General features: G+C 42.7%; 67 protein-coding genes (2 of these 67 cut by a window edge). 23 read left to right on the top strand and 44 right to left on the bottom strand.

Annotated features, from left to right (window positions below):
• The 14 genes from RB604_RS08410 to RB604_RS08345 form a co-directional block, all read right to left on the bottom strand.
• On the bottom strand, positions 1-2,825 hold the 5' portion of the coding sequence (locus RB604_RS08410; protein WP_055293542.1) for a DUF6298 domain-containing protein. Its footprint begins 289 nt before the window's first position; the window shows 2,825 of its 3,114 coding nt (coding positions 1-2,825); its start codon is at positions 2,823-2,825; its stop codon lies beyond the left edge, outside the window.
• Positions 2,826-2,876: 51 nt separating this feature from the next.
• Entirely contained in the window at positions 2,877-7,283 is a 4,407-nt protein-coding gene (locus tag RB604_RS08405) for a hybrid sensor histidine kinase/response regulator transcription factor (RefSeq protein WP_021937194.1), read from the bottom strand.
• Positions 7,284-7,359: 76 nt separating this feature from the next.
• Positions 7,360-9,984 carry a glycoside hydrolase family 2 protein gene (locus tag RB604_RS08400; protein ID WP_055293540.1) on the bottom strand — a complete coding sequence of 875 codons (2,625 nt, stop codon included), beginning with the start codon at positions 9,982-9,984 and terminating at the stop codon, positions 7,360-7,362.
• A gap of 136 nt (positions 9,985-10,120) precedes the next feature.
• Entirely contained in the window at positions 10,121-12,373 is a 2,253-nt protein-coding gene (locus tag RB604_RS08395) for a DUF5703 domain-containing protein (RefSeq protein WP_055293538.1), read from the bottom strand.
• A 3-nt stretch (positions 12,374-12,376) separates the two neighbouring features.
• Positions 12,377-13,765, bottom strand: a complete 1,389-nt coding sequence (locus RB604_RS08390; RefSeq protein ID WP_055293536.1) for a sialate O-acetylesterase — start codon at positions 13,763-13,765, stop codon at positions 12,377-12,379.
• A 157-nt stretch (positions 13,766-13,922) separates the two neighbouring features.
• Positions 13,923-17,252, bottom strand: a complete 3,330-nt coding sequence (locus RB604_RS08385; protein ID WP_055293657.1) for a glycosyl hydrolase — start codon at positions 17,250-17,252, stop codon at positions 13,923-13,925.
• Positions 17,253-17,712: 460 nt separating this feature from the next.
• Entirely contained in the window at positions 17,713-20,649 is a 2,937-nt protein-coding gene (locus tag RB604_RS08380; RefSeq protein WP_055293655.1) for a glycoside hydrolase family 2 protein, read from the bottom strand.
• 203 nt (positions 20,650-20,852) lie between these two features.
• Positions 20,853-24,185: a glycoside hydrolase family 2 TIM barrel-domain containing protein gene (locus tag RB604_RS08375; RefSeq protein WP_007478697.1), complete on the bottom strand. Its 3,333-nt coding sequence runs from the start codon at positions 24,183-24,185 to the stop codon at positions 20,853-20,855.
• Positions 24,186-24,221: 36 nt separating this feature from the next.
• A complete protein-coding gene (locus tag RB604_RS08370; RefSeq protein WP_172680654.1) occupies positions 24,222-28,430 on the bottom strand; it encodes a beta-d-glucuronidase/beta-L-arabinofuranosidase in 4,209 nt (1,402 codons plus the stop codon).
• A gap of 29 nt (positions 28,431-28,459) precedes the next feature.
• Positions 28,460-31,156, bottom strand: coding sequence for an alpha-d-galacturonidase (locus RB604_RS08365; RefSeq protein ID WP_007478699.1), 2,697 nt, complete (start codon positions 31,154-31,156; stop codon positions 28,460-28,462).
• 452 nt (positions 31,157-31,608) lie between these two features.
• A complete protein-coding gene (locus RB604_RS08360; protein WP_007478700.1) occupies positions 31,609-33,336 on the bottom strand; it encodes an LA_2272 family surface repeat-containing protein in 1,728 nt (575 codons plus the stop codon).
• A gap of 14 nt (positions 33,337-33,350) precedes the next feature.
• A complete protein-coding gene (locus tag RB604_RS08355) occupies positions 33,351-37,826 on the bottom strand; it encodes a hybrid sensor histidine kinase/response regulator transcription factor (RefSeq protein WP_055293653.1) in 4,476 nt (1,491 codons plus the stop codon).
• A gap of 188 nt (positions 37,827-38,014) precedes the next feature.
• Positions 38,015-39,169, bottom strand: a complete 1,155-nt coding sequence (locus RB604_RS08350; RefSeq protein WP_005925633.1) for a dienelactone hydrolase family protein — start codon at positions 39,167-39,169, stop codon at positions 38,015-38,017.
• Positions 39,170-39,188: 19 nt separating this feature from the next.
• A complete protein-coding gene (locus tag RB604_RS08345; RefSeq protein WP_055293532.1) occupies positions 39,189-40,916 on the bottom strand; it encodes a pectinesterase family protein in 1,728 nt (575 codons plus the stop codon).
• 121 nt (positions 40,917-41,037) lie between these two features.
• Between RB604_RS08345 and RB604_RS08340 the strand changes: the two genes are divergently transcribed.
• On the top strand, positions 41,038-41,376 hold the full coding sequence (locus RB604_RS08340) for a cupin domain-containing protein (protein WP_055293530.1): 339 nt from the start codon (positions 41,038-41,040) through the stop codon (positions 41,374-41,376).
• Positions 41,377-41,467: 91 nt separating this feature from the next.
• Here RB604_RS08340 and RB604_RS08335 read toward each other — a convergent pair whose 3' ends face one another.
• Together RB604_RS08335 and RB604_RS08330 are read right to left on the bottom strand one after the other, a co-directional pair.
• Positions 41,468-42,427 (bottom strand): pectinesterase family protein, encoded by a 960-nt coding sequence (locus tag RB604_RS08335; protein WP_055293528.1) that lies wholly within the window; start codon positions 42,425-42,427, stop codon positions 41,468-41,470.
• 6 nt (positions 42,428-42,433) lie between these two features.
• Positions 42,434-43,633, bottom strand: coding sequence for a glycoside hydrolase family 88/105 protein (locus RB604_RS08330; protein WP_055293525.1), 1,200 nt, complete (start codon positions 43,631-43,633; stop codon positions 42,434-42,436).
• A 286-nt stretch (positions 43,634-43,919) separates the two neighbouring features.
• Between RB604_RS08330 and RB604_RS08325 the strand changes: the two genes are divergently transcribed.
• Both RB604_RS08325 and RB604_RS08320 read left to right on the top strand, forming a co-directional pair.
• The gene (locus tag RB604_RS08325; RefSeq protein ID WP_055293524.1) at positions 43,920-45,365 is read left to right on the top strand and encodes an MFS transporter; all 1,446 of its coding nucleotides are present in this window, start codon (positions 43,920-43,922) and stop codon (positions 45,363-45,365) included.
• Between the two features lie 200 nt (positions 45,366-45,565).
• Positions 45,566-48,967, top strand: coding sequence for a DEAD/DEAH box helicase (locus RB604_RS08320; protein ID WP_309009488.1), 3,402 nt, complete (start codon positions 45,566-45,568; stop codon positions 48,965-48,967).
• A gap of 275 nt (positions 48,968-49,242) precedes the next feature.
• Here RB604_RS08320 and RB604_RS08315 read toward each other — a convergent pair whose 3' ends face one another.
• The gene (locus RB604_RS08315; protein WP_005925650.1) at positions 49,243-50,100 is read right to left on the bottom strand and encodes an AraC family transcriptional regulator; all 858 of its coding nucleotides are present in this window, start codon (positions 50,098-50,100) and stop codon (positions 49,243-49,245) included.
• A 115-nt stretch (positions 50,101-50,215) separates the two neighbouring features.
• On the opposite strand from RB604_RS08315, the gene RB604_RS08310 reads away from it, so the two are divergent.
• Positions 50,216-50,917: an HAD family hydrolase gene (locus RB604_RS08310; protein ID WP_055293520.1), complete on the top strand. Its 702-nt coding sequence runs from the start codon at positions 50,216-50,218 to the stop codon at positions 50,915-50,917.
• Between the two features lie 372 nt (positions 50,918-51,289).
• On the opposite strand, the gene tatC is transcribed toward RB604_RS08310, so the two are convergent.
• The 4 genes from tatC to RB604_RS08290 form a co-directional block, all read right to left on the bottom strand.
• Complete coding sequence (gene tatC / locus RB604_RS08305) at positions 51,290-52,090, bottom strand: twin-arginine translocase subunit TatC (RefSeq protein WP_055293518.1); 801 nt, start codon at positions 52,088-52,090, stop codon at positions 51,290-51,292.
• Between the two features lie 2 nt (positions 52,091-52,092).
• A complete protein-coding gene (locus tag RB604_RS08300; RefSeq protein WP_005925659.1) occupies positions 52,093-52,323 on the bottom strand; it encodes a Sec-independent protein translocase subunit TatA/TatB in 231 nt (76 codons plus the stop codon).
• Positions 52,324-52,478: 155 nt separating this feature from the next.
• Positions 52,479-55,049 (bottom strand): bifunctional UDP-N-acetylmuramoyl-tripeptide:D-alanyl-D-alanine ligase/alanine racemase, encoded by a 2,571-nt coding sequence (locus RB604_RS08295; protein WP_005925662.1) that lies wholly within the window; start codon positions 55,047-55,049, stop codon positions 52,479-52,481.
• Positions 55,050-55,182: 133 nt separating this feature from the next.
• Positions 55,183-56,136, bottom strand: coding sequence for a GSCFA domain-containing protein (locus RB604_RS08290; protein ID WP_005925665.1), 954 nt, complete (start codon positions 56,134-56,136; stop codon positions 55,183-55,185).
• Between the two features lie 205 nt (positions 56,137-56,341).
• Between RB604_RS08290 and dxs the strand changes: the two genes are divergently transcribed.
• From dxs to RB604_RS08220, 14 genes are all read left to right on the top strand, one after another.
• Positions 56,342-58,321 carry a 1-deoxy-D-xylulose-5-phosphate synthase gene (gene dxs / locus RB604_RS08285; RefSeq protein WP_005925668.1) on the top strand — a complete coding sequence of 660 codons (1,980 nt, stop codon included), beginning with the start codon at positions 56,342-56,344 and terminating at the stop codon, positions 58,319-58,321.
• Between the two features lie 27 nt (positions 58,322-58,348).
• The gene (gene trkA, locus RB604_RS08280; RefSeq protein ID WP_005925671.1) at positions 58,349-59,689 is read left to right on the top strand and encodes a Trk system potassium transporter TrkA; all 1,341 of its coding nucleotides are present in this window, start codon (positions 58,349-58,351) and stop codon (positions 59,687-59,689) included.
• A gap of 20 nt (positions 59,690-59,709) precedes the next feature.
• Entirely contained in the window at positions 59,710-61,161 is a 1,452-nt protein-coding gene (locus RB604_RS08275) for a TrkH family potassium uptake protein (RefSeq protein WP_025818954.1), read from the top strand.
• A 100-nt stretch (positions 61,162-61,261) separates the two neighbouring features.
• Complete coding sequence (locus RB604_RS08270) at positions 61,262-61,636, top strand: hypothetical protein (RefSeq protein ID WP_007478707.1); 375 nt, start codon at positions 61,262-61,264, stop codon at positions 61,634-61,636.
• Positions 61,637-61,826: 190 nt separating this feature from the next.
• Positions 61,827-62,177 (top strand): NADH-quinone oxidoreductase subunit A, encoded by a 351-nt coding sequence (locus RB604_RS08265; RefSeq protein WP_005925679.1) that lies wholly within the window; start codon positions 61,827-61,829, stop codon positions 62,175-62,177.
• The gene (locus tag RB604_RS08260; protein WP_007478708.1) at positions 62,168-62,752 is read left to right on the top strand and encodes an NADH-quinone oxidoreductase subunit B; all 585 of its coding nucleotides are present in this window, start codon (positions 62,168-62,170) and stop codon (positions 62,750-62,752) included. The genes RB604_RS08265 and RB604_RS08260 overlap by 10 nt, the downstream gene beginning before the upstream one ends.
• A gap of 140 nt (positions 62,753-62,892) precedes the next feature.
• Positions 62,893-64,485: an NADH-quinone oxidoreductase subunit D gene (locus RB604_RS08255; protein ID WP_005925685.1), complete on the top strand. Its 1,593-nt coding sequence runs from the start codon at positions 62,893-62,895 to the stop codon at positions 64,483-64,485.
• Positions 64,486-64,606: 121 nt separating this feature from the next.
• Complete coding sequence (gene nuoH, locus RB604_RS08250) at positions 64,607-65,683, top strand: NADH-quinone oxidoreductase subunit NuoH (protein ID WP_005925687.1); 1,077 nt, start codon at positions 64,607-64,609, stop codon at positions 65,681-65,683.
• A gap of 34 nt (positions 65,684-65,717) precedes the next feature.
• A complete protein-coding gene (locus RB604_RS08245) occupies positions 65,718-66,191 on the top strand; it encodes a NuoI/complex I 23 kDa subunit family protein (RefSeq protein WP_005925690.1) in 474 nt (157 codons plus the stop codon).
• Between the two features lie 132 nt (positions 66,192-66,323).
• Positions 66,324-66,836 carry an NADH-quinone oxidoreductase subunit J family protein gene (locus RB604_RS08240; protein ID WP_005925692.1) on the top strand — a complete coding sequence of 171 codons (513 nt, stop codon included), beginning with the start codon at positions 66,324-66,326 and terminating at the stop codon, positions 66,834-66,836.
• Between the two features lie 137 nt (positions 66,837-66,973).
• Entirely contained in the window at positions 66,974-67,282 is a 309-nt protein-coding gene (nuoK, locus tag RB604_RS08235; RefSeq protein ID WP_025818955.1) for an NADH-quinone oxidoreductase subunit NuoK, read from the top strand.
• Between the two features lie 40 nt (positions 67,283-67,322).
• On the top strand, positions 67,323-69,209 hold the full coding sequence (nuoL, locus tag RB604_RS08230) for an NADH-quinone oxidoreductase subunit L (RefSeq protein WP_005925697.1): 1,887 nt from the start codon (positions 67,323-67,325) through the stop codon (positions 69,207-69,209).
• Between the two features lie 49 nt (positions 69,210-69,258).
• Positions 69,259-70,743, top strand: coding sequence for a complex I subunit 4 family protein (locus RB604_RS08225; protein WP_007478710.1), 1,485 nt, complete (start codon positions 69,259-69,261; stop codon positions 70,741-70,743).
• A gap of 36 nt (positions 70,744-70,779) precedes the next feature.
• On the top strand, positions 70,780-72,222 hold the full coding sequence (locus RB604_RS08220; RefSeq protein WP_055293516.1) for an NADH-quinone oxidoreductase subunit N: 1,443 nt from the start codon (positions 70,780-70,782) through the stop codon (positions 72,220-72,222).
• Between the two features lie 101 nt (positions 72,223-72,323).
• On the opposite strand, the gene RB604_RS08215 is transcribed toward RB604_RS08220, so the two are convergent.
• From RB604_RS08215 to RB604_RS08190, 6 genes are all read right to left on the bottom strand, one after another.
• Positions 72,324-75,146, bottom strand: a complete 2,823-nt coding sequence (locus RB604_RS08215; RefSeq protein WP_007478711.1) for a sensor histidine kinase — start codon at positions 75,144-75,146, stop codon at positions 72,324-72,326.
• Between the two features lie 165 nt (positions 75,147-75,311).
• Entirely contained in the window at positions 75,312-76,487 is a 1,176-nt protein-coding gene (locus RB604_RS08210; protein WP_005925709.1) for a beta-helix domain-containing protein, read from the bottom strand.
• Positions 76,488-76,536: 49 nt separating this feature from the next.
• Positions 76,537-79,251, bottom strand: coding sequence for a TonB-dependent receptor (locus RB604_RS08205; RefSeq protein ID WP_055293513.1), 2,715 nt, complete (start codon positions 79,249-79,251; stop codon positions 76,537-76,539).
• Between the two features lie 163 nt (positions 79,252-79,414).
• Positions 79,415-80,611: an AGE family epimerase/isomerase gene (locus tag RB604_RS08200; RefSeq protein WP_055293511.1), complete on the bottom strand. Its 1,197-nt coding sequence runs from the start codon at positions 80,609-80,611 to the stop codon at positions 79,415-79,417.
• A 2-nt stretch (positions 80,612-80,613) separates the two neighbouring features.
• On the bottom strand, positions 80,614-81,984 hold the full coding sequence (locus tag RB604_RS08195; protein ID WP_005925717.1) for an MFS transporter: 1,371 nt from the start codon (positions 81,982-81,984) through the stop codon (positions 80,614-80,616).
• A gap of 424 nt (positions 81,985-82,408) precedes the next feature.
• Positions 82,409-82,618, bottom strand: a complete 210-nt coding sequence (locus tag RB604_RS08190; protein WP_025818956.1) for a hypothetical protein — start codon at positions 82,616-82,618, stop codon at positions 82,409-82,411.
• Positions 82,619-82,883: 265 nt separating this feature from the next.
• Here RB604_RS08190 and RB604_RS08185 point away from each other — a divergent pair, with 265 nt between their 5' ends.
• Positions 82,884-83,876 carry an aldo/keto reductase gene (locus RB604_RS08185; protein WP_055293508.1) on the top strand — a complete coding sequence of 331 codons (993 nt, stop codon included), beginning with the start codon at positions 82,884-82,886 and terminating at the stop codon, positions 83,874-83,876.
• Positions 83,877-83,939: 63 nt separating this feature from the next.
• On the opposite strand, the gene RB604_RS08180 is transcribed toward RB604_RS08185, so the two are convergent.
• From RB604_RS08180 to RB604_RS08165, 4 genes are all read right to left on the bottom strand, one after another.
• On the bottom strand, positions 83,940-84,833 hold the full coding sequence (locus RB604_RS08180) for an AraC family transcriptional regulator (RefSeq protein WP_005925727.1): 894 nt from the start codon (positions 84,831-84,833) through the stop codon (positions 83,940-83,942).
• Positions 84,834-84,875: 42 nt separating this feature from the next.
• A complete protein-coding gene (locus tag RB604_RS08175; RefSeq protein ID WP_007478717.1) occupies positions 84,876-86,132 on the bottom strand; it encodes a mechanosensitive ion channel family protein in 1,257 nt (418 codons plus the stop codon).
• 58 nt (positions 86,133-86,190) lie between these two features.
• Positions 86,191-87,189, bottom strand: a complete 999-nt coding sequence (locus tag RB604_RS08170) for a DUF4435 domain-containing protein (RefSeq protein WP_007478718.1) — start codon at positions 87,187-87,189, stop codon at positions 86,191-86,193.
• 143 nt (positions 87,190-87,332) lie between these two features.
• Positions 87,333-88,172 carry an AAA family ATPase gene (locus RB604_RS08165; RefSeq protein WP_005925736.1) on the bottom strand — a complete coding sequence of 280 codons (840 nt, stop codon included), beginning with the start codon at positions 88,170-88,172 and terminating at the stop codon, positions 87,333-87,335.
• 92 nt (positions 88,173-88,264) lie between these two features.
• Between RB604_RS08165 and RB604_RS08160 the strand changes: the two genes are divergently transcribed.
• On the top strand, positions 88,265-89,182 hold the full coding sequence (locus RB604_RS08160; RefSeq protein WP_005925739.1) for a DMT family transporter: 918 nt from the start codon (positions 88,265-88,267) through the stop codon (positions 89,180-89,182).
• Positions 89,183-89,408: 226 nt separating this feature from the next.
• On the opposite strand, the gene RB604_RS08155 is transcribed toward RB604_RS08160, so the two are convergent.
• The 8 genes from RB604_RS08155 to RB604_RS08120 form a co-directional block, all read right to left on the bottom strand.
• Complete coding sequence (locus tag RB604_RS08155) at positions 89,409-90,761, bottom strand: threonine/serine exporter family protein (protein WP_007478719.1); 1,353 nt, start codon at positions 90,759-90,761, stop codon at positions 89,409-89,411.
• 191 nt (positions 90,762-90,952) lie between these two features.
• Positions 90,953-92,047, bottom strand: a complete 1,095-nt coding sequence (gene meaB, locus RB604_RS08150) for a methylmalonyl Co-A mutase-associated GTPase MeaB (RefSeq protein ID WP_005925745.1) — start codon at positions 92,045-92,047, stop codon at positions 90,953-90,955.
• A gap of 16 nt (positions 92,048-92,063) precedes the next feature.
• Complete coding sequence (locus RB604_RS08145) at positions 92,064-93,131, bottom strand: DUF1573 domain-containing protein (RefSeq protein WP_005925747.1); 1,068 nt, start codon at positions 93,129-93,131, stop codon at positions 92,064-92,066.
• A 193-nt stretch (positions 93,132-93,324) separates the two neighbouring features.
• Positions 93,325-99,015, bottom strand: coding sequence for an alpha-2-macroglobulin family protein (locus RB604_RS08140; RefSeq protein WP_007478721.1), 5,691 nt, complete (start codon positions 99,013-99,015; stop codon positions 93,325-93,327).
• 587 nt (positions 99,016-99,602) lie between these two features.
• The gene (locus tag RB604_RS08135) at positions 99,603-100,067 is read right to left on the bottom strand and encodes a hypothetical protein (RefSeq protein WP_007478723.1); all 465 of its coding nucleotides are present in this window, start codon (positions 100,065-100,067) and stop codon (positions 99,603-99,605) included.
• Between the two features lie 4 nt (positions 100,068-100,071).
• Positions 100,072-101,091 (bottom strand): hypothetical protein, encoded by a 1,020-nt coding sequence (locus RB604_RS08130; RefSeq protein ID WP_007478724.1) that lies wholly within the window; start codon positions 101,089-101,091, stop codon positions 100,072-100,074.
• Between the two features lie 15 nt (positions 101,092-101,106).
• Positions 101,107-101,781: a hypothetical protein gene (locus tag RB604_RS08125; protein WP_005925758.1), complete on the bottom strand. Its 675-nt coding sequence runs from the start codon at positions 101,779-101,781 to the stop codon at positions 101,107-101,109.
• Between the two features lie 38 nt (positions 101,782-101,819).
• Entirely contained in the window at positions 101,820-104,063 is a 2,244-nt protein-coding gene (locus RB604_RS08120) for a caspase family protein (RefSeq protein WP_005925761.1), read from the bottom strand.
• 971 nt (positions 104,064-105,034) lie between these two features.
• Here RB604_RS08120 and RB604_RS08115 point away from each other — a divergent pair.
• Together RB604_RS08115 and RB604_RS08110 are read left to right on the top strand one after the other, a co-directional pair.
• Positions 105,035-107,077 carry a histidine kinase gene (locus tag RB604_RS08115; RefSeq protein ID WP_007478726.1) on the top strand — a complete coding sequence of 681 codons (2,043 nt, stop codon included), beginning with the start codon at positions 105,035-105,037 and terminating at the stop codon, positions 107,075-107,077.
• Positions 107,078-107,085: 8 nt separating this feature from the next.
• On the top strand, positions 107,086-107,841 hold the full coding sequence (locus RB604_RS08110) for a LytR/AlgR family response regulator transcription factor (RefSeq protein WP_005925767.1): 756 nt from the start codon (positions 107,086-107,088) through the stop codon (positions 107,839-107,841).
• 199 nt (positions 107,842-108,040) lie between these two features.
• Here RB604_RS08110 and RB604_RS08105 read toward each other — a convergent pair whose 3' ends face one another.
• The 5 genes from RB604_RS08105 to RB604_RS08085 all read right to left on the bottom strand — a co-directional run bounded on the left by RB604_RS08105 (position 108,041) and on the right by RB604_RS08085 (position 114,543).
• The gene (locus RB604_RS08105; protein WP_007478727.1) at positions 108,041-108,448 is read right to left on the bottom strand and encodes a DUF2141 domain-containing protein; all 408 of its coding nucleotides are present in this window, start codon (positions 108,446-108,448) and stop codon (positions 108,041-108,043) included.
• Positions 108,449-108,461: 13 nt separating this feature from the next.
• A complete protein-coding gene (locus tag RB604_RS08100) occupies positions 108,462-110,369 on the bottom strand; it encodes a TonB-dependent receptor plug domain-containing protein (RefSeq protein ID WP_007478728.1) in 1,908 nt (635 codons plus the stop codon).
• 136 nt (positions 110,370-110,505) lie between these two features.
• Complete coding sequence (locus RB604_RS08095) at positions 110,506-111,390, bottom strand: LytR/AlgR family response regulator transcription factor (protein ID WP_005925772.1); 885 nt, start codon at positions 111,388-111,390, stop codon at positions 110,506-110,508.
• A gap of 686 nt (positions 111,391-112,076) precedes the next feature.
• Positions 112,077-113,534, bottom strand: coding sequence for an aminoacyl-histidine dipeptidase (locus RB604_RS08090; protein WP_007478729.1), 1,458 nt, complete (start codon positions 113,532-113,534; stop codon positions 112,077-112,079).
• Between the two features lie 22 nt (positions 113,535-113,556).
• A complete protein-coding gene (locus tag RB604_RS08085) occupies positions 113,557-114,543 on the bottom strand; it encodes a lysylphosphatidylglycerol synthase transmembrane domain-containing protein (protein WP_007478730.1) in 987 nt (328 codons plus the stop codon).
• Positions 114,544-114,613: 70 nt separating this feature from the next.
• Here RB604_RS08085 and rsmA point away from each other — a divergent pair, with 70 nt between their 5' ends.
• Positions 114,614-115,343 carry the 5' portion of a 16S rRNA (adenine(1518)-N(6)/adenine(1519)-N(6))-dimethyltransferase RsmA gene (gene rsmA / locus RB604_RS08080; RefSeq protein ID WP_005925778.1) on the top strand. Its footprint extends 65 nt past the window's final position, so 730 of the gene's 795 nt are visible here — the first part of the coding sequence; it begins with the start codon at positions 114,614-114,616; its stop codon lies beyond the right edge, outside the window.

The following is a 115,343-nucleotide window of genomic DNA, read 5'->3' as shown; positions in this document are numbered from 1 at the left end:
AAAATTGACGGACATGACCCTCCGGCCATCAACACAGCCCAAGCCATAGCCGGATAATTCTGAGCATAATAAGTAACAGCTTTATCAGGATATTTGGTACGGTATTCCTCTACTGCTTTATAAGCTTCGGAAAAAGTTATTTTTCCTGCTTTCATCTTACGCATATGCTGACGGGGAGCCATGTTTTTACCACCGCCCGGAGCATAAATACCATCAGTTTTATAATGCCAGTAACGTATATCGATAATATCGACTACAGAGGCTCGTTTCGCATCAGTTAATATAGCATCCTGCACGTCTTTAGTAGTACTTAATGCAACTAAGGCATGCTTTCCCGTTTCCTTTTCCCATGCTGCTATTTCATCCAACCAAAACTGAACAAAATGAAGAGGTCCGGTAAACTCCGCACTAATCAATTGTACCACATTGCTGCAATCTGCAAAATTATCCAAGCATTTACGTATATACTGCCGATGCAATTCCCTTCTCACCGGATGATTTATATCATAAAACATCTCTGCCATAAAAATACGTTTGTCACCGGCAAAAGGTACGGGTTCCGGAAAATCAGTACGGTTAATATTGTTCGCAGTGCGCCATGGACAATCCACCCAATGTGCACCTGCCTCTAAAATATTGTGTTGGAAATAGTTTTCATGAAACAACAGCAGGCCTTCTTGTTCCGCTTTACCTGCAAACTCTTTCAAGCGCGCCCAATACCAAGCATTAGGTTGAGTTAAATCGTACTTACTCAATCCTTCCCAAGCTGTTCCCTGTCCACTGCGTTTGAACGGTTGCTCATAAAAGGGTCCCCAAACATCGCCGTTCAAGCGTCGAACACGTTCATGGTCGTCCCGACGCCGGTCATACCACAAACCATAATTATGATCAATCACCAGATAATTATTCACTTTCATATAGTTGATGACCGAATCAATACGATCAGTCACCCCTAAACCTTCACGTCCGGGAACAAAGCGAGTTATGTGTGGAAGAGATTTTGCTAAATAGCTGGTTCTGAGTTTTCCACTCCACCAAGGAACATCCAGTTTTTTGCCCACAAGTAATTCCCCCCCCATAACTAAACGGCCGTCAATAATCGATACCCGCTTTAATTCACGATTCAAGATATTATTTTTCTCCTCCGGATCAGTTATTTTTAATCCATCTATATTTTTTACCTGTACCACAGATATTAACTGTTCATCTACAGAAGCTTGTTCGATCCAATGCCTTAATGTCAATTTAGGAATGAAAGCCTTTTGTGCCAACTCCATAGCCAATTCTACAGTCGGGCTACTGGTCGCCTCCAATTCTTTAGGAAGGATTCTGGCACGAAGGGAACAATCTTTATTTAAACGTTCGTTTAACTGTGCATAAAAAAGGCTTCGGGGTTCTATATGATTGTTTGATTCAGCCCATTCACCGTCACCGGAAAATTGTGCCCAGCACCCATATGCTCTGTTTTTTGCATCTTCAGCAGGAGAAAAACATTCTATCCCGGCAGCTGTACATTGCCAGAACGTACTATTGGCCGTATTCCAACCGGCACCATTTTTATCCTGTCCCAGATTTTTGTACGACAAGTTATGACCGTCAATATTCACTATATCGAATAACAGTCCACATGCCCACGAATCGATAGAACCGCTGAAACCGAAAGACTCATAAGACTCGCATTGCACAAAGGCATTAGGTCCGGCTGCACAATATCCTGCCGAGAAATCATGTATTCCATGCTCAGAATAGCAACGCTGAAATAAGTTCAACTGACCCATTGTTAAAAATGTACATCTACGCATACCTCCTATTTCCGATACAGGTTGAGTAGAAATACAATCTTCCACCGTTATTTTAGACGAAGTAGGTTGCAAGATAACTGCACTACCGGAAAAATGTCTGAAAAAGAGCTTTCTAATCCAACAGTTTTCTGCATTTTCTACAGAAATACCTGTCCAACAATGATCTTCATCCTTCGGATATCTTTTATCATAATCTGAAATTAAGGTCATATTCTCAACTCCAACGTTCTCTATACGGCCTTTCCAAGTATAAGAAACCAACTTTGAATGAGCATATCGACTATCTAATGCCATACTAAGTGGAGAATCTATTTCTATTTTTCCATCAATCACTCCAGTAACCGTTCTATCCCACCAGATGTCGATATCACCCGGTTTCCAACCGAGTGCACTGATCCCACCACCATACTCGGTACAAGCTACCGAAGCGATCCACTCTTTGGTAGAAGGGCGTACAATCAGTACTCTATCATCTTTTTTCAAAAGAGAACACCCGGAATTTACTTCCAACCATCGGTTATTCACTGGTACATAAGCGGACGAAATGTCAATTGTATCTACAAATGTCCGGTCATCGATCCCTTCTATATAAAGTAATGCTCCTCTATCTACCCCTTTTTTCAGTAAAACGGTTTCACGGGAATCCATTCCACGCAAAACGACTCCAGAAGTATGTAAATACAAATCATTCTCTAAAACAAACGTTCCCTTATCCAGTAATACAGCTCCTCTAAAACCTTCGACATCCGGCTTCAATGAAGATGCATAATCAATGGCCTTTTGGATTCGCAAAGAATTATCTCCCTCTTTCCAAGGAACAAAAACAACATTTTTCACTACAGGAATGTCTTGCCCGGAACTTTTATATCCGCAATAAGAGTAATCCAAAACTCTGTTCCCTCGCTCATCTATCAAATAATTAACTTTTCCATCTTTGATTTGCAAAGATGGATGTTGCGCAACTAACGATCCAAAGCAAATAAAGCCCAGCATCGTCAGGAATATTCTCTTGAAATTCTTCATTGGTTATAATTTGGTTTATACCCAAAAGACGATTAACAAAAGGGTTTGTACTTAACCGGTTGCACTTTTACGCACTTCATTTATATATTCACGAGGAGTCTGGTTGTATTTCTTACGGAAACATTTACTGTAATAACCCGAGTCCTTAAATCCTACCGCAAATGCGATCTCCGAAATGCTCATATTCGTATTCTTTATCAATTCAACCGATTTATTCAGACGAATCTCCTTTACCAAATCTACAGGTGCCAGTCCGATCAAACTTTTCAATTTCTTAAAGAATGCAGAACGACTTAAACCGATGGTTGTAGCAATCGCATCAATATTAAAATCACTATTATCCAGATTCTCTTCAATTATCTGATGAATCTTCTCTAAAAATTGCACATCCTTCTTTACCAGATATTGTTCATACCCACTTTCTTCCGCCTCAGTTGCGGTGTCATTCATCTGTTTCCAAAGACGTTCTTGAAACATTTGGCGATCATTCAGCAACTGTTCAATACGAGCAATCAAATACTCTTTGCTAAACGGTTTCGTTATATAAGCATTTGCCCCCAAGCTGATTGCTTTGGTTTTAGCTTCATCAGAACTTTTGGCAGTCAACATAATAACTGGGATATGACTAATCTGAAAATCCTTTCGTATACATGTCAACATTTCCATTCCGTCCATTTCCGGCATCATCTGATCAGTCACTACAATATCAGGGTGATATAAATGTACTTTTTTAAGTCCTTCTACTCCATTATGAGCTAAATAGACATTGTATTTATCTTCCAGTTGTAGTTTTATCAGATTTCCCAAATCCTTATTATCTTCCACCAATAATAAGCTGGGCAAAGAATTATCAACCGGTTCTTTCTCTATATTTTCTTCACTAATTGATGGAATATCAGCCCCTTCTACCTCGTCTCCACTATCGGTTCCTCCCAAATAAAAATCAACTTCCAGCTCTTTATAATGTTTCTTCCCTAACAAAAGCTGGATGATAAATGCCGCTCCGGAAGGTTGAAGGTTTTCTGCTTTAATTGTTCCATGATGTAGAGCTATTATTTCTTTTGATAGAGCTAAACCAATACCTGTACCTTGATAATAAGAGGTATGGGCATTTCCTCCTTGTGAGAAACGCTCGAATATCTCGGTCAACTTATTCTGTGGAATACCAATACCGGTATCTTCTACACGGATAAAACAAGAATGCTCACCCTCAGATACACCTGCTGAAATGAATATACTTCCACCAGACGGTGTAAACTTAAAAGCATTGGATATCACATTCCTTAAAACAATTTCCAATTTCTCTTTATCGCCCCATACCAAAATAGGTTCATCGGAAACAGAAAAAGAATAAGCGATCTCATTTTCCTCCGACAAGATCCGAAACTCTTTTTGAAAAGACTCCAGCATCTCATTCAGATTGATTTGAGAAACATGCAAACGCATTTTTCCATTCTGTATCTTTCTAAAGTCCAATATCTGATTTACCAAATTCAGCATTCGATTCGTATTCTTCTCCATTAGATCCACATATTGTATCCCCTTCGGAGTCAGATTTTCTTTCTCCTTCAATTCCTGAATAGGCCCTTTGATAAGAGTTAACGGTGTCCGAAGTTCATGCGAAATATTCGTAAAGAATTTTATCTTTAATTCCGATAATTTCTGTTCAATATAAACGTCATTCTTCATTCGAATCATCAAATAGGAAACCCGTATCACCACGATAAGAAGTGTAATACCTAAAACTGCGTAAATGCAATAAGCCCACCAACTTAACCACCAGGGAGGCAATATGCGTATAGCCAAAGTTGTCTCGTAGATTTGTTCCGGATTAGCTTCATCAACCGTTCTCACACGAAATACATATTTTCCCGGACGTACATTAGTATAGGAAGCGATCCGATTCCTACCATTATAGTGCCACTCCTTTTCATAACCTTCGAGCATGTACTTATAAGATATACGATTCTGATTAATGAAATTGAGAGCAGCAAATTCGATCGTAAACATAGATTGATCATAATTTAAGGTAATAGAATCAGCATATTTGACCGACTTCATCAAAGGGTTGTTTTTGAGATCCCTGATATCCTCATTAGAAACCTTAAAGTCTACTATATAAGTCCGGTTATTACAACTAAAAGTTTCCATTTTATTGGGCGAAAAGATCAAAATACCCTCTTTACATCCCACCCAAAGTTCACCGTTTTCAATTTTCAAAGCACTTCCTTCCTCCATTTGTACACTCAAAAAACCATCATATTTATCAAAGTTTCTAAAGTGTTCTGTCTGACGGTCAAAGCGCGAAAGTCCACTTTCAGTCGCAAACCACAAATTTTGGTCATTGTCTTCTACAATAGACATCACCACGTCATTGTTTAATCCATCCCGAATACCATAAGATTTAAATATAGGAGAGTGTGTTTCTTTATCATATTTCACCAACCGATTTACACCTCCACCAAATACACCCACCCAAATTTGATCGGTAGCATCTTTAAATAGAACATAAATATCATTATCAGCTACATTTGAACTGGCACTGTCCTTCCTATAAGTTTCAAATTCAATTTGTTCGGGATTGTCAAAATTTGAATCGAATGACATCAAGCCATCCATTGTACCTACCCATATGCGTCCCTCATTATCTTCAAGCATATTGCGGACTTCCATATACAAACCATAAGGAGGATACTTTCTCAATCCATTATGTTTATGGATAAATGTCACCCCATCCGCCTCTTCGCGAAGAAGATTCAATCCACCTCCTAACAATCCCACCCATATTCGCCCTTTACTATCCTGAAATGTGCAATACACATCGTTACTACTAATAGAAGACGGATTATTCGTATCACTTTTATAAGATATAAACCGTACTCCGTGAGGAGAATTTATATCAAATTCTGCTTTTATCAACCCGTTACCTTTCGTAGACAACCATAAATTGCCCTTATTATCTTCCATTATATGGTACACGTTTCCTAAAGAAAAAACTTGTTTGAGATGTCCATTACTATCAAGACGATACAGTTCTTGCCAACGGGTACCGACCCATATATCACCGTTACTGGCCTGAAATAGAGCTCTAATCCCCATCAGATCATCAGAAATTGCACGAGATGCTGAAAAAGTACGCAGGTCGAGTAAACGAAACTGTTTTTTCGGAAAATTCATTCGGTATACCCCCAATGTAGTAGAAGCGAGCCAAAGTACCCCATCCTCATCCAATAACTGATTTAAAAACAATTGATTTGGAAAATCATTCGAAAAAGGTTTCATCTGATTCAAACGATGCATTTCGAAAGAATCTCTATCAAAAACCAAAATTTCACCGGAAGGAGTCAAAAAGAAAACACCCTGTTCACCAGCATCCTGTACATTAAAATCGCAAATATTTCCTTCACGGGGAAACGAATAGTTCCGCTTGGACTTATTTAACGGATCATAATAAATCAAAGATTTTTCTCCTATGACAAACCAAACCTTATCATACCTATCGACAAAAGAATGAGTAATTCCCCCTTTCTCTATTCCCAAAGAAAGTTTATTTAATGATTTGTATCCAAGATTGTATTCATAAATTCCTTGTCCGTCAGTGCTTAGATAAACATTCCCTGCTTTTGTGACCAATATGTTTCGTATAGGAGAAGTTATACCAGGTAAAACATACTTATTAACCATCCCCGTCTGAGGATTGATGCAATATATTTCTCCATATTTATTACCTAACCACAACAAATGATCAGCATTGAAAGCACATGTAAAAGCATCTTTATCGGCAGTTAATATCTTTTTAGTGATAAAATCGGCAGGCTTCTCTTTCAATTCCTTTCCTTTATCATAAAATAAAATCTTATAATCCATCCCGATCCAGCTCAGATGCTGTTGGGTTTCACAAAAAAGATCATGCTTCAATCGCATATCATAAACATTGACATCCTGCCGTGAATCATGTAACAATTGAATCCCTATTTTACCATGAATATCGGTACAAGCAAGTAACAAACTTTTATCTTTCGTCAACAATAAGATTCTGCCATCTTCTGTTTTTTGAACTTTAATTACTTGGATGTTTTCCAAATAGTCTTTCATATCATCATACACGGCATGAAATGTTTCTCTCACCTTATCAAACACATACAACTTACGATCTACTGTCTTTATCCATAAATAACCGTTTTTATCTTCAACAATCCGTTGTATCTTTTTAGGAGGAATATCCGAATTTGACTCACCTTTATTGTTGTATGTTTTCACCTTCACCCCGTCAAAGCTGCAAAGGCCATACCAAGTACCGAACCAGATAAAACCATCTTTTCCTTTTACTGTACAATTCACAATATTATTCGGTAACCCCTGGTCCACTGTATAATGTTCTACTATCGCGTTAGGAACAGACCATACAGAGACGCAAATATTCAACCATATGAAGGTAAATAACAATATTTTTTTCATTCTTTGCATAGATTAACGAGGAAAATGGAATTCAAAGATAAAAATCTTTTTTATTAAATCAATCCATATTTCCACATCATTTTTCAGAATTAACACCAAATTCGGTCTGTTGTTTCTCTACTTCCATTAGTAAATGCCGTTTTTCTTCTTCCGTCAAAACTGTTTTCCGGGTATTATTCACAGGATTCACGTTACTCTTAGGAACCATACGTTGCTCTATATAACACGAAGGAAATTCCGGATCTACACTCTCAAATTCTATTTCAGCAGGAGTTGGTGCATGTGTTCCTTCAAACTGTACATGTGCTTTGATTCGAATCTTACCTGCTTTACTTGTTGAGCGTACCAACACAGGAGCTGTTCCGAATTCAACAGTTCGCGGGTTGGCATTTATAGACCTATCTCCTATGATTTCTCCTTCACCTTCTATCGTAAACACGATATTTTCTTTTGCCAAACGCCTCACATTTCCGTTATCATCCGTTACTTCGGCAATAACGACTACAAAATCAGACCCATCGGCCACTAAAGGTACCCCTTGAGAATCAATTCTTAAACGAAGTTTGGTTGAACGCCGGGAAGGCATTTTCTTTTGCGCACAAACTACTTTCCCGTTTATAATGCCTTCGGCCAATATATTTACTTTCTGCCACTTCTTTTGCACATAACTATAATCCCGTGCTTCCCAAAAGTTCCACACATTCTTAAACACAACCGGAGCATTCGGCATATGCCCTTTTGCATGAATTACCGGCAGAGTCCAATTTTTAGTTCCATCATAAACAGAAAGACGAACAGAATCGCAGTTGCTAAATACTACCACATCGGCATCTGAAAACTGCGACATTTCATGTGCTATATATACTACCGGACCACACTCCGCCAAAGGATGATTTAAATCGGGAGCCGTTTGACTACGATACATATGATAAGCATATTTAGGCTGACGGAAAGCATCGAATATACCTCCCCAATAAGGATCAGGGTGATAACCGCGTTGATGATCGAAAGGATGCCACTGTGCTCCACCTATAAACTTTCCGGTGGTACGATACATCTCGTCATAACTCTTGGCCAACGAGAGTGCCTGCACCAACAAGGGGCGTTCTCCCCAGCTACGGCTGGCACGATTGTTGTTATTATGGGCATACCAGTCGTCTACATTCTCTCCGTATTCACGAGTAAATATGCATTGCTCAGGAGAATCCGTTTTCTCATCATCGCCGGGCCATCCATATACCACGTCATAATTTTCCTCTACACCGGCGGAATGTACATCTGCTGCAGCTACCGGACGTCCCGGATAAGGATATTCCTCTTTGGTTATTCGTAAAGCTTCCAACGCAAAATCCAACGGATAACGAGTCTCATTCAGAATAGGCTCCCACATTAATACACAAGCATGATTCCGGTCACGCCGGATCATCTGCCGGGTATTCTCATGTACCAAACGGGCAAACTCCGGTTCCTTATTCCAATATTGCCAACCCGGTGTCGCAACGATAACAAACATTCCCAATTCATCGCATGCATCCATAAACGAAGGGTCTTGCGGATAATGTGCGACACGGATAATCCGGCAACCGGCATCACGCAATTTTTTGGCATCCCGCCATTGACCGGAGTTCGGCAGAGCATTTCCGACATAAGCAAAATCCTGATGCCTATTGGCACCGATCAATTGCCCGAAAGGTTTTCCATTCAGCCAAAAACCTTCTTTCCCTTTAAATTCCGCTTTCCGAATACCGGCACGGGTAATTCCACCGTCCAACGTATTTTTGCCCTCCTTCACTCTCGATTCCACGCGATACAGATAAGGAGAATCGGGTGACCATAAATGCGGCTGACGGACTTCTATCTTTTGGTTGACAGTCTTCGACTGCCCGGCATCGAGATGTACCATAGCAACTACACGCTTTATCAATGTACCCGTTGCATCGACCAACGATGATTCTACCTCCACTTTTCTCTGCCGTTTACCGTTGTTTCGAACTTCGGTATCAATAAGAATATCAGCCTTTTTCTCACTAATGCGACCATAGTGAATAAACACTCCACCACCAGCCACTTTTCCGGCGTCCACTGCATCAGTTATAGATACATCAGATTTAGCAATCATCCACACATCCCGATAAATACCTCCATGATATGAAAAATCCAACGTATACTGACGTTTGCCCGGCGGGTAACTTTTATCATCGCTATTATCCGCCATCACTGCTATTAAGCAAGAATCGCCTGCCTGTATCCCATTCGCAGTCAAATCGATATTGAAAGGAAGATAACCTCCCAAATGTTCTTTTACCAAATGGCCGTTTAAATAGACTTTTTGTTTACCCATCACCGCTTCAAAATGGATAAAAACCTGTTTCCCACGAGTAGCAGCAGGAATTACAAACCATTTCCGATACCAAACAGGGCCTTGATAATTGCGACAACCGCTGGCTTCGGCAGGCATTAGCTCTACTGAGTGTGGAGTAGCAACCACTTCCCAATCCGAATCATCCAATTCTACCGTTTCCGCTCTTTCCATATCTCCTTTATAATAACGCCATCCGGGATTAAAATTATAAATATCTCTTCCGCTGCCGGACAATGGGATAAAGCCAGCTACGGAAACTTGGGGACGATAAACAGTATTCCCCCAGAAACAAGAAGGAATAAGTAATAAAAAAATAGATAGTAAGAAATTCTTTATCATGGCGTTTTAAATTTTATGGGTCATCTAATAATCGTTAAACTTATGGATCATCCAATTGTTAATCTTAGGAACTATTTAATTGTTAATCTTATATAGATCATCTAACCTAACCCTGACTGTTAAACTTATAAATCGTCTAATTATCGACCTTATGGGATGTAAATTCCGGTAATTCAATATCTTTCCGCCGTTCTTCGGGAATTACTGTCAAACCCACTAATTCCCCATCTTTCAGTTCGGCCTCCACGGTTGTATTTCCGGGAGCATGCAGTTTGAAATGTACATTCCATTCTATAGGCCAAGCAGGAAAAAGATGTATTTTCTCTCCAACCGCCTGCAACAGCATTTCCTGTAAGCCGATCATTCCACTTCCTCCCCAGTTATGATCGGGAGCCCAGTCGTATCCGGGGCCCCAGAAAGCGGGAAAGCGAAAAGGACCATCGGCCAGTTTAAGAGCGGATAAACGGACGGCCTCATCGGTTAAACCTAAACAAGCTGCCCAAATATTGTCTTGCTTCCACCCTACATGAGAACGGAAACGAAGTGCATCCGGATCATAGAGATATGTATTACGGGCAATCTCCAAATCCTCCCGTGCCACTCCGTAAATACGCCAAGGAAATACCGGATAGAGTTGGGGAGTTTCCACATTATTGATACGTTCCCAAGTTTTGGCGGGCGAAATCATCTGCTTTCCCTCCAAGGTACGAAAAGGCAATGGAGGAATGATGGAGAGCATTTCAGGCTTCTTACCATACGCCTCAAGTACGGTACGAAGAGCGGCAATCGTGCTTGAGGCGTTGTTTGTCATTTTATAAGTCTCACAGGCCGAACCGGGAAAAAGAATCAAATGTCCCTCTCCATCCAATGCTTTGGCCCCTCTACGAGTGGCCAGATAACGATAATGTTCTTCGAAGAAAGTAAGAGTACTCTCTATCAATGGCAGATAAGCTGTTATATCAACTTTCCGGTAATTCCTTGTTTCCAGAATCATTTGACAGAATTCGAGTACTGTATCCCATTCGTATTCCAGCCAAGCATTATACTCTACCCCCTTATCAAAATAATCAGGACGTTTTGTTCCATACTCCGCCGGATTAGGCAAACCGTAGTTCTCGATCTGTTCGGCAAAACAGGCACCTGCATGTTGCCAATAGATCAAACTCCGAAGTTCTGCATTACGGAGCATCCGGTTATAAAAGTCAAATTGAGAGGTCATCATATCCAGATCTCCGCTCTTTAACATCGGCCAATAAACCAGACGCTGGTTCTGTGCTGTCATCGTTCCGCCTCCCCATTTACGGAAATCGGGAGTAAAAGCCAGAGTGGAATCTACCAGACAAGGGTCGAATGTAAATAACCCGCCATTGAATTTGGTAGGATAATCACCATAGGCATTGCATCCTAACATGTAACGGAAAAGGGTATAGTTACGCGCCCATACGCTTGCCTGTACTTCATCTGAACGGATAAAGCTACGCTGCCAGAACTCCTGCCACCAAAGACGTGTCCGCTTCTTATCCTTCGTAATGTCTACGGCAGCAAGCGTCCGCTTTGCATTTTGCAACCATTTTTCCAAATCAGTAGTTTGCTCCGTATGCAAAGCAATGTGTACCTTTTGATGTTTCATCGGCTTTATTGTCCGAAAAAGCCAGGCACGATAATCCGTCCCGGCATACACCCCATCGATAGTTCCGGCATAAGTATAGCCTTCGGCTCGGAGGACACCACCGGAAACAAGATTACTCAAAGGGTTCATCAGCAAAGTCTTCACGCCATCCAAACCTTGCTGCGACACGGTATAGTCAAAGACGGTCTTTGATGGATTCTGATGAAAAAAGACAAGGTGATTACTGGTTACAGAGATGGAATCGGCTGTCGTTACCTGACCTTTCGGAGTGGTCCATTTATAGGAGTTCTGTTGCCCTTCTCCTTTACGGATCACCCGGTCCCGATGACGCCAATTCTCATAATACAGTTCAGCTTGGCAGGCTATGCTACTATTTATTTCCAGATGAATTACCGGATGATATACATCTGCCCAGAGTTGTATCACAGTCTTGCCGGCGGCGATCTCTACATAACCGTCTTCCAGTTTGAGCTCTTGCCGGAAATTTTCTACGTTTAAGAAAGGATTGGGTGATAAGCGCAGGCGGATACGCCCTTGTTTCAACAAGCAATTATGCTCGTCGAAAGTACCACTCCGACTGATATAAAACAAGACATCTCCCTCCTCTACCCACACATTCATACCAATGTCCCCACCTCCACAAGGCATGGAAGCGGATGAGTCGGTACTGGGTGTTCTCCAAATGAGACCGGCATGCCCACTCACCTGAACGGACATGCCAATCATCCAACCAAACACAATCAAAAAAAATCTCTTCATAGGTTACCAGTTATCCGACCGAAAAGAAGATAAAGGTAATCCTCCGCAAAACAAGTCTCCTTCTACATAATTATCGAAGGCATAACGTACAGCCACAGGATGAGGAACCTTCTCACTTCTCACATACATTTTACTGCGGACGATCCATGCTTTTGCCGGATGGAAAATCCGATCTTCACCGGCTACGGAAAACAGTTTCGATTCGAAGCACTCCTTTCCGGATATCCACATATCCGCCCGTCCAAAACTGACAATCACCGTATCTCCCTGTATCTCCATTGATTTATAATAAGGGCTTTCGCCATTGACACCTTCGATGCCGTAGGTCTTAGTTAATGCTAATAAGCCCAAACGTTCGCCGGCCAGTCTTTTTTTGGCAGGATGAATACCTTTCTCCATACCGGCATCGAGCAGAACGGCCATGCCGGTGTGAGGAACGCGATGCTCTACCTGTGACTGCGCTTCGCGGATGAGTGCCGACTGTACCGGTTCCTGTCCGGGTGCGGTGATCAAGGCATAATCGTAAGGAGCAATCTGGCAATAATAAAAAGGAAAATCTCCCTGTTGCCACGCAGCACGCCAGCCATTGATCAGAGTGGTAAACATATCGGCATAGGAATGGGGACGATTCGTATTGTCTTCTCCCTGATACCAGATGACACCACGCATAGTGATACCGATGAGCGGATGCAACATACCATTGTAAAGGGTGGTAGGTGTACGGTTTGGAGAGGTAATATCGGCATCAGTACGGGGAATCCTAACTTCGGGGAAGGCACGCAACATCTCCTCCGTCATCCATGCTTCGGCAGCCGATCCTCCCCACGCAGTAACGATAAGCCCCACAGGGACATCCAAAAGTTCATTCAACAGCCGCCCGAAATAATAGGCAGTCGCGCTAAATTCACGCACAGTAGTAGGCATAGCTTCGTTCCACGTACCGGTAACATCATACTGCGGAAGCAGGGTAGAGTGCCGTTTCACTGTAAATAATCTCAAAGAAGGGTTGGTACTACGCAAAATATCCATATCAGCCCCTTCGATGGGTTGATTTTTATATCCCTTCATCGGCATTTCCATATTGCTCTGTCCGCTACATATCCATAGTTCTCCTATCAAAATATTATTCAGCACAGTTAATTCTCCATCAGAGAATGTCAAAGAATAAGGTCCACCTGCCGGCGGGGTAGTCACTGACATATTCCACTTTCCCTGAGTATCAGCAGTGGCACGGTATGTCTTTCCGTCCCAACCGGTAGTCAATGTAACAGTTTTTCTTGGGGTAGCTGTTCCCCAGAGATTGGCGGTGGCTTGTTGTTGCATGACCATACCATCGGAGAAAAAAGCCGGTAATTGCACTTTTGCTTGTGTAAAGGCTCCGCAAAGGCCCATAAGGGCAAGACTAATTGTTGTTATTCTTCTTTTCATGTCTAAAAGCCTCTCCCCGACCCTCTCCGGAGGAGAGGGAGAAGAGAGATACTATGGTTATTAATCAATTACAAAATAAACTTTGCCCCCTCTCCCACGGAGAGGGCTGGGGAGAGACCGGTTAGGGAGAGACTGAAAGCCTCATTTCCAAAGGTCCGAATAAGCCGGCCGGTACAAGTTCTGTTCCGTCCAGACGATACCGTGCATTGGTCCATATACCGTTAAAAGGGGGTTCTCCACGATCCATACCTCTAATGGCATTGGCCCAAGTGTTGATGATTTCTATCTCCAGCGTATTTTTGCCTTTCCGCAAAGCGGCAGTCACCTCTACCTGATAAGGAGCAGTCCATGCAGTACCACATTCCACTCCATTGACTTTTATTACAGCTATGTTCTCAACCCGTCCTAAACGAAGATACGCCACCGGCATCTTTCTGTCATCTGTCCAATTGAAGGTATTCGTATAAACAGCCCTACCCGAATAATAACGGATGGAGTGATCCTGCTCATCGGTCCAATCAAAAAGCGTATCCCGACGGATCGTTTTATTCAAACCGGCAAAATAGACAGACCAAGGCTTTTTAAAGCGAAGCGGCAGGATATCTGTCTCTTCCGATAACTCAGATGATAACTCCGATGACAGTTCGGTTGATGCCTCTTTCGATAAGTCTGTTGGCAATTCCGGTACAATAGTTTCGTTCTTCTGATCCGCCTTGAAATAACAGACTATAAATACAGACTCACCGGCTGCCAAAGTAAGTTCAACGGATGTACGCCCGTCCTTACATTTCCAGGAGCGTGCTTTATACATCTCACCCGACACCGGATTCCAACATTCAGGTTGCACTTCTTTTATTCCTCTCAAAGATGCTGTAAAATGACGTTCTTCCCCCCGTTGGTTAGACAGGAAATAAATCTCGGCTTCGGGGCCTTTGCGATGCGTCCAAGCTATATCTTCGGGTACGATGACATCGCGTTCCAGCCCATAAGCGGCAAAATCCTCGAAGCGGTAAGGCAATTCGGGAATTATTATACCGGCCTTCCGCCACTCGTCGACTTTGGCCTGAACCTCTGTAGATAAAGGCAACCCGTCCGGATCCATCGGACGCGGCAACGGCAGGACTAATACTTTATAAGAAGCGCCACCGGGCAGGCAAATCCGACCCTTATCAACCGAAGCCAAACACAGCAGAGCATCTTTATTGAAAGAATCATAGGCATAGCCACGCAATGGATTGACCCAATTTTCGGGATCGGCCATATTGGCGGAATGGGTAACGCCGACGATAGTACGAAGCGGTTGACCGATATTAGCGAGCCTGTTTTTTTCGCTCTCTACCCGCCGACTTCCGAAAAGCCCCGGCAGAGAAGGTACCAGACGTTCGGGTAGAACGGCACGACGCGGTATCTCTTCACCCGTAAACACAGCGATGTCTACCACCGGATGCCCATATTGCAACAGGGCCTGGCAACGCCGGGTATAATCGACAAAGGCTTTCGCCCCCTTTTCCCACCAAGTCTGATCGCGCTGGAAGAAAAATCCGATACCATCCAAAGTCATTCCGGGACGACGATCGAGCCACGGATTGTGCACATATACGTGAAAAAACAGGCGGTTGATACCTAATGCATAATTACGGTCGAGCAAGGGTTTCAGAAGGGCCGGATGCTCGTTCCATGTGCCCCTCACTTGGGTAAATCCTTCAGCCTGGATAATGTTCTTGCCATAGACATGCGCTCCACTGATGGCATCGAGCATGTCATTCGGTTTGTCGTGGGTAGGGCTATTGAACCAAAACTCCCCCATCGGGTAATCGACTTTCTGATAGTGTAGCATCCCGTCACTAACCATTGTGGGAGCCACACACTCGGCAGAAAAGCGACAATCATATTCCCGGGCACAAGTAGCCAATGTTTCATAGAAAACATCTTTTACCAGTTCGGCTATGGTTATACGTACGTCACGCAGAACGCGTTCACTCTCTTCCGCACTTTCCAACGGTATACCGGCAAACAGAGGAAGCCAATCAGACAGGCGATATCCGCGACGCTTCTGAAATTCATCGGGAAAGGAGACGCTCCAGTTCTGGCTTCCGCATTCCCAACTATCGACATGCATGTATTTTAATACCTTACGGGCCAATTCATCTCCAACTTCGGTGAAAGTACGCCCAAACCAATGGTCGAATTGCTTCTTCACTGCCTGCGGATTGAATTTATCGCATTCCAACCCACGGGCGGCTCCACCGGTAGCATTGGTATGCCCGGTGGAAGTGTGTCCCATCCGAAGCAGCTTCCACCGTCCGGCAGGCAAAGTAGTGGCGGTGAGGACTCCAGAGTTCATGTATCCAGTCAAGTCGATGATATCCTGCCGGTGCAGACAATCCTTTTGGGGCAGTTCGGTTTCAGTGGTAGCGGATGCAACCCGCCATACCAAGCCCGCCTTTCCTTCCCACTGGTTAAGACGCGGCCCGTCGTGCAGGCGTAATTCTTTGATTTTGAGATTCGGTTTCCATTTGGCGGCATCCATGTCTTCGCTGCCCGGTTCGGTCCCCTCCGGACTCCAAGTAAAGCGAAAATATCGTGCCGTCACAGGAGGAAGGGCATGAGTCGAGTTTTCATCAGTGTTCTGCCATCCCTGGCGGGCGGGCGTGAGTTGCTTTACGAACCGGAAATCAGTCCCGTTGTCACTGACAAACAGCTTTAACCGGTGGGCTTGATAATTATTGCCGGTAAGCACCACTTCTATATTGCGACAAGTAAACGGCTGTGAATATTCATATTGTATCCATGCCGTATCGGGATGAAGCGGCATCCATGCGGCAACGTCCGAAGCATTGGCACGGAAAAAACCGTCCGCCGTGTTTATCAGAGGGCTGGTAGTGATATTTGGAATATCAGGTTCCGATTTTCCAACCGGTAAGGCCAGTAAGGCAATGTCCTGATAATAATCCTGGTAAGCCTCAGGACGAGGTAATTGTAAACTCCTAATCTGCCCTCCGGAAACAATGGTGTCGCTCCATACCACCTTTTGCATCGACTCTTGCGGAGTGATCCAAGGGCCTCCGGCAAGTGCAAAACCATCGCAAATATGCATACCGAGTTTTAATCCTAACCGATCGGCTTCCTGCATACTGAAACGCAGCATTTCCCACCACTGTGGGGAGAGTTGCCGTACAGTCCCATTAAATTCTTTTCCCTGTTCCGTATCCTTGATCGGCATGAGATAGGCGCCTCCCAATCCGACCTGCTTCATTGCTTCCAGATCGGCCGTGATGCCTTCTCGAGACACGGCACCATACATCCAGTACCAGAAACACCAGGAATCAGCATCTTCCGGCGGAGAGAGAAAGCGGTTACGTAAGGTAGCATCCGACTGTGCTACCGTCCATTGAGGAAACTGCAAAAACAAGAAAAGCAGTAATAAAAAGCTTTTACTATAATATTTCATAGGGTAATGAGTCTGTTCTTTGAAAGAAAGACGCACGGATCTGCTTTTTGTACTCAGTCTTCCAAAATACTCATCTTTCCCACATATGATCCCTTATTCCCATCAAATTTATCCCCTTCCACTATCTTCACCTTTTTGCTCAAATGCCCTGTTCATCAGCGATACGAGGAGAAGGGCCTTACCGGTTCCTTAAGCACGGTGCTTATCGTCCGTAAGCAGGGTGCTCATCCACCGTGAGCACGGTGCTGACAAGTGGTATGCACGGTACCCGGAAACCGTATGTACGGTGCATAAAGAACAGGAAAGTACCTTTTCGCAAAGAGGGTAAATGTATCAAAACTCTCATAAACTAAAAATCACTCTCGCTACAGGCAGTTGTAACGAGGGTGATTTCGATAAAAGGGGAGTTTTGACATCCCCTTTGAAATTAGCATAGCAAACTTGTAAAACTCCAATAAGATTATTCAAAGCAGAGAATGATACTTCCTTTCTGCTCCCCATCCACCCATTTCGGTTGTGATGACGGACCGACAAGATCAGTCGTATTCACCTTATTGCGTACGGGAGGAATCACTTTCATCACACTGATACCGGTGCCCGGCAACGTATAGAGTAAGGCATCGCGTCCGTCACGAGGTTGATAAACCCCGATATAACTATCAGGCGTACGATTCCAGATACGTATTACCCCTTCCTGCGTATGCAAACTCATCCATTGCACATGAGCGAAATACCCCTTGAATTCCGGATAAACAAAACTCTCTCCGGGGACAGGATCGTTGTACTCATTCTCCCAAACACCCAATTGCGGGCCATGCAAGCGGTTCTGCCACACACGATACGGGCCGTCGCCCACCCAACGTTTACTTAAAACCAGCTCTTCGGGATAATCGAACATGACTCCCATCAAATCGACCACACCACTGAAATTGTAATGGAAATCAAGAGAAACCCTGCCGTCCGGTGTTATTACCCAGACTGCTTTATCGAAATTTCCCAACCGATAGCCGGCAGTTACCGTAATCTTTCCGTCCGCTTCCTCGACATCAAATCCGCAGAACCGGCCGGTATCCTCGAAAGTGGAATAAGTTGTCTTTTTCTTTTCTGCATCCGGATCGTCATGGTTATAGAACTGATCCAATGAACGGTCGGCACGCCGGGCAGCTATGAAACGCGGCCCATTCCTCAAATGAATCGTACGTTCACCTATCCGGACATACTTCAACCGTCCGTCACGCTTACTGAAAACAAATACCTTGCCGCCTGCATGGATCATCAAATCGTCCACCGTTTCTTCTCTTGACGGAACTGCCCCCATTGCCGGCACCGGGCAAGGAACCTCTTCCAATCGATAACTATAAGTAAACAGTTCACGCCCAAAAGTATCCGTAATCGTAAGCATCAATGCATTTGCTCCACGTACGGCAGCAGGAATACGGACCTCACCCGTTTCATGAGCAGGAATATCACCACCACGGACTTCTCCTTGTTCAAGAACCTTCATCTCCATTCCTGTATCTTCGGCAGTGGGCAACTGGACGTAACGGTAAGCAAACCGGCAACTGTTCAGATTCAGAAAATCATAGCGGTTTTCTACTTGCAGCTTGCCATCAAAAGTAGCATCGATGTGTCGATTCATCACCTGTACAGGACACCACACTTGCCGGACGGTGTAATAACTCCCCTCCTTCTCGTGATGCGGGCCTACGATGCCATCAGCACCAAAGTTTCCCACGTTGTCGATAAAACCGTTCTTATCCGTCCGTTTCACTCCTTCATCGGCTAAAACCCAGATAAAACCACCTACACAACGCGGATGTTTCCGCATCATCTCCCAATAATCATACAGTCCGGCGCCTGCACCACCGTCATACAAGCCGTGAAGGAACTCGGTAGGCATAAAAAGTTCGGGCAGGCGCATATAATTCTGGCTCTCACCGTAAGAACGGTAATGCATCGTTTCGTATCCTCCGAAATTACCTTGCGGATGCAATACCGGCCGCCGTTGCGGGTCATATTTATGAAACTCTCCGTCCAACTCCGTATTCCATCCTTTTTCATTGCCGTTGCTCCACCAGATAACAGAAGGATGATTCACATCGCGAATCACCATTTCACGCACCAACTTCTGCCCTACCACCGTTTCGTGCTTGCCGTGCCAACCGGATAACTCATTCATCACATACAGCCCCAAACTGTCACACGCCTCCAAGAATTCCGGATCGGCCGGATAATGACTCAACCGCACGGCATTCATATTCATGCTTTTTATTAACAGTACATCTTCTATGTTTTTTACCTTGCTCAAGGTACGTCCGCTTTCGGGACGAAAACTATGGCGGTTGACACCACGGATATTTACCCGCACTCCATTAATATACAACCCGTCACTTTCACGGGTTTCGATAGTGCGGAAACCAAACTTTTGCACCTCTTCATGAAGCACTTCACCCCCTCTGCCCGACAAGATGAAACGTGCAGTATACAGATTAGGGGTCTCGGCAGTCCAGAGATCGGGAGAGTCGGCATGCAGGCGGACAATTGCATAATCGCTTCCTGTACGTACGGAAGAAGTGGCTTCTGCTATTTTCTTCCCATGGCGATCGGTGATCACCGTCTTTATCCGGGCACCTTCCAATGTCTTGTTCAGATAACATCCGGCTGTAAAACTGCCGTCAGCCTGTGCATCAATGGCTACCCTACTGATATTCTGTGCGGGCTTGGCCACGATGAAAACCGGACGGTACAGACCACCGAAATTCCAGTAGTCGGCACGACGTTCCGCTAAATTCACTCCGGCGTTACTACTCTCTTTACTTACTGTCACCTCCAGAAGATTTTTCGTATCACCGAAGAAAATCCGGTCGCTCACATCATAAGTAAAACGATAGAAACCTCCCTGATGTATCTCGCCTGCTTTGCGACCGTTAATTTTGACTTCCGTATCCGTCATAGAAGCCTCAAACACCAGTTCGATTTGTTTCCCATTCCAAGCAGCAGGCAGATAAAACTCGTACTTATACATCCCTTTTTCATCGGCAATCCCTTCCGGAAATGCCTTGCCATAAAAGCGCATCCCATATTGGTAAGTACCGAAACCCTGCAACTCCCAGCAAGAAGGCACACCTATCTTCGTCCATCGACCGGAATTATTACCTCCGGTACAATAGAAATCCCATTCTACCATATCATCACACCCTTTTCCCGACAAATACCGGCGTTCCGTATTCACTGAGGACTGGGCATGTGCGCCTATCGAGATCAGTGTAAATGCACAAATGAATGTTGACAGGCCTCTCCCCAGACGGCCTCTCCCCAACCCTCTCCGTGGGAGAGGGGGCAAAGTTAGTTTTGAATCTGTTTTAGACAGAAGAACAAAAGAGCATATTTCTTGCATAACCTTTATTGGCATGGGCAGCTTATTGGCTCTTTTGTCCTTTTGTTCTTCTGTTCTTCTGCCCTTTTGTTCTTCTGTCTTTCTGTCCTTCTGTCTGAAAAATAATAATTTATTCATGTCTTATCAATTTAAAAGCCTTTCTCCGGTCCCCTCCGTAGGAGAAGGAGAAGAAAGATACTATGTTTTATCAATCAGTTGCAAAACTAACTTTGCCCCCTCTCCCACGGAGAGGGTTGGGGAGAGGCCGTCTGGGGAGAGGCCTGTTGAGTCTTTTTAAGAATCACCTTCAACCGATGTTCTTTTTTCTCGATAGCATATCGCTTAAGTACTCCCGGCCCGCAACTGCTATTCCCTAAGCCCAACACAGCAGCATCCAGACTGAGAATAACATCCGGACGTTCCTGTAACTGATAATCATGTGTAGCCCGATAGATATCATTTACCGTATAGTGTAAGGCAGATGCGGAAAAAGTCTTCCCTACCGCCTCTACCCGGATTCCTTTTCCATAATCGTCCGTCAGTTCCAGAAAACGTACGTCTTCTTTATTTCCGCTATCCTGCGGTCGCGGATAATGCGTATATTGCTCACTCACTTTACCACTCCATAAACCCACGAAACAAGAAGCCTTGCGATCGGGATAATTCTCCCAAGGGCCACGGCCATACCAAGTGAAGTGATCCAGACCGGAACGGATTGGCAAGACAATACCCAAACGGGGAAGTTCAGGCAATACTCCCTCGGGACGGAAAACTGCTTCTATCTCAAGCTGGCCGTCACCGGTAATCGTATACAGCAGCTCCGTGACAATGCTTCCGGAAAGACACCGGACAGTACAACCAGAAGTGACCTGTATCGTTCCGTCAGACAATTGCCGCCACTTCAGAGGTCTCGTATCGTAATCGGGAGCATCGAGTCGATTATTCTGCCAATCTTTAGCCAGCCAATTACCGAAACTTTTATCATTATCGGTCGGTGCACGAAATATCTGAACAGCAGGAACAGATGGAAACAGACACGAATCTCCCAATACCGGAAATGAATCGAACTGCAACTGCATCATACATCCATCCCGCAAACGCCACTGTACCATGCAACCCCCGCTTTTAACCGTCAACAAGCCCCCTTCAGTTGAAAGTTGAGAGTTGAAAGTTGAAAGTTGCTGCGCCGTCACGCTGCATCTCCCATCTCCCATCTCTTCTCCTTCTCCCTTTTCTTCCCCTTCTTGAAGGCAGAATTGTTCGGCGGCAACTTCATGTCCTGCCTTGGCCCAAGGCAGGTCTTCTTTCAGAATAATCCTTATCCAAAGACGGATATCCGCACGATTCTTTCTTCTTTTCCCAATCACTTCCGACAAGTTTATCACTCCGGTCATTCCGGGAAGCACTTGCGGCATTTCCAATTCTCCCGTCTTCTCCGGCCGGCCGTCCACAGTAAGTGTCCACAGGCAACGATAGCCTTCCAGACCGATATGATGGTTGCGGTTAGTCAATCTTAACGTGTCTTCCTGAAGTTGCATCTGTATGGGAGCATATACTTTTTTCATTTCCCAATACTTGGGCGTAGTCTCCCGTTCACTACGCAAGATACCGTTGAAGCAAAACGCTTTCAAATTAGGCCGATCACCAAAATCTCCTCCATAAGCAATCATCTCTCCACCACCGGGAAGTGATTTATACAAACCTTGATCGACCCAATCCCAAATAAAGCCCCCCAACATACGGGGATGACTATATATCTCATCCCAATACTCCTGAAAGTTTCCCAAAGCATTACCCATCGCATGAGCATATTCACTGGTCAGTACCGGACGTACATCATTCGTCCGTTCGGCTATCTCGAGCAAGCGTTCCCAACGGGCATTCTCAGCACGTTCCTCGTCAGCCCCTTCCGGAATTCCGGGATTCAAGTATTCCTGTTTCACACGAGTATAGAAACGGCTGATCATATCGACCGTCTCCGGATCGGGGCACCCGTTCACCCCTTGTGCCCCTTCATAATGAACAGGACGAGTAGGATCGAAATCATGAAGCCAAGCAGAAATTGCAGCGAAATTAGGCCCATATCCACTTTCATTACCCATACTCCAAACCACTATGCAAGGATGGTTCTTATCCCGTTCCGCCATCCGGACGGCACGATCCATAAAAGCAGCATGCCAATCGGAAGCGCTCGCCAGAGTACCACGCAAACCATGCTCCTCTATATTCGCCTCATCCATAACATAAAGTCCCAAACTATCGCATAATTCATACCAACGACTCACATTCGGATAATGGCTGGTACGAACCGCATTCACATTTCCTTGCTTCATCAACAAAATATCCTGTAGCATGCGTTCTTCCGTCATCACCCGACCCAAACGCGGATCATGCTCATGGCGGTTGACTCCACGGAAACGAATCGGCCGGCCATTTACCAGCATCTGCCCATCCCGTACTTCGACACTGCGAAAGCCGACGGGCTGGCATATTTGCTCCACAATACGTCCGGTGCTGTCCTGCAAGGAGAGATGAAGAGAATAAAGAGACGGAGTCTCGGCAGTCCATTGTTTCGGATTCTTTATAACCGTCGTCATTCTCCCCATTTTACGAGGTCCACGTTGGGGAAACCATTCATTCATACGGGAAGCTTTGTGTTCCAAGTCCAGAACTTCTTCGGCAGAGCAAGATAATTGCGCCAATGAAGTGCCATCCGTATCCGTTAAAATAGCTTGCAGAGTGTATCCCTTTCCAGACTCCGCCCGGTAGACACTTAACCGGGGATCAATCTGTATCGTAAAATCCCGGTAAACGGAATCGGGCAGCGTGCGCACCACATAATCACGAATGCGGATATCGGGAGTATGTATCACATATATACTCCGGTGAATTCCTCCGAAGCGCCAGAAATCCTGATCTTCCAGATAGGAACCGTCACTATAACGATAAACTTCCACAGCTATCTGATTCGTTCCGGCATTTAAACAAGAAGTGATATTGAACTCACTCGGTTCCATGCTTCCCTGGCTATACCCTGCCAACTGCCCGTTAATCCATACATAAAAAGCACTCATTACCCCCTCAAAACGCAAAAAAGTTTGTCCGGTCTTCTCCCAACCGGCAGGCAATGTAAAGGTACGTCTGTACTGACCTACCGGATTACGCTCTTTAAAAGTTGTATACTCCGCCTTCGGTTCACTCGTCACACGAGGCGGGTTGATTTTAAACGGATAACCGGCAGAAACATAGATAGGAGTGCCATAACCATTAACTTCCCAATTGGCAGGTACGGGAAACTCCACCCAACGGGAGTCGTCATAATCTGTCCGATAGAAGTCAGGAATGCGTTCCTCCGGCATAGGAGTCCAGCGAAATTTCCACGATCCGTCCAGACAAAGCCTACGGTCTCCGACATGTTCCCCATAAGGAAAGAAAGCTGCCCGTGCCGGTTCCCGGTTGATGTGTAATACTTGATGGTTCTCCCAATCGGGTACTCCCACTTGAGCCGACAAGCCGGCAGCGACACAACAGAATATACCTATTAATATCCTTCTCATCGATTCTTTATCTTACTATATGATCGTATCTTCAAATTACTGTACCTCTAAGGCATCAAAAGCCAATCCCTCCATCCCGTCGGAAGTTAGAACCACTCTATACTGTCCGGCGTTGATATAAGTTCCGGTAGTAGTACTCATCATACGCCACTTTTCAGGGGTATCAGGAAAAGTCAGTATGTCATCTTTCAATACCACCCCTTTTGAATCTATAAAGCGCAGCCTCACTTTGACGGGAACACTACTGCTGTTCATATATTTAAAACGCAGGGCATAAACCTGTGCCAGACCGGTAGATATATTCCACTCGATGCTATTCCGGTCTCCTTTACCAAAAAAGATACCGGTCTGGTTCCGATGTTGCTTCTTCACATATTTTCCTTTCAACAGGGCCGCTTCCGCTTCATAAATCACCCCGACACGTGCATTCTTGTCTTCGGGCAAAAGTTCCGCCGGTGTTTTTTCCACAACATCCCTGTCAAAGTCTTTCCAAGAGAAAGCAGTGGCCTCCGGCATTTCCTGAACTTCAAATTTTCCCTGACGGGCAATGGCAATAGCCGAAATCAATGCCTGCCCGGCTTTTACTTCGGGAAAAGAGATGATCATCTTCCCACCTTTTACTGGGACATACACTACCTTTTTCAATGCAGTATCATGTCCGCTCTCTGCCCAGATATCCAAATCATCCATAACAACCGAATCATTGATCGCCACATCAAATATACGGAGACCTTCACAATCGGTCGCCGCACTCCCTCCCGTACCGTGCCAAGGTTCGGTGAAATACAATTCTACCCGGTAAACCCCATCTGCTAACGGAAACTCATAATTCAATTTGTGCCGTCCGAAACGAAAACTTTGGAACAAAGGCCAATCCCGCGTACCACGTATCGGATCATATGTCGTCCTTTGGCTGGCAAGATAGGGATTCAAACCGTCGAACGCTTCTGCCCATGAATGGGAAAAGGTGGAGTTATCCTGTGCCCATCGTTGTCCGTAACTGTCTACATAAGCATCTCCTCCGCAATTAATACGATAAATATAAGTGTAATCCTTTTCTCCTTGCACGTCTTGCATAACAGGAGTTACCTCGTGATAAAGATTCTCAAACGATGGCGCTTGCTCCAATCCGTTTAATAAAAGGACATCTTCCGTTACCGGTTTCCCTTTGTAATAGCCCACGGCACGAAGAACGTTATAGCGGATATCCCGGTTTTCCCACATGAAATGTGTCCCCTTCCCATGATTTATTTTGCGTCCGAGAAAGACAGCATCACCGGCATCATTGTAAAGTAAAACACTGTCACAATTACTGTATGCTTCGATGGTGGCACGCCGCCGCCCGTTGATAAAACGGTCGGGCCATGTATGCGAAACGAGATATACCATCGGCTCTTTAGCAGCCGGTACATAATTGGCTTTATACAGATAATAAATATCCAAAGGTTCTTCCCAAGGAGTAACCAGTCCTTTGTAATTGAATGGCCCCACCTTGTCGATGATCCGGTAACCCTCGTCCGGCTGACGCCGCCCTGGATTATCATGGCTACTGTAAATCCACTGGAATTGTCCGCATACGCTGTCCCGCACACGTTCTGCCTCCCGAATCTTAATTTCCATCAACCGGCACATCCGGCTCTCGCTCCAAACACCTTTCGGATCAAAGGCTGCCGGCTCTGTATGCAGCCCGATACTTCTCCAGGCGCCATATTCACCATTCAATAATTGATTGGGACGGGAAAGCTCCTCACCGTAACGCTCCACATCTCCTCCATAAGTTCCGCTCCAATTCTGCACCACATTCCAATCAGTTCCTTCTCCTCCGTTGCAGGTCGTAATGATCCGCATATGGTGTGCGGTCGGGTCCATTTCCCGAATAATAGCGGTACATTCCTCCGCAAATTCACGCGGCAAAGTACTCTCATTCTGCAATCCCCACATGACGACCGACGGAGAATTACGCCGTTCCTTCACCCACTGCCGGAGCAATTTCTTGAAATTATCCCGAAATTCAGGCGTATCATACCAGACATGTGCAGAGAATTGCGTCCAGAACAAGATCCCCTCCTTATCCCAATACGTCTGATAATCGAGATGATGGGGTTGATGGGCATCTCTGAATGCATTAAAGCCGGCAGCCCGTATCTGTTTGGCGCGGGCAGCCACCTGCTCACGACTGAATGCGTGGCTTTGCCCGAACTGATGTTCATATTCGCATACCCCATTGATAAAAACCGGAGTACCGTTCAGAAAGAAACGTCCGTCTCCATCTTTACGTTTCACCGGCCAGCTAAGTGTGCGAATTCCGAAAGGAGTAACCACCTCATCGGTCGTTTTTATCTTATCGGCGGTTTTCATATCACGCTTTATCATACTGGTCAACTTATAAAGATACGGATTCTCCGTACTCCATAAAACCGGATTCTCAACGGACGAAGACTGACGAACCGTTTTTGTCTCTCCGGGAGCCAAAGTAACCTCTTCTACCAAACGGAAAACCTGTCGTCCGTCATCATTACTCAACTTACTGACAAGTTCTACAGTCTCTGTCCGTTCCCCGTAATTTTTCACTTCGGTATCTATGTAAACCGTAGCCGCCTGATCGTCATTCCAGATGTGAACGCCAAAAGGTTCGATGCGTATTTCATCTGTAGCTTCCAAAATAACCGGACGGAAGATACCGAAAGGCTGGGAACCTTCACTAAACCCCCATTCCGAAGAACATCCACCACATACCCAAGGCATGTCAGAAATCATCTCCGGATGCTCTACTTTCAACTCCAGTTTATTGGTTCCGTCTATCAAGGCATCGGTCACATCCAGAGTCAGTGTCGTACGACCTACCGGATATCGTCCCAGCTCCTTCTTATTGAAAACAATAGTAGCATACGTCCCTACGCCTTCCAAACGCAGAAAATATCTCTTTCCATCCTGCTTTTGATATACAAATTCATTCTGATACATAGCCGTACCATGAAGATTACCATGTGTCAGTTGCCTGTAACCGTAATAATCATCCCAATTATGAGGAACGGATACGGCAATGGAAGACTCCGGTCCGGAAGAGTCCAACCAAGTTTTCCAATGACCGGACAACTCGGTTATCTGGCGCCTGCCCTTTGTATCCGGTTGCGGGAAACGTACGGCCGAACGCCCCATCGGTTTACTGGTGGCAATGGCAATCCCCCGCTGCTCACTATTATTAACCGCACAATAGAAATGATAAACTACCCCATTGTGTTTTATCACATAGCTTTTATGTGCAAACATCTCGTCATACTCCTTGCTTGGAATCACCAAATCCGCCCCTTTCCAATCTGTCCAATGCACCAAGTCATAACTCGCAGCAAACGTATTGAACGCCTTATACCTGCGTTCCGGATGAAAGGCGGAAAAATAAAACATCACATATACATCCCCCATTTTCTGAATATGGGCATCTCCCGTAATTGTACCATCACTCTCGTGTGCAAAGACCGGATTGCCCCCGTATCGTTTCCAGCGTTTCATGTCTTTGGACAAAGCAATTCCAACACGTTCGCCTTTCAATCCTGTATCGGGGTGTCGCCCTCCCGCATTGTAAAACATAACAAAGGGTGCCCCTAACGTCCGGTCTTTATCCCAATAAACCGTACTTTTGTACTCTGTAAGTTTCTCCCACCATTGAGCGTCTTTATCATGTATGCTCACAATCGGCTCATCGGCAGATTTCCATTCGTGAGCAGTAGCAATATCCTGATCCGTCCATGCCAAACCGATATGAAGAGGAGCGGTAATAGCCTCATACCCGATACCTTCTCCACCGATATAAGTCATCCAATACTTGCCTTTATAAGATTGCAGCGTGTAGCTTCCTCCCCATTCCATATCGGATAATGCCGGAAATCCTCCCCGCTGATTACAATCCCAAGTATTCTCACGGAAAGAAAGTATACGCCCTAATGTATGCCACTCAAGCAGATTCGGACTTTCCGCTATCCAGGTTTCATACCCTCTTCCGTCCGTCGCCCCCTTTCCGTTGTACACGACATAGGTCATATACCATTTATTGCCCTTGCGAAATACCGTCGGGCAATCTATCTTATAATCATTATTTTGCGGAACAACAGCCAACCCATATTTATAAGGTGTTTTCACCTCCTCATAAATCTCCTCCATACGCTCTTGCGACACCTCGTATGGTGACTGTGCAAAAAGCGAACCGGCAAAAAGGGATAATCCGGCAATAAGCGCTGCTTTTCTCATATTCAACTGCATTGAGTAAGAATCATCCATTAATAAAACATCCAGTCCATTGTCTCCTCTGCTCCGGCAAGAGCCGCATTACGTGGAGTAACGGATTGATCTGTAAATCCTAAAACCAAAGTACACCCTTTCGGTAAGAGCAACTTATGAGTACCGGCAGGAAAATGATAACTGTGTACATTTGCCAAAGGCATACCTTTTATGCGAATGGCATTTGTCAATTTGGGCTCGGCTTGTCCATAATCATTGGCAGATGCATCCGTTTCCAGTTTCGGTGCTTTAGCATACTTTTTTTGATCATCACGGAAATAACCTACCAGTAGATTAACCGCATCATCAGAAGTAAACTCGATAGCCGTCCCTTCCTGACGCTGGTTTTCTGCATTCAGGCAGAAGGCAGTCATTCCCTCCAGTTCCGGTGCAATGGCATCTATTTTTGAATTCGGAAAATCAGAATACAATACAGCACCTTTAGTCAGTTTCACTGTCGGATAATTCTTCAATAATTTCACGTCCGCAGGTCTCAAAGGAGTAATATCAGCCTCCTTTTTGATTGCATTCCCTTCTTTTTGTTCTTTCAACAAAGCAATATTGGACTTGAAGTTCTCCAACTCTTTTTCATAATGTACCAACAATTCTCCCCATGTCTTGTTATGCCCGTCATCACCTCCGATAGGAATACGACGTTGAGCTGTCTGCATGCTATTCGCATAGTAATAATGCTCTTTGGTAAGATCTGCCAGCTTGCGGTAATGCTCAAGGCTCTGTTCCATTAACGGAACAGCCTCCTCAAGATCCTTCATATTCTTACCCCATTGATAATCAAGTACTAACTTGGCCGCTTTTACCTTAAAGTGAAAAGCATAAGCAAATTCCCGATAACAATGCATATCATTACGTAGCCGTTCGAATTCATCCTTGTTTCTTGTCACTTTTTCTCCGGCGGCATCTACGGCAGCCACCGCACGATCACCATGTTCAATTACTTGTTGCACTATATCCAAAGGCAATTCACCTACATGCGGTTGTCTTTTCCATTCTTTCTCCACGTATTCTATCAATTTCTCACCTTCCGGTCCGCAACTCTCGTAAAATCCGGGATAAATAGTATATTTATATGGGTTAACCAACTGACTCATAAACATTCCCAACAACAAGGTCTGCCGGTTACCTTCCGTTATTCCAAAACGACGTAACAACTTAGGAGCGATCTCGCCCGATTCCTCATATGCCACGCGGACATTGGCAGCAACTGAAGCATCCATGCCATAATAATCCCCCAACCGTGCATTCCAATATAAGATTTCATCCGAACGGTCACGGCGACAGTTCCAAGCATAACGTGCCCATGCTTTATACCAGATCCAATCCCGATCAAGCTGTAGCTCACGTTTACCATCAGGTAGTTTATCAGCTGTATAAGGCCAATCCCAATAAGATGCTTGAGGATAAAGATGTAGAGCATTTGCCCCATGTACATCGTGCATAGCCTGAACCGCTTTCTGTATAAAATCGGGAGAGCCCCACCGAAATGGTTCCAAGTTAGCTAAAATATGTACATTACTGATATGAATGCTACCCAATGAACTCAGATCCTGATGGATTTTCGACCAAGGGCCACGTGGCTCATAAGTGGTGAGAGACTCACCGTTATATTTGTGCATTGTATAAAGATTCTTATATAGCGGCAAAGCAGCATCCATCACCATTTTGCAATCCGTATCGTGTGCACGCAGTAACAAAGGAGGTTCGTCAGTACGTCCCAACGCCTTCAAACCATCCTTTACTCCGGGAATAATGGTTTGTGTAAACCATTCCACGTCATCTTCATAAGTATCCATAGCCTCCCCAAGACAGACAAGCAGACCCACGTTCGGATATTTCTCAATAAAAGCTGCGATCGATTTACGTGTATAATCACTGATAAGCGGAGTAATCGGTCGATTACGATCCTGAGTTTTAAGCCCGTAATGATCGGCAAATGGTTTGGATAGAAGAATATTATAGAACATTTGAATGACGAAAATACCACGTTTATCCGCCTCTTCTGTCAGGAAAGAAAAAATCTCTTCGTTTTTCTTAAAGGTTTCTTCATCTACTTCCAAAGCAAAAGGATACTCTTCCAACCTCACCAGTGAAGCAAAAGGATGCCCATTCCAAAGGTAAAGTGAATTCATGCGATTCTCCACTAACATGTCTAAATAGCGTATCCATGCCTGTTTATCATAAAACCAAGGAAAGTTTTCCGGAGTATAAGGATATTCATATACACCATGTCCGGGTAAATAAGTAGTTTTCTGTAAACCGATACAAGCTCCCCGAAGTACCATCTCCGGCGCATCTTGACAGAAAGCAGGAAAGTCCAGGTTCTTTTTCTCGTTAATATGATCTATCAACTCACGACAGGCATAAATCACTCCGTTTCCATCATTCCCCCGAACCATTGTCCTGTTTCCCTCTGTTGTAATCAAAAATCCCTCTTTTCTCAACGTAGAATCACAAGCCTGATTCAGAAAAATAATCCTGTCAGCTTCTGTCAAGGTATCCTCAATTCCGGATAAGAGTACCCGATATCCCTCTTTTTCCAACGTTTCCTGTAGTTGCTGCACACCGAAGTTCATACGTATCGAAGCCTCCGGAGGTACTACGATATTCACCGTTTTTTTTCCACACGCACTCAATAAAAACAGGCAACAGCCAATCAAAAGCAATCTTATATTTGTCATTTCTTCATTATATAAATAAAAACTAAACTCCCTTATCTTCCTTCAAGGAAGACGCAGAAAAGATAAGTTTGTACTCATATTAAATTTTAGAAGAGACAGACAAATGAAGTTACCGATTTGACAAGTATAGGCAAAAACTGTTTTTCGAACCAATGAGAGGGACTTAATACCGGGAAGTAGTCATGATTGAATTTAATCATTGTATATCAACACATTAATCTTTCACTTAACAAACAAATAAACCAATATTCTTAACCTACAAGAATACGTATTTAATACTGTGTTAAATACAATCTTTTGTCGGCAAGAATACGTTCCTTTATAAACAAGAAATTAATGTTTTGCGACGAAAGAAACAATATGGCGAAAACGAGATTAACAATGTTAAAATCAGAGGTGTGATTTTCTCACTGCATATTATTCGATAATCGTATGCCTTAAATCCCCTATTACTAAAATCCCCAATTAAAGAAAGGAAGGCTACGTCTATCGCTTTTATTCCAAAACCCGATCTGTATTCCTTTGAGCTTCTTGGAAAAATTACAAAGACCTATCTGGAGACCATTCGATTTAGTGGCAGTATTAAACACCCCTGTCTGTAAACCACATATTTGTTTTTTTGCAAAATTGAATGCACCGATTTGTACTCCTTTTACATGATACCCCATAGTTCCTAATACCCCGATCTGCATTCCATTGGATTGATGGGCAGTTGCCCAAAGTCCTGCCACCTGTAATCCATTATTGTAAGTCAATCCGTTATTAAGTCCGGCAAGAGACATTCCATTGACACGATAGTTAATCGTGACTATTCCTCCAAACCCTATGCCATTAATAATATGGCTATCCAATACAGAGCCGGCTACTGAAAAAGAGATACCATTCGTTATACTAAAGCGATTCTTATATAAGATTGCCGATTCGGCAATTTGCCATCTTCGATTCAATTCCATTATCTCGGAGGGAGGTACTAAAGCAAATGGCAACATCAGCGCTAAAAAAGAAGAAGAACCTATTACATCCAGTTTTAGACCGTTAGTCGTGACATTCCGCAAATCATTTATCTCGCCAATACCCAACGAAACACCCGTTATCCGTGTGTTTTTATCATAATAGGTCCATAGGGGAAATCTATTCTTTTTTACTACAAACAAAGTATCTGTAGCTGGTATGCTATCTCTGATGACCGTTACGGCCGGTGGTCTATTTTTCAGCCGGAAGATGTTTTCTTCAATAAAAGAAGGTAGCGGCATATTCTCTCCGATACTGTCGGCATGCTGGTTCTGATTCAGATGAATAAGAACAGGCATATTTTCAAATTCCACTTTTGCCAAATAGGTGGTAGTGACTTCATATCCTCCACGAAAAGAACGATTCTGACTGACTATCCTGTCGGCTGTAAATTTGCACCCTCTGAATAGTATCGTATCCTTGCCTTCAAACAGAATCTTAGACTCCTTCTTCTTATCAAGAATCAAGTTACCCCTTGCCTGCTCCACCGCTTCATCTGTCAGATAAGAATCCCACGAGCAAACGATGTAACCGTCATTGCTTCGCCCGAACTTATAATAATTGCTTCTGAAACTCTTTAGCTCAGAGTCATATACATACACAGGCTTATTCTTCTCAAGCAAAAGTTGAGGATTAATAATCTTCTGTCTTAAGAAATAAATAGTATCCTCGCTGTTAGGGATATAAACAGAATGCGGTATATCACAATTCCATATCTTATCGACCAACTGTCTCTGATATACAGTATCTGCAACCCCTTGTTTTGAAAAAGCTACTCCCGACAACAAACAAGCTGTCACAGGCTGTATATATGCAGTACAAATAGTCGGAACACTATCCATATAGTTATGCCTGACACAAGAATAAATAGAAATATCTCCCTCCTTAGAAAACGTTATGTCTTTCTTATAACATCCAAGCAGTTTTTCTGCCAGACTCCAATAATAATCTTCATCCTTGCAATGCTGCGTCCGCAAATATCTTACAACTCTACTTTTATAGGGAGGAATCTCAATACTCTCTGTTCTTATCCGATACCCATTTCCTTGAAATATGGAACCGGAAGTTGTAAATTTTGCCTCAAAAGGTTTCCAAATCGAATCATTTGTCTGCACCATACCGAGATGGCACATCAGGAAAAGAGCCAGCAATAAAAATAATTTTTTCATAGAGAATGTGGAATTTAAGTATTCTTTTTGCTTAAGCTATCCTTATACTCGGTAGGGGTCATCCCTATTTTCGATTTGAAGCATTTACTGAAATAACGCGGATCATTAATACCTACCATATATGAAATCTGAGTCATATTAAATTCACCGGTTTCTATTAATTGGGCGGCACGATTGATACGCATTTCTTTAATAAACTCAATCGGCGCCAACCCTGTCAGTGTTTTTAGTTTTTTAAAAAATACCGAACGACTCACAGCAACCTCTCTCACCAAATCATCTACTACCAAATCACCGTTATCCATATTCTTTTCCATCAGTTCAATAAGCTTGTCCATAAACTTACGATCATTGGGAGACATTTCCGGTAATTTTTCTTCTTCTAAAACAACCTCTTCCGAAACTGCGGTAGAAGACAGAACACTATTCATCAAATTGTCTCTGTAAAAACTTTGCAGTTTATGACGTTGAGCAAGTAAATTCTCTACACGAGCTTTCAGATAAGTGGCACTGAAAGGTTTGGTAATATAATCATCGGCACCGTATTCCAAACCTTCCAACTTACTTTCGATAGAAGTTTTGGCCGTCAGCAGAACAATAGGAATATGACTGGTGGTCATATCCGCACGGAGTTCCTTCGTCATTTCAATGCCGTCTTTCTCGGGCATCATAACGTCACTGATGATAATGTCTGGAACAAATTTAAGTGCTTTGCTCCAGCCGTCCATACCGTCTACCGCCTCAATGACACGATATACCGGTGAAAAAATGGTACGCAGGAAAGTACGTAGTTCCTGATTGTCTTCCACAAGCAACATCACTTCTTTATTAGAATCCTCTTCAGATTCTTCCTCTAAAGAGGTTACTTCCGGATTAATAATAGGAATAACAGATGCTGTTGCATCCATCACAGGAACGGAACGACGAACGGCTGCATCCTCCAGAATAAATTCAACCGTATCATCATAATGTTCCTTTCCTTTAAGGAAATCGACTTTGAAACAGCTTCCTTCGCCTAACTTACTCTCTACCGAAATAGTAGCTTTATGCATTTCGGCAAGCTCTTTCACCAATGAAAGACCAATACCGGTGCTTGCCTGATTAAACAAATTCTTATCTACCAGATTTTCGAAACGCACAAAGAGAGATTTTTTCTTATTCTCCGGTATACCGATTCCCTGATCCTGTACACCTATGGCAACGGTTCCTTCATCTTCACGGATGAAGACACGAATCAGTTTTCCATTCGGAGTATATTTAAAGGCATTAGAAAGCAAATTGAATACGATCTTCTCCAATTTATCCTCATCAACCCAAAGATACAATTCGTCCTTTTCCGTTTCAAATAAAAAGTCGATACTGTGTTCTTCCGCCAGCGATTCGAAATTATCCATTATCCTCCGGACAAAAGAGACGACGTCGACCCTTTGTACCTGCATCTTCATTTTCTTATTCTGAATCTTACGGAAATCAAGGATCTGATTGACCAAATGAAGCATCCGGTTCGTATTACGTTCTACTACGACCAGTTGTTCACGTGCATCTTCCGGCAATTTCGAATTTTTCAAGACATGCTCTACCGGGCCGGATATCAAAGTCAACGGTGTACGAAGCTCATGTGAAATATTTGTAAAGAACCGAAGTTTTATATCCGAGACCTGTTGTTCTACCGATACTTCGTGCTTCAACCGATAAATGGTGAAAAGAATGTAAACCGCTACAAAGATGATAAGCAGAATGAATATTACATAAAGGAAATAAGCAAGTGGCGTTTCCCAAAATGACGGTAACACAACAATTTCGAGATACCGGGTATTAGGCACCCAGACACCATCACTATTCGTTGAACGCACCTTGAATGTATAATGTCCTTTAGGCAAGTTGGTATAAGTAGCACTGCGCAACCTGTCGGCATAGGTCCATTGTTTCTCAAAGCCTTCAAGGATATAAGCATACTGAATATTCTGCGGATTCGTGTAATCGAGTGCCGCATACTGAATAGCAAAAATATTTTCTTTATGAGAGAGTACCAATTCTTTTGTATCATCCAAACCTACCTTCAATACAGAATTATCCCCCGGAACAATGTCCTGATTAGCAATCACTAATTTAGAGAATACGATAGGAGGGACAAAACGGCTTTTACTGATAGAATCGGGATTAAACATAAAAATCCCATTACTGGCACCAAACAAGATATCTCCTTTAGAAGTCACTGTTGAAGCAGCTTCACTAAAACGCACACGGAACGTGATACTGCGATCATCGTAATTCTCAAAACGTTCTTCACCGGGAATAAATTTACTGACACCATTTTCCGTACTTATCCACAAATTGTGCTTATCGTCTTCCCGAATAGAAAGCAACACATCTGAGGGAAGTCCGTCAAGCACAGAATAAGATTTAAATGCTCCTTTTCCAGCCTCATCAATAAAAAGAAGTTTATTAAGTCCGCCACCAAAAGTGGCAAGATAAAGCTCTTTCTTTTCTGTAGCTACAATCCAGTGCACATCATTATTACTCAAACTTTTCGTATCATTCGGATTACGGGAAAAATGATGGAATTGAATTTCTTCAGGGGTACTGAAGTTTTCGTCAAAAGCAACTGCACCGGCTGTCGTCCCTACCCAAAGACGTCCATTGTTATCCGAAGTAATAAAACGGGTTTTATAGCACAGATCAATCGGATATCCCTTCAGATTGTTGCGATGATTGACAAAAATAGTATTTCCATTCTTATCCTTTGATATATAATTAATTCCATTAGCAAAGGTTGCAATCCAGATACGCCCGTTATGATCTTCATAAACACAATACACATTATCATTGCTCAAGCTATACATGTCATCCTCATCATAACGATAACGAGATAACCGATAAGACAGACCGTTCGACGCTATCGGCTCGGCACGTACCAAACCATCCCCTTTCGTTGCTATCCAAAGTACTCCTTTGGAATCCTGCATAATATAATAGACCGTACCTTTCATAGGTACCCCCGAACGGGAGACTGTTCCGTTCTCGGTTAAAAATCCCAGATATTTATGGTCAGAATCATATATACGGAGACGTCCGTCTTTCAGCCCCACCCATATATTTTTATTATTATCTTCACAAAGGGCACGCACTTCATTGCTCAACGACTCATAATTATGCTCCTCCGGTGTCATCATGCTAAACTGAACCGAACGAAATGTCACTTTTTCTAATCCTTTGGAATGGGTACAAATCCAAAGATTCCCTTGTGTATCGGAAAAACTGGAATGTATTTTATTAGAAAAACGCCAGTCTGAACTTCCCAACTCGTCGTAAAAAGGCACAAGCTGATTCTTTTCCCGATCATAAAAAGAAAATCCCCCACCATAAGGATGTACCCAAAGATATCCGTTCACATCTTCGTGTATATGAAAAGAAGGACGTGAACGGTCGGCAGCAGTAGGTTCCACGCGTATCTGCTCACGTTTTAATATTCCGGTAAAAGGATTAAAGTGTGCAACAACTCCCGGTTCTTCCTGCTCAAACCACACTTCTGAAGTTTTGTCTACATATGCCGACACAATAGGGGCGGAAGGCAAGTCACGACAAGTTACATGAGAATAATGCACATATTCTTTCGTTTTCAAATTGTAAACAAAGAAACCGTCTGTAGAAGTAGCAATCACTACTTTATTCGGTTCTACACTGTTGATGGAACTAATGCGTGAGCGAGTTGGCAACTCAAGCAATTCGAATTGCCCGTTTTCTTTCTGATAACGCCATACACGCCCTCTGTCCGATCCGAAACAAATCTCCGTTTCATTCTCCTGTACTGCATAGAAAGCCTGCTTCGGATCCGAAAAGCGCTCTTTCGTTTCTACAAAATAGGATACCGGTGTTTTCTCCCCCGGACGAATTAAGCCCAAACCATTATCCGTAAGCAGCCATTCATTATTATCAGCATCCTGATATACCTTAAAAACTTTCGTAGCAGGAAAAAGCCCCGACTTTGCAGAATAAATTTCAGTAGCAAGGCGACCGGTCTGAGCAGAAGCAGTGACACGTATTGCACCGTCATTCTCCGTAAGCAACCAGACTGTCCCTCTTCGAAGGACACTGATCGCATTCACATTGGAATTACTCCCCGGCTGTCCGGCAGCAGGAACCTGCTCAAAGGTTTCTGTACGAGGATCGAAACGATGAGCCCGATTATCATAGGTCAACAACCATAAAAATCCGTCCGGATCTTCATACATCCGGTCGACGCGATTATTTGTCAAACTGATAAAATTTCCCTGACGTGCCTTATATGTTTTAAAAGAATAGCCATTAAAACGGTTAATACCATCCCAAGTCGAAAACCAAAGATTTCCTTTATGATCCTGTAAAATGCTCATTACAGTATTTTGTGACAAACCGTCTTCGGAAGAGTAATGGGTAAAAAAACAGTTCCGCTGGGCACTAATCACCAGCGCGATACTCAAAAATGCTATCAGAAATAAGATTCTTCTCATCATTTTATAAAATTCCATGCGGTAAAGATACAAATTAAACCGAATTTTGCCTTATTTTTATTTCTATTTTAATAAGACATAGGTATGATATACCCTCATTTAGTATCTCTTAAGTAGCTGGAATAAGTATAAAAAATAAGCTACAGGTAAAAAATCTTCCTTCCGAAATATGCCTTTTTTACCAAATATTATTTTGAAAGTTGTTTATTAAAGAAAGACAATATTTCTGCTTGCATTTCCTTACTACAGAAATGGGGCAATTCCCACAATTTTGTGATCAGTTTATCATCGGCATTCTGACTATTCCACACTGTATGCAACTGTGAATAAGCATTTTCTACTGCAGGAACAGGAAAAAGTTTATCATGCCGGCCATTAAAGAAAAGCATTGCTTTAGGGCAGGCAATAGAAGCGATATGCGGATAATCCAAATACCGCCTTAAACCAGGTAACACATTGGCGTAATTCGAATCACCCTTCCCACGTCCGTAATGGGGGGAAAGCTGATATTCAGTGGTCGTCAGCCAACAAACAGCAGCACCGGCCTTTACCCTATCAGACAACGCCGATAACATCCAGGAACGATAAGCCCCCATCGAGAATCCCATGCAACCTATCCGATCAGCATCGACCTCTTTCAAAGAAGCAAGAAAGTCGGCAGTATACATATCCTCATATGAAATCGTACCGCTCCAACTGCGCCCCAACATTTCAAAGACACACGCCAAAGACTGCTGACTTTCATAACGTGCCCCCTCTTTCCGCCCGCGCTCTCCCCAGAAAAGAGCGTCTATGGAAATCACCACATATCCCTTAGAAGCCAGATAGTCACCAACATACTGGTCATCATAACATTGATGCACCCAATTATCGGCATCCGCCAATATTAAAGAATCAACATCGAAAGGCCGAATCATCTTCTCTTTCCCTATCGAAAAATGCGCACCATGATCATGTAACAGCACAACAGCCGGAAACGGGCCTTTCCCCGCAGGAACCAACAAGTAAGCGGGAACCCGGGAATAACCGGAAAGGTTGAAACGAATTTTTCGAGCTTCATAACCCGCCCGTTGTTCTATAGCCACAACTTCCATACCATATTCTTTGGCAACAGGCGGTGGAGCCAACATTGCATCCAGAACAATCGTACGGGCCATTTTCCGCCACTCGGAAAAATCAGTCTGGGCACTATTCCCCCATGCCATAGGATAGGTAAGTTCTTGTTTCATCTTTTCCAGAAAAAGCGGATAATCCTTTTCTATCTCATAGGAAGTGCTTTTTTGTGCCACAGCAGTCAAAAAAGCAATAGCTGTCAATATACTAACACCGATTCGTTTCAACATCCGAGTCTGTTATTATAAATTATCTCACTACCTTTACCAATGAATCTCCATTCTTCACCGGATTCCAGCCATCTCCACCTTTCAGGATATCTTCCATACGATATTCTTTCAGATCTTTTAATTGCCGGGAGAAAGCAGCACGCGCTTTCGGAGCAGCTCCTTCACCACTACTCTGATATTCGGCATAAAACACCGTTTTTTCTGCCTCTTTCTTACCCCAGTTATGCCACCCAGCAGGTTGTATATGTCCGCCCATATTGCAATGTATAAATACCGCCTTTGCATATGGACGCCAAGGACGGGAAAGATAAACTCCTTTCACGCCCTCATCGGCAGTTAGGGTACAATCATAAAAAACATAACCGTATTTTGACTCTTTATCGGTAGAAGGAGCTGTTATATATCCGTTTCTCTTACTATGGATGTGGCAACGATTGAATACAGCCGTAGACCAACCGAAAATAAAATCGACAGAACCCTCAATATAACAGTTCTCATAATACTGGCGACTGTTTTTACCATAAGTGTAAAGCGTATCCTGAAAACCCAGAAAGCGGCAATTCTTGAAAAAAGCACGATCTGCCGACACAAAACAAGCTACTGCCTGCCCCACCGGACCGGCAGTATTCTCAAAAGTTATATTCTCGGCATAAAAATCCGGTGCATAAATATAACAGGTAGACGAACCGGAAGTCCCCTTCGTTTCTCCGAAGACATTCTTTTTATCAGCATAATCGTCATAAGAAAGAACCGCTCCTTCCTGACCTATCAAAGAAACATTTATTTTACTTTCCGGTATCACGACTTTTTCTTTGTAGATACCTTTACGGACAAGAATAGTAGTACGCACATTTTTACGAAAATCGGGTACGGCATCAATGGCATCCTGAATAGTAAAAAAGTCACCGCTACCATCTTGTGCTACCACATAATCATAGTGACAAACGTATTTAGCCAATTCGGGAACAGCCTGTGCAATGGCATCCACTGCCAGACCGGCCACTACCCGGCCACCATATATATTAAGATGTGTATTATCTTCACGCCCTTTCGGAAAGGCCGGTACTTTGTTAGGCTCTACCCACATGAAAAGTTTCTTCGATTCTACAGGTCCTAAACCTTGAACCAATTCATGGGTTATCTTATTCATATCAATAAAAGGTACATTCAGCTTCTTCGCTACATTACGGGGAGATTCGATATAAGCGCCGTGCGTATCATACAAGGTATCGCCTTCTTGCGGCTGTTTCACTTCTCCGGCATCATGACGAGTGTCTTTACTGATACTTTCGTCTAACGGACGGACAAAATTACGACGTACAATCGCATTACAAAGTATCGGAATTCCTCCTTTTGCACGAGTTTCATTCACAAAACGGCTAAGGTTAGCATCAAAAGTCGTACCGGGATCCGTATGACGGTCTGCTTTAGGTTTCTCATCATTATGCCCGAATTGGATAATCACATAGTCTCCTTTTTTCACTTGAGAAATGACCTTGTCCCAGCGACCTTCATCAATAAAACTCTTGGAGCTCCGCCCATTCATTGCATGATTGTCGATACGTACTTCTTCACTGAAGAATCCGGGAAGCATCATTCCCCACCCCCGTTCAGGATTTCCTCCGGTAATATTTTTGTTAGCCATTGTAGAATCGCCTATCATAAAAATGGTAAGCACGGGTCTATCCGCTTTAAAAGCAGAAAGAAGAAAGAATAAACTTAAAAGAACAGCCAGCTTGTTTTTCATTTTTGTCGAAATCTATTTTATTGTTGTGCAAACTTACGGACTTTTTATCTGAATGACGTCTAAAAAACGTTGCTTTAGGTGGAATAATTGTATATTTGGACGTTTTTTTAAAGCATAAAGTATGAAAACAAGAAGTAAAACATTCATTTTAGAAAAAGAAAAGGCATGGGAACCGGCAGGCGAAGGTGTAGTTCGTCAGATCATGGGGTATGACGGACAGATAATGCTTGTAAAGGTTAAGTTTGAAACCGGTGCAATCGGAACACCTCATACACACTATCATACCCAGACTACATATGTAGCAAGCGGCAAGTTTGAATTCACCGTAAACGGAGAGAAACAAATAGTAGAAACTGGAGACGGTATATATATCGAACCGGATGCAGAACATGGATGCACCTGCTTGGAAGCAGGAATATTGATTGACTGTTTTAGTCCGATACGAGCAGATTTTCTATAAAGGGTGTGACGGCACTGCCGCACACCCTCCTCTGCAAAGAATATCTTCCCTACTACACAGGTCATCACGACTTTATAATAAGGAGACTCTCTTATCTCTTATATGGATACCAATTACTACTATCCGTAAAAATATTCTCAATAGTATAACGCAGTGCCTCTTTAGAGGTCAACTGTTTAGCCCATTTCACTCTGCCGGCTGTGGCTGCGCCTTCACCTGTATTACCGAATTCCGCATAACGGGCAGTTTTCTCATTCTCTTTATTGCGCCAGTTATCCCAGCCTTCAGGGCGGATATGGCTACCAAATTCGCAATTGAGGAAAGTAGTAGAAGCATACGGACGCCATGGACGCCCCAGATATACTTTGGTCACTCCGGGTGCAGCCGTCAACTTACAATTTTTGAACACATAACCGAATTCTACATTTTCCGGAGTCGATGCGGCCGTAATGTATGAATTCCGTTTGCTGTGGATCGTACAACGTTCAAACAATGCCGTCGCCGGACCAAAGATAAAATCAGTCGTTCCTTCTATATAACAATCTGTAAACAAAAGACGTGTTCCTTCTCTACCCGTATATATCGTATCCTGATTCCCCAATAAACGACAATGAATAAACATCAGCCTGTCTCCTTCGGTATGAAGAGCCACAGCCTGCCCAAGCGGTGCGGCATTATTCTCGATGGTCAGATTCTTAAATGTGATATCATTGCCTTCCACTTTCACAGTATAAGTGCGGAAAGTACCCATCTTATCGATATTAGCATGATCATCGTAGGTAATTATAGTACCTTCAGCACTCTCACCTACCAGCTGCACGTTCTTGACCCAAGAGGGAATTACCAGTTTTTCTTTATACAGTCCATCCTTTATATATATAGTAACGGTGTAATCCATAAAAGCCCGGACGGCCTCTACCGCTTCTTGAATAGTACGATATTCACCGGTTCCATCACGAGCAACTACGATAGTGTCTTGTTTTTGCTGTGCCTGTACTGTGCCGATGCAGGCCAGAAACAACAACAGACCTGCTTTCAATAACTTATTCATATGTTTTTATTTCTTCTGTAAACGTTCGTATTCCAAACTCGCCATAATAAACGGACCTACTGCTTTCGGATCATTGCTGCGAATGGTTTCATTAATATAATAATCATAGTCTCCTGAACGATAATTCTTTCCGCCCAATCCGGCTACGGCACAGACTTGGGTGATGGTGACCAATCCATCTTTGTCCACCTCGATAAAATTATCCAGAATACCTTTATATCCTTTCAATGCCACATCCAGATAAGAAGAGTCGATATATCCCATACGTACCGCTTTAAATAAAGAATAAACAAACATAGTTGAACAAGAAGATTCCAAATAATTACCCTTATCGCCACTACGATCGAGCACCTGATACCAAAGCCCGGTCTTAGGATCTTGTAAGCGTTTTACTTGTTCGGCGATATTATTAAGAATAACGAGCATGGAATCTCTTCCTGCCTCATGTTTCGGAATAAAATCGAGTGCATCGACAAATGCCATGGCATACCATCCCATAGCACGCCCCCAGCTATGTTTAGATTGCCCGGTAACAGGATCGGCCCAACGCTCCTTACGACTCACATCACAGGCATGACGATACAAGCCGTTTTTCGGATCGTATGTATGGCGAGCCACAGTGATAAACTGATTCACCACATCTGCATAATCTTTCACCCGGTTATTACGGAAAGCATATTCTGCATAAAAAGGTGAAGCCATATAAATACCATCCAGCCACATTTGATTCGGATAAATCTTTTTGTGCCAAAAACCGCCATCCTCGTTACGCGGATGCGTATCAAGCTGGCTACGCAATAAATCAATTGCTTTCTTGTATTTTTCATCCTTGGATTCCTCATAAATACGGAACAGAAATTTCCCGGAATTCAAACGGTCAATATTGTATTCGTGTAGTTTGTAAGTCACAATGCTACCATCATCATGAATCATTGTATCGGCATAAGCCAGTGCATAATCATATATCTTTTTTCCACCATAAGTATCATATACGTCGAGCATTGCTCCGAGTTCCAAGCCGTGACAATAATCCCATTTCAGTTTAGGTTGAAAATCCAGTTGCCACGATTCGGGACAACGAATCATCTCCGACTCCGTCATACGCACGGACCATGGAAGTTTATCACTCACTTTTTGGGCAGCCAACGAAACAGAGCAAAGCAAAGCCCCTATCACAAAAGTTTTACAAATTAAGTTTCTCTTCATTCTCATTTTTGTTATTGGTAATTAGATTTACTACTTAATGAGGCAAAGATAGCGACTCTTTTTATATAAGGTGTGGAGTTTTCGATTCAAAAGGTGTATTTATAAGTTTTCGTGCACGCAAACATACAATTTCGTGTGCGATAACGTAGTTTTTCCGCATTTTTGGACGATTTTGGTATAAAACAGACAAAATTTACAGCAAAAGAGACAATAAATATGTTGATTTGCATCAAATAATGTGTATTTTTGGCCCAGAATCAGAACTAATAATTTTAAATCATTTATCATGAGTACAATTCAAAATGCTATGGGTAAAATGACAAACTACAGATGGACTATCTGCGCTATGTTATTTTTCGCGACAACTGTAAACTACCTCGACCGTCAGGTGCTCTCGCTGACGTGGGATGAATTTATCAAACCGGAATTCCACTGGGACGAATCACATTATGGAACTATTACTTCTGTATTTTCCATTGTATATGCAATCTGTATGTTGTTTGCCGGACGTTTCATCGACTGGATGGGAACAAAGAAAGGTTTCCTTTGGGCAATCGGTGTATGGTCGGCAGGTGCATGTCTCCACGCCTTATGTGGAGTAGTAACCGAGCACTTTGTAGGTCTTCACAGTGCTGCGGAATTAGCTTCCGCAACAGGTGCCACAGTGGTTACAATCGCTACCATCAGTATGTACTGCTTCCTTGCTGCCCGTTGTGTATTGGCACTCGGTGAAGCAGGTAACTTCCCGGCAGCCATTAAAGTTACTGCCGAGTACTTCCCCAAAAAAGACCGTGCTTATGCCACCTCTATTTTTAACGCCGGTGCATCTATCGGTGCATTAATTGCTCCGCTGACTATTCCTATTTTAGCTAAAGTATGGGGTTGGGAAATGGCATTTATCGTTATTGGTGGTCTCGGCTTTATTTGGATGGGTTTCTGGGTATTCATGTACACAGCCCCTTCAAAGAGTAAACACGTGAACAAAGCCGAATTGGAATACATTGAACAAGATAAGCACGAAGAAGGTGCCGCTCCACATGTAGAAGAGAAAGACCAGAAAAAAATGAAATTCTGGCAGTGTTTCAGCTACAAACAGACTTGGGCTTTTGCTTTCGGTAAATTTATGACCGACGGTGTATGGTGGTTCTTCCTTTTCTGGACTCCTTCTTATTTATTCACACAATTCGATATCAAAACATCCAGCCCATTGGGTATGGGATTGATCTTTACGCTATATGCCATTACCATGTTGTCTATTTACGGTGGTAAACTTCCTACTATCTTCATCAATAAAACAGGTATGAACCCCTACGCTGCCCGTATGAAAGCGATGTTGATCTTCGCATTCTTCCCGTTGGTAGTATTGTTGGCACAACCGTTAGGTACTATTTCTCCTTGGTTCCCCGTAATCATGATCGGTATCGGTGGAGCTGCTCACCAGTCCTGGTCGGCTAACATTTTCTCTACTGTAAGTGATATGTTCCCTAAAACAGCGATTGCAAGTATCACGGGTATCGGTGGTATGGCCGGTGGTTTCGGCTCTATGATTCTTCAGAAAGTAGCTGGTAACCTGTTTGTATATGCAGACGAAACTCAAATGACTTTCATGGGATTTGAGGGTAAGCCAGCCGGTTACTTCATTATCTTCTGTGTTTGTGCAGTAGCCTACCTCATCGGTTGGGCCGTAATGAAGGCATTGGTTCCGAAATACAAACCTATCGTATTGGATTAATCTTTCCACACATAAATGTTTATAAATAGTAAAAGCTGTGTCGACAGGTAGTTGGCACAGCTTTTTTTATTTATTAAAAGAAGTTGACGTTACTTCCCTTTTCCTTGTCTTTACTACAAGCGAAGGCAAACTACACCCTAACATAATAAAATGAACTTGTTTATTTTATTCTACTCTCGGTTTGCATTATCTTTGCATGCATGGAAAATAAGGAGATAAAAGAATCGTTTGATATTTTGTTGACTGTCTGCCGCATCGATGATAACAAGCTCGACATAGCCTATAAACAAATGCGTGACCTGCTCGAACGCCTTTGCCGTAGCCAGATGCAGAACGAAAGCCTGCAAATGACCGACCTGTCCGCACGAATCAGTTTTGTAGCTGCACGCACCGGTTTATCAGCCGTAGAACAGAATCGCCTGCATACTTTCCGCCTGACTTCAAATGGCGTACTGAACCGTAGAACAGAGCCCGAACGGGAAAAATTATTGCGCGACGCAAAGACTCTCGCTTTTTTCCTGAAAAAACTCTCGGGAACCGACATTCCGGATGAATTATATAGATTGCTGCCCAAAACAGATCCCACTTATATCATCGCTCCGCCCACTCGCAGAAAAATAGAACGTATGCGGGTATGCTTCCAACATTCCGATGAACATTTCCTATATGTAACACCACTGGACAGTATCGCCGATGAACCGTTACGGGTGCGCTACAATATCCCCCAATTCAACGAAGAGTTTGCAGAAACATGCAAACTCCTTTGGCAGCATGCACAGCTCAACCTCCTGGATATAAACGTAGACGACAACGGAATACTCAATCCTGCTTTCATCGTTCTCGAACCGGACTATCTGATAGATATCAGCTCGCTCGCCGAGTGTTTCCGGGAGTATGGTCATCATCCGGCCAATTATTTTCTGGCACGTTTACAACCCATTGAAAATGCGCGTCCATTATTATTAGGAAATATAGCCAACCTCTTTCTGGACGAATGGATCCACGCAAACGGAGAAGTAGACTACCTTTCGTGTATGCAAAAGGCCTTCCGCCGTTACCCCATTGAACTGGCTGCCTGCGCCGATCTACAAGATAAGGAAAAGGAGCGTCAATTCTTTGAAGATTGCAAAATGCACTTTGAACACATCCGGGAAGTAGTAACCGAAACGTTCCATGCCCCCGGATATGAAATGGATAAGAGGGATGCCGTACTCGAACCTTCGTACATTTGTGAAGCACTTGGTTTACAAGGACGTCTCGACTATATGCAACGGGATATGTCGTCATTCATTGAAATGAAATCCGGTAAAGGAGACGAATACAGTATCCGTAATAAAGTAGAACCGAAAGAAAACAACAAAGTACAGATGTTACTCTACCAGGCGGTACTTCAATATTCAATGAAGATGGACCACCACCGCGTAAAGGCTTACCTGCTTTATACACGTTATCCTCTGCTCTATCCGGCCCGCCCGTCATGGGCTATGGTACGCCGGGTAATCAACCTTCGAAATCGCATCGTAGCCGAAGAATACGGTATACAATTACATAACAGCCTTGAATATACTGCTACCAAATTACAGTCAATCCAAGCACAAACCCTCAATGAACGGGGATTACAAGGCCGTTTTTGGGAACAATACCTGCGTCCCTCCATTGATATATTCGCACAACATCTCGCCGCTCTTTCTCCTCTGGAACAAACCTATTTCTATGCCCTGTATAATTTTATAACCAAAGAGCTTTATACCTCCAAATCCGGAGACGTAGACTACGAAGGACGTACAGGAGCCGCTGCCTTATGGCTTTCTACACTCGCCGAAAAATCAGAAGCCGGAGAAATTCTTTATGACCTGCGCATCAAAGAGAATCACGCAGCCGACGAGCATAAAGTCACTATCATCTTATCCAGAAAAATACTCCGGGAAGAAGCCTTACCCAACTTCCGGCAAGGAGACTCCATAGTGTTGTACGAACGCAATACAGTTACCGATAATGTCACCAACAAAATGGTATTTAAAGGTAATATCGAAACAATCACTGAAGAAGAGATACATATCCGCCTACGCGCCAGTCAGCAGAATTCCTCTGTCCTTCCCCCTGACAGCCTGTATGCCATCGAACATGACACAATGGATACCACTTTCCGCAATATGTACTACGGACTGTCAGCTTTTGCGTCGGCAACAAAAGACCGCCGGGATCTGCTTCTCGCCCAACGCTCCCCTGCCTTCGACGAATCGTTCATTCCCCGCATCACTGCCGCCACCGATGATTTCTCCCGTGTTGCCCTTAAAGCACAAGCGGCCAAAGATTATTTTCTGCTGATAGGCCCTCCAGGAACAGGAAAGACCTCTTGTGCCCTCAAAAAAATGGTAGAAACCTTCCACCAGGACGAACAGGCACAGATACTTCTGTTATCGTATACCAACCGTGCCGTAGATGAGATTTGCAAATCACTCTCTTCCATCCGCCCCAAAGTGGACTTTATCCGCATAGGCAGCGAACTGTCCTGTGACGAGGCCTATCGCAGCCATCTGATAGAAAATGAACTGTCAGCTTGTATGCGCCGTTCGGAAGTGACCGACCGTATTACACGTTGCCGGATATTCATAGGTACAGTAGCCTCCATTTCCGGCAAGCCAGAACTCTTCCGCCTGAAAAAATTCGATGTAGCCATTGTCGATGAAGCAACTCAGATTCTTGAACCTCAGTTATTGGGCATCCTTTGTGCCCGTAGTATGTCGGGGGATAATGCCATTGGCAAATTTATCCTTATAGGCGATCACAAACAGCTCCCAGCCGTCGTTCTTCAACGTGAAGATCAATCTGAAATACACAATGAAACACTGCGTGCCATCGGACTAACAAACCTTAAAGATTCTCTTTTTGAGCGTCTTTACCGCAACACCCAAAACTACTCCCATCCCTCCAAAGATAATATATCTCCCTATCCCCATTTCACTTCTCCCGCCTCACTTCTCTCCGACATGCTTTGCCGACAAGGACGTATGCACCCCGAAGTAGCCCTTTTTGCCAACCGTACTTTCTACGAAGGGCGCCTGTTACCCGTAGGATTACCTCATCAACTGGAAGATTCGGCAGGCATCACGCGCCTCGCTTTCTATCCGTCCGAACCGGAACCCGCAGGAGCGCCGGCCAAAACGAATCGTTCCGAAGCTCGTATCGTTGCCCGACTGGCATTAGACGTTTATCAAAAAAACGAAAAAGAATTCAACACAGCACAAACTTTGGGTATTATCACTCCTTATCGTAGCCAGATAGCACTCATCAAACAAGAAATTGCCCGATTAAACATTCCGATGCTTAACAGGATACTTATCGACACAGTCGAACGTTTTCAAGGGAGTGAACGGGATGTCATCATTTATTCGTTCTGTGTCAACTACCCTTACCAACTCAAATTCCTCTCGAACTTAACGGTGGACAACGGAATATTGGTAGACCGAAAATTAAATGTAGCAATGACCCGTGCCCGAAAACAGATGTTTATTACAGGAGTTCCCAATCTACTGAAACTGAATCCCATTTACGATAATTTGATGAAATCAATGCCCTCAACAGTCAGAATGGACGAATAAGCAAGGATCTTTCGAAATAATACGGAAGGTTATTAATTTTTATTCTCTCTTTATGCGCTTTATTAACACCTAAATAATGAACAAACCGCTATATTTGCATCACGTTTTTTTCATAGAGATTTAGATTTAAGGTTAGAAGAATTGCGGAAGTCGTGAGACTTCCCTTTTTTTCGCTTTAACGTTTACTGCCTTTTCAATTTTTTCAAAGCAAGTAAACAAGAAAAGCCGCTTCGAGAGAAGAGGCTTTTTCATTTTCATATTTCTGTATCAAGTATTTACTCCACCGGCACACAAATTTCTGTCAATAACTCCTCAGGAGGCGTATTACCCGGATTATTCAGATACACCTCATAACCACGTGCATCACTGATCTTATAGCCGCTTTCGGGAATCCAATGCCCATAAATCGTATCATACACCGCTCCCAGATTAGAATAAGGTCCTTTATAGCGAAATACCAGATATTTTCCCCTCGGAATTTCCTTCACACCTATTTCACCCTTGGGTTGTACTGCTACGGGAACAGTAAAACAAACATCTGTCCGCAAATTCTTAGTCTCGGTCACCTTCGGATCATCATGAAATATGCAAATATATTCCATACATCCGGTATATATCTTCTCTTCATTTACATAAGCATACAGTTTTTTCCATGCTTCGCAATATGCCAAAGCCATATATGCGCCTGTCAAACGAACATAAATCACCTGCTTCGGCTGTTGTTCACGTACTTCCATTGTCACATCCAGTTCCGGATTCACTTCCATTGGTTTCATAATAATGTGGTCTTTATTGTTTCGATATTCATTGGGTGAAATACCATAAAATTGTTTAAAGACTTTCGACAACGACGAAGGAGAAGCATATCCTATCTGATAAGCAATATCACTTACAGGCATTGTACTATAACGTAACAATCGGGCTGCGGTCTCGATTCTTGTACGCACAATAAATGCTCCCAACGGTTCACCTAAAAATGCCTTCATAATGCGGTGAAAGTGATAAGGCGAGAAATGAGAAATTTCGGCCAGTCTTTCCAAATCTATTTCTTCACCTAAATGATTGTTGATATACTCCACCACCCTATTTACACACTGGTGATACTCTTGGGTTGTCGCCATTCTTTGTTCCATATTCTTTGATTGTTTCACGCAGCAAAGATAAGGACACCCACCGGAGCAAACTTTTCCAATCTTGCTAACTTCAGAAATTATTTATTTAAATTTGTGCCGTAAACATACGAAAAAGATGAAAGAGATAAAAATAATTGCATTCGATGCAGACGATACACTTTGGAGCAATGAACCGTTCTTCCAGGATATAGAACGAGAATATACCGGATTATTAAGTTCTTACGGAGAGCCCAAAGAGATATCTGCCGAGTTGTTTCACACAGAAATGGACAATCTGGAACGTTACGGTTACGGTGCGAAAGGATTTACGCTATCGATGATAGAAACCGCATTGCGCATCAGTAAGCAGAAAGTGCCATCAGAAACAATAGAAAAGGTTCTTCTTTTAGGTAAATCCCTACTGGACATGCCAATAGAGTTACTGCCCGAAGTCGAAGAGACCTTAAATATTCTAAAACAAAGTAAACGCTATCAATTAGTAGTGGCCACCAAAGGAGATTTACTGGATCAGCAACGAAAGCTGCAACGCTCCGGTCTCTCCCCCTACTTTGACCATGTGGAAATTATGTCAGACAAGACAGAAAAAGAATATGCCAAACTTATAGAAAATCTACGAATAACTCCCAATCAGTTTCTAATGGTGGGCAACTCGCTGAAATCAGATATCCAGCCGGTATTGGCTCTCGGTGGCTATGCGATGCATATACCTTTCGAAATAATGTGGCAGCATGAAGTAGTAGAACATTTTGAGCATCCCTGGCTCTACCAATTGAAAAAATTGGGAGAATTAACCAAACTACTTCAGCTCACCCACTAATGCAAAAGTTGCAGAAAACATCGGAACGAATGAGTGTCAGTAATATATGTTTAGGAGGCTTTCCATGAAAAGCTATTCGTTACGCGACTTTCTTTGTATAAGATTCCGACCATTTTGGCACATTATCCACCTAGAATTTACCAACTTCACCTTTTTGCTTAATCGCCCTATTCATCGGCAATGCAGGGTGAAAGGCTACTCTCGTTTTCCTGCATCTGTGCTTACGACCCGTATGCACGGTGCTTATAACTCGTATGCACGGTGCATACGGATCGTAAGCACCAAGCATATGGACGGTGAACACGATACCCGAAAAATATCAAACAGGCACTTGGAAGTCTATACCGAATGATATATCACTACATTGAATAATTATTCATCTTCGATTTCCGTTTTCGGTTTATCCTTAATCATCAGAATACTCATCTCGTAAAGTAGATAAAGCGGTATCGCCACGACACTCAACGTGAAAGGATCTCCTGTAGGAGTAATGATGGCAGCAGCAATCACAATAATGACGATAGCATGCCGACGGTATTTTCTCAAGAACGATTTATTGACAAGCCCCAACAGCGAAAGTAGCCACGTCACCAAAGGCAACTCGAATGCCAACCCCATGCAGAGCACTAACATCATAAAATTATCTATATATGAATTGAGTGAGATTACATTCTCTATCTCTGCACTAAGCTGATAAGTGGACAAGAAACGAAGTGTCAACGGATACACCATAAAATATCCCAGCAATACTCCCAGAAAAAACATAAAAGTACCGATTGTCAGTGCTTTCCGTACACCACGACGTTCATTTGGATAGAGTGCCGGATTAATAAACCGCCATATCTCAAAAAAGATATAAGGCAGGGCTGTCACTACCGACATCCAGAATGCCGTAGACATATGTATAAAAAAAGGAGCAGCCAGATTAATATTTACCAGTTTCACCTGAAACTCCTGTGTAAAAAAATCATCTGTCAGATCAAACGTCTTGCCGATGTATCGTAACAGGTCATAAAACACAAAGTCATTGTGACAAGGAGCCAGCACTACGTTATCAAACAAATAGGGCATAGCGATGAAATATCCCACCGCCAGTACAAACCAAACTCCAATGACACGAAACAACACCCGGCGCAACTCGTCCAGATGGTCCCAGAAAGTCATTTCAGCCATGGCTATTTCTTATCCTTGTCTGTTGTTTTAGCCGGTTCGTCGATCTCGTCTTTCGCTTTATTAATCTCCTCTTTCGCTTCGTTTACACCATCCTTGAAACTCTTTACGCCTTTACCAAGGCCACGCATCAATTCGGGTATCTTCTTTCCACCAAAAAGCAAAAGGATCACGAGGGCAATAATAATCCATTCGGAACCACTGGGTAAAAAGCCTAATAATAATAAGTTTGTCATAAGATAGTAAAGTATATATAAGTTTGGGGACAAATATAGTGATTTCGTTAGAAAGAGAAAAAGAACTTTGAGAATTAGTGATAAGCGATCAGTGATTAACAGGCCGCGCTGTTACACTGCATAGTACTAAGCACTTATCACTAATCCCTAATTTCCTAATCCTGATAATACACTCGCTTCACCCGCGTTGAAACGCTCGTAAGTACTTCATAAGGTATCGTATCAAGCACATCAGATAATACGGTAATCGGCAAGTCATCTCCGAAGATAATAGCAGGATCTCCCTCTTGACAGTCGATGCCGGTCACATCGATCATACAGACATCCATACAAATATTGCCTACATAAGGGGCTTTTTTTCCATTAACCAGACAGTAAGCATGTCCGCATCCCAAATGACGATTCAACCCGTCGGCATAACCGATAGGAATGGCCGCAATACGTGACGGACGCTCCAAATGTCCTTTACGGCTATACCCCACCGTATCTTCGGCCGCGACATCACGTATCTGCAAAATAGTGGTTTTCAATGTACTGACATTGTTTATGACCGAATTATCAATGGGGCTGACCCCATACAGCCCGATGCCCAGACGAACCATATCAAACTGCGCACCCGGAAAACGCTCAATTCCTGCCGTATTGCAGATATGACGCAGAATTTTATGCGGAAAAGCCCGTTGCAATTCAACCGAGGCGCGTTCGAATATCTCAATTTGCTGACGTGTAAAGGCATCAAACTGAGGAGAATCGCTCCCCACAAAATGTGAGAATACCGAGCGTGGAATCAATGCATTCTGGTTCTTCAGCCGCCGTATTAACAGAGGAACGTCCCCTTCGGCAAATCCAAGACGGTGCATTCCGGTATCCAACTTAATATGCACAGGAAAATTGGTAATACCTTCTTTCTCGGCAGCCTTCACCAATGCATCGAGCAAATGGAAGTTATATACTTCGGGTTCGAGTTTATAATCGAACATCGTTTTAAAAGAGGTTAGCTCCGGATCCATGATGATAATGGAAGAGGTAATGCCTGCTTTGCGCAATTCCGCTCCTTCATCAGCCACAGCCACGGCCAAATAATCTACCCGATGTTCCTGCAAAGTCTTAGCTATTTCATAAGAGCCGGCTCCATAAGCAGAAGCTTTTACCATGCAGACCATTTTTGTTTCCGGCCGGAGCATGGCACGATAGTGATTCAAGTTGGCTACCATAGCACCCAGATTCACTTCCAGTATCGTCTCATGCACTTTCAGTTCCAAAGCATCCGAAACCAAATCAAAGTTGAATGCACGCGAACCCTTTATCAAAATCACTTCATTGTGCAAGCCGTTCAGAAGTTCTGATGCCATCAATTCGTCCGTAGTATGGAAAAAATACTTTTCCATATCGAAGCGTGCAGCAGAGGAACAAATTTCAGGTCCCACACCGATAATCTTTTCAATGCCCCTGCTTTGTACCAATTGGGCCACTTTACGGTAAAGTGTCGTCGTACTCTGTCCGGTTTCCAAAATATCCGAAAGGATAAGCGTACGTTTCATTCCTTTTGCTTCGGAACGACGTACCAGAAAGTCAAGAGCAATATCAAGTGAAGCCAAATCGGAATTATAACTATCATTGATAAGTATACATCCCTGCTTTCCCTCCTTCACCTCCAGACGCATGGCCACGGGCTCGAGACGTACCATTCGTTCTGTTATCTGATCGGCAGGCATCATCAGATAAAGACAGGCTGCCAGGCAATTGAGTGAATTTTCGATAGATGCATCATCAATGAAAGGGATACAGAAGGTATTATCCATTTCCAGATAACGATATGAAATAACCGTATGATCTTCTTTCTTCAATATCTTGCTTATATATAGAGGACGCTCGGCATCCTTGCAGCTCCAAGCTATCTCACGAGCCGTAAGCATCGATTTTGCCACGCAATTGCTTATCAGTTCATTATCGGCATTATAAATTACGACATCGCAATTTTTAAAAAGGCTGAGTTTCTCCATGCACTTTTCCTGCAAGGAGAAAAAGTTCTCCTGGTGTGCCCCACCAATATTAGTAAGAATACCGATAGATGGCTTGATCATGTTCGCCAAAGCACGCATCTCTCCCATCTCAGAAATACCAGCCTCGAAGATGGCCAGTTCCGCCTCCTCATTCATCTGCCATACGGAAAGAGGCACACCGATCTGTGAATTATAACTGCGCGGTGAACGCACAATAATACGGTCAGGACTGAGCAACTGATGCAGCCACTCCTTTACAATCGTTTTTCCATTGCTTCCCGTAATACCTATTACAGGTATCTGAAACTGTTCACGATGCTGTTCGGCTAACTTCTGAAGAGCTTTCAACGGATTACTGACGATCAGAAAGTTAAAAGCAGAAAGCCCTTGTTTAGTTGAAAGTTGAAAGTTGAAAGTTGAAAGTTGAAAATCAGAAGTCAGTGTACTGTCAACATCTCCCGTCTCCATTCTCCCATCTCCCGTCTCTTTACTCCACTCATCGAAATCCTCTTGTGATAAAACGAAATTCCGCACACCGCGTTCATAAAGATCGGGGATGTATCGTGCTCCTTTGTTTCGTTTCGTAGTCAGGGCAAAAAAGAGAGTTTCTTCGGGAAAACTGAGTGAACGGCTATCTGTAAGTAACCAGTCAACAGTGGCTTCCAAGGTACCGACCCTGCGGGCACCCATACGTTCGGCTATTGTTTCAATCGTATATGACATAAATAATTAATTAATTTGCCCATGTGCCCATATGCCAATTAGCTGCGCTATAGCAATACACCGCATAACAATCGGCACATTAGCATATTGGTGCATTAGCACATTATTGAGACATTGGCACATTATCGAGGCATTATTCAAACTCTAAGTACGGGTATTTTCGGTTAAGTCGTTCTATTTTTAACACAATTTGTCCTAAAAATCTTTTATGCTCCTCAGAGTCGGGATGAAAGGGGCGATGTGCCAGCGCTTTACGAATACTTTCACATTCATCCATAATCTTTTTTGTTTCATCAGAAAAGAAAACATCGGAAAAGCGTTCCCACAGATAATTTACTGCTAAAGGAGAAGGATGAAGCATATCATCGGCATAGAAGCGATAGTCACGCAATTCGTCAAGCATAATCTCGTAAGAAGGAAAATAAAAAATTGTGGTAGGAAAAATGCTCTGTAATTGTTCTATTGCTAAAAGCAACGTTGCCTTGCTGAGCTGGTTAGCATGCATACCGTCACGGATATGACGGATCGGGCTTACGGTAAAAAGCACTTTCAAAGTGGAATTCTGATTTCGAAGTTCTTTCAGGAATCGCGTATACTCATCGACGATCTCATCTACCGTCAACATTCTACGGGTGAACAGTTTCTCCGGCTGCTTATGACAATTCGATACGATACGCCCCGTCTCTCGTTGCTGATACACAAAAGTTGTCCCCCAAGTCAGCAGCAGCCAGTCCGTACGGCTCATCCGGTCGTGAGCTTGCCGTAAACGATCATTGATCTGCTGCAACGCCTCCTCAACCGAAACTGCTGAAAAAGCCCCGTGATGCATCGGACTATGCCAACAATCACGAAAGAAGAAAAGATCGGATGCTGTATATTGCTTTCCCGAAAGAATCTCTTGCAATGCTTCCAATACAGAAAAAGGATTATATAATATTCCGAAAGGGTTGACGTCACAGTGAAAAGAGTTCTCTTTCAACTGCCGGCCGATATTCTCGGCAAAACAAGAGCCCATCAGCAACAGTTGTTGCGCATGAGTGATAGGTGGCAAACCCTTTGGTAATTCAACAGGGGTAGAGAAGTTCATCATTGGCACATTTATCAAATCACGCGAAAATAGGGAAAAAACCGGAACGGAAAAAACAATCGGTTCATTTTTTATCAGGAAATGAAACCTCTCCCCAACCCCGCAATATTTTCGTACAAAAATATAACATTACTGCTTTTTCACATCAAAAAAGAATGTCTTTCCTTTTCTTTTCGTATTTTTGCATACTAAATTCTGTCGGAACATGAAGAACGAAACCACATATAGCTTGCTAAACGCATTGGATAACCCCGAAGACTTGCGGCGACTCACGCCTGAGCAACTACCCGAGGTGTGTCATGAATTACGGCAAGACATCATCAAAGAAGTCTCCTGCAATCCGGGACACTTTGCTGCCAGTCTGGGAGTGGTAGAACTCACCGTAGCCCTGCATTACGTGTTCAATACTCCTTACGACCGTCTCGTCTGGGACGTAGGACATCAAGCTTACGGACATAAAATCCTTACCGGACGCCGCGACACCTTTTCCACCAATCGTAAAATGGGAGGTATCCGGCCTTTCCCCTCACCCGAAGAAAGCGAATACGATACTTTTACTTGCGGACATGCTTCCAACTCCATCTCGGCAGCATTGGGCATGGCAGTGGCAGCCATGAAAAAAGGAGAACGCGACCGCCATGTGGTAGCCGTCATCGGCGACGGATCGATGAGTGGCGGACTGGCTTTCGAGGGGCTCAACAACGTTTCATCCACCCCTAACAATCTGCTTATCATACTGAATGATAACGATATGGCCATCGACCGAAGCGTGGGCGGAATGAAGCAATATCTCTTTAACCTTACCACCTCCAACCGCTACAATCAGTTAAGATTCAAGACTTCACAACTGCTCTTCAAAATGGGTATCCTAAATGAAGATCGCCGCAAGGCACTTATCCGTTTGGGAAACAGTTTGAAATCGCTCGTCGCACAACAACAAAACATCTTCGAGGGAATGAACATTCGTTATTTCGGCCCGGTAGACGGACATGACGTACAAAATATCGCTCGTATCTTGCGGGATATCAAAGATATGGAAGGCCCTAAAGTACTGCATCTTCACACCATTAAAGGAAAAGGATTCGAACCGGCCGAAAAGCATCCGGGAATCTGGCATGCACCGGGCAAATTCGACCCGGAAACAGGGAAAAGACTGATTGCCGATACGAACGGAATGCCACCACTCTTTCAAGATGTCTTCGGACATACGCTGGTGGAACTGGCCGAACAAAACCCGCGCATCGTGGGGGTAACGCCTGCCATGCCTACAGGATGCTCCATGAATTTCTTAATGGAACAAATGCCCGGACGCGCTTTCGACGTAGGCATCGCCGAAGGACATGCTGTGACTTTCTCCGGAGGAATGGCGAAAGACGGCCTTTTGCCTTTTTGTAATATCTACTCCTCATTTATGCAACGTGCCTACGACAATGTGATTCATGACGTGGCCATCCAGCGATTGCCCGTCGTGCTATGTCTCGACCGTGCCGGATTGGTAGGTGAAGACGGTCCTACGCATCACGGAATGTTCGACTTGGCATACATGCGTCCGATCCCCAACTTGACCGTCTCTTCTCCGATGGACGAACACGAACTACGCCGGCTAATGTATACGGCACAGTTACCGGACAAAGGGCCGTTCGTCATCCGTTATCCGCGTGGACGGGGAGTGTTGGTGGACTGGAAGTGCCCGCTCGAAGAAATTCCCGTAGGACGGGGACGAAAACTAAAAGAGGGCCGTGATTTGGCCGTTATCACTATCGGTCCGATAGGAAATACGGCCGCACATGCCATCGCACAAGTAGAGAAAGAGAACCCTAAACAAAGTATAGCCCATTATGACTTACGCTTTCTCAAACCATTAGACGAAGAGCTCCTACACGAAATAGGAACACGATTCAACCACATTATCACCATAGAAGACGGCATCAAAGCCGGAGGCATGGGAAGTGCCGTACTTGAATTCATGGCTGATCATGGATACAGTCCGAAACTACAGCGTATCGGTATCCCCGATCATTTCATTGAACACGGGACGGCAGCGCAGCTATATGCCCTCTGCGGCCTGGATGAAGAAGGCATCAAGAAAGTGCTAAAAGGTGAAAAGTGGGAAAAAAATGCCAGAATAAACGGTAATGGAATAAAAATACAAACTGTGGACGAAAAAGCACATCTCAGTAACTAAATAAACGAAGCATAACAGCAGACAAAAATGAAGATTATCATTGCCGGTGCCGGCAACGTAGGCACCCATCTGGCCAAACTGCTCTCCCGTGAGCGGCAGGATATCATATTAATGGACGACGACGAAGAGAAGCTCAGTACTTTGAGCAATAATTTTGACTTGATGACCGTCACTGCATCCCCTTCTTCCATCTCCGGATTGAAAGAAGTAGGCGTAAAAGAAGCCGACTTGTTCATCGCCGTCACTCCGGACGAAAGCCGAAACATGACAGCCTGCATGCTGGCTCACAATCTGGGTGCACTGAAAACCGTAGCACGCATCGACAATTACGAATACCTGTTACCCAAAAACAAAGAGTTCTTCCAAAAGTTAGGAGTAGATTCGCTCATCTACCCCGAAATGCTGGCCGCCAAAGAGATCGTATCCTCCATGCGTATGAGCTGGGTACGTCAATGGTGGGAATTCTGCGGAGGAGCACTGATCCTGATAGGTGCCAAAATGCGTGAAAAGGCAGAAATTCTGGACATCCCCCTCCACCAACTCGGAAGCCCCAACATTCCTTATCATGTGGTAGCTATCAAACGTGGCACAGATACTATTATTCCCCGGGGTGACGACACCATCAAACTGAATGACATCGTTTATTTCACCACCACCCGAAAATACATTCCTTATATCCGGAAAATCGCCGGAAAAGAAGATTATGCCGATGTACGCAATGTCATGATCATGGGAGGAAGCCGTATTGCTGTGCGAACGGCACAGTATGTACCCGACTACATGCAAGTGAAAATTGTAGACAACGACCTCAACCGTTGCAACCGCCTGACAGAATTACTGGACGATCGTACCATGATTATCAACGGAGACGGCCGCGATATGGACCTGCTCATCGAAGAAGGTCTCAAAAACACAGAAGCTTTTGTGGCACTGACCGGAAACTCCGAAACGAACATCCTCGCCTGCCTTGCCGCCAAACGTATGGGTGTGAATAAAACAGTGGCAGAAGTAGAAAACATTGATTATATAGGCATGGCGGAGAGTCTTGACATCGGCACGGTAATCAACAAGAAGATGATTTCCGCCAGCCACATCTATCAAATGATGCTGGATGCGGACGTCAGTAATGTAAAATGCCTCACATTCGCCAATGCCGACGTGGCCGAATTTACCGTAAAGGCAGACTCTAAAATTACCAAACACCTCATCAAGGATCTGGGATTGCCTAAAGGAACTACCATCGGCGGTATGATCCGGAACGGTGAAGGTATCCTTGTCACCGGAGACACGCTGGTGCGTGCAGGTGACCACGTGGTAGTGTTCTGCCTGAGTATGATGATCAAGAAAATAGAAAAATACTTTAATTAATTGTCAATTGTCAATTAAATATGATTAATTCTAAAATGATATACCGCATCACCGGATTTCTGCTATTGATAGAAACAGCCATGCTATTGTGTTGCGGAGGGGTATCGTTACTGTATCATGAAGATGATCTGATAAGTTTTCTGCAATCGGCAAGTCTCACTGCATTGATGGGAGTGGTATTACTTTTTATCGGACGCGGAGCCGAGAAACAATTGGGACGCCGCGACGGATATGTCATCGTTACTGTTGCCTGGCTGGCTTTCTCTCTTTTCGGAATGCTCCCCTTCTATCTGAGCGGTTATATCCCTTCGATCACAAATGCTTTTTTCGAAACCATGTCCGGTTTCAGCAGTACAGGAGCCACTATATTAAACGATATAGAAAAACTCCCCCACGGTTTGCTCTTCTGGCGTAGCATGACGCAATGGATCGGCGGATTGGGAATCGTATTTTTCACTATAGCCGTACTCCCGATATTCGGTGTGGGAGGTATTCAGGTGTTTGCCGCCGAAGCCAGCGGACCGACACATGACAAGGTACACCCGCGCATCGGTATCACTGCCAAATGGATATGGGGTATTTATGCCGGGCTAACAGGAACACTGATCATTCTATTAATGTTCGGCGGAATGAATATTTTCGACAGCATATGCCATGCTTTCGCAACCACCAGTACCGGGGGGTTCTCTACCAAACAGGCCAGCATCGAATATTATCACTCTCCTTATATAGAATATGTGATCTCTATCTTCATGTTTATATCAGGTATCAACTTCACCTTATTATTATTGTTCGTCAACGGAAAGCTCAAAAAATTTGTCCACGATGCCGAATTGAAATGGTATTTCTGGTCCGTGACAGGTTTTACGATAGTAATTGCCGCTATTCTCTATTATAACAGTTCGATGGGAGTAGAAGAGGCTTTCCGTAAATCACTCTTTCAGGTAGCTTCTCTCCACACATCTACGGGATTTGCAACAGCCGATTATATGACGTGGCCGGCGATAACATGGGGCATGCTAACCGTAATTATGATTATGGGTGCCTGTGCCGGTAGTACCACAGGAGGTATAAAAAGCATCCGTCTGGTTATACTGGCCAAAGTTTCAAGAAACGAATTCAAACACATCATACATCCCAACGCCGTGCTTCCGGTACGGGTAAACAAACAGGTTATCTCTCCCTCCATACGTTCTACCGTGTTAGCATTCACTTTCTTGTATACCGTACTAATTATCGCCGGCACATTGGCAATGCTCGGGTTAGGAGTCGGCCTGACGGAATCATTGGGATGTACCATCTCCAGTCTGGGAAACATGGGACCAGGACTCGGCCTGTGTGGTCCTGCTTACTCATGGAACGAACTGCCCGATGCTGCTAAATGGCTGATGTCATTTTTTATGTTGCTCGGACGTCTCGAGTTATTTACGGTTTTATTATTATTCAGCTCCGATTTCTGGAAAAAGAATTGATCCAAATCAATTCAGAGTGCTAAAAAACCTTTTTTGTCATGCAGAGATTGCAAAAAGAATGAATTTAAATTCTATATTTGCAGCCGTTTAAAAGCGAAATATGAAACAAAGCTTAAAATATGGCATATTATTGATATTTGCCCTATTGCTTCACTCAATAGTGACGGAAGCGACGGGGGAGACTGTAATGCCCGATGTTTTAAGCCATAACAAATGTTTTGTATCACAGGCACGCCCCATGCGTAATGCCATCGAAAAGTTTTATCTTTTCTGTTCTCCGCTCTCCTGTGAAATGGGACACGCCGACCTCTCGCACGTACCTACCGACAAAAATTTCCTGCGTCTGACCATTCGTCAGTACAGATATAGAGGAATACTTCCTTCACTTTACGAACATTCGTCACAGTTATACACCCACGACCCCGAAGACCCCATAATGCACTACATTTACGGGCAGAGGAAAATCGTAATTTAACAGTAACGAACTTACTTCGGAAACCAAACGATTCGTGGTAAAGATGTATCCCCGTTGTTACATCTTTATAGTTGCGTACAGTACTTGTAAGGGAAAATCCTTTCTTATGTACGTAATATACATTTCTACCACAATCCTCCGCTTTTAGTTTAAGAAAAAATATTTCTCAATCTAAATATATACTTGGATTATGAATTTTACATTGTTAGTTGTTGTTTTGCTAACGGCAATTGCATTTGTCGGTGTAGTGATAGCCCTGTCAAGAGCTATTTCTCCACGATCATACAATGCACAAAAGTTTGAAGCCTATGAATGTGGTATTCCCACACGCGGAAAATCATGGATGCAGTTTCGTGTGGGTTACTACCTGTTTGCCATTCTGTTTCTCATGTTCGATGTGGAAACGGTATTCCTTTTCCCATGGGCAGTAGTAGTACGCGACATGGGAGTACAAGCGCTGATAAGCGTTATCTTCTTTTTAGTAATATTGGTGCTGGGACTCGCTTATGCCTGGCGGAAAGGAGCTTTGGAATGGAAGTAATAAAGAAACCCAAAATAAAATCAATCCCATATGACGAATTCATCGACAATGAGTCGTTGGAGAAGCTGGTTCAGGAACTCAATCAAGGAGGTGCAAACGTCTTTGTGGGAGTACTGGACGACCTCATCAACTGGGGACGCAGTAATTCGCTGTGGCCACTTACTTTCGCAACCAGTTGTTGCGGTATCGAATTCATGGCACTGGGTGCCGCGCGTTACGACATGGCCCGCTTCGGGTTTGAAGTAGCCCGTGCCAGTCCACGGCAAGCAGATATGATCATGGTATGCGGTACAATCACCAACAAAATGGCTCCGGTACTGAAACGTCTGTACGATCAGATGGCCGACCCAAAATACGTGATCGCCGTAGGTGGATGCGCCGTAAGCGGAGGCCCTTTCAAAAAATCCTATCATGTACTGAACGGAGTAGACAAAATTCTCCCGGTAGATATATACATTCCGGGATGCCCGCCTCGCCCTGAAGCATTTTATTATGGAATGATGCAGTTGCAACGTAAAGTGAAAATTGAAAAATTCTTCGGCGGAGTAAATAGAAAAGAAAAGGAACAGGAATAATGATTCAATGTGCCAATATGCCAATGTGCCAATTGCCATGCGGCATGATGAGATAATCAGCCGGCATATTAGCGTATCAAGCAGCGCAATAAACAGTACAACCAATTGGCACATTGACATATTGACTAATTATTAATAGTATGCAAGAAATAAAATACATAGAACCCGCAGCGTTACACGACGAAATGGCACGCTTGCGGAATGAGCGGAAGATGGATTTTCTGGAAAGCCTTACCGGTATGGACTGGGGAGAACCTGCCGAAAATGATGCACCGGATACTGTTCGTGGCTTGGGGGTGGTATATCATTTAGAATCCACTACCACCGGAGAACGCATTGCCGTGAAAACGTCTACCCTGAACCGTGAAAATCCGGAAATTCCTTCTGTATGCGACCTTTGGAAAGCGGCAGAATTAAACGAACGTGAAGTGTACGACTACTATGGTATTGTCTTTGTCGGGCATCCTGACATGCGTCGTCTCTTTCTACGTAACGACTGGGTAGGCTATCCGCTACGAAAAGACAACGATCCCGAAAAAGAAAACCCGCTGCGCATGTGGAACGAGGACACCATCGACACGACAACGGAAATCGAACTGAACCCGGATGGAAGTATAAAAAATAAAGAAACCATTCTTTTCGGCGATGAAGAGTATGTGGTGAATATCGGACCTCAGCATCCGGCCACACACGGTGTACTCCGTTTCCGTGTATCATTAGAAGGGGAAATCATCCGTAAAATCGACCCGAACTGCGGTTATATACACCGTGGTATCGAGAAGATGAACGAAAGCCTCACCTACCCACAAACACTGGCACTGACCGACCGTCTTGACTATCTCGGAGCGCAACAAAACCGGCATGCTTTGTGTATGTGTATCGAAAAGGCGATGGGCATCGAAGTAAGCGACCGAGTAAAATACATCCGCACCATCATGGACGAGTTGCAACGTATCGACTCTCACCTTTTATTCTATGCTTGTCTCTGTATGGACCTCGGAGCACTGACAGCATTCTTCTATGGCTTCCGTGACCGGGAAAAGATTTTGGACATTTTCGAAGAGACCTGCGGAGGACGGTTGATTATGAATTATAACACCATCGGTGGCGTACAAGCCGACCTCCATCCCAACTTCGTAAAACGGGTGAAAGAATTTATCCCTTACATGAGAGGTATCATACACGAATACCACGATGTATTTACAGGTAATATCATCGCCCAAAGCCGTCTGAAAGGTGTAGGCGTATTGAGTCGGGAAGACGCCATCTCATTCGGCGCCACCGGAGGTACGGGACGTGCCAGTGGCTGGGCTTGCGATGTTCGTAAACGTATGCCCTACGGTGTATACGACAAAGTGGACTTTAAAGAAATTCTCTATACCGAAGGGGACTCGTTTGCCCGCTACATGGTGCGTATGGACGAAATCATGGAAAGTCTCAACATCATCGAACAATTGATCGACAACATCCCTGAAGGACCGTTCCAAGAGAAAATGAAACCGATCATCCGTGTACCCGAAGGTTCTTATTATGCTGCCGTGGAAGGCAGTCGTGGAGAATTCGGTGTATACCTTGAAAGCCGGGGCGACAAGATGCCTTATCGTTTACACTACCGCTCTACGGGATTACCGTTGGTGAGTGTAGTCGATACAATCTGTCGAGGAGCCAAGATTGCCGACTTGATTGCCATTGGTGGAACATTGGACTATGTAGTACCGGATATTGATAGATAAAAGAGACTTATGATTTATGAATGATGATTTATGATTTTTGAATGACGGAAACTCTCCGGTTATAATTCATCAATCAAAAGCCATCCTTTCATAAATCAAAAAATCATAAATCAAAAAAAACATGTTTGACTTTAGTATTGTAACAAACTGGATACACCAAATGCTGACTTCCGTCATGCCGGAAGGATGGGCTGTATTCATCGAATGTGTGGCAATAGGCGTATGTATCATATTAATGTATGCCCTCCTTGCCATTGTACTGATATATATGGAGCGCAAAGTGTGCGGATTCTTCCAATGCCGTCTCGGACCGATGCGCGTAGGCCCATGGGGCTCCATACAAGTGATTTGTGACGTCCTGAAAATGCTCACCAAAGAGATTTTCAACCCGAAGGGAGCCGACCAATTCCTATATAATTTGGCACCGTTCATGGTGATTATCGCCTCTTTCCTCACCTTTGCATGTCTACCGATAAACAAGGGAATGGAAGTACTGAACTTCAACGTAGGCGTATTCTTCCTGTTAGCAGCTTCGAGTATAGGTGTAGTGGGTATCTTGCTCGCCGGATGGGGATCAAACAATAAATTTTCCCTGATCGGTGCCATGCGTAGCGGTGCTCAGATCATCAGTTATGAATTATCGGTAGGCTTGAGTATACTGACGATGGTAGTACTGATGGGTACCATGCAGTTCTCTGAAATCGTAGAAGGACAGGCGGACGGATGGTTTATCTTTAAAGGACACATCCCTGCCGTTATCGCTTTCATCATCTATCTGATTGCAGGAAACGCAGAATGTAATCGTGGTCCATTCGACCTTCCCGAAGCCGAAAGTGAGCTGACAGCAGGTTATCACACGGAATATTCGGGTATGCACTTCGGTTTCTTCTATCTGGCAGAATATCTGAATTTATTCATCGTATCGGCTGTAGCCGCCACCATTTTTTTAGGAGGTTGGATGCCATTGCATATCTCCGGACTGGACGGCTTCAATGCCATAATGGATTATATTCCCGGATTTATCTGGTTCTTCGGTAAGGCATTCTTCGTAGTATTCCTACTGATGTGGGTGAAATGGACTTTTCCCCGCCTACGTATCGACCAGATCTTAGCATTAGAATGGAAATACCTGGTACCGATATCCATGCTGAACCTATTACTGATGGTATTAATCGTTGTCTTCGGCCTGCACTTTTAGTGCTTCCAGGAGATTATTTTAATCATATAGAAGAATGAAAAAAGAAGAATATACATATTTAGGAGGTCTTGTTCACGGTATCGGCACATTGCTGACCGGTATGAAGACCACCATGAAAGTGTACTTCCGCAAGAAAGTGACAGAACAATACCCGGAAAACCGGAAAGAATTGAAAATGTTCGACCGTTTTCGTGGCACACTTACTATGCCGCACAACGAACAGAACGAACATCGTTGCATTGCCTGCGGACTATGTCAAAATGCCTGCCCCAATGACACGATAAAAGTCATTTCCGAAACGATTGAAACGGAAGAAGGGAAAAAGAAGAAAATACTTGCCAGATATGAATACGACCTCGGTTCCTGTATATTTTGCCAGCTCTGTGTGAACGCTTGTCCGCACGATGCCATCACGTTTGATCAGAATTTCGAGCATGCCGTATTCGACCGGTCAAAGCTCATACTACGGCTGAACCATGAGGGCAGTAAAGTGATGGAAAAAAAATAATACGCCTATGTGGCATTACGCTAAATGGTACCAATGTACCATTAGCAGAATTGAGAAAATAAATAAATTAAATAATAAACAAATAAGTGCACAGCCAATCGGCACATTGGCATATCAGCACATTATTAAATTATGGAATTTACACTTGAAACAGTAGTATTCTACTTCCTGGCCGCATTCATCTCAGTAATGTGTATACTGACGGTGACAACACAACGTATCGTACGTTCGGCCACTTACCTGCTCTTTGTCCTTTTCGGTACGGCAGGTATCTATTTTCTGTTGGGATACACATTCCTGGCTTCGGTACAAATGATGGTTTATGCCGGCGGTATCGTAGTACTCTATGTGTTTTCTATCTTATTGACAAGCGGCGAGGGCGACCGTGCCGAGAAGTTAAAACGTAGTAAGTTCATAGCTGGACTGGGAACCACCATAGTAGGAGCCATTATCGTATTGTTCATCACTCTGAGCCATCGTTTTGTATCAGTGAGCAATCCGGAACCGATAGAGATCACAATCAAAACCATCGGACATGCACTACTGTCGGGAGACAAATACGGATATATTCTGCCTTTCGAAGCTGTCAGTATCTTGCTGCTGGCCTGTATCGTAGGTGGATTGTTGATTGCACGTAAAAGATGAAAAGATTTACGATTGAACAATTTACGATTTACCATTTGCTGCGCAATGCAGAAAGAGTAAACGATAAATGATAAAATCGTAGATAAAAAGCATAAAAAAATAATAAATAGTAAATCGTCAAATAGTAAATAGATATGATGATACACATGGAATATTATCTGGTGGTTTCGACCATCATGATGTTTGCAGGCATCTACGGATTCTTTACACGCCGCAACACGCTGGCAATATTGATCTCCGTAGAACTGATGCTGAACGCAACGGACATCAACTTTGCCGTATTCAACCGTTTTCTTTTTCCGGACGGACTGGAAGGGTATTTCTTCGCGCTGTTCTCTATAGCCATCTCGGCGGCCGAGACGGCTGTTGCCATCGCAATCATGATTAATATCTACCGTAATATCCGGAGTATCCAAGTCAAGAAACTGGATGATATGAAGTGGTAAAAAGACATTGACTGATTAAATAAAGAATTAAATTAACAATATGGAATATACAATATTAATACTTCTCCTCCCTCTCCTCTCTTTCCTGTTGCTGGGAATCGGAGGGAAATGGATGACGCACCGCACAGCGGGTTTCATCGGCACGGCAGTGTTGGGAGTAGTGGCGGTGCTGTCATACGTTACAGCAGTGCAATATTTTTCGGCACCACGCTTAGAAGACGGTACATTTGCCACTTGGATACCTTATAATTTCGAGTGGTTGCCTTTCACAGAAACACTGACATTCAATATAGGAATTCTATTAGACCCTATTTCGGTGATGATGTTAATTGTCATCTCCACTGTGTCGCTGATGGTACACATCTACTCTTTCGGCTACATGAAAGGAGAAAAAGGCTTTCAGCGCTATTATGCTTTCCTGAGCCTTTTCACAATGTCGATGCTCGGGTTGGTGGTAGCCACCAATATTTTCCAAATGTATCTATTCTGGGAATTGGTGGGTGTATCGTCTTATTTGCTCATCGGATTTTATTATACCAAACCGGCAGCCATCGCAGCCAGTAAAAAAGCATTTATCGTAACACGTTTTGCCGACTTGGGTTTCCTGATCGGTATCCTTATTTACGGATACTACGGAGGAACGTTCGGATTTACACCCGATACGGTTTCGCTGATTAGTGGCGGTGCTTCAATGCTTCCTTTGGCATTGGGATTGATGTTTGTAGGTGGTGCCGGTAAGAGTGCTATGTTTCCGTTGCACATCTGGTTGCCGGATGCCATGGAAGGCCCTACTCCCGTATCTGCATTGATTCATGCTGCGACAATGGTAGTAGCCGGTGTATATCTGGTAGCCCGCATGTTCCCGCTATTCATCGCCTATGCACCGGATGTATTGCATTGGATTGCTTACGTAGGCGCTTTCACTGCGTTCTATGCTGCCAGTGTGGCTTGTGTACAGAGTGACATCAAACGCGTACTCGCTTTCTCCACCATCTCGCAGATCGGGTTTATGATTGTAGCTTTGGGAGTCTGTACTTCTGCCGACCCGCATCACGGAGGCCTGGGCTACATGGCTTCCATGTTCCATTTATTCACACATGCGATGTTTAAAGCATTGCTATTCCTCGGTGCCGGTAGTATCATCCATGCCGTACACTCCAATGAAATGTCGGCGATGGGCGGTTTGCGCAAATACATGCCGATCACACACATTACATTCCTGATTGCCTGTCTGGCTATTGCCGGCATTCCTCCGTTCTCCGGTTTCTTCTCTAAAGACGAGATACTGGCAGCCTGCTTCCAGTTCAGCCCCGTAATGGGTTGGATTATGACCGTGATTGCCGCCATGACCGCATTCTACATGTTCCGCCTTTATTACGGCATCTTCTGGGGAAAAGACAATAGCAAACAGTCTTCCCACACTCCCCATGAGAGTCCGACAGCTATGACTATTCCTTTAATATTCTTGGCTCTCGTCACTTGTGGAGCCGGATTCATTCCTTTCGGACATTTCATCAGTTCAAACGGAGAATCCTACACGATCCATCTGGACTGGACGGTGGCTGGTACAAGCATCGTCATCGCCCTTCTATCTATCGCTCTTGCCACTTACATGTATAAAGGCAGTAAACAACCGGTAGCCGACAGCCTACAACGCCGTTTCTCCGGATTGTGGACGGCTGCCTACCACCGGTTCTACATTGATGAGGTGTATCAGTTTATCACACATAAGATTATCTTCCGCTGCATCAGCAAGCCGATCGCTTGGTTCGATCGTCACGTAATAGACGGTACGTTCGACTTCATTGCCTGGGCAGCCAATGCGGCGAGCGATTCCATCCGTGGCTTCCAAAGCGGACAGATACAACAGTATACCTACGTATTCCTTTGCGGAGCGTTGGCTCTTATCCTGTTGCTTATTCTCTAACGTGATTCTCTAAACAGTAAATTGTAAATAGTTAAATAGTAATATAAAGATGAATTTCTTATCAATCTTCGTACTAATCCCACTGCTGATGTTACTCGGCCTTTGGCTCAGCCGTAACATCGCGCAGATACGTACCGTAATGGTTGTCGGTTCTTCGGCACTGTTGATAGCGGCTGTGGCACTGACAGTAGGATACTTGCAGGCACGTGCCGGTGGCGATACTGCCGAAATGCTTTTCCGGGCTGATACGGTATGGTATGCCCCGCTTCATATAGCCTATTCCGTAGGCGTGGACGGCATTTCCGTAGCTATGTTGCTACTCTCGGCTGTCATCGTATTCACAGGAACATTCGCTTCCTGGCGACTACAACCGCTTACTAAAGAATATTTTCTCTGGTTCACTCTGTTGTCAATGGGAGTATTCGGGTTCTTTATCTCGATCGACCTTTTCACCATGTTCATGTTCTACGAAATCGCACTGATCCCGATGTATCTGTTAATCGGTGTATGGGGTTCGGGTCGTAAAGAATACGCAGCCATGAAACTGACACTGATGTTGATGGGTGGTTCGGCTTTCTTGCTGATAGGCATTTTAGGGATCTTCTTCGGTGCCGGCGGAACTACTATGAACATCCTTGAAATTGCACAACTGCACAATATACCTTTCGCACAACAATGTATCTGGTTCCCTCTCACTTTCCTGGGATTCGGTGTATTAGGTGCTCTTTTCCCATTCCATACATGGAGTCCCGACGGTCATGCTTCGGCACCCACCGCCGTATCTATGCTTCATGCCGGCGTACTGATGAAATTAGGAGGATACGGTTGTTTCCGGATCGCCATGTATCTGATGCCGGAGGCTGCCAATGAGTTAGGATGGATTTTCCTGATACTGACCGGTATCTCCGTAGTGTATGGTGCATTCTCCGCTTGTGTGCAGACAGACTTGAAATACATCAATGCCTACTCTTCCGTAAGCCACTGCGGCCTGGTACTTTTTGCCATTCTGATGATGAACCAGACGGCTTGTACAGGTGCTATACTCCAAATGCTGTCGCACGGATTGATGACAGCCTTGTTCTTTGCACTGATCGGTATGATCTACGGACGTACCCACACACGTGACGTTCGCGAATTGAACGGGCTGATGAAAGTAATGCCGTTCCTGTCGGTATGTTACGTCATTGCCGGTCTTGCCAACCTCGGACTTCCGGGATTGAGCGGTTTCGTTGCCGAAATGACTATTTTTGTCGGTTCTTTCCAGAATTTCGATGTGTTCCATCGGACACTGACGATTATAGCTTGTACGAGTATCGTTATCACAGCCGTATATATCTTGCGCCTTGTAGGAAAAATTCTCTACGGTACTTGTACCAACAAGCATCATCTGGCACTGACAGATGCTACTTGGGATGAACGTTTTGCCGTCATCTGCCTGATCGTCTGCGTAGCTGGATTGGGTATGGCACCCTTCTGGATTAGTGATATGATATCCGGTAGTGTTCTGCCTGTAGTATCCAACCTAATTCCGTGATCAATCATCAATTATAACTTATAAATCACGCAAGAAATGGACTATTCACAATTTCTATATATGAAAGAGGAGCTATCACTGGTAGCTGTCATCCTCATTATATTTTTGGCAGACTTGTTTATGAACCCGGATAAACGGAACAACATGAACAATGCGCGTTTCGCCACTATCCTGCCCATTGTACTGATGGTCATTCATACAATCATCAATCTGGTACCTGCCGCCGGTAGCGCCGAAGCTTTTGGCGGAATGTATCAGTACGCCCCGATGCAGACCATCATCAAAGCCGTGCTCAATATCGGTACAATCATCGTATTTTTCATGGCTGCCGAATGGCTGAAGTTAGAAGATACTTCAATCAAACGCGGTGAATTTTATATTATGACCCTCTCTACCCTGTTGGGTATGTACCTGATGATTTCTGCCGGACACTTCTTGATGTTCTTCATCGGACTTGAAACAGCCAGTATCCCAATGGCAGCATTGGTTGCTTTCGACAAATATCGTCATCACTCTGCCGAAGCCGGAGCCAAATACATACTGACAGCTTTATTCTCAAGCGCCTTGCTGCTGTTCGGCCTGTCCATGATTTACGGTAGTTGTGGTACACTTTACTTCAACGACCTGCCTGCCCACATCGACGGCAATATGCTGCAAATAATGGCATTCGTATTTTTCTTCACCGGTATGGGATTCAAACTGTCACTGGTTCCTTTCCATTTGTGGACAGCTGATGTGTACGAAGGTGCACCGAGTGTGGTCACAGCCTATCTGAGTGTTATTTCCAAAGGTTCGGCTGCCTTCGTTTTACTGACGGTACTCATTAAGGTATTTGCCCCGATGATTGCCGACTGGCAGGAGGTTCTCTACTGGGTTACGATTGCTTCCATCACATTGGCTAACTTATTTGCCATCCGCCAACAAAATCTAAAACGGTTGATGGCCTTCTCCAGTATATCACAAGCAGGATACATTATGTTAGGTGTGATCGGTGGTACTGCTGACGGAATGTCATCACTGGTCTATTATGTACTGGTTTATGCCGTAGCCAATTTAGGAGTATTTGCCGTTATTACCATCGTGGCACTACGCAGCCATAAGTTCACGCTCGAAGAGTATGCAGGACTTTATAAAACCAATCCGAAATTAGCATTTGTGATGACCCTATCCCTATTCTCACTGGCCGGTATTCCGCCATTTGCAGGGTTCTTTTCCAAATTCTTTATCTTCATGTCTGCGTTCCAGGCAGGTTTCCACTTACTGGTATTTATCGCTTTGGTCAATACGGTCATCTCATTATACTACTACCTTCTGATAGTAAAGGCAATGTACATTACTCCTTCAAATGATCCGATACCGACATTCCGCAGCGATAACTGTACACGGATAGGGCTGGCCATCTGTGTACTCGGTATAGTAGGTTTAGGAATTGCAAGTATTGTTTATCAGACGATAGACAAATTCGCGTTCGGATTATAAATAGTGATAAACGGATTAGCAACAAGTGATTAGTTAGTAGTGGGATGCGTTTTCATGCCACATGATACTAGTCACTTGTTGCTAATCCGTTTATCACTATTTTAACATACCACCGGTAAAATAAACCAGAAACAGGAACCTTCTCCCTCTTTAGAATCCACTCCTATTTCACCTCCTAACTGTTCAATGATGCTCCGGCAAATGGACAATCCCAATCCTGTACCATGAATAAATGAATTCAACTTAACAAAACGATCGAATATCTGTAGCCGGGCTCTTTCTGCGATACCGATACCCGTATCGGATACATAAAAACGAAATCTGTTATCCGCTAATTGTTCGTATCCGACTCTAATGCTTCCATGAGAAGTAAACTTAATAGCATTATTTACAAAGTTAGAAATAACCTGATGTATCCGGTTACGATCACACATAATAAAACACTCCGGCAGATGTTTGTCGAATATCAGTTCTACCCCTTCGGGCACCTTTCCTTGCATACTACGTACCAAGTCCTCACACAGTAAATTGACATCCATCTCACTGATACTAAATCCAAAAGTACCAGCCTCTATCTTAGATAAATCAAGAATATCAGATATCAATTGCAGCAACAGTTCATTGTTTTCTTCCACAATATCCATGTATTGCTTCCGTTCGTCCATATCCTCCGTCTCTGCCAGCAATCCGGAAAATCCTACAATTGCATTCAATGGTGTACGTATTTCATGACTCATATTTGCCAAGAAAGCGCTTTTCAAGCGGTCGGCTTCTTCCGCTCTTTCTTTTGCATCAATCAGTTTAGCTTCAATTTCTTTCAATTCGGTTATATCATAATTGATGCCGATAAGTTCTATCATCCCCGCCTCAGGAGCAAAATGAGACAACATTATATTCATCCGCACCCAGTTCCATTCCGATAATACATCCCCATTTTCGGTTTCCGCCATTTCCGATTTCGTCTTATGAATACGTACTTCTTTGCGGAAACTCCCGATACGTCCGGTCTGAACCTCCTGATAGAAATCAAGAACCTCTTTACGATCATCGGGATGCATCTTACCATACACACCAACGACATCGGATAATGGAGTATCTTCCTCCTCTCCCATATTTTTGAACCATTGCTTGATAGCATACCCCTGCCTGTCAAGAAGATTAAGTTTGGCATATCCTACCTTCGCATAGTCGGAAATCAAAAGAAAAAAATTCTCAAAGTCTTGTATCTTATTGATAGCATCCAAGCGTTCCGTATTGTCTATATTCAGAAAAATATGCCCTAAGAAATTACCTGCTCCATCACAAAGCCGGCTTACTTTAGAATAAAGTGCTATATATCCTTTTTTCTTCGAATCATAATATCCTTCAATACCGGAGAAAGGATAATTCATGCCGAAATCCAATGACTCTTCATACTGCATCCGTTCCTTTACATCCTCAGGTACATTAGGATTCTGATAAACATTGACACCTAATACATCCTTTTTCTCACGAACTCCGAATATATCCATATCTTTATTATTGATATCGATCATAAAGCCATTCTGGTCATAGATTTCTATCCCCACGGGTATATTGGTAAAAATATTACGGAAAAGCTTTTCATTACGGTCGAGTGCCCGGTGAGCCAACTGGGTCTCTGTGATATCGACAAAGAGTGCAACAACCTCATCCTTTTCCGGAGAATAAACAATACAACGGCTGTTTTTCCCGGAAGCGGGGAAAGGCACTTCAAGTTCCTTATAGCAATTTTCATCTATAATATCGGAGATATAATTGAGATTTCCCATATAATTGAATCCCAACTCACTGGCACATTTTCCAACATATCTTTCACGCGGAATACCGATTATATCAGCAAACATCTGGTTAGCATCAGTAAGAAGATAATCAACTGGAACTCCCGCACTATCACGCAGAATACTCATATGAATATATCCTATAGGCATGTAGCGGAATAGATTACGGAGAAAAGTCCGTTCATGCTCGGACGCATCCTTAGCCACGCGCAATTCAGTACAAATACTGATAATATCGGCCAAAGAAGAGAGCCATTGACAATCATCATTACTCCAAGAGTGACTGTGTTTCACCAAGTCAACGCCCAAATATCCCCGAACTCTATCTCCCGACTTGAGAGGAACGACAAGCAACGACTTAATATTCTGTTTACTAAGAATATCATACTCTGCAGATGCTTTCTCTTTCAACTCGTCAAGACTATTAAGAACAATGGGCTGGCCTAAAAGTATCCTCTCTGTCCACCATGGAAGACTCCCTGCCGGAATATTCTGTAATATGTCGATTTCCGGTTCTACTCCCTCGGCCAACACTTCAAAGATACAACTATGATGTTCACACTTTTCATCGTATTCAAAGATATAAGCACGTCCACCTTGAAAAAATTGGAGAATATCGTTTAATATGCTATTGATCCCAGAAGTGATATCTTTATCCTGTATAAAGCGATAAAGAGACTGAGAGATTGAATTTTGGCGGGATAATTGTTCGTTCACGCGAACCGCTAAACGCTCTGTCGTGTCTTTCTCCGCTCCTTCTACACGCCGGAGATATCCAAAAGCGACCGGTTCCCCTACTTCGTTCTCTCTTTTATCCCCTAAATGTGAGTGAACCCAAATCTCCTTCCCATTAATAACAAACGGATACGTTTGATCATATGTATTCATATAAGACAGAGAAGCAAACTCGCGCTTAATACGTCCACGATAATCCGGACGAATAAGAAGACAAAGCGAATCGAAAGTCAATTCTTCCTCTTTGTCAAACCCCAACAGATCATTAATATATTCGGAACAACGAAAACTGCGGGTTGCAAAATTTGCTTCCCACCACCCTACCTGTGCTAAAAAAGACATTTCACACAAGCGTACGTAATCGCTATTATCACAATGGGTAATTATCATAAATATCATTTTTCATTTGTAGCAACAAAAATAGATAATTAATATTGCAAAGTGCTATATTCGAAACAATATTATATATACAAATGAAAACTGGAGAATTTACGACCCGTAAACCCTCCAGTTTTAATAAATAGAGACAAGTTTAAATTACTTTTTCACAATGATTTAGAAATTATATTTTGTCCAGCCAAATACACTTGTATCAGCTCCCGTATTACTGCCGGCCTCATTCAAGACAGCTTCACCATTCAGCTTCTTACCGGTCAGTTGAAGCGAGTTCGTAATGCTGATAGTAGATGCGGCATTACCTGCACCTTTTCCATCATTCATGTCTACCAGATCGATAGCACCGCCCGTACCTTTCACCAGTGCATTCTTGATGGTTGCCTTGGCACCACGGCGAATCTTGATAACATCCTGCATGCGGTCTACATTGTCTGTCGTATTAGCAGCATTGTTCACAATGGTCATGCCGTCTACAACAAAATCCGACTGACGCAGGTGATTCGGATAGAGTCCGTCAAAGTTTCCATCCGCTTCAATGCCGCGCGGATCAGCTTCTGTACTGGTATAATCACTTTCCCAAATACCATAGCAGTTGCTCAATGTTCCGCAATATCCCTGGGTAAAATCAAACATATCGTCATCGGGATTTACAGCAAGCAGATTCTTCACATTCACTGTACCTCCAAAAAATTCGATGGCATCATCGGCACTTTCCAAAACATAGATATTTTCAATTGTCGTACCGTTTCCTACTCCATTCAAGGTAAGGCCGTTGTGTTCAATGTCCTGTGTAGAGCGTGCACCGGCATAACAGATCGAAACATAAGTCATCACACCCGAGTTGTCGGCAGCATTGTTACCTCCATAAGGATATTTATTATTGATCTCGGCCAAAGCCGTATTACTTTTGTCTTCCTTATCACCCGAAATAGGAGCTTTACCATTGATGATGATACCTCCCCAGTGACCGGACTTGGCATTATCCTCATCGGCAGTGAAAATAATCGGTTCATCTTTCGTTCCGTTAGCATAGATTTTTCCACCTTGCGCTACAAGAAGATAATTACTAAACCCTTGGCGAGCTTTAATCGTAGTACCAGCAGGAATCGTCAGTTCTCCTCCATTTTCAATCACTACAATACCACTCAGGATATATTCCTTTGCTTCGAGAGTTTCTTTTCCTGTTAATGAGCCGGTCAGCGTATTACCGTTGAAAACGATACTGCTTCCATCACCACCATTGCCATCACCTTCATTATCATCACCACATGAAGTCAATGCTAAGGCTGATACCATTGCGGTACAGACCATGAAATTCAAAAATAATCTTTTCATTTTCCTTAAAATAAATTAGTTAGTAATAATCTTATTCGAATGTCCGCTTTTAGAATGTACACGACACTCCCAGACTGATGCTTATTCCCTTTTTATAATCGCTTAATACTATCTCCCGTCCGTTATCGTCTGCCTTACGACTCAATTTATGTGCCGGATTGAGCAAGTTACGGGCTTTCAGATTAAGCGAGATATACTTATTCAATTTAGCCTGTGAGACAAAGTCGAGAGTCGCAATACCATGCTCCATGATGTCCTGATACCCCTGCGTCCCGATTGTGTAAATTTTATCACTGACATAATTGAAAACCAGAGTATTGATAAAGCTACGATCTCCACTCGTATAATTGTGTGAAATATCAAAATTGACAATCCACGGTGCCGCACCTTCCAACTGCGAACCGGTAGTGACCGTAGCTCCCGGCACTTTAGCATGGGTATAGATGTATGAGCCATTAAAGCCGACAGAAAGACGATTCATACCCGACGTACCCTTCCCTGCCGGACGGGTAAAGAGATTCTTACGTACTTCCAGTTCTACTCCCGCTACCGTAGCATGATCTGAAATATTTTCATACGACAGATAATTACCGGCACTGGCAACCTCAATGCGTGAAATAGGATTTTTTATATACTTATAAAAGGCGGTCAGCGAAACAAGTTCTGTCGGAGTAGGATTGAAATCCCACTTCAAATCAAGGTTATAGTTATCGGATGGTTGTAACTTTTCATTACCCTGGCTATTAAAGTTCACTCCAACATAGCGATAGGGAGAAATTTCTTTGGGTTGCGGTAAGGTGTATGTTTTGCTGGCTCCCAAGCGGAAGGCCTGTTTGGGGGTAAGATTGTATTTCAGATTCAGACTGGGCAAAAAGTAGTTCTTACCGATCTTCCCACTACCCTTTTCTCCCCCTTTGTTCACATCATAATCCACACAAATGTCCACACGATCGTATTTAACACCCAAATTCAGGATCCATGCGGCATCAAACTGATAAACAGCTTCCACATAGGCAGAATGAATATCTTTCTTCACCGTATATTTGTCAACATTACGTTGAATCTCAAACCAGCCGTTTTTCAGATTCTCCTGATTGTAATAACTATCCAGTGAAAAATCCTCCAACCGGAAAACAGAACTGTGTGCAACCGTCATATTATATTCCGTAGCTTCAAAATCATCATTCACAAAGCGTCCGTTATACCCGATGCGGATATTGGATATCTCCTCCTGATCATCCGCCAGACGGTAAGTTAAACCGGCTTTTACATTCAAATCATTTTCATTCAGTTCGGAGAAGTAACGCTGTTGGGAATTACCTTCGAGCAAGGTATATCCTTCGGCTGCCTTACGCAGATTATTGATACGCCGATCCGGTTCCGAACCTTTTACGACGTTGTACGAAGCCCCCGCATCAAAACTCAGCGTTTTGGTCAGCCCCCAATTAGTCATCAACTGATTGACAAGTAACCAATTATCATTAGCCTGCTGACGACGGGTAAATCCCATGTTATCGTAATCATCATTGAATTTTCCCGAGTCCATCCCGTCATAGTCGCCTACCGACTGCACATTATCGTGTACCATCATAAAATTATAGCTTAGATGGTGACGGTTGCGGTAATCATAATCCAGATTAGCAAGAGCCAGTTGACTGATTTTCTGCTCATAAACCTTTCCTGTCTGGTCTTTATAGATAGTTCCGTTCGTAGTTGTATTGCGCAAAACCTCTTCGGCATATTGATATTCCGTATTGTGTGCGGCTACAAGAAAAAATGAAAGAGCATCTTTTTGCGGTCCCACATAAAACCTTTTTCCACCGGAAACCCCGTAGTTGCGGTTTATCTGTAAGTCATGCTCAGACGGATCCAGACTGTTCTTAAAATTATAATTGTTCTCCATGCCGGGTTGTGTCTTGTCAGCAATCCCCAGAAGATTGACTCCATCCATCTTAAGAAAGTCTGTCGTCAGAGTCTGTGTATTGAATCCTCCGGAAACCCCGATATTGAAATGTCCGCCACCAATCAACTCTTTTGAAGTTATGTCGATATTGGCACCACCCACATCGCTGCTACCACCGGCATTAAAGGCTTTATTCACGCCGACTGTCTGGATAATATCCGTAGAAAAAAAGTCAAGAGAGATGTTTTTATATTCCGGATCCTCCGAAGGAATAGGAAAACCATTAAAAGTAGTGGCATTGTAACGATCGCCCAATCCGCGCACAAAGACGTTTTTCACACCTTCCTGTTTAGATACTCCAGCCACTTTGGATACTGCTCCTTCCGCATCGCTCACCCCTTTACGCGAAAGTTCTTTTACCCCTACGGCTTGCACGGCAATCACCGCTTTTTGCTGTTCCAACAGAAGCATATTTTCATTCTCACGGTTCTTTTTGGCCACTACCACTACATCGGCAAGCTCCTGTGCATCTGTTTCCAGCTCCAAATTCAAAATAACCAAATTCCCATTCTCTACACGGACTTTACGACGAACTTCGGTTTTATAACCTACATATTTTACTTCGATATCATACATCCCTTCAAGAACTCCCACACCATTAAGCTCAAAATTACCATCCAAGTCGGTAACAGCTCCTGCTTGAGTTCCAACAAGGCGTATCGTTGCACCTATCAGAGGTTCTTTGGATAATTTGTCTTTTACAGCACCTTTAATTTTAATATTGGCAGCCATCGCTATAGGAGTATATAAGGCGATAAACAAGACTGCAAGGAATAGTTTTACAAGAAATAGTTTTTTCATCGAACTTTGCTATGCGTTTTTATTACGGGTGCAAAGTTAGAGGGGGACGATTACGGAAGTAATACGACTAAAATACAAGAAGTTTAAATTTGTGTTTCGATATTGTTACTGATAAACAATGTATCAATGAACCGATGTGTTTATATGCCAATCAGTCATGCTATTACTCATCACCAAAGCGCTCCATCACCTCCAGGCACATACGTCCGTTATGGTAAGGGCATTTCCAGAAACCGGCCTTATCATCCGTGCGATTCACTGTATCATCGGCACGAATACTCCAATACCATTCACCGTTTTCCCTGTCGATAAGGCGAGATTTGATAAACTCCCAGCAAGCAGTAGCTTTTTGCAAGGCTTCTTTGTCCTCAAAATACTGATAAATATTCATATAACCCACTACGGTTTCTGCCTGTACCCACCAATGACGATCAGCATCCAAATGCCCCGTAACAAGATTCTTTTCATAAATCATCCCCCTTTCCAGTGTAAACCCTTCACCAGCAGCAATAGCTATCCGCCTTATAATAGGTTCCACTTTTGCCAGTATATCTGCCTCCCCTAATTCCAAAGCAGCTTCGTGAAGAAGCCAGGATGCTTCGATATCATGTCCGTAAGAGACAATAGGATATTTACTATTCCAATCATCATCAAAAAACAACCGTAGATGGAAAGTCTTCCTATCTAATATTTTATCTGTAAAAAGCGTAATAAGATTACGCAACTGATGTCGTAATCGCTCATCTTTCCACACTCGATAAAGATTGGTATATGGTTCCAAAATATGCAGATGTGTATTCATCGTTTTGCGTTCGTTAGCATCTTTTTCACTAAGGCGCATATCCTCTATTTCTCCCCACTGACAAGTAAGTGCCTCACAATAGCCATTTTTAAAACGGTCAAAACTATGTTCTTCGATACTTTCAAAAAGCAAAACTGCATACTCAAGAGCCTCTTTGTCTGTTGTGGCACGATAATATTCACTTAATCCGTAAATGGCAAAACCGATAGCGTAAATCTGTTTTTTGGTATCGAGCGGTTCCCCCTTGTAGGTAAGACTCCAATAAACGCCCCCAAACTTTCTATCATAGAAAAGATCAACGATATATTCTTTGGCACGCGTAGCTATTGCAAGATATTCCGGACGCTTCAATAAACGATAGGCAGCAGAAAACGTCCACAAAATACGAGCATTAAGAATAGCTCCTTTTTCAGCTTCGGGCACTAATTCCTCCTTACCGGTAATGCAGCCATAAAAACCACCGTATTGCTCGTCTACCATCCGTTCCATCCAATATGGTAGAATATTGGTAGTAAGTACTTCTTGCATTTCCTGTGTTAATATAGATATCGATTTCATTTTTACTCTTTCCTTTTCTTCTCTAATTCAGTGGTAATTACTTTCATTTTTTTCTCACTCAACGGATACATACTGATAAATAAAACACTCAGTATCGTACCTATCGCAGGGAGAAAACTCAAAAACATCTTGATGCCATGAATGGTCTCCTCGCTTTGTACGACATTGGCTTGAAACCCAAAATAAGCCAATAGCCAACCCGTAACGGCCGTACCGATAGCCCAACCGAACTTCTGACTCATGGAAGAGGACGAGAATACCAATCCGGTGGCCCGGTTCCCTGTTTTGAGTTCTGAATAATCGGCGCAATCGGCATACATCGACCATAACAAAGGAAAGATACTTCCCGCACAAATACTAATTAGTATTTGGAAAGCAAATATAAGAGCAATATCACCCTTATCAAACCAATAAAAGATAATACTCAGCACAGTTGCAATCATCATTGCCCCCATATAAGTAGCCTTTTTCCCTATACGATTGCTGACCGGAGCCGCAAGGATCACTCCTATTATATTGGCGGCCTGTCCCACAGCCAAATAGATTCCACTCAATACAAATGAAACTCCGAAGAATGAAATCACAGAATACTCTTCTTCCACCACAAAATATTTGAAATAATAAACAGTCGCCCCATCCCGGATAGAGTTGAATATCAGAGCAGCAATACCCGCCCCCAGTAAAATCCACCAAGGTTTGTTGTGAAGCAAGTCTTTCAAATCCTCCTTCAGCGGACTCTGCTTCTCCCTAATAGGCTTCACTCTTTCGCGAGTCCATGCAAAGCATCCATAAAACAATGCGGCACACATCACTGCTATTATCACAACTCCCATCATCCAACCATACTGCTCACTATGTCCCTGCTTGAAATAATTCACCATAGGCATAAACAGTAATAAGGCAACAAAACTACCGATATAAGCAAACGTCATGCGATAAGTGGAAAGCGTGTTCCGCTCTTTCGGCTCAGGACTCATCACCCCCAACAAGGAAGCATAGGGTACATTAATAGCAGAATAAACCATCATCATCAATGAATAGGTTATATATGCATATACCAACTTACCCGTATCATTCAAGTCCGGAGTGGTAAATGTCAATATACCGATCAGTGCAAACGGAACCGCCAAAAACAACAGATAAGGACGGAACTTCCCCCAACGAGAATGAGTACGGTCAGCAATCACTCCTACAATCGGGTCAAAGGCCGAATCCCATACACGGGTAATAAGAAACATCGTACCGACCATTGCCGCTGGAAGTCCGAACACATCAGTATAGAATATCATCAAATAGGAACCGAATAACTTCCAAAACATGGAAGATGCCATATCACCAAAGCCATAACCTATTTTTTCTTTAAGTTTCATCATAACAAACTAAATGTAAGATAAGAAATCATATATAAAATTTTCGAATAGACGATTTACGATCTGCTCACTTCACATGTACTACTATCAAAAATTCATCTTTCTATTTGATAGTGCTCGAATTCATCACAGTATTTATCCCGATACGTCCCTTTAGATAAGGATTCGTCTTTTCGTCCAGCAATTTAACTACTTTATCTTTAAATATACTCATAGCCAATACTTTTTTATTTAGCACTCAAATTATCCTTTCATCTTCACACTGTGTTGTTTCTCTTTCCTGTACACTATTTTTAGGGAAGTAAAAAACGACATTGCAAATTTAGTGTAGTTAAAACAAAGTATTTGATACTATTTTATCATTTCATCATACTATTCTTTTCATAAGAATGTCTCTTCTGTATATTTTCTGCCCCTTCCATCGGCTTCACCTTTTTGCTTCACTGCTTTGTTCACCGGCGATACAGGGTGAAGGGCCGTTGTTGATTTCCGATCTCTGTGCAAATGTCTCCCAAGTACCGGGCATACATGCGGTGAGCACCGAGCATACGGATCGTGAACACCGAGCATACGGGTCGTAAGCACCGGGCATACGGGCGGTGAGCACAGTAGCCGGAAAAACAAGACGTGCCTTCACCCTGTATCACCGATGGATAGGGAATTTGATTAAAGAAGGTGAAATCGGTGAAGGGGATAAATCCTATGTGAATAATATATCCCGATGGGCAAAATCGTCCCTTAGGAGAAGTTTCAAAATGAAATGACCCGATCAACCGGAACAATAGGTACCAAGTTATTTCTTAAGCATTACTGAATAAATAGAAAGATTATTCGAGTATATTGTTCCTGAAAACGTATATCTTTGTTTCCATAAATGGTATATAAACCCAATAAATAGAATTATGATAGCACCTGTTTATTCAGCCGACAATGACAGATACAAGAATGGTATGAAATACCGTCGTTGCGGAAAAAGCGGCATTATGCTTCCAGAAATTTCACTGGGGTTATGGCATAATTTCGGAGATGTAGACACATTTTCAAATAGCCAACGAATGGCTCATTATGCCTTTGACAAAGGAATCACCCACTTCGACCTGGCAAATAATTACGGTCCGTCTTATGGCTCGGCAGAAGAAACCTTCGGAGAAATTATGAAAAAGTCATTCATGCCTTACCGCGACGAACTATTTATCTCCACCAAAGCCGGACATGATATGTGGCCCGGTCCTTACGGTGAATGGGGATCACGAAAATACTTGATGGCAAGCCTCAACCAAAGCCTGAGACGTATGAACCTTGAATATGTGGATATCTTCTATTCACATCGTTATGATCCGATTACTCCACTTGAAGAAACGCTTCAAACATTAGTAGATATCGTCCGCCAAGGAAAAGCATTGTATGTAGGCATATCCAAATACCCGAAAGAGGCTGCAGAATTTGCTTACAAATATTTAGAAGAGAGAGATGTACATTGCCTGCTCTATCAAGGAAGATATAATCTGTTCAACCGCGAACCGGAAGAAGAGGGCATTCTGCAACAAGCCAAAGAAAACGGTACGGGATTCATCGCTTTCTCTCCGTTAGCACAAGGATTGTTGACCAACCGGTACATTAACGGAATTCCGGAAGATTCCCGGATTGCCCGTGGAGGTTTTCTTAAAAAAGAACAGTTGACAGAAGAAGTATTATGCAAGATCAAAACTCTGAATGAAATAGCCGAACAACGGGGACAAACTTTGGCTGAAATGGCATTAGCATGGGTACTAAAAGACGATTTAGTAACTTCAGTCATTATCGGAGCAAGCTCGGTCGGACAATTAGAAGATAATCTGAAAGCAATAAACAATACTTCGTTTACGGAAGAAGAGAGGAGAATCATCAGTGATTAACAGTTTAGTGATAAGTGATTAGTAGCTACGCGCTATGTTCCGAATGGTACTAATCACTTATCGCTAAATCACTTTCTTCTTCTTTCTATAATTTTCCCGAAATTCTTTAGGTGAACATTCTTTCTTTTTTTTGAATATCCGATTAAAATTAGAAAGGTTATTGAAACCGCAATCATAACAGATTTCAGCCACTGACATAGTAGAATCCACCAATAACCGGGACGCAAAACCAAGGCGTATATCGATAAGATAGTCAGACAAGTTTTTTCCGGTACGCAGTTTAAAGAAGCGGCTAAAAGAAACGGCAGTCATACCCACCATGTCCGCCAACTGATTCAAGCGGATCTCCTCTTTATAGTGTAAATTGATATATTCCTGTATCTTCTGTACCCGCCGGCTGTCAGAATGAATATCGATCTTTGCAAATGAAGAACTGGATAATGTACGGGCCTCTTCTTCGAAAAGAGAAAGTTCATAAAGAATGGTCATAAACTTCAGTACGGCATAAAATCCCTGGTTCTCGGAAGCCAGTGTATCGAGCATGGAATATACCTTCAATATGGCAGACATAGGAAAGCAAAGTCCTTTCTGAGCGCGCTCCAGCATCCGGCGAATCGAATCAAACTGATTCTTATGAATGAAGCTTTTGAAAAAAAGATCAGAAGAAAACTGAATCGTAATCTCCCGTATCTCTTTTGAGTTACATTCATTCTGCTCCCAAACATGTTCCAGATCTTTACCCGTAATCAATACCAGATCATATTCTCCGATTACTTCAGCTGAATCGCCAACAATACGCCTCACACCGGCAGCTTTCTCACAAAAGTTCAATTCAAACTCTGCATGATTATGAATAGGATACGTAAACTCCGTTTTATGCCGCTCGGCAATATAAAAGCAATCCTTATCAGATAGTGGGGTTATTTCACGGATGATATGATTCTGTTGTGCATTCATGGCTAATAAAGTATTATCAGCCACAAATATAAAACACTTTTCTTAGTTTCTCTTACTCAACTCCCTAAAATCTTCACCTGTAGGATTCTGAAACACATGTAAATCAAATTCCGGAATAATGGCAAGAACATGATCGAAGACATCGGCCTGTACTCCTTCATAAGGTACCCAAGCTTTAATTGCAGAAAAGAAATAAAGTTCGAGAGGAATACCTTGCTCGGTAGGCTGCAACTGACGTACCATACAAGTAAGATCCTGATTCACCGTAGGCAGACTCTTCAAATAATTCGTCAGATAAGCCCGAAATACCCCTAAATTTGTCTGACGACGCCCATTCACTAAAATGGAATTGTCTATTCCATGTTCTTTATTATAATCCTCTATTACCTTTTCCGTCTCCTCAATGTAATCTTTCAATAACTGTATTTTCTTGTATTTAGCAAGCATTTCCGGGGTACAAAACTTCACGCTGTTCATATCGATTCTGATAGAACGTTTGATACGACGTCCTCCGGACTCTTGCATGCCGCGCCAATTCTGAAAAGAATCGCTGACAAGGGCATAAGGAGGAATGGTAGTAATAGTATTGTCCCAATTCCGTACCTTCACCGTATTCAAAGTCACTTCAATCACCGTACCATCAGCACCATATTTCGGCATTTGGATCCAATCGCCTACCCGTAACATATTATTAGCCGAGAGTTGAATACCGGAGACAAAGCCCATAATACTATCTTTAAATACCAACATCAAGACAGCAGCCGAAGCGCCCAGACCGGTAAGCAAAACCATCGGTGACTTATCAATCAAAATACTGACAATAATTATACCGCCAATAAAGAAAAGGATAACTTGCACCGTCTGCAACAAACCTTTCAGAGGACGGTCGCGAAACTGCTCTTTCTCACTATATACATGAAAAAGCGCAGTCAATAAAGAACTGATAAACTTCAGAAATACAGCAATGATATAAATCATGCAAATACGCTGTATGAAACTTAACAGCCCCAAATTGGATATCGCCAACGGCAACAATATATATAGCAAAATCGGCGCTACTAAATGACTGACATGAGTCAGCACTTTACGGTCGAAAACAATATCATCCCACGTCGCCTTGGTCTTTTTCACAAGTCTGGCAACAGCTGTCAGAATAATATGACGACAAATAGCATCTCCCAGAAAAGCAATTGCAAGAATTACAACTAAAATAATGCCACTCGTTAAATCATCAGCCCACGACTGACTAAATCCCCACGACAGGAGAATTTCATTAATAAAGCCTGTAACTTGTTCCATTAAACTGTTTTTCAGTTGCTGTTTTAATAAGGCAACAGCAAAACGCCTTGTTTATCATTCATCCTTTCTCAAGGAATTCTCTTACATCATCACGCAACCATTGATGAAGATACAGCGCTTTGTAAGCACTGTTTTTCTTCAGCATAATCTCCACATTTATCTGGCTGTTCTGATAACAAGTCAGTTCATTGCGGAATTGTTCATCATGTTCGGCCAATTTCTTTATTTCCTGTTCCCGCTCTCTGCGCAAAGCAGTACAAACCGGTATCAAAAGTTTCATTACCACATTATCCATAATATGATGCCCTTGAATATACAAATATGTGGTTTCCGGTACCAACCCCAACTTCTCAAGTTCAGTGCCCAAAGCATCCACCTGACTGATATAATACGGGAAACGCGTTTCCAGTTCAGACAATTTAGCCGACACCACCCTTTGCATGGCTTCCAAACTTCGTTCCGGATGCCGCAAGCTTACATCCATCAAACGAATATATGAATTAAAATCACTCATTGGAAAGGTATGCGTATCATGTTGCCGGTAAAACCATACATTCCATAGAAAAAGAGGATAAGCTATCTGAGAATACCTTCGCATGAAAGCTGCAAAATCAATCAAAGAGCGATCATTCAATGTGGCCTGTACACATACCTCATGCAAGCTCTCTGCAAAGCAATGATGATTCTCGATCGCATAGGTATAAGTCTGAAAGATATATTTGTTACGGTTTATTTTCCGAGAAATGGCAGTAGCACCCTGTAAGAGAAAATCATAGTCACTGTCTACACAAGCTATGAGACTTTTTCCCAGTTCAGCCGTATTTAATGTATTCATCAATACCATCTTCTTCCCTTTCGCCAAAGAAGTAGCCGAAGGAAGCATTACCTGAAAGTAACACTCGTCATTTTCAAACTCTTCAAACAGGGTACGCCAAAAAGGTACATCATCGTAACTCTCCACATAAGCTACAATCCTTCGGCGGGCTTTCTTGGAATACAGCCTGTTTGCAGCATTGAAGTAAGAAGATGTAAGATTGTCGCGTAAAGTTTGAGCCATAGAGACAGTTTATAATTTATGATTTATAGTTTATGGTTTATAGTTTATGATTTGGTTGCACCGCTTATTTTCACAACCTATCGAATGTTTATTCAGAACTTTCAACTCTCAACTTTCAACTTTCAACTAAATAAGACTTTCAACTAAATAGGTTTGTCAGCCATATTCGTTGTTATATCGCTCACCTCGGTCACTGCATCGAGCCACCCTTCCATTATAAGGGCAGGCGAATGGGTAGTAAGGATAATTTGTACGTTCGGATTCAATTCACGGATCATGGCAATAAGTTTTTGCTGCCATTCAATATGAAGTGATGCTTCCGGTTCGTCCATAAAAAGAACATAATGTTCATTATCCTGTACCAACACAGTCAGCAGGATAACAAGCATCTGCTTTTCACCGGAAGAAAGCTTGTAGGGCAATAACAACTCCCCATCCTGATAAAAAGCAATATCATTTCGCTTACGGTCTATTTTCTTCCGGGTATAACTGAAGAGTTCGTCTATCTGATCCTGAAAACGTTTCTTCGCCAATGATAAGCCGGCAGCTTCCTCCCGTCCCTTTTCCGTATTACCGGCCAGGAGTTCGATCATCTTATTTCCTATATTCACCTGATAGTCCAGATAGCGGCGCTGCAGAAGATAAAGTTGCCAGTCGAGTTCGGACTTTACATTCTTATCTGCCATCCGGGCTGTGAAATCACCCATAACCAAAGGACGGTCGTAACTGCGAATCACATCATAAGGGATATAAGTTGCCTCCGGATCATCAAAATAAATATGTACCCCCTGCTTTACACCATTCTTCATTTCACCGGATAGTTCTTCCAGGTAATTGACGGAACGGTTCAGAATCGTTGTTTTACCGACACCATTGATTCCGGAAAGGATATTCACGTCCGGACGCAAATCCCAAGCAATATTAAACCGCCCCCACAATCCGTCTATTTCAATGCGTCTGATATAATTGGCCTGTTTTTCCATGCTATTATTGCTTTATATCAAGGCAAATATAAACAATTCAAATGATAAATTGGTTACCTTTGCGGCAGTTTTCAATATAAGGTAACGAAAAGATGAATATCAACAAGAACGTACAAGGACATCTGTTTGCCCTAACTGCCAATGTAATGTGGGGTCTAATGGCTCCCATCGGTAAATTTGCTCTGCAAGAGTTTTCAGCCCTCTCTGTCACCACTTTTCGAATGGTAGGTGCGGCGGCCGCTTTCTGGATTCTATCCATTTTCTGTAAACAGGAGTATGTGAATCATAAGGATATGCTTAAAATATTTTTCGCGTCCTTATTTGCACTGGTTTTCAACCAGGGAGTTTTTATCTTCGGATTATCCCTCACCTCCCCCATCGACGCCTCTATCGTAACAACAACTTTGCCTATTATTACCATGATCGTGGCAGCCATCTATCTGAAAGAGCCGGTCACCAACAAGAAAGTTCTCGGTATCTTTGTCGGAGCGATGGGGGCATTGATATTAATATTGGGCAGCCAAACTTCCGGAAACGGAAACAGCAGTATCTGGGGAGACCTTCTCTGCCTGCTGGCACAGCTTAGTTTCTCAATCTATTTAACAGTTTTCAAAGGACTTACCCAACAATATTCGGCAATAACCATCAATAAATGGATGTTTATTTATGCATCGATGTGTTACATACCTTTCTCCTATCACGATGTGGCTGCTATCGAATGGAGCACCATTTCAACGCTTGCTATCTGGCAAGTCCTTTATGTCGTATTGGGAGGAAGCTTCATAGCTTATATCTGTGTGATGACTGCACAAAAATTACTTCGTCCTACAGTAGTGAGCATGTACAATTATGTACAACCTATCATCGCATCCATCGCTGCCGTAATCATGGGTATCGGAACCTTCGGCTGGCAAAAAGGAATAGCTATCGGACTCGTATTCTTGGGAGTATATATTGTGACCCAAAGCAAGTCGAGGGCGGACTTTGAGAAGGCGGGGAAAGAGGTGTGAATTAGTAATCAGTAGTAAGTAGTAAGTAGTAAGTAGCAAGTAGTAAGTAGTAAGTAGCAAGTAGTAAGTAGTAAGTAGTAAGTAGCAAGTAGTAAGTAGCAAGTAGCAAGTAGTAAGTAGCAAGTAGCAAGTAGTAAGTAGCTGGTAGTTAGAATCCTTTCGGATAACCACGTTGACACACTGCATAGATTCTAACTACTGACTACTTGCTACTGACTACTAATTCTCACCACTCTATAAACTTACCGCGTGCCTTTCTTTTTTTCAACTCTTCTTCCAGGCACTTTTGGCGGTCTTTAGCAATATAACGACGGGCAAAGATATTAGGAACAGCAACTCCCAATGCTATACAAAGAATGATAAGAGCGGAATTGATACCGTTGAAGAAAGCAACCGTCACCTCTCCTACAACCCCATGCATGTCAATAAAGCCAAGCAAGGAACGATACATCAATACACCGGGAATCATCGGGATAACCGAAGGAATGGTCAATACGTGATTGGGAACATGAAACCAATGTACAGCTTTAACAGCAATCAGGCTGACTACAAAACTTCCCATAAACGAACCTATTACCGGACCGAATCCCAACTCAAAATTCACAAAGTTACGGGTACATACGGCAATAATACCTCCTATAGCCACCACCCAAAGCAAACGACGCTGGATATTGAAAATCATGGAAAATCCCATAGCCGCAATAGCGGCAGCAATGGCATATACATAATAAGGATCATGGGGAATCATACTTAATTCACTGAATTTCTTGTCGATAGTCACGTCCTCCATAACACACAGACGGATAGCCAATACAATACCAAAAGCCATAGCCCCCACCATCATAACCGTATTAGCCGCACGGGTAATACCCACCAGCAAATAATTGTCTATCATATCGTCAACAAAATTTATCAACGGAACCCCCGGAACAATAAATAAGGCACAAGCTAAAAGCGGATGATAAGGAGTAGAAGACCATCCGGTAAATGAACTGGCATAAGCCAAACAAGTAGATACAAAAGCGGCAATCGCAATACTCATATATACATTAACACCAAACTCGATAAAACGGGCACGTACGCGAAAACCGACAAATGCAGAAATTGATGCTAAAAGAAAAGCCATCCAGTCACAGCCGAACAATTTGCAAAAGCCACCACATGCAAAACCGGCTCCCACCGCTACCAGATATGGAACATAATTACGAGGCGTGTGGGAAATTCTTTCCAACTCTTTCTCGTATTCATCCAAAGAATAGTCTTGTTCGATAGCACGCCACGACAATTTACTGATAGCAGAAATGGCCGTCATATTAATCCCATGCTTCTCACATTTCTGGAATTTAGAAAAAGAATGTGCTTCATCACTTACATTAACCATCAACATCGTATAGCTGACATCAATATGAAGCTTTTCTTCCGGTAGCCCCAAATAAGCAGCTACACGTTTCATATTCCTCACTACACGGTTTGTATCCGCCGCACTCTCCACCAGTAACTTACCTGTACGCAACAAAAGATCCAATTTACGTCGCAACAATAAAGTTTCTTCCTGCTCAATTATCTTATTATCCGTCATCTTGTAAATAGAAATAATTAATTTTCTTTGGGGGTGCAAAGGTACAATTTTCTTTTCAAATTAGAATCTAAATAATGTATCAATTGAATAATATGCCAATGGGTCAATATGCCAATGTGCCAATTTAGCATGCGGAATGATAACGCAGGTAATTGGCACATTGGCATATTGACCCATTGGCACATTATTATCTATTTCTTCAATTCATCAAAATAAGTATCAAGCAATGTTTTTGCAGCCACAAACGAGGTCAGATTCCCTCCTAACACCTGCTGTTCCTTCTCTGACAGCATAGATTCTATTTTGGCATTATGATAGAAACTGTCACGTAACTGTTCGTTAATGCTTTCATACATCCAATACTTACTTTGCTCATTACGACGATACTCAAAATAGCCGTTCTCTTTTACAAAATCGATGTACTGGTATATCATATCCCAAATCTCCTTTACGCCCAGATTGTAAAAGCCGGAATAGGTCAATACTTGAGGTGTCCAACCGGAATCGGGAGCAGGGAAAAGATGAAGAGCGTTACGAAACTGTGCCGCTGCCAGTTTGGCCTTGTCTATGTTGCTACCATCGGCTTTATTTATCACAATACCGTCCGCCATCTCCATGATACCACGTTTGATGCCTTGAAGTTCGTCACCCGTGCCGGCCAACTGAATCAGCAGAAAGAAATCCACCATAGAGTGTACAGCCGTTTCACTTTGCCCTACGCCTACTGTTTCTACAAAGATCTTATCGAAACCGGCCGCCTCACACAAAATAATCGTTTCACGGGTTTTACGGGCTACCCCTCCCAACGAACCGGCAGAGGGGCTTGGACGAATAAACGAATTGGGATGTACAGACAATTGCTCCATACGGGTTTTATCACCTAAGATACTCCCTTTGCTACGTTCACTACTCGGATCGATGGCCAATACAGCTAATTTTCCTCCTTTTTCGAGTACATGCAAACCGAACACATCGATTGAAGTGCTCTTACCGGCTCCCGGAACACCACTGATACCGACACGGATAGAGTTACCTGAATAAGGCAGACATTTCTCTATCACCTCCTGCGCCACAGCCTGATGTTCGGGACGCACACTTTCCACTAACGTTACTGCCCGACTGAGAATAGTTATATCACCTTTTACTATTCCCTCCACAAACTCGGCCACAGAAAGCTGTCGTTTTTTAGGTTTACGTTTCAAATAAGGATTTACCGATGAAGGCTGTTCAATACCTTTATTAACAACCAACCCTTTATACTCTTCGCTGTTTTCCGGATGTTCCATGATGGTGATATTTAAGTTATCGTTTTACGTTGATTTCCACTTTCGGCTGTGCCGGGTCATTGGTTATCATCAGTATACGCAGGTGATGCTTTTTCTTTCCTGTATTCTTTTTATGGATGGTTACCCGCAACTTAGTCGTTTCCCCCGGCTGAAGGACTGTCTTTTTCAGACTCACTCCTACCGAAGAATTAAATACCTGCAACTTACTTATCTGCAAAGGTGCTTTCCCTGCATTTGTAATAACAATATCATGAGAAGCTTTGTTCTTTTTCGCGAGACGGGCACTGAGATCGATATCTGTCTCAGACAGACGAATGGCAGGCGCATTTAAACTATCCTGTTCCGTCATTCCGGAGAAATCGGGAAGAAGAATGGCTGATACGGGAATCTCGTTTTCTTCGCTGACCTTATCACCGGCAAAGCGGGCCAGATAGACAGAAGCCTGCGTCAATCCCAAATCGGTCAATTGCTTGGTATCAAGGGTCAGCTTGACAGTCCCCCTCTTTCCCTTCAGAACCACATTCGGTTTCTTTTCCATTTTCAGATAAGGAGGCAGATGCATCAATACCGGTTCGTATGGACGATCGGACAGATTTACGACACTAAACGTAAGAGTCGGTTCTTCACCACGATGGGCATCCGGAAAGGCAAATTCGTTCCGGTCCAAACGAATGGAACCGATAGCATAAGGATGTGTCTTCGTAAAATCAGTAACTTCCTGCACTACCTCGCCTACAAATTTCAAATAGACAAGGCTGGGTTGTGCATTACTATAAATACCCACAGTTTTCTCAAAATGTCCGAGTGCCTTCGCATCAAAAGTAGCACTAACCGTTCCTTTCTCACCGGGAGCGATGGGCGTTTTCGTCCAACTGGCAACGGAACAGGCACAAGAAGTGGTAACATTGGTCAATACCAAAGGCTTGTCTCCGGTATTCGTAATGGTATACTCCACATTTACAGGATGTTTCCATTCTATCTGCCCGAAGTTATGTGTCTCTTTATTGGAAGAAAGACGAGGTTGGGCAATGACAGACAAAGTAATAATAAAAAGGGTAATTATAAAGGATATACTGCGTTTCATGCTCTACATATTATATTTGGAGCACAAATGTAGGAGTTTTCAATGAGAAAAGGAACGGATTGAAAGGATTATTAAGGGTAGATGGTAAAGAATGCCGGTTACATCCATCAAAAATGTAACCGGCACTGATTGGCACTTGATTCAAAATACAATTTGTCTATCCGGACAAATACAACCGGCCTTCAAGTGTAAATCATTTTATCGTCATTTTCATCGAAGCGGAGTGAGAAACATATTCGGGTGCATATGCACTTTGGATGGTTGCCAGTCCGGTTTCATACATTCCGGCACGACTGATACGATAGCTATATTCAAGAACATAAACACCTTTGCCCAATCCATCGAAGAAGAAATTGGTTGAAGCATCTTTGATATCGACATAATAACCGAAACCGTTGTTCCAGCGATAACCGGATAACGTACCGATAGGTTCGAAACAGGCGGCACGCTGGTCTTTCAATTGGATGAAATCCATCGGACGATCCAAACGGACCGTAAGGCGTGAAACGACTTTATCTCCTACAGCCAACTCCGTAGCGGCTGTTATCGGTTGTAGCTGACGAACATTATTCACCAAACGCTCCACATACAGTTTCTTCTCTACACTCAGTTCGTTACCTTGCTGTTTCACTTGATCGATATCTTCCTGATACTGTGCATAGACTGCTCCCCAGGCGATACCGGCATCCCGTTTTTCGACAGTTATCTTACGGGCATCCACCACTTTCTTGTCAGTGAAAGTCTTTTTAATGTAGCCCAATCCGGGAACAATCGTTTTGGCAGGAGCCAAAGTTTCCAATACCTCATTAGCAACAGTAATACGTACATCACCTTGATTATCGAGCAGATTGACACCACGTTGCAACAGGGCAAAAACCGCATTTACCGTAGTCACCGGAGAATCCCATGCCTGCGTTTGCTTCTGCTTCAAGAGCCAGAGTTTCATCTCTTCCACCGTAGAGGAGTCGCCGGATACAAGTTCAAGAGCTTCCATTACCGTGACATGGGCCGGGATCTGTAAACCGCCCCAAGTATAAGGATTCTCATTGAAAGCAAAGAACATTCCCTGTTCGTCCGTCTTTGTCAAGAACTCTTTCAAAGAAGCAATAAAATTCAATGCTTCCTGCTTCCTTCCGGCTTTATCCAGCACAATGGCGGCAAGTGCCTTATTAGTCATGGAACGGCTGGTCAGCGTCTCCCCTACTTTCGACAAGAAGTAATTGTAAGCGGTCTGATTATCGGCAAGCGGCATTTTTTCACCGGAAATAGCAACAAGGTAGAGATACTTCAACGCCTCATCGGAGAGCCCTTTTACCTTTTCTCCGTTTTTCTCTGCTTTACGGATATTCTTATACTCTTCCAACGCTTCTTTATTCAGAAAACTGAAAGCAGAACGCTGCATCGTCAAGGCATCCCCTTCCAGCGGTTTACCGGTAAGCAAAGCGAGACGGGCATTCAATTCGACAATAAAGTTCGTGATAAATCGACTACCGTTCATACCTTTATACCATGCCCACGAACCATCGGACTGCTGAAGCTCTTTTAACCGAGTCAAGGCAGCAATATTGTTATTACGAATGTTGTTCAGATCGAATAAAGTAGCGATGCGCTTTTTCTGTTCTTCTTCCGTCCGGGCCTCCATCACCCAAGGAGATTCAGACAACAAGATGTTCTTCACCTCCTGATTCTTTTGCAAATTACTGAGGAAAGTCTCCTTCGTTCCGCCTTGCAACTTCCAACTATCGAACACGGCTTTGATGCGTGGCTGTGAATTCATTATATAGGCAGCCAACGTATTCGCATAATAAGCGGCAGCCCAAGAGATGGCATTATTGTTCTCGGGCATACCCAACGATGGTAATGCCTGTATGGCGTACCAAGCCGGATTACCTGTAAACTCGATAGTCAGACGACGGTCGGTAGCCGATTTGCTGTGATTATTGAATAACTTATCGAGCGGGAAAGTACGTGTTTCTTCTCCGCGAACAGGCATGGCCACAGTCTCCACCAAATCCGCTTTATTGCTAAGTACGGGTAAGAGGTGCTGCTCGCCGTCACTGAACGAACCACCGTCGGCAATCATACGGCAACCCAATACATCGTATTTATCGGTAACAATAAAAAGGAAACTCACTCCCGTGCTACGTCCTGCTTCTACAGAGAACTTTTGTTTCTGCGTACTGATCACCTTTTCCGTCATCGGGTCAAAAAGAATAAAGCTAACCGTTCCGGAAATATTCTTTCCGGTAAGGTTTGCCACAGAAGCGGCTACAGAAGTTTTATCTCCCACGCGGACGAAACGCGGCAAGTTCGGAGTCAGCATAAAGTCCTTACTGGTCACAGCAGTAGCATCGATCATACCTGTCATCATTCCTTTGGTATGCGCATATCCCCGGAAATTCCAACGGGTAAGGCTCTGCGGCATGGTGAAAGAGAAAGAAACTTCCCCTTGCTCATTGGTACGAAGTTGCGGATAGAAGAAAGCGGTCTCGGCAAAATTGGTACGCAATTCTTCGGTAGCCCCAGGAAGGGTTTCTCCCGCTCCGGTATCCCTGTCGGCATCAGCCGTTTCGGCATATTCAACATCGGCTTTATCGCTGATGACGATAGACATACCCGCCTCGGCTTTCGCCATTCCGCGTACTTTTGCGCTTCCAACAACCGTTGCGTTCTGTCGATAATTACAAAGGGGTATCATTTCCTCTTCGAAAACCAGATTACTGACGTAATTGAATGGAAGCACGAAGTGGTCGTATGCCATCGGATCTACCTTCAGGCTCTTGGAAGGGAACCAATAATTATAAGAGTTCATTCCCCAATAACCATCCATCCAGCGTGTTCCGGGCACAGAAAGGTTGTATCCGATTCTCAGGCTCTGATTATTTTTCCATATCTTATCCAGCGAAGCGTCATACATGGTAGCCAACATTTCAGCTGCGGCCGGCATTCCTTGCGGGGTTTTGACAGTCAGCTTCCACTCTTCTTCCTGTCCCGGACGCAGTTTATCACGGAATACCTCCCATTTCATTGTCAATGTTTTATCCGGCAAGCGTTTCGTCATTCTTACCGTCTGCTGATTTACGGAACCATCCTTCACAAAGCAGAAAGTAGCGGAAAGCCCGTTGCCATACGATTCTTTATAAGGATATTCAAAACGCTCAATTGAATCGGACAAACGAAGCACCTTGCTTTCCAGCATCCGGTTACCACTGAACAGATTCATCATCACATACGCGTCTTTCTTGGAAGTTCCGAAATAGAACACAGCCGGATGAGCGGCATCAAACGAGGTATTTTCTGCATAATACCAGATCGCCTTGTCTACCGGAGGGCGCTTATCTTTGATCGAGAAGAGTATGACTTCCTCTTCGCCCGTCACTTCACGACCCTGATCATCTTTGGCAGACATAACCAACAGATATTCTCCCGACGGCACAGAAGTCCATCCCGGAAGAAGCGTCTCTTTATTGGAAACAAACGTACCCGTATAAGCCGGAGTGCCTTTCATCACCTCTTCGGACTTCGCACCACCGACTACGGGATAAAGTTTGTAGTTACCCTCTACACTAACGGGCTGGCCATCAAGATTGGTAGCTTTAAAAGTCAGCTTGATGGAGTCTTCCTTGCAAACAGGATTCTGTATCTCGGCTCCCAGTAGCATTGAACGGTTTCCGACTCCTAAACTGTAAGTGGAAGCCTGCGTCTCTCCCGCCACATTCGTAACCGTCGCTTGAATCTGGAAAACATAATATCCCATATCGAACCCTTTATCACCACTCAAGGATACCGGAATCGTGAATTGTCCGTCTTCATTCAGTGAAACGGTGCCCGATGCAATAGGTTCAGCGCCCAACTGCGCTCCTTGCCAGCCAAAACGCATAAAACGGGTAACTGTATAATTCAAAGGCAAATCCTGCAATGACACACCACTAAAGGTGGCTACCGTTCCTTTCACATCGATTTTATCACCCAAGCTATACGACCCGGTCATCTTATCAAAAGTTATATCGAAAGTAGGTCGCTTATACTCTTCCACGCGGATAGTGGTCATTCCTTCATCGGTAGTTAGTGTGAACGTACCGTTCAAGCAAACGGACGGCAAAGTGAATTCCGTAGCAAAGGAACCGAACTCATTGGTACGAAGCTCTTTCTTTCCAACCTCCTGCCGATTGGCATCGGTAAACGTCAACGTATAAGTGCGATTGACAATGACATTAGCTGTATCCAGTTCCTGCTCATAAGCAATACCTTTCACATATACGGTTTGCCCCGGTCGATAAAGAGAACGGTCCGTCAGAAGTTTCACCGAATTCACCGGTTTCTTATCCGTGTAGTAATTATAACTACCGCCATAAATACCTTGCAAGGGCATTGCGGTATCATCGCCTTTGGTAGCGACTAAATAGCGGTATTCACGTTTATAGGGGAATGTTGCCTTTCCTTCGGAATCAGTAGTAAACTCCGTCAATTTCTTTTCATCGTTTGTATAAAGAGTGACAACGGCACCTTCCACAGGCTGTCCGCTCATACAGTCGAGGACAACCACTTCGTATTGGTCTCCCGGCAAACGAAGTGTCAATACCTTAAAACGGGTAACACTCAGCTTGCTTTCACTATTTTCCCGTGCCTTGGCATCGGGTACGATACGCATCACATATTCTCCGATTGCCGGAGCTTTCAACGTAAATACAGTATCCTGATTCTGATAATTCTGAGGACGCAATAAAGAATAATGCTGTTCGGCCACCCGCTTTTTCGATTGGTATAATTGCACCGTAAAACCATCTATATTCTTATGGTTCACCATCAACTTCATATCAGTATCCGGATAAACAACCTGGTCGGCACGTACATACAAAGCCGGATTCAAAATCTCCTGTTTCAAATTCTTTAAGGCATTGATGCGTTTATAGTCCGGATAAAGCCTGATAGCCTCATCACAAATCTGCAAAGCCATCACCTGTTGCTGTTTTTCCACAGCATAGCGGGCTTTGGCCAGATAAACCTCAGCACAGACATCATGCGATTTAAAATCAGCTTTCAGTTTATCGAGGCCGGCCAGATAAGGATCTTGAGTCAACCCGATTAAATTCTGTGGTGCCCGATAAGGCACAAAGGTAGGATCCGAATTCCGTTTCCAGTTCAGATAATCGAGTTTGCAGAGCACATAACCATCATCCATACCGGCTTTTTCATAAGCATCGAGCATACCTAAATAAACGTTTTCAACCGATGTCTGTACAACAGAATCTTTATCCAATCCCATTACATTGTTCAAAGCATCCACCCCTCTGCTACCCAGCAAATGAAGCATATCATGATGATAGTATTCACTGGTATCTCCGAGTTTCACAAAAGGAATATAAATGCGCGAAGAGGTATTCAACAGCAATCCCGTATCCTGCAAAGAACCGGCTGTATATTTCATCACCTGTTGCACGAACATATTACTGCTCCATTCCCGTATATCGGAGGAGGGAGCTTCGTCTACAATATTCGTCCGCTGACGAATCTGCCAGCGATTGCTGGATGCATAATCTGCATAAATACCGGCTATCAGGGAATTCAAAACAGCACGGTCCATCGGTTTATCCGTTGTTTCCGCCCACTGTTCCAAACCTTTCAAACTTACATAAAAGCTATCGGGAGTCAACGTTTCGCGGTATTTCATCCGCCACGTATACGCCTTCAACATCTGTGGAGAGTTTCTCTCTGTTTCCGCTTTTTTATAAATTCGATCTGTCAGTTGGATCACTGTTTGTGGCAAACTCTTCTGTTCAGCCTGCTCCACCTGTTTCCATAACTTGTCAAATGTTTGAGCTTTTGCCCAAGGTGCTATCCCTAAAGAGAGCAATACCATCATACAAATCTGCTTTATTCTCATACGTTCAAAGTTTAAGTCCTTTTATATTAAGAACAAAGAAAGAGAATAAAGTTTAAAGAAAAGCATTTTTTAGCTTAAATTTAATGACCTGTATACTATAAACACACGATTTTTCAAAATCATATCTGCCCCTAAATCCTAATAGGTTCAAACTATCACCTCATTTTAGTTCAATATGAATAAAAAGAACTTTCACATTTAGTAAAGACCAAACTACTGTCTTAACCGCCAGTTTACCATATTCTCCAAGCTTCAAGAACTCTATATATCGTCTGTATTTATCTGATAATCATCATCTATTAAAACGTGGTTATAATTTCTTAACATACACTGTTCCAAATTATAATCGTTCGTCTTATAGAGTTCTTCAATTCTTAAATCACCGGTCAGTCTTTTTTCTATGACATTTTCAAATTTTAAAATATCACAAAAATTATTCCTTATATATCCTTTACTAAATATGAGACAGATATATTTTATCTGCTGTGTATACTCAGAAGTTAAATCCTCTTCCCAACCAAAAGGTATATGGATGACTTGCACACACCAGTATAAGAATCCCTAAATAAAAACTTTTTACTTTATTTTTATTCATTCCACAATTCGTCAAACTTCTCCTTTTTAAAAACCTTCTGTAGTCTTTCATTTGCCATAACATGTTTACGGATCGCATCCAACACATCTGTCTCTCTCACTTTAAGCGTAATGTGCACAGTATATCTACCGTCTTTCTCTTTCACCGGAATTTCTTCCGCAATAGCTATATTCTTTAGAATAACTTGAGCAGCTATTTTACTTTCATTGATAAATTCCTCTTTCAATACATCATTTCCCAAATCTTCCGTCAGATAAGATTGGCTGACACTGGTTATTTTTCCATTGATCTGAGTAGCCAATTCACCTTTGGTGTTGAGTAATGCTTTCTGTTTGGCAATCATCAAAGATGCCGAAGTAGCACATTGATGTGCTACGAAAAAGCCCTCTTCCTGGTCTTGCGCTTGCAACGATAGACATAAGAAAAGAGCTAATAATAAAGGACCTACATATTTCATTTTCTTAATGATTATCTATTATTAAATCGACTATGCTGATCTGCAAGTCTTTTTTCCGTATCCTATTGGCTTGTAACCACTGAACAAACTGTTGTGAAGTCACCGACGGTAATTCGCTATATCCTTTCGGTAACTCAGGATGGGAAATACCTTCGTCATCAGCCGATGAAAAGAAAAAATCTTTTGTAAACGGAGTTTCCGAAAAAAGATAGTAAATGCGAATGACATCGTATTTTTGATCTGTAATCAATTCCAGTTCATCAATATTCTCTTTTGGAAATCCGGAAGGTTCCGATATATCAAAGAATGAGTACCATTGATTTGCTTTGACAGATACGTCGTCCACATTATCATAAGCATAATAAGGCAACATGCGTTGGGCTTTTTCCCCATTATCCATAAAAAGAGCCAAATGACCGGATTTCGAACTACGGAATTGCGTAATGAACAAATCTCCTTGATGAAATACAGAATCCTGTCCTGCAATGAGTTCACTGCCATTCAAACCGATTTTCTGCTCTACTACGACATTCTTTTTATCATTCAGTATTTTAAATTCAAAGCGGGGTAATATCTGATGAAGCTGTTTTGCATAACCATTTACCGCACAAGTCCATTCCACAGCAGGTATCTTCTTTTTAAAATTACCTTTCCGGTCCGCCCCTAATATTTCCGTTTTCCGAGAAGTGAAAACGGGTTCTGTTTTATCACTACACCAGACTCCCTGAGCAAACTGGGATTTCATATCCACAAAATGTTCATAATGTTGCAACTCACTTTCGTAAGTCTTCATAAAATTTCCATAGACAATAGATGTGCCAAACTGATTTTCAATTGCCGTTTGTTGAGCCAGACGGAGCAATTCCTGGTGCTCCAGTTTTTCTTCTTGCGGTAATTTTATAGAAGCTTCTCCTGATACTTCAATCCATTCTGCCGGTGGAGTGCCCTGAAAGACCTGGGCACTCACCGGTGAATAAATATATTGAATCCATGACAATATCAATAAAACAGCCGTTTTCTTCATTACTTGAATATTTAATTAGTAAACACTCAATTTAGAGTTTTTCTTAAACAGCCGGTTACCTCCAAAACGCCATCCCATAGAGACAAAACCACTGCCGGCTTTCTTCTCGCCATCACTTTTATAACCATAAAAAGTGGAGAACAAACCACGATACCCAAAACCGATTCGGAAATTACGAAATTCAATACCAGCCTCTGTTGTACCTCCTACTTTGAAACGGCATCCTCCCTCTTCTCCTTCGTAACCGCTATAATAAGGATCATCTATAAACAAAGCATTAAACGTTACCCCAGCATTAGCATATACACGTATATGATTATTAATCAGATATTTTACTTCACCGACCAATGGAATCCCCACACCTTGTCCCCATATAGATTCACCATAATAATAACTCTCCGATTCTTCATTCAAAGGTAACTCTTCATAATGAGCATAATAAACTCCACTTTTTATTGAAAGCGGCAGATAGAGTGGCATTATATGCCGTGGAAGTACGTATTCAAAAGAAAAACCGGCATGTGCTGTAGGCATATAAGTGCCTTCATCATCGTAATAGCGGGTTGAGTAAAAATAGGATTTAGGCATTCCACACGACCAATCTATCCCCATCCTAAATTGTGCCGAAATGGGCTGCAACACACAAAACAACAATCCTATAATTCCGATTATTTTATTTATATTTTTCATTGTTATTCTTATTATTGTAAATTAATACTCGATTTTGGTTAATACTTCACAAATGCATCTTTAGCACGAACGCTAACCTGAATAACCGGATTCTGCCGAACCTGTTCCCCCTCCAGTTCTTTCGCCAAATAAGGAACCCCATACTCCTGATTATCAGCCAAGTATTTATACAGTTCATCAAATGTAAGTACTCCATCCCCATTCAGATCGGATCTTTCCTTATCCTGCATAGCTTTAAAAAGTACATAAGAAAACAGTCCGTGTTTCTTATCTTTATACCAATTGGCATACTGTTCTTCGCTTGCAGCCGAAAGTATTACGAATTTCGCAAGTTTATCAGGTTTCGGACGCCGGGCAAACTCGGTGGCAGAAGCTTCCATTGAAATTTCTTGCCCGGAAAAACAAGCATCAGTTATCACATTCACCTTTTCGACCGGTAAAGCCCCTAATGTACGGTAAATACTCTGTAAAGAAGTGGCTTGCTCCTTACAGTTTTTGGGATTTGAACGTATTCCCAATAGATAAGGCTCACCCATAAAAGGATAGCCATGACCAGAATAAAAGAAATAGACCTCTTTTGCACCCGTACGTTTCACCAACTCTGCAATTTCTCCTTCCTTGTCATCTGTTCCAAAAATATCATCAAAATCCTTTTTATCGGCATTAGTTTTAAAAATAATATTCTTCTGGTTCACTCCCAATGTCCGTGTCAGATAATCACGCATAGTACTGGCATCGTTTACTGCATATTTTACCGGCCCTACTTTTGTAGTACCTTGCTTACCGGTCGCAACCTGATATTCCGTATTACCTATGATGACTGCAACAGCATTCGAACTAACCGATGTTACAGGAATATTCTTATCGACTTCTGAATTTCGCTCGTAGACATTTTCTTTATAAGCAGCGATTTCCGGATACTTTTTATTAAAAGCATTGTGAACCGTAATTTCAACCGCAACTCTACGATACTGCGCACCTACATTTTCTGCTATTTCTGCAAAGTGCTCATAATGCGTATTTGCTACCCGGAATTGCCCGATATGATTTTCCATAAATTTTTTAATATCCAAAGTACGAAGGTAGGCCAATTGCTCATTACTGCTTATTCCAGTTTCGGGAGTCACCGTCACATAAGCAAAGGCTCCGTTTACAAAACACTCCGCTTCATTAATATTCCCAAAAGCACCATCATAAGGAACACTATTTTTAAACTTTGTTCCATCGGTACCACCAATAATCTTTACTGTAACTTCCGTTCCGGGAGTAATATATTCTTCTAATTTAGACTCTACCGTACTTTTTATAATACCAGCTGTTTGAAGTGCAGCCTGTGAATCCTTCAGACGATATTTACCGGCAGGCCAATCTTCCGTAGTATGAGATATATTCAATTTTTTCACAAAATCAGAAACAACTTGTACATCGTAACGAACTTTCATATTATACTCTACCGTACCGTCTTTCTTCACTTCCGGCATTACTTCTGCATTTACATCGACTTGTGTATTCTCCGACAGTTCATCTTTTGCACGTAAATCGGCTATTGTTTTTGATAAATCTTCTTTTAATTCAGTTTTAATATCTTTAGTGACGTCTTCTGCCTTTTTAACCGCTACGGCCACAATCTTCTCCTGCTTTTTATCATCTTGCGGGATTTCTTGTTTTGGTTTTTCTGTCCATACCGGATTATAAGGCAAAACAGCCAGTTCCTGAACTTTACTATCGGTTTTCCCCGTTAACTCAAATTTGTGGATATCCGAACCTATTTCCACACAAAGAGTTGCTTGACTACGCCCGGACAGACTACCTGTAAACGGAATACTGATACGGCCTTTTACCACTCTCCCTTGTGCAAGAGAAAGTCTTCCGGAAGGTAATGCACAATTCTTTTTCTCCTCTATTATAACATATACATTAGTAGCAGCATCAAACATGAGAGAATTCCCCTTTTGCAATTTTGCTTCTAAATTAAATGTCATCATACTGGAATTGGAACGCTTCTGAAATTTAGAAATTACACAATAACTGGAAGGTAGCACAGAAATCAACTCCTTTTCCCTCAAATTTGCCGTTAACTTATTTACACCGGAGTCTTCCAGATAAAATGGAGTTTCGATAGTTGTGTTATAATCTCTCCATCCTACATTCTTAATGGAAGGACTTACAATAGGGTTGACAGATACTCTTTTTTGAGCTTGCATGTCACTGCCATTAGCAATAAACAAAAATAAGCAACAAGTAAAAGGTAGGAAACTTCTCTGAAAAATAGTTTGTTTCATGATCGTATTCTATAAATTAAAATATTCCTCAAAAAGTACTTAATTGCTTCAAATATAGACATTGCATCCACCACCAACAAACCTCTTTTTTTTACTTTATCAGATAAGAAGATGAAAATAAATAATAACAGAACTAAAATATACGATAACAGGACTTTTTTTTCAGAAACAGAATATTGAAAATAATGAAAGATTATGCTTATATATCGTCAAAATATTAAAACGCCCAAACCAGAAAGCTACAGGCATTCTTTTTTTATCTTTTTATGAAGCACTTTTTCATAGTAACAAATATTATCGCCAATAAATCGGCCAACAGAAATGTCGTGATTTCAGATACACATTAATGATAAAAAGACAGATAAAAAGGTGGTTTAAACATCAAAAACATCCAACATTACCACACATATACAAACAACTGAATTTCAATATATTATATTAATCATTATTTTCTCTACGAGATTCGATTGGTTTCTCTACGAGATTCGATTGGTTTCTCTACGATAATCGGGACGTTGCTCTACGAGGAACAAGATGTTTCTCACCGAAGAACAAAACTGATATCCATAAGATATAACAAACTGCATAAACATAAAAAATGGAAATGTCTACTAATTGTAACGAAAATAAAAAAAATAAATTCTCTGCGTGCAAGAACATGTATTCTTACATTTAAGAAATTAATAATTTTGATGAACAGAAAGTAGTACTTAAAAAGGAACAATTAGTAATATTAAAAACAGGAATACCTCCAAAAAGGAAAAGTCCGGTATAAAATGCCCTTACACACATAATTTACACATCCCGACTTTTTATCATGAAATGACGAAACGAACAATCAACAGGTCGAAAATTCCGGATAACAAGTCTCCAATTCTACATAATAAATCAGGGTTAATGAAATTATAAGGAATAAATTTTATAAATTCGCACTCAAACAGCGTATAAAAGTCTAACAAAAGCTACTATTAATGAAAAGTATATATATTCTAATAACTTTATTTATTATCGCACTCTCAACATTGGCAGGTGCCTGCCAGAGACATAAAAACACAGGTGTGACATCACCTGATGAACAAGCAGAAATAAAAATGCTCAAACAAGAAATTCACGATTCTATTAGAACTTTCAACGTGAATTTTGCTAAAGAAGCCATTCTGAAAGGAAAAAATGTGGCAAAAGACAGTGACGATTATTATGACTTTGTCTTATATGACGTCATACTCTTATTCTACATGTCACAACCGGATTCCATGCTTAATAATCTGGCTCAGACAATGGACTATTTATCCAGACAACCAGCTACTTCCCGGCGAAATCAGATGCGCATAAAATGCCTGCAGACCAAAGCAGCCTACTATTCACAATTTTACTTAGACCCGGATTCATTAGTCTATTATAACATAGAGGCCTGTAAAGTAGCAGAGCAAGAACCGGACTTTGAGCAACAAATATTATGTCTTAACAACCTGGCAGATGCCTACAGACAAAAAGGTGAATTGGCACAAAGCGCTTTCTATTATAAAAAGGCTATCTATTTAGCCGATTCTGCTCATACAGCTAAAGATAATTATGTTCCTTTATATGGAGGACTTGCAGCAACCTATACGACCCTTCACGATTTTAAGCAAAGCAAAATATGGTTGGATAAAAGTCTGGAATTATGGGAACTTATGATGACACACGAAAAATTTAATTATTTAACCAATAGAGGAAATGATTATTACTACCAAAAGGATTATCTCAATTGCCTAAATACATTCTTGCAAACAGACACTTTTTTACGTGCGCACCCAGAACTTGAATGGGAAAAATATATATGCCATAGCAATATAGTTGACGTATATCTCAAACTGAATCAGCCCCAAAATGCGGACAGCTTACTTTTCGACAATATTGCTTTTTTCCAAAAGATGCAAAGTGAAACTGTTCTACCCTACCTCTATACACAACAGATGGAATTGGCTATGCAAAAAAAAGATTATAAACAAGCGGAGCAACTCATACAAAAGCATCCACTCCCCGAAGGAACTAAGCCCGACCATATCTTAGCCAGGTTAGATTTCTTACAAAGATATTATACCGAACAAGCGGACTGGAAAAAAGCATTTCAATACCAAAAAGCATATAATGAATTGAATGATTCACTGAGAGATGATCGAGTAAGAATGAGAACTGCCGATCTGCAAATGCGCTATGAAAGAGACGCAACAATTCTTAATCAGAAATTATATATCGGAGAAAAAGAAACACAACTTTTACAAACTTACACATGGCTTGCCATATCCGTTTCTATACTGATATTACTCGTGCTATTATATTATTACCGACGTAAGCAGATGAGATTCAAGGAAGAACAAATGCTGCACCGGATTGTAGAACTGCGTATGGAAAATATACGCAACAGAATAACACCTCATTTCATATACAACGCTCTAAATCATGAACTGCTGACACAGCAACAAGGAAAGCCGACACAACTTCATGTATTAGTCAACTTGCTGCGACAAGGGCAAAACCTCGCCAATGTATTCTGCACATCCCTGAAAGAGGAAATGGACTTTATACAACTTTATGTCCAGATAGAGGGAGAAGCTTTGGGAGAAAATTTCAGATATGAAACGATCTTGGAAGAAGGAATAGAACCGGAACACGTGACACTGCCCTCCATGATGATTCAGATTTTTGTTGAAAATGCCATTAAACATGGACTGAAAGACATACCGGCCGAGATAGATGCCCGGATGGAAAAGAAATTAATATTACATATATTCAAAAAAGAGAATGACATCTATATTGAGGTTCGCAACAACGGTAAACCTCTAAACTTACAGAACAGAGACCATAAAACCCAAACCGGTTTACGGGTCGTATCACAAACAATCCAATTACTAAATGAGCGGAATAAACAACAGATGAGCTACAATTTAACAGAATACCGGGATGCAAAGGGAGAAACCGGATGTTGCGCTCAACTTATTATTCCCAATAATTATAATTTTAATATAAACTGAAATAACTCATGAGTGTCCCAACAAAAGTTATCATTATTGATGATGACAAACCATCCGTGACGGTTCTGACTAACGAATTGAAAGCTTATCAGGATGTAAATGTCATAGCCACCGCATTCAACAGTCACGATGGTGAACAAGCCATTCTAAAACATAAGCCTCAACTAATTTTCCTTGACATCGAACTGCCGGGAATCAATGGCCTGGAGTTTTTGGCAGCATTACGTCCTAAAATTGATTGGGAAATGAGTACCATATTTTATACATCTTACGAGAAATACATGTTGCAGGCACTCCGTATGCAGGCATTTGATTTCCTGTTAAAACCAGTCAGCAAAGACGATTTATTGTTAGCCATGAATCGCTACTATTTAAATAAAAAGAACACAAAACTTCCGCCCGTCCTTCCTCCACACTATCCGATAGACAAACCATTGTTAATCACGACCATTACAAATGATAAAGTTATATTAAGACCGCAGAACATCGGATATTTCCGATATAATTCTGAACGTAAGTTATGGGAAATCATCTTGGATGATTTCCGACATGTGATTTTAAAACACAATACGACAGCAGAAGTTATTTTAAACTATGGCGCCGAGTTCATCCAGATACATAAAACTTATATCATTAATATAAATTACCTCAGTATGATACAAGATAGTACTTGCATTATGCTATATCCTTTTAATACCGTCACAGAGCTAAAAGTAAGCAAAATATACAAAAAGAAACTGCTCGACAAGTTCTATAACTTATAAGAATTAACACTGTTAACCCGTTTGCTTAACAATTTATTTCCCCGTTTATAAGAGTGTATACTTTTGCATATTAAGAGTATACACTCTTAATATGCAAAAGTATACCTTTAACACACACATAAGTATATACTCTTACAAGTCACGAAACAATAGCTAAAATTGCTTTATATAGCTACCCGGACAAAACAATGCACAATACTTATTTCAGCAGAATCAGTATCTCAGCATCTTGCTTAAATTCAAACACACATTTCTTGTAAGCGGGCGGCCCCATGACCCCTTCGGCATTATTACTAAAACCGAACTTCTCAGTCGGACGGCCAAAAGAGCCGGTATCCAACACACCATTGCCATTCGCATCCTGAAAAACAGAAATGGCATAAACACCGGAGGGTAAGCCTTTGCAAGGAACGGTAACCAACGTATCTTTCACTTCTACCCGGAATCCATAAACAGGCTTTTTCATAAACGACTCTTCAGAACTGTAAATCCCTACATAAAGAAATCCTTCTGCATTTTCTATTCCCCCTATTTTCAAGGTCAAACTCTGGGCATTCCCCATTACACTCATAAATAACAAAACCAAAGAAATCAAAATTGTTCTCATAATTACATTGTATTTAAAAATTAGAACCATCATAAGCGGCTTTTTTTCCTAAGGTGATAAAGACACCCAAATAGAAGAAATGGTCACTGGAAGCTAACAAGGGCTTTCCATCGATCCGCCCGAATTCATTTTTCCGACAAAGAACATTGGTGGCGGAAGCATGAATGATCATCTTCTTTGTTGCCAGAAAAGTAAATCCTAAATCGAGGCTATTGTAAGGTTTCGTCTCATCATTCATCAATCCGGACCTAACGGGATTATGATAGGGACGTCCACTTGCAAAGCGTTCGGTCAAAGCGACAATGGTGCGTAACTTTGTCAGGCTGTACTTCAACACCAGTGATGCGTTGTGCCGGGTAGCATACTGAGGAGTGGTCAATTCTGTATATTCCAAATATTTCCTCTGAGAAAGATTAAAAGAATAAGAAAGATTACATTCCAGATTTCTCATTAACGAACGATCCTCAAAATACAGATCCACCCCTTTACTGCTTCCATATCCACCGGAAGTGAGACCGGCAGGAGTGTAAAGTACCAGCCGATCATACTTTTTGTAATAGAATTCTGCTTTATAAAAACGCCCTGCCGCCTTATATAAACCTCCTACATTGTACTGCCGGCATGCTTCGGACAATAAGGAGGGCTGCTGAGCTAAGTATTTGGCGTTCGGCAACTGTGTATACCGCCCTGCCGTAGCCGAAAGTACAAGATCACACCACGAATAAGAGAACGACAAACGAGGTGAAAAATTAATTTTCCGGGCCAATGAGGCATATTCTGTCCGAAAAGAAAGCTCCGCCTTCAAATTTTCAACCGGATAATAGGAAACAGTTCCAAAAACGGCTTCTATTGTTGGAGAGATTTCTTTAGTATCGGCAACAGACACTTGAGAATATCGGGTTTCATACCAACGAAGAAAGGATTCAAAACCTACATCCATCCGAAAAGTAGGATGAAACTTTTTAGAAAGTTTAGTTTTGAAATGAAGCTCGGCCTGTTTTTCACACCAATGATCGCCTTCGGTAACAGCTCCGTCTACCTTTCGGTCAAAAAGAGAATAAGCCATTCCGGAAAACCATTCCCACCCTCCGGAAATAGCAGTCCGGAAAGTCGAGTTCAAATAAACATTGTTTTCTCCCAAGCAAAACAGATACCGGTTGTTATCCGTATAATTGGAATAATCCGTACGATCATATCCGACATATATCTTGAAAACGGATGATCCGGAAGGAGTATAGCGAAACTGGGTCGCTCCGGAAAACATCTGATAGGGCTTCTTAAAGTCGATTCGGCCCGGATATACTTTATTATAAAGCGCTAAATTCTGATAATCGAGATTCAAAGCAAGCGAAGCATTTCTAAAAGCATGATTACCTCCACCTCCTATGCCAACGGTAGACGGACTGATTCCCACTTTATTAATCCGGCTATTATCCTTCGTTTCCAAAGGAAGTACAGCCGACAAAGCTTCACCATATTCCTGCGAATGCCCGCCTGTGGAAAGATTAATGCCACTAAACATAAAAGGTGAATAACGCCCTCTGGCAGGAATATTTTCAGCCGTTGAGGTATAAGGATTCAAAACATGCATCCCATCGATATAAGTCTGTGTCTCATCACTACTTCCGCCACGTACCAGCAACCGCCCGCTCTCTCCTTGAATCTGCGTACCCGGAAGTGTTTCCAATGCCTTATACAGATTGCCGTTTGCACCGGCTACCGTTACCAGATCAACCGGTTGAAGATCACTCCACCGGTTATTCATCGGTATCGTTTTGTGAGCCTTGACCACAACTTCATCCAACAATACGGTATCTGCAAAAGGAATAAGAAATACAGTATCTTTTACAGTTTCCTGCGCCCATATCCGGGCAGAAAACAAAACCGGACTTGCAATGAATATCCAAAATAACTTTTTCATTTTTCTGTTTGCTAACGTTTACGATGGCAAACATAAAGGAAACAATGAAAGGAAAAAAATATCCGGGACAGACAGCCCGGATATGTGACAAACGACAGATGTGCTGTGACGAGCAGCATCATTTTGTGATGAATGGTTATCTGTTATTCATTTTCTCTATCAACATTTTAACCTCTTTACTATATGCCCGCGATACAGGTATGCTATCTTCGCAATCATAAAGAAACAGGCGATATCCTTGTGAATTTCCGCTTACTTTAGATACAGCACACAAGTTGACTAAAAAAGCCCGATGAGATTTGACAATATAAGAAAAAGGTCTGCTTACTTCTTCTACTTGTTTCATAGTGGCTCGCAGCATTTTCTGTGTACACTTCTCATTCTTCCGATAAACAATCTTCACATAATTTCCTTCTGCCTCCACATAAAGCAAATCACTGGCTATTAGTTCAAACGATTCTTTCGTTCCTCCGGAAAATACAATATACTCCTTCCCGTTTTCCATCCGATTACAATTTGGAATACTTTCCGCCTTCTGAAGATATTGATTCATTTCCATTGCTTCTTGAAGATGAGAAGCCAAAAAACGATTTCGATTCAACATCACAAAAAAAGCAGTAGGGAAAATACCGACAACAACAGTCGAAGCCAGAAAACTACAAAAAATATCCCAACGCAATCCCCAACCAAATATCCAATCGGAATACAACCAAAGCCCGACAGCTATAAAAAAGAAAATAAACAGGTTATTCAACAGATGCTTCCCTACCGTCCAACGCTCATCTTCGTAAAAGTCAGGAAACAAAAACGGAAGCAAATAGACAGGAATACAAAGAAACAGGCCGGTTACCACCATATAGCCCAAGAGAATGCCCAATTTGTTATGAGAAATAGCCGATATACCAAACGGCTGAAATAAGAGCAGAATAAAAAACACAATGCCACATGAAATCAATGCTACCTTCCACCGTTGGTAAAAGAGAGGATATGGGCTACTCAGGTATTTCAATATTTTTTTCATGCAAATGCCTTTTATATCAGGTACAAAGTAAATCATTTAACGCTATTCCACCAACAAACTCTTATAGTAATATGCATAAAAAAATCGGGAAACACAGTTGTTGTATTTCCCGATCACATTTCCCATTACTGAATAGATACATAAAAGAATCACTTTTCATTCGTGTATCCCCATTTCATCATTTCATTACGGCCCACCTCGCTGAGGTACTTGGCCATAAACTTAAGAATCGTTCTTTTCATTGCTTTAAACATTTAATAAACTAATACTTCTACTGAAAACCGTTAGAAAGGATGTGTCATAACATATCCCCAAATGTTAGCGTCAGCATCGCTTAATTTTCTAAAAAACTTCTTTACCTTTTTCATAATTAAGTCTCCTTTCAATCTTGTTACCTAAAAACTTTTTTATCCTAAAAACATGTTTTACAACACAAAAATAAGACCTATTCGAATACGTTATATCGAAAAATGAAGAAAAAACATGTTTTATAGCATATTTATTGATCTGCATCAATAAAACGAAGAAATCATCATAACGTATTTGAAAAACATGACAAAACAGTCACTGACAGAAAGGCACGGTAAAAGACAGAAAAACAAAAAATCCCACCCATAAAATAACGGGCAGGATTCTTTAATTTCACAGGAAGCGAATGCACGCTTTCAAGTATATCGATTAAAATATTACTTTTCCGGAGTTTGTTCCAATGTGGCCACCAGAAAATCATAGAATTTCTGTACGGTAGGAATCAGAGCACGTTCATCCGGTGAATGCGGTGAACGCAAAGTAGGACCGAAAGAAATCATATCCAATCCCGGAATAATAGCACCGATGATACCACATTCCAACCCTGCATGAATCACTTTCACAGCCGGTTCTACACCAAACTGTTTCTTATAAGATTCTTTCATCGCATGCAAAATCGGAGAATTGATATCAGGCTGCCAACCGGAATATCCACCGGTCATTTCTACCTTCATACCCGCCATAGAGAAACAACATTCAAGACTGGTAGTAAGGTATTCTTTCATACTGTCACTGGAACTGCGAGCCAATATTTTAATTTCCGCCTTGCCATTTCCAATCACAATGATAGCCAGATTGGAAGAAGTTTCTACTGTATCGGGAATAGTAGGAATCATACGCATCACCCCATTCTGACAAGCAAAGATCGCATCGATCAGATTGTCTTGAATTTCTTCGGGGACTTCTCCCTTAGGTACATCTACCCGTTCGGCTTTAAAACTGATCGGGGTTTCGATAGCCGAATATTCTTCATTGAACAGGTCTTCGCAATACTTCACCAATCCCAATAACTCCTCTTCATTTTCTGCAGGAATAGTAACTACCGCCGACGCCTCACGAGGAATGGCATTGCGCATATTCCCACCTTCCCAACTTGCCAAACGGGCTTCATAGCTTGCCACGGCCTCACGAACGAAACGAACCAACAGTTTATTGGCATTGGCACGTCCCTCATTGATTTCCAATCCGGAATGTCCTCCGCGTAATCCTTTCAGTGTCACCTTAACGGCAATATCGCCCTCTTCCGGCTCTACTTCCTTATACTCAAGCGTAGCTGTAACATCCATACCGCCTGCGCAACCGATATAAAGTTCTCCTTCGTCTTCCGAATCGAGATTCAACAGTATTTCTCCGTTCAATGTTCCCGGTTTCAAACCAAAAGCACCGTACATACCGGTTTCCTCATCTTTTGTAATAAGAGCTTCCAACGGACCATGTTTCAAATCCTTGGATTCCAGTACTGCCATAATAGCGGCTACTCCCAATCCGTTGTCGGCTCCCAAAGTAGTGCCTTTGGCTTTCACCCAATCACCGTCTATATAAGTTTCGATAGGATCTTTCTCAAAATCGTGTGCAGTATCATTGTTCTTCTGAGGAACCATATCCATATGTGCCTGCAAAATTACACCTTTACGGTTTTCCATGCCCGGAGTGGCAGGTTTACGGATAATAACATTACCGGCTTCGTCTACGAATGATTCCAGTCCCAGATTTTTTCCGAAGTCAAGAAGAAACTCAGTTATCTTTTCCATATGTCCCGATGGACGCGGAATCTGAGTTAATGAATAGAAGTGCTTCCACACATTTTGTGGAGCTAAAGAGAGAATTGTGCTCATAACGAATCATTTTATTAGGTTCTTATTTTCGTTGTCTATTGGTAAGCGACAAAGCCGCCAAACCATATATTCCCAACAAAGCTACTAAAAAGGTTTGAATTCCGTGTACAATCAAGGCAAATATTCCGGCATCCACCACATTTACTCCATAAAGCACCATCATGGAAATAACGGCAAAGTGCCACGGTCCCGCACCATTAGGAGTGGGGACAACAACAGCGAACGTACCGGCAGCAAACATGACTAACGCTGCCATAGCACCTAAATGCTCGGTAAATCCGAAACAATAGAATGTAATGTAAAAATGCAGGAAATAGCACAACCAGATAAGAACAGTATATAAAACAAACAGAGGAATATTCTTCACATTTTTCAAAGACATCACTCCTTCGTACACATTAAAAACAATTCCTTTCACCTTTTCGAAAAAAGACAATGCCCGCATTAAATAATAAAGAAGAGCAATAACACCGATAATACAAAACAACACAATATAAAACCATACGGATGTCAACAAATGCACAATAGACGGAATCTTTGTTCCGGTCTCTTTAAAAAAGGAAAGAAACACAGGCATTTGCAACAAAAAAGTAGTCCCGGTAATAAATACCATACATACGACATCGACCAAACGCTCCGTAACTACCGTACCCAAAGATTTTGTAAAAGAAATATCATCGTATTTGGCCAATACTCCACAACGGGAGATTTCTCCGACACGAGGCAACACAAGATTGGCGGCATAAGAGACAAAGATCGCATTGACACAATCACCGGTTTTCGGAAAAGCCCCCAACGGCTCCAAAGTCATTTTCCAGCGCCAACCACGAATAATATGGCTGAACACTCCGAATGCTAACGAAAAGAGCATCCACCACCAGTTTACACCATGCAACAATACATAGCCTGCTTTCGCAAAATCAAAGTCACGATAGACCCAAAACAAGATAAAGCCTCCCAAAACCAATGGTAAAATAAGTTTCAGAGCCTTTTTTATTAGTTTATTCATTCTTAATTCTTAATTCTTCAAGTAAAAGAATTACCTTTGTCGACTGCAAAAGTAACCATTTAGTTGATAAATGAAATTAGTAAAGCCTAAAAAGTTTCTCGGACAGCACTTCCTGAAAGATCTCAAAGTAGCACAGGACATTGCCGATACAGTTGATATGTTTCCAGCGCTTCCTATCTTAGAGGTCGGTCCGGGAATGGGGGTACTTACCCAATTTCTTGTGAAGAAAGGGCGCCCGGTAAAAGTGGTTGAGGTAGATTACGAATCAGTGGCTTATCTTCGTGAGGCTTATCCGTCTTTGGAAGACTGCATCATAGAAGACGATTTTCTGAAAATGAACCTGCATCGCGTATTCAACGGAGAGCCATTTGTACTGACAGGAAATTATCCCTACAACATATCCAGCCAGATATTTTTCAAAATGTTGGAAAACAAGGAACTGATACCTTGCTGTACCGGCATGATCCAGAAAGAAGTGGCCGAACGCATAGCCGCAGGTCCCGGAAGCAAGACTTACGGCATCCTCAGTGTATTGATACAGGCCTGGTATCATGTTGAATACCTTTTTACGGTCAGCGAGCACGTATTCAATCCGCCACCTAAGGTAAAAAGTGCCGTAATACGCATGACACGTAATGAAACCATCGAGTTAGGCTGCAATGAAAAACTTTTCAAACAGGTAGTAAAAACCACCTTTAACCAACGCCGAAAAACATTGCGCAATTCCATCAAACCGATTTTAGGTAAAGAATGTCCATTGACGGAAGATGCATTATTTAATAAACGTCCGGAACAATTAT

This window comes from Bacteroides salyersiae, from assembly GCF_031172035.1.
Classification (GTDB): domain Bacteria; phylum Bacteroidota; class Bacteroidia; order Bacteroidales; family Bacteroidaceae; genus Bacteroides; species Bacteroides salyersiae.
This window is presented reverse-complemented; position numbering and strand designations above follow the sequence as displayed.

What these genes read in the sequence shown, in the direction of transcription:
- RB604_RS08145 (WP_005925747.1), bottom strand. Translation starts at nt 93,131, where the DNA reads ATGAAACGCAGTATATCCTTTATAATTACCCTTTTTATTATTACTTTG.
- RB604_RS08355 (WP_055293653.1), bottom strand. Translation starts at nt 37,826, where the DNA reads ATGAGAAGAATCTTATTTCTGATAGCATTTTTGAGTATCGCGCTGGTG.
- RB604_RS08405 (WP_021937194.1), bottom strand. Translation starts at nt 7,283, where the DNA reads ATGAAAAAAATATTGTTATTTACCTTCATATGGTTGAATATTTGCGTC.
- RB604_RS08170 (WP_007478718.1), bottom strand. Translation starts at nt 87,189, where the DNA reads ATGGCTCAAACTTTACGCGACAATCTTACATCTTCTTACTTCAATGCT.
- RB604_RS08320 (WP_309009488.1), top strand. Translation starts at nt 45,566, where the DNA reads ATGGAAAATAAGGAGATAAAAGAATCGTTTGATATTTTGTTGACTGTC.
- RB604_RS08245 (WP_005925690.1), top strand. Translation starts at nt 65,718, where the DNA reads ATGAAAAAAGAAGAATATACATATTTAGGAGGTCTTGTTCACGGTATC.
- RB604_RS08135 (WP_007478723.1), bottom strand. Translation starts at nt 100,067, where the DNA reads ATGAAATATGTAGGTCCTTTATTATTAGCTCTTTTCTTATGTCTATCG.
- RB604_RS08290 (WP_005925665.1), bottom strand. Translation starts at nt 56,136, where the DNA reads ATGAACTTCTCTACCCCTGTTGAATTACCAAAGGGTTTGCCACCTATC.
- RB604_RS08260 (WP_007478708.1), top strand. Translation starts at nt 62,168, where the DNA reads ATGGAAGTAATAAAGAAACCCAAAATAAAATCAATCCCATATGACGAA.
- RB604_RS08195 (WP_005925717.1), bottom strand. Translation starts at nt 81,984, where the DNA reads ATGATGAAACTTAAAGAAAAAATAGGTTATGGCTTTGGTGATATGGCA.
- RB604_RS08210 (WP_005925709.1), bottom strand. Translation starts at nt 76,487, where the DNA reads ATGAAAAGATTATTTTTGAATTTCATGGTCTGTACCGCAATGGTATCA.
- nuoH (WP_005925687.1), top strand. Translation starts at nt 64,607, where the DNA reads ATGTTTGACTTTAGTATTGTAACAAACTGGATACACCAAATGCTGACT.
- nuoL (WP_005925697.1), top strand. Translation starts at nt 67,323, where the DNA reads ATGGAATATACAATATTAATACTTCTCCTCCCTCTCCTCTCTTTCCTG.
- RB604_RS08380 (WP_055293655.1), bottom strand. Translation starts at nt 20,649, where the DNA reads ATGCAAGAAATATGCTCTTTTGTTCTTCTGTCTAAAACAGATTCAAAA.
- RB604_RS08340 (WP_055293530.1), top strand. Translation starts at nt 41,038, where the DNA reads ATGAAAACAAGAAGTAAAACATTCATTTTAGAAAAAGAAAAGGCATGG.
- RB604_RS08325 (WP_055293524.1), top strand. Translation starts at nt 43,920, where the DNA reads ATGAGTACAATTCAAAATGCTATGGGTAAAATGACAAACTACAGATGG.
- RB604_RS08315 (WP_005925650.1), bottom strand. Translation starts at nt 50,100, where the DNA reads ATGGAACAAAGAATGGCGACAACCCAAGAGTATCACCAGTGTGTAAAT.
- dxs (WP_005925668.1), top strand. Translation starts at nt 56,342, where the DNA reads ATGAAGAACGAAACCACATATAGCTTGCTAAACGCATTGGATAACCCC.
- RB604_RS08265 (WP_005925679.1), top strand. Translation starts at nt 61,827, where the DNA reads ATGAATTTTACATTGTTAGTTGTTGTTTTGCTAACGGCAATTGCATTT.
- RB604_RS08335 (WP_055293528.1), bottom strand. Translation starts at nt 42,427, where the DNA reads ATGAATAAGTTATTGAAAGCAGGTCTGTTGTTGTTTCTGGCCTGCATC.
- RB604_RS08205 (WP_055293513.1), bottom strand. Translation starts at nt 79,251, where the DNA reads ATGAAAAAACTATTTCTTGTAAAACTATTCCTTGCAGTCTTGTTTATC.
- RB604_RS08375 (WP_007478697.1), bottom strand. Translation starts at nt 24,185, where the DNA reads ATGAGAAGGATATTAATAGGTATATTCTGTTGTGTCGCTGCCGGCTTG.
- RB604_RS08115 (WP_007478726.1), top strand. Translation starts at nt 105,035, where the DNA reads ATGAAAAGTATATATATTCTAATAACTTTATTTATTATCGCACTCTCA.
- RB604_RS08110 (WP_005925767.1), top strand. Translation starts at nt 107,086, where the DNA reads ATGAGTGTCCCAACAAAAGTTATCATTATTGATGATGACAAACCATCC.
- RB604_RS08200 (WP_055293511.1), bottom strand. Translation starts at nt 80,611, where the DNA reads ATGAAATCGATATCTATATTAACACAGGAAATGCAAGAAGTACTTACT.
- RB604_RS08255 (WP_005925685.1), top strand. Translation starts at nt 62,893, where the DNA reads ATGCAAGAAATAAAATACATAGAACCCGCAGCGTTACACGACGAAATG.
- RB604_RS08270 (WP_007478707.1), top strand. Translation starts at nt 61,262, where the DNA reads ATGAAACAAAGCTTAAAATATGGCATATTATTGATATTTGCCCTATTG.
- RB604_RS08365 (WP_007478699.1), bottom strand. Translation starts at nt 31,156, where the DNA reads ATGACAAATATAAGATTGCTTTTGATTGGCTGTTGCCTGTTTTTATTG.
- RB604_RS08370 (WP_172680654.1), bottom strand. Translation starts at nt 28,430, where the DNA reads ATGAGAAAAGCAGCGCTTATTGCCGGATTATCCCTTTTTGCCGGTTCG.
- RB604_RS08140 (WP_007478721.1), bottom strand. Translation starts at nt 99,015, where the DNA reads ATGAGAATAAAGCAGATTTGTATGATGGTATTGCTCTCTTTAGGGATA.
- RB604_RS08160 (WP_005925739.1), top strand. Translation starts at nt 88,265, where the DNA reads ATGAATATCAACAAGAACGTACAAGGACATCTGTTTGCCCTAACTGCC.
- RB604_RS08215 (WP_007478711.1), bottom strand. Translation starts at nt 75,146, where the DNA reads ATGATAATTACCCATTGTGATAATAGCGATTACGTACGCTTGTGTGAA.
- meaB (WP_005925745.1), bottom strand. Translation starts at nt 92,047, where the DNA reads ATGGAACATCCGGAAAACAGCGAAGAGTATAAAGGGTTGGTTGTTAAT.
- RB604_RS08100 (WP_007478728.1), bottom strand. Translation starts at nt 110,369, where the DNA reads ATGAAAAAGTTATTTTGGATATTCATTGCAAGTCCGGTTTTGTTTTCT.
- RB604_RS08295 (WP_005925662.1), bottom strand. Translation starts at nt 55,049, where the DNA reads ATGTCATATACGATTGAAACAATAGCCGAACGTATGGGTGCCCGCAGG.
- RB604_RS08180 (WP_005925727.1), bottom strand. Translation starts at nt 84,833, where the DNA reads ATGAATGCACAACAGAATCATATCATCCGTGAAATAACCCCACTATCT.
- RB604_RS08360 (WP_007478700.1), bottom strand. Translation starts at nt 33,336, where the DNA reads ATGAAAAAATTATTTTTATTGCTGGCTCTTTTCCTGATGTGCCATCTC.
- RB604_RS08125 (WP_005925758.1), bottom strand. Translation starts at nt 101,781, where the DNA reads ATGAAAAATATAAATAAAATAATCGGAATTATAGGATTGTTGTTTTGT.
- RB604_RS08085 (WP_007478730.1), bottom strand. Translation starts at nt 114,543, where the DNA reads ATGAATAAACTAATAAAAAAGGCTCTGAAACTTATTTTACCATTGGTT.
- RB604_RS08385 (WP_055293657.1), bottom strand. Translation starts at nt 17,252, where the DNA reads ATGAAATATTATAGTAAAAGCTTTTTATTACTGCTTTTCTTGTTTTTG.
- RB604_RS08345 (WP_055293532.1), bottom strand. Translation starts at nt 40,916, where the DNA reads ATGAAAAACAAGCTGGCTGTTCTTTTAAGTTTATTCTTTCTTCTTTCT.
- RB604_RS08395 (WP_055293538.1), bottom strand. Translation starts at nt 12,373, where the DNA reads ATGAAGAGATTTTTTTTGATTGTGTTTGGTTGGATGATTGGCATGTCC.
- RB604_RS08090 (WP_007478729.1), bottom strand. Translation starts at nt 113,534, where the DNA reads ATGAGCACAATTCTCTCTTTAGCTCCACAAAATGTGTGGAAGCACTTC.
- tatC (WP_055293518.1), bottom strand. Translation starts at nt 52,090, where the DNA reads ATGGCTGAAATGACTTTCTGGGACCATCTGGACGAGTTGCGCCGGGTG.
- RB604_RS08155 (WP_007478719.1), bottom strand. Translation starts at nt 90,761, where the DNA reads ATGACGGATAATAAGATAATTGAGCAGGAAGAAACTTTATTGTTGCGA.
- RB604_RS08185 (WP_055293508.1), top strand. Translation starts at nt 82,884, where the DNA reads ATGATAGCACCTGTTTATTCAGCCGACAATGACAGATACAAGAATGGT.
- RB604_RS08130 (WP_007478724.1), bottom strand. Translation starts at nt 101,091, where the DNA reads ATGAAGAAAACGGCTGTTTTATTGATATTGTCATGGATTCAATATATT.
- RB604_RS08240 (WP_005925692.1), top strand. Translation starts at nt 66,324, where the DNA reads ATGGAATTTACACTTGAAACAGTAGTATTCTACTTCCTGGCCGCATTC.
- RB604_RS08330 (WP_055293525.1), bottom strand. Translation starts at nt 43,633, where the DNA reads ATGAAGAGAAACTTAATTTGTAAAACTTTTGTGATAGGGGCTTTGCTT.
- RB604_RS08120 (WP_005925761.1), bottom strand. Translation starts at nt 104,063, where the DNA reads ATGAAACAAACTATTTTTCAGAGAAGTTTCCTACCTTTTACTTGTTGC.
- RB604_RS08300 (WP_005925659.1), bottom strand. Translation starts at nt 52,323, where the DNA reads ATGACAAACTTATTATTATTAGGCTTTTTACCCAGTGGTTCCGAATGG.
- RB604_RS08390 (WP_055293536.1), bottom strand. Translation starts at nt 13,765, where the DNA reads ATGGGCCTTTGCGGAGCCTTTACACAAGCAAAAGTGCAATTACCGGCT.
- trkA (WP_005925671.1), top strand. Translation starts at nt 58,349, where the DNA reads ATGAAGATTATCATTGCCGGTGCCGGCAACGTAGGCACCCATCTGGCC.
- RB604_RS08400 (WP_055293540.1), bottom strand. Translation starts at nt 9,984, where the DNA reads ATGATAAAGAATTTCTTACTATCTATTTTTTTATTACTTATTCCTTCT.
- RB604_RS08175 (WP_007478717.1), bottom strand. Translation starts at nt 86,132, where the DNA reads ATGGAACAAGTTACAGGCTTTATTAATGAAATTCTCCTGTCGTGGGGA.
- RB604_RS08165 (WP_005925736.1), bottom strand. Translation starts at nt 88,172, where the DNA reads ATGGAAAAACAGGCCAATTATATCAGACGCATTGAAATAGACGGATTG.
- RB604_RS08225 (WP_007478710.1), top strand. Translation starts at nt 69,259, where the DNA reads ATGAATTTCTTATCAATCTTCGTACTAATCCCACTGCTGATGTTACTC.
- RB604_RS08095 (WP_005925772.1), bottom strand. Translation starts at nt 111,390, where the DNA reads ATGAAAAAAATATTGAAATACCTGAGTAGCCCATATCCTCTCTTTTAC.
- RB604_RS08310 (WP_055293520.1), top strand. Translation starts at nt 50,216, where the DNA reads ATGAAAGAGATAAAAATAATTGCATTCGATGCAGACGATACACTTTGG.
- RB604_RS08105 (WP_007478727.1), bottom strand. Translation starts at nt 108,448, where the DNA reads ATGAGAACAATTTTGATTTCTTTGGTTTTGTTATTTATGAGTGTAATG.
- RB604_RS08350 (WP_005925633.1), bottom strand. Translation starts at nt 39,169, where the DNA reads ATGTTGAAACGAATCGGTGTTAGTATATTGACAGCTATTGCTTTTTTG.
- RB604_RS08220 (WP_055293516.1), top strand. Translation starts at nt 70,780, where the DNA reads ATGGACTATTCACAATTTCTATATATGAAAGAGGAGCTATCACTGGTA.
- nuoK (WP_025818955.1), top strand. Translation starts at nt 66,974, where the DNA reads ATGATACACATGGAATATTATCTGGTGGTTTCGACCATCATGATGTTT.
- RB604_RS08275 (WP_025818954.1), top strand. Translation starts at nt 59,710, where the DNA reads ATGATTAATTCTAAAATGATATACCGCATCACCGGATTTCTGCTATTG.